Annotated in this window: 105 protein-coding genes, 1 pseudogene and 1 riboswitch (2 of these 107 only partly in view); of the genes and pseudogenes, 19 read left to right on the top strand and 87 right to left on the bottom strand. The window is 35.3% G+C overall.

Translation table 11 applies throughout. From position 1 onward, the window contains the following. The 6 genes from VXM77_RS02900 to VXM77_RS02875 form a co-directional block, all read right to left on the bottom strand. A protein-coding gene (locus tag VXM77_RS02900; RefSeq protein ID WP_338507001.1) for a glycosyltransferase family 39 protein crosses the window boundary here: on the bottom strand, nt 1-558 show its beginning. Its footprint begins 921 nt before the window's first position; the window shows 558 of its 1,479 coding nt (coding positions 1-558); it begins with the start codon at nt 556-558; its stop codon lies off the left edge, out of view. A 169-nt stretch (nt 559-727) separates the two neighbouring features. Continuing rightward, the gene (locus VXM77_RS02895) at nt 728-1,372 is read right to left on the bottom strand and encodes a thioredoxin family protein (protein ID WP_338506999.1); all 645 of its coding nucleotides are present in this window, start codon (nt 1,370-1,372) and stop codon (nt 728-730) included. A 147-nt stretch (nt 1,373-1,519) separates the two neighbouring features. Further along, nucleotides 1,520-3,190, bottom strand: a complete 1,671-nt coding sequence (locus VXM77_RS02890) for an FAD-dependent oxidoreductase (protein ID WP_262953535.1) — start codon at nt 3,188-3,190, stop codon at nt 1,520-1,522. 244 nt (nt 3,191-3,434) lie between these two features. Then, the gene (locus VXM77_RS02885) at nt 3,435-3,989 is read right to left on the bottom strand and encodes a hypothetical protein (protein ID WP_161832100.1); all 555 of its coding nucleotides are present in this window, start codon (nt 3,987-3,989) and stop codon (nt 3,435-3,437) included. After that, entirely contained in the window at nt 3,986-4,495 is a 510-nt protein-coding gene (locus VXM77_RS02880) for a hypothetical protein (protein ID WP_161832099.1), read from the bottom strand. The genes VXM77_RS02885 and VXM77_RS02880 overlap by 4 nt, the downstream gene beginning before the upstream one ends. A gap of 221 nt (nt 4,496-4,716) precedes the next feature. Next, nucleotides 4,717-6,720, bottom strand: a complete 2,004-nt coding sequence (locus VXM77_RS02875; protein ID WP_338506994.1) for a glycosyltransferase — start codon at nt 6,718-6,720, stop codon at nt 4,717-4,719. A 263-nt stretch (nt 6,721-6,983) separates the two neighbouring features. On the opposite strand from VXM77_RS02875, the gene VXM77_RS02870 reads away from it, so the two are divergent. The 3 genes from VXM77_RS02870 to istB all read left to right on the top strand — a co-directional run bounded on the left by VXM77_RS02870 (nt 6,984) and on the right by istB (nt 9,940). After that, entirely contained in the window at nt 6,984-7,559 is a 576-nt protein-coding gene (locus tag VXM77_RS02870; protein WP_338506992.1) for a transposase family protein, read from the top strand. Nucleotides 7,560-7,634: 75 nt separating this feature from the next. Then, entirely contained in the window at nt 7,635-9,203 is a 1,569-nt protein-coding gene (gene istA / locus VXM77_RS02865) for an IS21 family transposase (RefSeq protein WP_338506990.1), read from the top strand. Then, the gene (gene istB, locus VXM77_RS02860; RefSeq protein ID WP_338506988.1) at nt 9,191-9,940 is read left to right on the top strand and encodes an IS21-like element helper ATPase IstB; all 750 of its coding nucleotides are present in this window, start codon (nt 9,191-9,193) and stop codon (nt 9,938-9,940) included. Before istA ends, istB begins: the two co-directional genes overlap by 13 nt. Nucleotides 9,941-10,160: 220 nt before the next feature. On the opposite strand, the gene VXM77_RS02855 is transcribed toward istB, so the two are convergent. From VXM77_RS02855 to VXM77_RS02835, 5 genes are all read right to left on the bottom strand, one after another. Continuing rightward, entirely contained in the window at nt 10,161-11,456 is a 1,296-nt protein-coding gene (locus VXM77_RS02855; RefSeq protein WP_338507421.1) for an IS66 family transposase, read from the bottom strand. Further along, complete coding sequence (locus tag VXM77_RS02850; RefSeq protein ID WP_338505928.1) at nt 11,453-11,665, bottom strand: hypothetical protein; 213 nt, start codon at nt 11,663-11,665, stop codon at nt 11,453-11,455. The genes VXM77_RS02855 and VXM77_RS02850 overlap by 4 nt, the downstream gene beginning before the upstream one ends. A 107-nt stretch (nt 11,666-11,772) precedes the next feature. Next, entirely contained in the window at nt 11,773-12,129 is a 357-nt protein-coding gene (gene tnpB / locus VXM77_RS02845) for an IS66 family insertion sequence element accessory protein TnpB (RefSeq protein WP_338505925.1), read from the bottom strand. Next, a complete protein-coding gene (locus VXM77_RS02840) occupies nt 12,119-12,313 on the bottom strand; it encodes a hypothetical protein (RefSeq protein WP_338505923.1) in 195 nt (64 codons plus the stop codon). Before VXM77_RS02840 ends, tnpB (VXM77_RS02845) begins: the two co-directional genes overlap by 11 nt. A gap of 504 nt (nt 12,314-12,817) precedes the next feature. After that, on the bottom strand, nt 12,818-15,100 hold the full coding sequence (locus VXM77_RS02835) for an EAL domain-containing protein (RefSeq protein WP_262950148.1): 2,283 nt from the start codon (nt 15,098-15,100) through the stop codon (nt 12,818-12,820). Between the two features lie 399 nt (nt 15,101-15,499). Between VXM77_RS02835 and VXM77_RS02830 the strand changes: the two genes are divergently transcribed. The 3 genes from VXM77_RS02830 (at nt 15,500) to VXM77_RS02820 (ending at nt 17,668) form a co-directional block, all read left to right on the top strand. Then, the gene (locus VXM77_RS02830; RefSeq protein ID WP_338506985.1) at nt 15,500-15,670 is read left to right on the top strand and encodes a hypothetical protein; all 171 of its coding nucleotides are present in this window, start codon (nt 15,500-15,502) and stop codon (nt 15,668-15,670) included. After that, on the top strand, nt 15,660-16,016 hold the full coding sequence (gene tnpB / locus VXM77_RS02825; RefSeq protein ID WP_338506983.1) for an IS66 family insertion sequence element accessory protein TnpB: 357 nt from the start codon (nt 15,660-15,662) through the stop codon (nt 16,014-16,016). The genes VXM77_RS02830 and tnpB (VXM77_RS02825) overlap by 11 nt, the downstream gene beginning before the upstream one ends. A gap of 83 nt (nt 16,017-16,099) precedes the next feature. Further along, nucleotides 16,100-17,668, top strand: a complete 1,569-nt coding sequence (locus VXM77_RS02820) for an IS66 family transposase (protein ID WP_338506980.1) — start codon at nt 16,100-16,102, stop codon at nt 17,666-17,668. Between the two features lie 278 nt (nt 17,669-17,946). Here VXM77_RS02820 and VXM77_RS02815 read toward each other — a convergent pair whose 3' ends face one another. The 22 genes and pseudogenes from VXM77_RS02815 to VXM77_RS02710 form a co-directional block, all read right to left on the bottom strand. Then, nucleotides 17,947-19,041: a GHKL domain-containing protein gene (locus tag VXM77_RS02815; RefSeq protein WP_338506978.1), complete on the bottom strand. Its 1,095-nt coding sequence runs from the start codon at nt 19,039-19,041 to the stop codon at nt 17,947-17,949. 204 nt (nt 19,042-19,245) lie between these two features. Continuing rightward, the gene (locus VXM77_RS02810) at nt 19,246-19,971 is read right to left on the bottom strand and encodes a LytTR family DNA-binding domain-containing protein (RefSeq protein ID WP_262950146.1); all 726 of its coding nucleotides are present in this window, start codon (nt 19,969-19,971) and stop codon (nt 19,246-19,248) included. Nucleotides 19,972-21,092: 1,121 nt separating this feature from the next. Next, entirely contained in the window at nt 21,093-23,429 is a 2,337-nt protein-coding gene (locus VXM77_RS02805; protein WP_338506975.1) for a hypothetical protein, read from the bottom strand. A 13-nt stretch (nt 23,430-23,442) separates the two neighbouring features. Next, entirely contained in the window at nt 23,443-23,976 is a 534-nt protein-coding gene (locus VXM77_RS02800; protein ID WP_262953545.1) for a hypothetical protein, read from the bottom strand. A 12-nt stretch (nt 23,977-23,988) separates the two neighbouring features. Next, nucleotides 23,989-26,139 (bottom strand): hypothetical protein, encoded by a 2,151-nt coding sequence (locus tag VXM77_RS02795; protein ID WP_338506971.1) that lies wholly within the window; start codon nt 26,137-26,139, stop codon nt 23,989-23,991. Between the two features lie 24 nt (nt 26,140-26,163). Continuing rightward, on the bottom strand, nt 26,164-27,093 hold the full coding sequence (locus VXM77_RS02790; protein WP_161832141.1) for a prepilin-type N-terminal cleavage/methylation domain-containing protein: 930 nt from the start codon (nt 27,091-27,093) through the stop codon (nt 26,164-26,166). Nucleotides 27,094-27,102: 9 nt separating this feature from the next. Then, nucleotides 27,103-28,419, bottom strand: a complete 1,317-nt coding sequence (locus VXM77_RS02785; RefSeq protein ID WP_161832140.1) for a hypothetical protein — start codon at nt 28,417-28,419, stop codon at nt 27,103-27,105. Continuing rightward, nucleotides 28,409-28,969 carry a PilN domain-containing protein gene (locus tag VXM77_RS02780; protein ID WP_161832139.1) on the bottom strand — a complete coding sequence of 187 codons (561 nt, stop codon included), beginning with the start codon at nt 28,967-28,969 and terminating at the stop codon, nt 28,409-28,411. The genes VXM77_RS02785 and VXM77_RS02780 overlap by 11 nt, the downstream gene beginning before the upstream one ends. Before the next feature lie 198 nt (nt 28,970-29,167). Then, nucleotides 29,168-30,298, bottom strand: coding sequence for a pilus assembly protein PilM (pilM, locus tag VXM77_RS02775; RefSeq protein ID WP_161832138.1), 1,131 nt, complete (start codon nt 30,296-30,298; stop codon nt 29,168-29,170). A 135-nt stretch (nt 30,299-30,433) separates the two neighbouring features. Beyond that, entirely contained in the window at nt 30,434-30,832 is a 399-nt protein-coding gene (locus VXM77_RS02770; RefSeq protein WP_161832137.1) for a prepilin-type N-terminal cleavage/methylation domain-containing protein, read from the bottom strand. 77 nt (nt 30,833-30,909) lie between these two features. Continuing rightward, the gene (locus VXM77_RS02765) at nt 30,910-32,112 is read right to left on the bottom strand and encodes a type II secretion system F family protein (RefSeq protein ID WP_161832136.1); all 1,203 of its coding nucleotides are present in this window, start codon (nt 32,110-32,112) and stop codon (nt 30,910-30,912) included. Nucleotides 32,113-32,122: 10 nt separating this feature from the next. Continuing rightward, the gene (locus tag VXM77_RS02760) at nt 32,123-33,811 is read right to left on the bottom strand and encodes a GspE/PulE family protein (RefSeq protein ID WP_161832135.1); all 1,689 of its coding nucleotides are present in this window, start codon (nt 33,809-33,811) and stop codon (nt 32,123-32,125) included. Between the two features lie 60 nt (nt 33,812-33,871). Next, the gene (locus tag VXM77_RS02755) at nt 33,872-34,546 is read right to left on the bottom strand and encodes an A24 family peptidase (RefSeq protein ID WP_161832134.1); all 675 of its coding nucleotides are present in this window, start codon (nt 34,544-34,546) and stop codon (nt 33,872-33,874) included. 267 nt (nt 34,547-34,813) lie between these two features. After that, nucleotides 34,814-35,551, bottom strand: coding sequence for a prepilin peptidase (locus VXM77_RS02750; RefSeq protein WP_237658942.1), 738 nt, complete (start codon nt 35,549-35,551; stop codon nt 34,814-34,816). A gap of 750 nt (nt 35,552-36,301) precedes the next feature. Then, on the bottom strand, nt 36,302-37,330 hold the full coding sequence (locus VXM77_RS02745) for a type IV pilus twitching motility protein PilT (protein WP_161832132.1): 1,029 nt from the start codon (nt 37,328-37,330) through the stop codon (nt 36,302-36,304). A gap of 367 nt (nt 37,331-37,697) precedes the next feature. Then, nucleotides 37,698-39,143 carry a glutamate/gamma-aminobutyrate family transporter YjeM gene (yjeM, locus tag VXM77_RS02740; RefSeq protein ID WP_161832131.1) on the bottom strand — a complete coding sequence of 482 codons (1,446 nt, stop codon included), beginning with the start codon at nt 39,141-39,143 and terminating at the stop codon, nt 37,698-37,700. 119 nt (nt 39,144-39,262) lie between these two features. Next, a complete protein-coding gene (locus tag VXM77_RS02735; RefSeq protein WP_338506965.1) occupies nt 39,263-40,909 on the bottom strand; it encodes an EAL domain-containing protein in 1,647 nt (548 codons plus the stop codon). Between the two features lie 184 nt (nt 40,910-41,093). Next, a riboswitch (cyclic di-GMP riboswitch) is annotated at nt 41,094-41,177 on the bottom strand. A gap of 299 nt (nt 41,178-41,476) precedes the next feature. Continuing rightward, the gene (locus VXM77_RS02730; RefSeq protein ID WP_161832129.1) at nt 41,477-42,994 is read right to left on the bottom strand and encodes a sensor domain-containing diguanylate cyclase; all 1,518 of its coding nucleotides are present in this window, start codon (nt 42,992-42,994) and stop codon (nt 41,477-41,479) included. A 58-nt stretch (nt 42,995-43,052) separates the two neighbouring features. Further along, complete coding sequence (locus tag VXM77_RS02725) at nt 43,053-43,733, bottom strand: prepilin-type N-terminal cleavage/methylation domain-containing protein (protein WP_161832128.1); 681 nt, start codon at nt 43,731-43,733, stop codon at nt 43,053-43,055. A gap of 1,413 nt (nt 43,734-45,146) precedes the next feature. Then, nucleotides 45,147-46,208 carry a putative mucin/carbohydrate-binding domain-containing protein gene (locus VXM77_RS02720; RefSeq protein WP_237658941.1) on the bottom strand — a complete coding sequence of 354 codons (1,062 nt, stop codon included), beginning with the start codon at nt 46,206-46,208 and terminating at the stop codon, nt 45,147-45,149. A gap of 468 nt (nt 46,209-46,676) precedes the next feature. After that, nucleotides 46,677-47,105, bottom strand: a pseudogene (locus VXM77_RS02715) (hypothetical protein); the annotation flags it as partial. A gap of 217 nt (nt 47,106-47,322) precedes the next feature. Further along, nucleotides 47,323-48,213, bottom strand: coding sequence for an immunoglobulin-like domain-containing protein (locus VXM77_RS02710; RefSeq protein ID WP_161832126.1), 891 nt, complete (start codon nt 48,211-48,213; stop codon nt 47,323-47,325). 1,116 nt (nt 48,214-49,329) lie between these two features. Between VXM77_RS02710 and galU the strand changes: the two genes are divergently transcribed. Beyond that, nucleotides 49,330-50,214, top strand: coding sequence for a UTP--glucose-1-phosphate uridylyltransferase GalU (gene galU / locus VXM77_RS02705; RefSeq protein WP_161832125.1), 885 nt, complete (start codon nt 49,330-49,332; stop codon nt 50,212-50,214). 68 nt (nt 50,215-50,282) lie between these two features. Here galU and VXM77_RS02700 read toward each other — a convergent pair whose 3' ends face one another. The 8 genes from VXM77_RS02700 to VXM77_RS02665 all read right to left on the bottom strand — a co-directional run bounded on the left by VXM77_RS02700 (nt 50,283) and on the right by VXM77_RS02665 (nt 58,390). Then, nucleotides 50,283-50,687 (bottom strand): hypothetical protein, encoded by a 405-nt coding sequence (locus tag VXM77_RS02700; RefSeq protein WP_161832778.1) that lies wholly within the window; start codon nt 50,685-50,687, stop codon nt 50,283-50,285. Between the two features lie 325 nt (nt 50,688-51,012). Then, the gene (locus tag VXM77_RS02695) at nt 51,013-53,694 is read right to left on the bottom strand and encodes a hypothetical protein (protein ID WP_338506961.1); all 2,682 of its coding nucleotides are present in this window, start codon (nt 53,692-53,694) and stop codon (nt 51,013-51,015) included. 80 nt (nt 53,695-53,774) lie between these two features. Continuing rightward, complete coding sequence (locus VXM77_RS02690; protein WP_338507421.1) at nt 53,775-55,070, bottom strand: IS66 family transposase; 1,296 nt, start codon at nt 55,068-55,070, stop codon at nt 53,775-53,777. Then, nucleotides 55,067-55,279, bottom strand: a complete 213-nt coding sequence (locus VXM77_RS02685; protein ID WP_338505928.1) for a hypothetical protein — start codon at nt 55,277-55,279, stop codon at nt 55,067-55,069. The genes VXM77_RS02690 and VXM77_RS02685 overlap by 4 nt, the downstream gene beginning before the upstream one ends. A gap of 107 nt (nt 55,280-55,386) precedes the next feature. Then, nucleotides 55,387-55,743, bottom strand: coding sequence for an IS66 family insertion sequence element accessory protein TnpB (gene tnpB / locus VXM77_RS02680; protein ID WP_338505925.1), 357 nt, complete (start codon nt 55,741-55,743; stop codon nt 55,387-55,389). Next, the gene (locus VXM77_RS02675) at nt 55,733-55,927 is read right to left on the bottom strand and encodes a hypothetical protein (RefSeq protein ID WP_338505923.1); all 195 of its coding nucleotides are present in this window, start codon (nt 55,925-55,927) and stop codon (nt 55,733-55,735) included. The genes tnpB (VXM77_RS02680) and VXM77_RS02675 overlap by 11 nt, the downstream gene beginning before the upstream one ends. 474 nt (nt 55,928-56,401) lie before the next feature. Then, nucleotides 56,402-57,193: a hypothetical protein gene (locus VXM77_RS02670; RefSeq protein ID WP_338506959.1), complete on the bottom strand. Its 792-nt coding sequence runs from the start codon at nt 57,191-57,193 to the stop codon at nt 56,402-56,404. A 3-nt stretch (nt 57,194-57,196) separates the two neighbouring features. Then, nucleotides 57,197-58,390: a hypothetical protein gene (locus tag VXM77_RS02665; protein WP_338506957.1), complete on the bottom strand. Its 1,194-nt coding sequence runs from the start codon at nt 58,388-58,390 to the stop codon at nt 57,197-57,199. 512 nt (nt 58,391-58,902) lie between these two features. Here VXM77_RS02665 and VXM77_RS02660 point away from each other — a divergent pair. Then, on the top strand, nt 58,903-59,073 hold the full coding sequence (locus tag VXM77_RS02660) for a hypothetical protein (RefSeq protein WP_338506955.1): 171 nt from the start codon (nt 58,903-58,905) through the stop codon (nt 59,071-59,073). 511 nt (nt 59,074-59,584) lie between these two features. On the opposite strand, the gene VXM77_RS02655 is transcribed toward VXM77_RS02660, so the two are convergent. After that, nucleotides 59,585-60,877 (bottom strand): transposase, encoded by a 1,293-nt coding sequence (locus VXM77_RS02655; protein ID WP_338507422.1) that lies wholly within the window; start codon nt 60,875-60,877, stop codon nt 59,585-59,587. A gap of 149 nt (nt 60,878-61,026) precedes the next feature. Here VXM77_RS02655 and VXM77_RS02650 point away from each other — a divergent pair, with 149 nt between their 5' ends. Continuing rightward, complete coding sequence (locus VXM77_RS02650; protein ID WP_304407259.1) at nt 61,027-62,658, top strand: ISL3 family transposase; 1,632 nt, start codon at nt 61,027-61,029, stop codon at nt 62,656-62,658. 38 nt (nt 62,659-62,696) lie between these two features. Here the strand turns inward: VXM77_RS02650 and VXM77_RS02645 are convergent, their stop codons facing one another. The 24 genes from VXM77_RS02645 to VXM77_RS02530 all read right to left on the bottom strand — a co-directional run bounded on the left by VXM77_RS02645 (nt 62,697) and on the right by VXM77_RS02530 (nt 86,633). Next, complete coding sequence (locus tag VXM77_RS02645; RefSeq protein WP_338506953.1) at nt 62,697-62,837, bottom strand: hypothetical protein; 141 nt, start codon at nt 62,835-62,837, stop codon at nt 62,697-62,699. Between the two features lie 83 nt (nt 62,838-62,920). Further along, the gene (gene tnpB, locus VXM77_RS02640) at nt 62,921-63,277 is read right to left on the bottom strand and encodes an IS66 family insertion sequence element accessory protein TnpB (RefSeq protein ID WP_161832238.1); all 357 of its coding nucleotides are present in this window, start codon (nt 63,275-63,277) and stop codon (nt 62,921-62,923) included. Continuing rightward, nucleotides 63,267-63,437, bottom strand: coding sequence for a hypothetical protein (locus VXM77_RS02635; protein ID WP_161832239.1), 171 nt, complete (start codon nt 63,435-63,437; stop codon nt 63,267-63,269). The genes tnpB (VXM77_RS02640) and VXM77_RS02635 overlap by 11 nt, the downstream gene beginning before the upstream one ends. A gap of 209 nt (nt 63,438-63,646) precedes the next feature. Further along, nucleotides 63,647-64,813 (bottom strand): nucleotide sugar dehydrogenase, encoded by a 1,167-nt coding sequence (locus VXM77_RS02630; protein WP_338506950.1) that lies wholly within the window; start codon nt 64,811-64,813, stop codon nt 63,647-63,649. 297 nt (nt 64,814-65,110) lie between these two features. After that, nucleotides 65,111-66,634: a hypothetical protein gene (locus tag VXM77_RS02625; protein WP_338506948.1), complete on the bottom strand. Its 1,524-nt coding sequence runs from the start codon at nt 66,632-66,634 to the stop codon at nt 65,111-65,113. Nucleotides 66,635-66,642: 8 nt separating this feature from the next. Continuing rightward, entirely contained in the window at nt 66,643-67,818 is a 1,176-nt protein-coding gene (locus tag VXM77_RS02620; protein ID WP_338506946.1) for a glycosyltransferase, read from the bottom strand. After that, nucleotides 67,819-68,898 (bottom strand): glycosyltransferase family 4 protein, encoded by a 1,080-nt coding sequence (locus VXM77_RS02615; protein WP_338506944.1) that lies wholly within the window; start codon nt 68,896-68,898, stop codon nt 67,819-67,821. A gap of 11 nt (nt 68,899-68,909) precedes the next feature. Continuing rightward, the gene (locus VXM77_RS02610) at nt 68,910-70,031 is read right to left on the bottom strand and encodes a glycosyltransferase (protein WP_338506942.1); all 1,122 of its coding nucleotides are present in this window, start codon (nt 70,029-70,031) and stop codon (nt 68,910-68,912) included. Nucleotides 70,032-70,180: 149 nt separating this feature from the next. Continuing rightward, the gene (locus VXM77_RS02605) at nt 70,181-71,314 is read right to left on the bottom strand and encodes a glycosyltransferase (protein WP_338506940.1); all 1,134 of its coding nucleotides are present in this window, start codon (nt 71,312-71,314) and stop codon (nt 70,181-70,183) included. Between the two features lie 14 nt (nt 71,315-71,328). After that, on the bottom strand, nt 71,329-72,354 hold the full coding sequence (locus VXM77_RS02600) for a glycosyltransferase family 2 protein (protein WP_338506938.1): 1,026 nt from the start codon (nt 72,352-72,354) through the stop codon (nt 71,329-71,331). Beyond that, nucleotides 72,345-73,388, bottom strand: a complete 1,044-nt coding sequence (locus tag VXM77_RS02595; protein ID WP_338506936.1) for a glycosyltransferase family 2 protein — start codon at nt 73,386-73,388, stop codon at nt 72,345-72,347. Before VXM77_RS02595 ends, VXM77_RS02600 begins: the two co-directional genes overlap by 10 nt. Nucleotides 73,389-73,404: 16 nt before the next feature. Continuing rightward, nucleotides 73,405-74,433 carry a glycosyltransferase family 2 protein gene (locus VXM77_RS02590; protein WP_338506934.1) on the bottom strand — a complete coding sequence of 343 codons (1,029 nt, stop codon included), beginning with the start codon at nt 74,431-74,433 and terminating at the stop codon, nt 73,405-73,407. Nucleotide 74,434: 1 nt separating this feature from the next. Continuing rightward, complete coding sequence (locus VXM77_RS02585; RefSeq protein WP_338506932.1) at nt 74,435-75,517, bottom strand: glycosyltransferase family 4 protein; 1,083 nt, start codon at nt 75,515-75,517, stop codon at nt 74,435-74,437. After that, a complete protein-coding gene (locus tag VXM77_RS02580; RefSeq protein ID WP_338506930.1) occupies nt 75,514-76,737 on the bottom strand; it encodes a hypothetical protein in 1,224 nt (407 codons plus the stop codon). The genes VXM77_RS02585 and VXM77_RS02580 overlap by 4 nt, the downstream gene beginning before the upstream one ends. 5 nt (nt 76,738-76,742) lie before the next feature. After that, nucleotides 76,743-77,849: a glycosyltransferase gene (locus VXM77_RS02575; RefSeq protein ID WP_338506928.1), complete on the bottom strand. Its 1,107-nt coding sequence runs from the start codon at nt 77,847-77,849 to the stop codon at nt 76,743-76,745. Between the two features lie 5 nt (nt 77,850-77,854). Beyond that, entirely contained in the window at nt 77,855-78,961 is a 1,107-nt protein-coding gene (locus VXM77_RS02570; RefSeq protein ID WP_338506926.1) for a glycosyltransferase family 4 protein, read from the bottom strand. 24 nt (nt 78,962-78,985) lie between these two features. Continuing rightward, the gene (locus VXM77_RS02565) at nt 78,986-79,678 is read right to left on the bottom strand and encodes a CpsD/CapB family tyrosine-protein kinase (protein WP_338506924.1); all 693 of its coding nucleotides are present in this window, start codon (nt 79,676-79,678) and stop codon (nt 78,986-78,988) included. Between the two features lie 3 nt (nt 79,679-79,681). Further along, nucleotides 79,682-80,362 (bottom strand): Wzz/FepE/Etk N-terminal domain-containing protein, encoded by a 681-nt coding sequence (locus tag VXM77_RS02560; protein ID WP_338506922.1) that lies wholly within the window; start codon nt 80,360-80,362, stop codon nt 79,682-79,684. 652 nt (nt 80,363-81,014) lie between these two features. Next, entirely contained in the window at nt 81,015-81,914 is a 900-nt protein-coding gene (locus tag VXM77_RS02555) for a hypothetical protein (protein ID WP_338506919.1), read from the bottom strand. Between the two features lie 8 nt (nt 81,915-81,922). After that, nucleotides 81,923-82,081 (bottom strand): hypothetical protein, encoded by a 159-nt coding sequence (locus VXM77_RS02550; protein ID WP_338506917.1) that lies wholly within the window; start codon nt 82,079-82,081, stop codon nt 81,923-81,925. A gap of 213 nt (nt 82,082-82,294) precedes the next feature. After that, nucleotides 82,295-83,443 carry an aminotransferase class I/II-fold pyridoxal phosphate-dependent enzyme gene (locus VXM77_RS02545; protein WP_338506916.1) on the bottom strand — a complete coding sequence of 383 codons (1,149 nt, stop codon included), beginning with the start codon at nt 83,441-83,443 and terminating at the stop codon, nt 82,295-82,297. Between the two features lie 14 nt (nt 83,444-83,457). After that, nucleotides 83,458-84,105 carry an acetyltransferase gene (locus tag VXM77_RS02540; protein ID WP_338506913.1) on the bottom strand — a complete coding sequence of 216 codons (648 nt, stop codon included), beginning with the start codon at nt 84,103-84,105 and terminating at the stop codon, nt 83,458-83,460. After that, complete coding sequence (locus VXM77_RS02535; protein ID WP_338506911.1) at nt 84,092-84,694, bottom strand: sugar transferase; 603 nt, start codon at nt 84,692-84,694, stop codon at nt 84,092-84,094. Before VXM77_RS02535 ends, VXM77_RS02540 begins: the two co-directional genes overlap by 14 nt. After that, complete coding sequence (locus tag VXM77_RS02530) at nt 84,678-86,633, bottom strand: nucleoside-diphosphate sugar epimerase/dehydratase (protein ID WP_338506909.1); 1,956 nt, start codon at nt 86,631-86,633, stop codon at nt 84,678-84,680. The genes VXM77_RS02535 and VXM77_RS02530 overlap by 17 nt, the downstream gene beginning before the upstream one ends. Nucleotides 86,634-87,643: 1,010 nt before the next feature. On the opposite strand from VXM77_RS02530, the gene VXM77_RS02525 reads away from it, so the two are divergent. The 9 genes from VXM77_RS02525 (at nt 87,644) to VXM77_RS02485 (ending at nt 92,092) form a co-directional block, all read left to right on the top strand. Continuing rightward, entirely contained in the window at nt 87,644-87,973 is a 330-nt protein-coding gene (locus VXM77_RS02525; protein WP_338506908.1) for a helix-turn-helix domain-containing protein, read from the top strand. Between the two features lie 79 nt (nt 87,974-88,052). Then, nucleotides 88,053-88,316, top strand: a complete 264-nt coding sequence (locus tag VXM77_RS02520; protein WP_338506906.1) for a hypothetical protein — start codon at nt 88,053-88,055, stop codon at nt 88,314-88,316. A gap of 129 nt (nt 88,317-88,445) precedes the next feature. Then, nucleotides 88,446-88,616 (top strand): hypothetical protein, encoded by a 171-nt coding sequence (locus tag VXM77_RS02515; RefSeq protein ID WP_338506904.1) that lies wholly within the window; start codon nt 88,446-88,448, stop codon nt 88,614-88,616. Continuing rightward, nucleotides 88,606-89,001, top strand: a complete 396-nt coding sequence (tnpB, locus tag VXM77_RS02510; RefSeq protein ID WP_338506902.1) for an IS66 family insertion sequence element accessory protein TnpB — start codon at nt 88,606-88,608, stop codon at nt 88,999-89,001. Before VXM77_RS02515 ends, tnpB (VXM77_RS02510) begins: the two co-directional genes overlap by 11 nt. Before the next feature lie 83 nt (nt 89,002-89,084). Further along, complete coding sequence (locus tag VXM77_RS02505; RefSeq protein WP_338506900.1) at nt 89,085-89,858, top strand: transposase; 774 nt, start codon at nt 89,085-89,087, stop codon at nt 89,856-89,858. 81 nt (nt 89,859-89,939) lie between these two features. After that, nucleotides 89,940-90,134, top strand: coding sequence for a hypothetical protein (locus VXM77_RS02500; protein ID WP_338505923.1), 195 nt, complete (start codon nt 89,940-89,942; stop codon nt 90,132-90,134). Next, on the top strand, nt 90,124-90,480 hold the full coding sequence (gene tnpB / locus VXM77_RS02495; RefSeq protein WP_338505925.1) for an IS66 family insertion sequence element accessory protein TnpB: 357 nt from the start codon (nt 90,124-90,126) through the stop codon (nt 90,478-90,480). Before VXM77_RS02500 ends, tnpB (VXM77_RS02495) begins: the two co-directional genes overlap by 11 nt. A gap of 107 nt (nt 90,481-90,587) precedes the next feature. Further along, a complete protein-coding gene (locus VXM77_RS02490; protein WP_338505928.1) occupies nt 90,588-90,800 on the top strand; it encodes a hypothetical protein in 213 nt (70 codons plus the stop codon). Next, complete coding sequence (locus tag VXM77_RS02485; protein WP_338507421.1) at nt 90,797-92,092, top strand: IS66 family transposase; 1,296 nt, start codon at nt 90,797-90,799, stop codon at nt 92,090-92,092. Before VXM77_RS02490 ends, VXM77_RS02485 begins: the two co-directional genes overlap by 4 nt. Before the next feature lie 84 nt (nt 92,093-92,176). On the opposite strand, the gene VXM77_RS02480 is transcribed toward VXM77_RS02485, so the two are convergent. The 21 genes from VXM77_RS02480 to VXM77_RS02380 all read right to left on the bottom strand — a co-directional run bounded on the left by VXM77_RS02480 (nt 92,177) and on the right by VXM77_RS02380 (nt 114,350). Next, nucleotides 92,177-93,217 (bottom strand): acyltransferase, encoded by a 1,041-nt coding sequence (locus VXM77_RS02480; protein WP_338506898.1) that lies wholly within the window; start codon nt 93,215-93,217, stop codon nt 92,177-92,179. A 12-nt stretch (nt 93,218-93,229) separates the two neighbouring features. Beyond that, nucleotides 93,230-94,300, bottom strand: coding sequence for an acyltransferase family protein (locus tag VXM77_RS02475; protein ID WP_338506895.1), 1,071 nt, complete (start codon nt 94,298-94,300; stop codon nt 93,230-93,232). A gap of 9 nt (nt 94,301-94,309) precedes the next feature. After that, on the bottom strand, nt 94,310-96,007 hold the full coding sequence (locus VXM77_RS02470) for a hypothetical protein (RefSeq protein ID WP_338506892.1): 1,698 nt from the start codon (nt 96,005-96,007) through the stop codon (nt 94,310-94,312). Between the two features lie 28 nt (nt 96,008-96,035). Then, entirely contained in the window at nt 96,036-97,583 is a 1,548-nt protein-coding gene (locus VXM77_RS02465; RefSeq protein WP_338506891.1) for an oligosaccharide flippase family protein, read from the bottom strand. Next, on the bottom strand, nt 97,580-98,788 hold the full coding sequence (locus VXM77_RS02460; RefSeq protein ID WP_338506889.1) for a glycosyltransferase: 1,209 nt from the start codon (nt 98,786-98,788) through the stop codon (nt 97,580-97,582). The genes VXM77_RS02465 and VXM77_RS02460 overlap by 4 nt, the downstream gene beginning before the upstream one ends. A gap of 2 nt (nt 98,789-98,790) precedes the next feature. Continuing rightward, nucleotides 98,791-99,897, bottom strand: coding sequence for a polysaccharide pyruvyl transferase family protein (locus tag VXM77_RS02455; protein WP_338506886.1), 1,107 nt, complete (start codon nt 99,895-99,897; stop codon nt 98,791-98,793). Next, nucleotides 99,894-100,925, bottom strand: a complete 1,032-nt coding sequence (locus VXM77_RS02450; protein ID WP_338506883.1) for a glycosyltransferase family 2 protein — start codon at nt 100,923-100,925, stop codon at nt 99,894-99,896. The genes VXM77_RS02455 and VXM77_RS02450 overlap by 4 nt, the downstream gene beginning before the upstream one ends. A 12-nt stretch (nt 100,926-100,937) precedes the next feature. Next, on the bottom strand, nt 100,938-102,128 hold the full coding sequence (locus VXM77_RS02445) for a glycosyltransferase (protein WP_338506881.1): 1,191 nt from the start codon (nt 102,126-102,128) through the stop codon (nt 100,938-100,940). 11 nt (nt 102,129-102,139) lie between these two features. Then, entirely contained in the window at nt 102,140-103,192 is a 1,053-nt protein-coding gene (locus VXM77_RS02440) for a glycosyltransferase family 2 protein (RefSeq protein WP_161831089.1), read from the bottom strand. A 4-nt stretch (nt 103,193-103,196) separates the two neighbouring features. After that, on the bottom strand, nt 103,197-103,952 hold the full coding sequence (locus VXM77_RS02435) for a glycosyltransferase (protein WP_161831088.1): 756 nt from the start codon (nt 103,950-103,952) through the stop codon (nt 103,197-103,199). A gap of 21 nt (nt 103,953-103,973) precedes the next feature. Continuing rightward, nucleotides 103,974-105,035 carry an EpsG family protein gene (locus tag VXM77_RS02430; RefSeq protein ID WP_161831087.1) on the bottom strand — a complete coding sequence of 354 codons (1,062 nt, stop codon included), beginning with the start codon at nt 105,033-105,035 and terminating at the stop codon, nt 103,974-103,976. 15 nt (nt 105,036-105,050) lie between these two features. Then, nucleotides 105,051-105,929, bottom strand: a complete 879-nt coding sequence (locus VXM77_RS02425) for a glycosyltransferase family 2 protein (RefSeq protein ID WP_338506876.1) — start codon at nt 105,927-105,929, stop codon at nt 105,051-105,053. 15 nt (nt 105,930-105,944) lie between these two features. Continuing rightward, nucleotides 105,945-107,051, bottom strand: a complete 1,107-nt coding sequence (locus VXM77_RS02420) for a glycosyltransferase family 1 protein (protein WP_161831085.1) — start codon at nt 107,049-107,051, stop codon at nt 105,945-105,947. A gap of 19 nt (nt 107,052-107,070) precedes the next feature. After that, nucleotides 107,071-107,664: an acyltransferase gene (locus VXM77_RS02415; protein ID WP_304940769.1), complete on the bottom strand. Its 594-nt coding sequence runs from the start codon at nt 107,662-107,664 to the stop codon at nt 107,071-107,073. Between the two features lie 10 nt (nt 107,665-107,674). After that, complete coding sequence (locus VXM77_RS02410; protein WP_161831084.1) at nt 107,675-108,736, bottom strand: glycosyltransferase; 1,062 nt, start codon at nt 108,734-108,736, stop codon at nt 107,675-107,677. After that, nucleotides 108,729-109,850, bottom strand: a complete 1,122-nt coding sequence (locus VXM77_RS02405) for a glycosyltransferase family 4 protein (RefSeq protein WP_338506867.1) — start codon at nt 109,848-109,850, stop codon at nt 108,729-108,731. The genes VXM77_RS02410 and VXM77_RS02405 overlap by 8 nt, the downstream gene beginning before the upstream one ends. Nucleotides 109,851-110,016: 166 nt before the next feature. After that, on the bottom strand, nt 110,017-110,724 hold the full coding sequence (locus VXM77_RS02400) for a CpsD/CapB family tyrosine-protein kinase (RefSeq protein ID WP_161831082.1): 708 nt from the start codon (nt 110,722-110,724) through the stop codon (nt 110,017-110,019). A gap of 2 nt (nt 110,725-110,726) precedes the next feature. After that, nucleotides 110,727-111,440, bottom strand: a complete 714-nt coding sequence (locus VXM77_RS02395; RefSeq protein WP_161831081.1) for a Wzz/FepE/Etk N-terminal domain-containing protein — start codon at nt 111,438-111,440, stop codon at nt 110,727-110,729. A 179-nt stretch (nt 111,441-111,619) separates the two neighbouring features. After that, nucleotides 111,620-112,420: a metallophosphoesterase gene (locus tag VXM77_RS02390; protein ID WP_161831080.1), complete on the bottom strand. Its 801-nt coding sequence runs from the start codon at nt 112,418-112,420 to the stop codon at nt 111,620-111,622. A 21-nt stretch (nt 112,421-112,441) separates the two neighbouring features. Then, the gene (locus VXM77_RS02385) at nt 112,442-113,356 is read right to left on the bottom strand and encodes a hypothetical protein (RefSeq protein ID WP_161831079.1); all 915 of its coding nucleotides are present in this window, start codon (nt 113,354-113,356) and stop codon (nt 112,442-112,444) included. 43 nt (nt 113,357-113,399) lie between these two features. Then, entirely contained in the window at nt 113,400-114,350 is a 951-nt protein-coding gene (locus VXM77_RS02380; protein ID WP_161831078.1) for a glycosyltransferase family 2 protein, read from the bottom strand. A gap of 239 nt (nt 114,351-114,589) precedes the next feature. Here VXM77_RS02380 and VXM77_RS02375 point away from each other — a divergent pair, with 239 nt between their 5' ends. Next, nucleotides 114,590-115,343, top strand: the 5' portion of a protein-coding gene (locus VXM77_RS02375; RefSeq protein WP_161831077.1) for a hypothetical protein. Its footprint extends 227 nt past the window's final position; 754 of the gene's 981 nt are visible here — the first part of the coding sequence; its start codon is at nt 114,590-114,592; its stop codon lies off the right edge, out of view.

The raw sequence follows: 115,343 nt of genomic DNA, 5'->3' as shown, positions 1-115,343 counted from the left end.
ACTTGCCCATGTGGCTGAGACGAGGCCAAAATGGCGATGAATCAACCAATAGAGTCCCCCCATCGATAATAAGATGACAAGGGCATTAACAAACGTAAAATAAAAATAATAATTCGTGACTCCGAATAAATCTAAAAACCGCATCCCGAGAATAAAAACAATGAGCAACGGAATGTTATTCGGATACTTGATCGTAAAGTAATCCGACAAGGCGTAAAAACTATCTTTTTGTTCAAGTGCGGCTCGGTAAACATCCCCGACATCCCACGTGGGATTCACTTGAAAATAACGAATAAAGAAAAGTTGTAACAGCACTAAAAGCACTAGATTGACAAGGCTTACGACCATTAATCCACGCGTTGATAATTTCCTCATGCCCCGATAAGCAAAATAGAAAAAAGCAGCGATCAAACAAGCGAGCCCGCCTACTTCCCACCCACTCATCTGCAAAAAGGTTGCATTGGGATGAATGAGCGCATCCGTAAAAATAAATGCAAATGTTGCGGTAAATACAAGTAAAAATAATTGCAGTAATATCGACTTTATTTTTATAACCATTTAGCTTCCTTCCCTCATAAAATATACATATTTTTTATTATACTACAAAATTTTTCTAATATTTATCACTTTTTCTTTTTTTCTTCAACTCCGTACGCTCCCTCAACAAAAAAAAGCCTCAAGCCATGGCGTGGGGAATCCCACCGTAACGGCTTGAGGTGATTTAATCTTATGAAATGAGTTGAAGCAGTTGATCCATGGTTTTTGCCCCAAAATAAACGTGATCATCATTAAGGATGAGGCATGGAACTGCGGTAATCTGATAATGCGCCTGAAGGTGTGGGAAATGGGCTAAATCAATCATTTCCGCCTCAACATTGGGATTTTCAATGGCGATTCGCGTCGCTGCAACGACGACATCCGGGCATAAACGACTCGATAATGAAACAACAACCTTTAAATTCACGTGTTGACGAATCGCACGGATGGCTTCTAGCGTTCGCTCATCGATGGCCTGTCCCGGTCCAGCCAAATTATAAATCGCCAATAAAAACGCATTAATCTCTTGGCCCCCAGGAACGGCATGAAACTTCACCCCTGAGTAACACCCCTTCTCATCAAACAAGGCAACAACAGGAAATTTATCCGCCCTTATCTTCTGTTCTAAAGACACATCTTCCCCCTTCATTTTGACAATCGCTTCTAACTGATCACCTAAATTCGCAAGATCGAGCACAAAATCACGTAACTCAAGAGACACCTCTAGATGAGGATCCACGATGGTTACTAAAGTCACCCTTGTTTCCATCCGTTTTAAAACCGTCGCCAGTTGTTGACGTAAAGTATCATTCAATAAATGAGATTGTACATTCATTAAAAAGCCTCCTCTTTTCGTTTTTAGATTAGTGTTCCCACAAGAAACCATTTCATTTACTTTCGACAACCATTGAAAAAATGCACGGAAGATTCCGTGCATTTTTTTCTAACATTGTGTGTGTGCAACTTGTGTTTATGAGACTCATTAAGCAATTAGGTTTAACATCTCTTGGATTGATTTTGATCCAAACGCGATTTTTTCATCATTTACGATCATACATGGAACTGACATCACTTTATGTTTTGTTTTTAATTCTGGGAAGTTGGCGATGTCTAACATCTCAGCTTCTACATTTGGATTTTCGATCGCAATACGTTGAGCTGAAACAACAACATCCGGACATAAGTGACATGATAAAGAAACCGCCACTTTAATATTTACTTTTTTATCAAGTGATTTAATCGCTTCTAATACTTGAGCATCTAAAGCTTGTCCAGGTCCAGCTAAGTTATAAATCGCGAGTAAGAATGAATTTAATTCATGTCCACCAGGAACACCGTGGAACTTCACACCCGCATAATTTCCATCTTGGTCAAGTAACGCAACAACTGGGAATTTATCGGCATTCACTTTTTCTTCTAACGCCACATCTTCACCTTTTGTTTTGACGATAGCCTCTAATTTATCTCCTAAATTCGCAATGTCCATCACTAAGTCACGTAATTCAATCGATTTTGCATTAGCAGGATCAACAATCGTCACAAGTGTGACATTGTTTTCCATACGCCCTAAAATTCCAGCGATTTGTCCACGTAACGCATCATTTAATAAAGCAGATTGTCCACCTTTTGCTACTTCTTTAGCTGGTGCTTTTTCTTCTTTCACTTCTTTAGGTTGTGGAGCAACTTCTACCTCTTCCTCTACAATTCCTAAACGTTCCTTCTCATGCGCCACATATTTTTCAGCTTCAAGAGAAGCAATCGCTCCGTCAGCCACAGCAGTAACCACTTGGCGTAATACTTTAGGACGTAAATCTCCGGCTGCATAAACCCCTTCAACACTTGTGTGCATGTTTTCATCCGTGATAATGTATCCGAATTTATCCATGTCAACTAAACCATTAAATACTTTTGTTTGTGGCACGTATCCAGCGAAAATAAAGATTCCGAATGTTTCATCATCTTGCGCCACATGTTCAAATGTTTCATTGGTTTGATTATTAATAAATTTAACACGACGTAATAATTCATCCCCTGTTGCTTCTACCACTTCAGTATTGAATTTAACTTCAATTTTTGGATGAGCTAAAACTTTATCCGCAATTGTTTTTGCACATGTAAACTCTGGCTCACGGGCGATAACTGTTACTTTACGAGCAAAACGAGTTAAGAAAATTGCTTCTTCTGCTGCCGCAAATCCAGCACCGATGACAAACACCTCAAGTCCTGTGTAGAACTCCCCATCACACGTTGCACAGTAAGCAACCCCGCGTCCACGGTACTCTGCTTCTCCTGGGAATCCAAGTGTACGTGGTGTCGCACCTGTTGCGATAATCACTGAACGAGTTTCATAGTCCCCGTTTGTTGTTTTTAACACTTTAATTTCACCTTCAAGTTGAGCTTCTAACACTTCAGCTTGAGCAAAAGCTACACCAAAATCTTCAGCTTGTAGATGCATTTGTTCCATTAATTCTGGCCCTGTCGTATGACGAATCCCTGGGTAATTCACAATTTCATTTGTTGTTTTTGCTTGACCACCTACTGATCCTTGCTCAAGCACTAATGTTTTCATTTTTGCGCGCCCTGAATAAATCCCTGCAGACATTCCGGCAGCCCCGCCACCAATTACAATTACATCATAAATTTTCTTTGACATTGAAACTCCTCCTTCTCCTCTATTGTACTTCATTTTTATGGTTATTTGATGTACTTTCCTAAATTTTTCTAATTAATTTTTAAAAGTAGTAATAATTACTGATATTATTATAAAACTATCGTGAAAGAAAGTCAATGCGTTTTCTTATAAAATAATAATATAGTTATTAATAGTATTTCTTTATTGATAAAAGGTATGCAAATAAAAAAGGAGGCCACCTTCCCCGGTTTGCCTCCTCATCTTCTTAGATTTCTGTAATCGTGCCATCCTCAGCGACGAAAAGCATCAAAATAATGCCATCGCCACCTTCCGTCTCTTGCAATACTTTTGACTTTAAGGCCACGTAATAACCGATTTGATTATCGCCGTAATGTTCGTGATTTTCGTCATACATATAGACAATATCTTCGTCAGATCCATAACGATCCACGGCTAAGGCAACCGCATCAACCCCTGTAAATTCATGGTTATGCTCCTGATCATGAACCTCCACTTCGTGTAGCGTTTCTTTTAAAACATTTAGGCGTTCTCGTTGCTCATCGGTTCCCTCATCATCTAGCTCAACTAGTAATTCGTTTAAAACACCTTTAGCAGCTGCTAATTCGTCGACTCCCACAAGTGCCTCAATATAATTGAGCCCTTCTTCAAGTGAACGCTCGCTTAAATTCGTCCCGTTTTCTGTCAAACGTGGCCGATGTAAAATATCTTCTTTATGATTATCGTTCTCCCCATCTGTCTCATTTGCACATGCACAAAGTGCGATCATAAGTGCAAGTAACACACTGATTCTCTTCATCATGATAATCCCTCCATTTCATCTCTTAAGGCGATCAACGTCTCTATTTCTCCCCTAAATAGTTTTAATGATCCCATCCTTTTTTCCACGAAACGAATTAACGCAATTAACTCATCATAAGCTGACGTTTTCTCTGCTTCAATGGCTCGGTTAATTTTTTCCTCAAGAGAATTTAATTGAGACCGTACATAATTAATGGCCTCATCTTTCACAAAACTTGGCTGACTATCGACTAAATTTAAATCCGTCCAAGCCAACAGCAGTTTATCCAAGTCCTCTAACTGATCATATTCAACCATCTTAAGTAGAGCCTCCCCTTGCTCATGCCAAATCTGATACTTTTTATTTGAACTTTCATCAGTTGCTAACTTTAAAAAACCGACGCCCTCTTGATAGGATCCGTCTTCAAAAGCCTCCCTCGCCTCTTTAACTGCCTGATTTGCTAGTCCACTATCCCCACAAGCGACCAACATAGCTAAAAAGGTGACAAGCAGATAACGCTTCTTCAACCTCTATCACCCCCCGATACTACAAAAATAACACACCTCCTTAAAGAAAATTGCCATATATTAACCAAAAAATCACACTACTTCTGTCTTGTTTTAGCTACCGCTCCTAAAATGACCACCATTTGGACAAACCCTTTAATAAGGCGACAAAAAAAGGTGTCACCTCATCGAAGAGGAACACCTTTAGCACGTTCATTCTTATTAAGTTGACCTCTCTAAATTTATAGAACGGATTCAACCCTTGACACATTTTTATTAACTTTTCGACGCTGGCGTTGCTTAAACCGTTGCACCATATTCCGCGAAATATCTTTAAAAGCACTTTGGCTCCTAATATAATCTGGAAAATTTGGAACACGATCAAATAAAATTAAAACTAATTGTTCATATTCTGTCGGATTCATATCATTATAAACAAAAGCATATTTATACCGATTGTCCTTTAGTTCATTAACACGAATAAACCTTGCCTCAACATGCGCGCAATAATTCTCTCGCCTAATTTTTAATGGATAGGACACTGATTCCTGAAAATCATAGTACTCTTCACTCACCATCGCAATTCCTGACTCAGAAATATCAATGACACGCGCCTCATTATTTTTAGTATTGAAAGAAAAAGATACAGGAACATCCATTTTAAAGCGTTCACTCGCTCGTCTTGTTGGACGATCTAATACAAAAAGAAGTGCCATGAGGAGTGCATATCCATTCACACTTAACCAAAATAAGTTAATAATATACGCTGTATCGTGGTTAAATATCAGTTCAAGAATTGATGTTGTGATTCCCATCACGGTGAAGAAAAATAAAATAGCGTGTGGGATTGCAAGTTGGAGCTGATACTTCAACCCTTTTTTCGTTTGTCGTTTTTTTGCAGTCACTTCAAACTTTTTCATTTTAATTCCTAATGTTTCAAGGAAAACAGCTGAAATTAAGGTCGGCATTAAAATCGTGTCATAAATATTGGTCCACTTCATCGTTCGCCGTTTCCCTGAAAACTTTTTAAACGTCAACATATTAAAAATATACATGGGCAACCAAAAAATAATAACTTCAAGAATTGTTGCATCAACAACTTTTACTCCAAACACCGTAAATAAAATGGGAGCTAATAAATAGATCAGGCGTTTAAACGGTGCATACCAGTAAAGTAGTGAATCAAAATAATTCAGGCGCTGGGCCGCGCTCAGTCCCTTTAAAAATAGAGGGTTCACTCGTCGAAAGGTTTGAATACATCCACGTGCCCAGCGATTACGTTGCTTAATAATAGCTTCTAAATCATACGGAGCAAGACCAGTCGCTAGAACTTCATTAATCGCATAACTTTGATAACCTTTCGCTTGGATTCTAATTCCCGTTGCAATATCTTCCGTAATAATCCCTGTCACAAATCCCTCAACATCTTCTAATGCTTGTCGTGTAATAACCGTATTAGAACCACTATAGATAACTGAATTCGAGGCATTTTTCGCTAATTGCACTTCACGATGAAAATAATCCTGTTCATTTGGAATCACTTCTTCCGAAAATAAACGATGCTGAAAAATATCGGCATTATAAAAAGCTTGAGGAACTTGTAAAAAACCTAAACGTTTGGTTAAGTCATGTTCTTCAATCCCCTCTTGCCGTTCTTGCGCTCGAATCGCTTCGTTCCCAATAAAATAAGGTAAGGCTTCCATTAAAAATTGATGCATGGGAATCATATCTGCATCAAAAGTAACAATGTACGGCGATGTTGTTTGCGCAAGTGCATTATTTATATTTCCAGCCTTTGCATGCTCGTTATCATCTCTCGTAATGTATCCAACTGACGCTTCTTTACAAAGTCGTCTGACCTCTTCACGATGACCATCATCTAACACGTAAATATGCACCTTTTGGGGATCAGGATAATCCATATTCTTGCATCCAATCACCGTCTTATAAATAATTTCCCACGGTTCATTATAGGTTGCAATAAAAACATCAACATCTGGATATTCCGTTAATGGATCTAACTTTGGCTTTTCTGGTACGACCAGTCGCGTAATCCCAATAAAGTGAATTAAAAAATCAATGATTCCTAGACATTCAGCAACTAATAACACAATCCCAACAATAAATGCTAATAATCCATACCTCATTGGTAAGGTGAAAAATACTCGCCAAATCACATAAAGCCCAGTCAATAATAAGTAAACGATTAGCCACTTCCGCTCACTTTGAATTTTATTCCATTTCAAAACCTATCTCCCCCTCATAGGACTCTATTTCTTCTAATAATATTATGCCACCAATCGAAGATTATGTAAACATTAGAATCAATGACAGATATACCCATATTTTTTGTTCCTGAATTATATAATTAAGGGTTCTATAATATTTGGTGTGGGTGATGCCCACGCCTCCTTTATTGGAATTAAAAAATAAGTACAAAAAAAAGAGACATAACGTCCCAAATTCTATACAATGTAATCGACCAAAAAAACACGAAAGGATTGGGTTTATGTCTCACACTAATTGTATCTCAACTTTACTTGATTTAACAGATAAAAATATTACTTTTTCAAAAAATTGTATCCAAGAAACTCAGATTAAGAATGTTCGTTCTAAACTTATTTTGGGGACTCTTTCTTTTCAACCAACCCTCTGTTCTCACTGTGGTCACGCTTTTGACTCTAATATCATTAAACACGGCTTCAAAACTTCACGTATTAAGCTAGTCAAAATTTCCGGATTTGATGCTTACCTAGACTTAAAAAAACAACGTTATAAATGCCGTCATTGTGACCGAACATTTACCCTAGAAACATCTCTTGTTAACCCTAATTGTTTTATTTCCACTCCCGTAAAACAAGCCATCTTTTTAGAAGCTAGTCATAAGAAATCCGAAACAGATATTGCACGTGAGCTTAACGTTTCTCATTCAACCGTTAACCGCGTCATTCATTCTTCCTATGAAGAACAGCCGCTTCCCTTTAATTCTCTCCCAAAAGTTCTTTGTTTTGACGAGTTTAAGTCGGTTAAATCGGCCGAGGGAGCAATATCCTTCATTTTTTGTTTATTGTATTCTAATAATTAACAGGAATGCAATTGAAAAGTTAACACCCCTTTTGTAAAATTATCCATATCAATTGGTGATATGGAGGAAAGTGAAGTGTTAACCTTGGAAAAAAAAGATTTATTAATTCGCCTATATTTGAAAGGTCTTTCCTACACCGCTATTGCGAAAGAAATAGGAATGACAAGACAAACTGTTAGTAAATATGTTAAAGCGTACGAACTTAACCAACAAGCTTTAGAACGTGCCACATCAACGGCTGAAAAGGAACAGATCATTATTCAGTCTTCTGCTAAACCAAAATATGATGCTAGTAGACGTCAACGCATTAAGTTAACACCTGAGGTTGAGTCCATGATTGATTCCTGTCTTGATGAAAATAAAAAGAAAATCCAACAAGGGAAACGTAAATTAATCATGAAAAATACAGATATTTATGAATGGTTAATTTCTAAACAAGTAGATATTAGCTATCGATCGGTCTGCGTTTACGTTGCGAAACAAATGAACCATTCAAAAGAAGCTTTTATCCGACAAGCCTACGATCCTGGTCAGGTGGCAGAGTTTGATTGGGGAGATGTGACCCTATTTATTGAAGAACTTGGGGCGGAACGGCGATTTAAAATAGGCGTCTTCGACTTGAAATATAGCGATAAACGTTTTGCCTATCTCTATTCGCATGAAAATACGGAAGCTTTTCTTGATATTCATGCACGTTTCTTTGAGGAGATTAAGGGTGTTCCCCACGAAATTGTTTATGATAATGCTCGAGTTCAGGTCAAACATTTAGCCGGTAAAGAAAAACAACCGACAGCGGTTGTTGAAAAATTAACGAACTATTATGGTTATCACGTCCGGTTTACTAATCCGTATAGTGGAAATGAAAAAGGACACGTTGAACGTTCCGTAGAGCTGATTCGACGTAAAGCTTTTAGTTCATCTCACCACTTTAACACCGTGGCAGATGCCGTTACTGCACTTTTAGAGGCGACCGCACGTGAAAATAAGAAAATGAAGCAGCGAACACAAACTTCAGCCGATGCACAATTTCTCACTGAGCAATCGCACTTATTGCCTTATCGGGTTCCCTTAGACACCTATTTAACGGCGGTATATAAAGTGAATAAATATAGCTTTATTCATGTCGATACAAACTTCTATTCCGTTCCAGATTATCTGGTTGGAAAAGACGTGACTGTTCGTAAAAACATTAACCACCTTAAAGTGTACTACGATGGCCGCTTTTTATTTAAAGCCAAACGTCTCATCGGACGTCACCAGTATCACTTAGATATCCATCACTATCTAGCGACATTAAAAAAGAAGCCCGGTGCAGTTGCACATAGCCTGGCTCTCAAACAGGCTACTCCGTGGCTCCAAAAAATATTCCAAAATCATTATAACACAAATCCTAGAGATTTCATTTATTTATTAACCTTAATCAGGGAATATTCACTCGAACGTATTCAATTAGCGATTGAATCCCTTCGGCAACAGAATCTTCCGATTCAAAATGATCAAATCATTCACTTTTTATTAACACGAGAAGCACCACAAAGTTCTTTAACCGCCCCCGAAGATAAACAAGTTGAGGAGGCCTGTTACAACCAATTATCAGAAATTAGCTCAATCTATCAACAAGGAGAATTGTCATGGATCAACTAATAAAAAAACACGCGAAAAATTTACGATTACCCTATATCGCCCAAAATCTTCATCTTCATTTGGAACAATCACGTCTTGAAAACCAAACCTATGAAGAATTTCTCCTCACCTTATTTCAATATGAAGTGGAACTTCGACAACAAAATGGAGTGAATAGCCGAATTAAATCTGCTAAATTTCCTTATCTCAAACACTTAGAAGAGTTAGAGGTAACGGCGCTTCCTGTAGAGGCACAAAAACATTTTAAAACGCTTGAGAGCTTAGAATTTATTAAAAAAAATCAAAATATTATTCTAGCCGGGAATCCGGGAACCGGCAAGAGTCACACCGCTATTGGTCTTGGCATTAAGGCCTGTCAGATGGGGTATCATGTTTATTTCGCCCATGTCCCAACACTCATCATTGAATTAAAGGAAGCCAAAAATGAACGTGTCCTCCAACGTCTAAAAAGAAAATTTGATAAATACCAACTGATTATTTTAGATGAATTAGGATATATCTCCTTCGACAAAGAAGGGGCTGAACTCCTCTTTAATTTTATTTCAACCCGGTGTGAAAAGGCATCAACCTTATTTACCACTAACTTACCTTTTTCACGATGGGATGAAATCTTCCATGACCCTGTTATTACAGCGGCTATCGTCGATCGTATTACCCATCAATCCTATGTCATTAATATGAATGGAACAAGTTATCGACTCCAGCAATCAAAAAAATTCCTTGAAATCGAACAATAGTTACTGTTAAAAATTAAATTGCACAAATGTTAACTTTTCACTTGCAATATACATTTTTCGGATATCGGAGTTTCTATCACTGGGTCACCTGCCATGCGGAGCATGTTTCCTCCACTGGTAGGGTAGTCAAAGGTAAGCACGTAATAATAACACGGATACAAAAATAGCTACCAATCCTGTAAACTAAAAGTACAGAGTTGGTAGCTTTTATCTTATATTGTTACTGACAAATCTCTTGGACTGTTTTCGCCCATGGCAAAAAGTCCACCAATACGCCTGGATTTCGTATGAAGTCCGTATTAGGTAGTTTTTGAAAAAGATAAGTGAGATATTTGGATGGATTTAGACTGTTTGCCTTGGCTGTCTCCAGGATTGTGTATGCCATCGCATTAGCAGTCGCACCCTTCATACTGGTTGAAAAAAGGTAGTTTTTACGACCAATCGCGATGGGGCGAATCGCTTGTTCAGCTAGATTATTCGAGGCTTCAAGATTTCCATCATCTAAAAAGCGCAAAAGCTCTACCTTTTGATTGAGGGCATACATCACCGCTGTTTGAAGTTTTCCTTTCATCACATAGAAGGATTCGAGCCACTTGAAAAATTCTTCGATGACTGGTTTGATGATCAGTTGGCGCTGTTTTTGACGTTGCTCAGGAGATAAATCTTTAATCGTCTTTTCAAAACGAAAGATTTGATCGCAGTATTCGACTGCCTTTTTTGCCTTACCGTTATTTCCAGGTATCTCAAAAAACTTTCTTCTGACATGAGCCCAACATCCAACTAATTTCACGTTGGGAATATTTTTATAGCCGGAGTACCCATCACAGTGAAGATAACCTTTAAATCCTTCTAAGATAGTGGTTGCCACCGCGCGTTCACGTGTTAGATCAGCGTGGTAATAAGCTACAGGATGTTGGGCATTTTTGATGGTTCTAAATAACCAAATCCTTGATTGAGAGGTGGCAGGTTTTCCATCCGCTCGATTTAAAATTTGATACGGTGTTTCATCTGCGTGTAAAACGGTCTGTTGAACTAGTTCATCTCTCAATCGCTCATAAATCGGAAGTAACCAATCATAAGAGGTAGTGATTATCCAATTTGAGAGCGTCTTATCACTCACACTTAATCCATAGCGTGCCCATTCTGATACTTGTCGATAACAAGGAATACTTAAGACGTATTTTTGATGAAAAACTTCAGCTAACATACTCGCTCCGGCAAAGCTTCTTTGAATCGGAGCTTTTGGAGTTTCGGCACAACGAATCGGTTTAGCTTCGATCGATGCATCATGACAATCACATGCATACGCGTAGCTAATGTATCGCTTTTTATATAATCGGGCTGGAACGAAACAAACTTCGTCACGAATGATCTTTTTTCCTATCTGTTTCATTTCGTTTCCACAATTTGTACATAAGCAGTCTTCTCCATGTAATTGACAATGGATTTCCTCAATTGGTAAGTCCTTGATTAATTCTGCCTTCCTTCCCTTTTGTTTTTTACGTCGATAGGTTATTTCTTCGACGGTTTGGTCTTCAGTTGTCTCTGTCTCTTCAAAAAATTATCTGGATTAAATAATGAAATTTGGCCGTCGGCTACTTTAGTCTTTTCACTCGAAGATCCAAATAGCTTTTTATTTAGGTACTGAATTTGTTCAGTTAGTTGGCGAACTTGTTCCAGAAGTGCCTTATTTTGTTCCATTAATTGTTGTTCAAGTTCTGTCATCAAATTCACCTGCTTTCAAAAAGGTTTCGTGTTAAGATTAGTATACCTAATCTTACAACTTATGAAAATAGAAATAAGAGATTTTTGTCGAAAATCCCTTATTTCTATTAGTATAAACATCCTGTTTTAGCAGGTTTAATGGCTTTGGGTTGTTGAATGGATAACCCCTCTAATAACCAACGGAGTTCTTGGGCCGTTAATTTCTTAACTTCATCTTGATCTTTAGGCCATTGTAAATTTCCATTTTCAATTCGTTTGTACAATAACATAAATCCCTCACGATCCCAGTACAAAGCTTTATATCGATCCTTTTTTCTTCCACAAAACAAGAAGATAGCATCATTAAATAAATCTAAGTTGTATTTATCCGAGACGACACTAGCTAAACCGTCAATCCCACAACGCATATCAGTATGGCCACAAACGATAAAGATATTTTGAACCGTAGTAAAATCAACGAGCATACTTAGACATCTCCGCTAGAACAGTATGTAAGATATATTTGTTCACACCATTGTAAAACGTGACTTCAGCATCCTTAATTTTAAAGTGACAAACAGGTGTATTTTTATTAGTCTCAGATACTGAATGAGACTTTAAATTAGAGTCACTCAATGCGACTGGAACTATAATAGGATTTTCTTTCATAAAAAATAGACCTCCTTTACTTTGATAGCTACAGTATAGCTCAAAGTTGAAGGTCATAATAGACATGTTTATATTACGTGCTTACAGTCAAAGCAAGAATTTTGATTATCCATAAATACACTTTTGAACAAAAAAAGAAGAGGAATCAAGCCGTCTAAAAGATGGCCTAATTCCTCCCGATTATATGTATAGATTTTATTTACCCACACGATTTGACAAAGAGCCCTTATTCGAACACCTACCAAATGTTGAGTTTTTAATGAAACCAAAGCTCTTGGAGGACTTTTTACCATGGGCAAAAAATGTTCAATAATATTGTAAAGGAGTCTAAAAGGAAAGAAGACCTCATCTGTCCTTCAAATATACAGCTGAGGTCTTCTTTTTTCTATACGTGTTATTATTACCCGCTTACACTACAAAAATCATCTTTTAAATTGGGTTCAGATTATATTTTTTATTTTTTTGACTTAGTACTAGATTACTATAGACGTGAACAATTTTTTTCTAATCTTTCATTAACGTAATAAACGCTTCAGGACATAACGGCTTAGAAAAATAATAGCCCTGAAACATTTCGCATCCGATTTCAACCAAGGTATTAAGTTGACTTTCTGTCTCAACCCCCTCGATAATTACCTTCATATTTAATAAATCGGCTATCTTATTAATATGACTAATAATCATATAATTCCTTTCATCCGAACTTGATAAAAATATCTTGTCTAACTTGACAATATCAATCGGATATTTTTGAAGGTAACTGAATGAGGAATACCCTGTTCCAAAATCATCTAAGAGAATTTTACATCCTTTTTTACGTAAATTCTCAAGATTTTGTGTCAGTGCTTCGCTTTTTTCAAGAAGAACAGATTCTGTCAATTCAAACGATAACTGTTCAAAGTTAATTTCATATTTTTCAACTAGTGCTTCGACACAGCTAAAGAAATCAACCTCTAATAACTGAAGAGGGGAAACATTAATACTGATTTCAATAGGGATTTGATAATCGCTAATAAAACGACAAACCTCTTCGATAATCCAACATCCAATTGAGATAATTTCGCGTGTTTCTTCGGCGTATGGAATAAACTCTTGTGGAGAAACATTACCAAGTTTTTCACTTTCCCATCGTAGTAATGCCTCTGCTTTCACGACCTGTTGATGCTCGTCTATAATAGGTTGATAAACAATCCTAAATTCATCTTTTAAAAGGGCTGTGCGTAGTTCATTCTTTAAATTTTCAACATCAATTAAATCCTGGGAGACCTCATCATTGAAGAAGATTATTTTATCTCGTAATCCAGCAATTTTATTTTTATACATCATTAAATCACTTTTTTGAATCAATTCCGAAACCTCTACTCCATCTCTTGGAAACACGGCTGCACCAATCGAAAATTCGATAAATACTTTTACATCAGGCATTAACTCTACTGGTAATTGAAAGAGGGGAACAATTTTATTACGGTAATAAAATTCAAATTCCGCATCGTTTGTATAATTCTTATAAATAATCACAAACTCATCACCAGAATATCGCGTGACAATCCCACGCTTGCCTAAAGCTCGTTGGGTAATATGACTAAATCGAGTAAGGAGACGATCCCCAACAGTATGACCAAAGATATCATTAACCATTTTAAATTTATTCATATCCACAAAAATAAGAGCAAACGGCTCATTTTGTTTAATTAACTCCTCACATATTAAATGTAATTTTTTACGATTAGGTAACCCTGTAAGCGGATCGTAATAAATCATTGATTCGACTTTATCATCAAACGTCTTGTCCAAAACATCTGCAATTAATTCTAATTGGGCAAACTCATTTTTCTCACCTAACAAATCGTCATTTTGATTTAATTGGACGAGAATTTTCCTCAATTTTTTTATCGACTTAAAGGCAGGATCAAAGGCAAGATAAATAGCAGTAATCATACAGAATGCCCCAAAAATTCCGACGGAAACAATGACAATCCGCATATCTTTTGTATTGGTCATAATCGGCTCATTTTGTTTCATACTTTCCTTTTCAAAAGAAAACATCATCTGATATCCGGGGAATATTTCACTTAATTCCTTTGTATAATAACCGTATTGTTTACTTTTAATGTCAACGAAGTCACTGCCTTCTTGATCCGGAATAAGTGTCGTTTTAAGTTTACCTTGATAAAAGGTGGAATCCACATAAGACAACAATACATCGACATGAATATCTAAAACAACTGCCCCTAACAAGTCCCCCTGAGTCTCACTACGAATAAAGGAAACAATGGAAATCGTCTGTTTGTCCGTCACAAAATCTTGATAGACATCGGTGACAAAAACTTTAGAACCTAGCTCTAGATAGTCCCCTTTAAACCATTCGCGTTGGGAGACGTCAAAGTCACTATACAATGAGTCATTAGAAAATAAATAGTGTCCTGGAATACTCACAATACTAATGGGATTTTCAATAAACGGGATAGCCTCTAGTAGTTGATTAAATAAATTCAATGACCAACCAATAACTTCCTTATCCGTTTGATCCAGTTGATTAATATTCCGGTTATTTTCTAAACGACTAATGACCTTATCATCTACCGCTATTTGTTCAACGGTGTTTTTTAATGTCGTAAAATCTTTAGTTAACTGTTGACTGACTTGGTTATAGTGAACATCTGCGGATAGCTCAATCACGTTATCTAATATACGATTCACCAATACATTTGCTGACAAAACAAACATCGCCGTGAACAAAAAAGAAATTAAGACAAGCTTATAATTAATTTTATTAATAAAATTCATTGTGCTGGCTTGGCCTCCCCTCAACTAGCCATAGTTAATTCAAACCTCTTATTATATAGAAGCGGTGACAAACCTTTCACTCTTGGAAATTTTCAAAGCCACTCTCTCAATTAGACCCTTATATTTGTCAATAAAAGCTACAACGCTCTCTCCCAAAAGGTGAAACATTTTTTACTTCGTATATCTAATTAAAATTATATCATATATTTACTCTGCTATTATATGGTTTTTTCTCACACTCGACGTTATCTATCTATTAACAGAAACGGTTTCGCATTATAGCGTTATAGCCTTCCCCTCTCCACTAAGACATATCGTAAGCGTGTAATATAAACATGTCTATTTTGGCCTCCAACTTTGAGCTATACTTTAGCTATCAAAGAAAAGGAGGCTATTTTTATGAAGGAAAGTCCATTAATTGTTCCGATTCAACTTGAATCAGATGCGCCTAAAAAAGTCACCCCTATCTGTTGTATTCAAACCAACAGGAGTGAAATCACGTTCTATCCTGGGGTTGATCATGATGTTTTAAAGACAGTACTAACGGAGATGATGAAAAATGTTAGTTGATTTCACTCACGTTAAAAATATTTTTGTCGTTTGTGGTCGGACAGATATGCGTTGCGGGATTGATAGTCTCGCCGGAATTATTACAGATAAATATAATTTAGATTTATTTGATGACGCCTTATTTCTTTTCTGTGGTCTAAAAAAAGACCGCTTTAAGGCCCTTTACTGGGACACGGATGGCTTTATCCTCTTATATAAAAGGATAGAGAACGGGAGCCTTCAGTGGCCACGAAACCAAGAAGAAGTCAAAAAGTTAACGAGTCAGGAGCTTCGTTGGTTACTTGAAGGACTCTCTATCCAACAACCCAAAGCTATTAAACCCGCCCATAAAGGATGTATTAATTAAAATTGGTAATAAAACCTGTATTTTCTATTAAAAGTTGGGCATATTAAAACTAACAGATATCATTTAGAAAAGAGGTGGGCCAGTTGAGCACGTTTGAATCAAAACTAATCGAAGAAAATCAGAAACTATTAAAGAAACTGGATCAACAAACTCAACTATTGACCTCTTATGATCAGAAAATTTTTGAACAGGATCAAACCATCCAACAATTGACTGAACAGGTTGAGTTTCTTTCAAAAAAGCTTTTTGGATCCTCAAGCGAGAAAACTAAGGTTGATCCAGGTCAGCTTACCCTTTTTGGGGATCCTGTATTAGAAGAACCTCTGACAAAGGATGAACCGACAGAGGAAATCACGTATCGACGTCGTAAGACATCCGGTCGTAAAGCCGAATTAACTAAAGATTTACCTATTGAAGAAGTTCATTGTGAGCTCCACGGAGAGGATTGTACGTGTGACCATTGTGGTCAAGCCATGAAACCAATGGGGAAAAAAGTTGTTCGAGAAGAAGTCTGTTTTATTCCTGCACGATTATATAAGAAAGTTTATATTTCACATACCTACGAATGTGATTGTCATGATCCTAATTTTGAGGCTAAGCCTATTCGTTGTGCTGAGGTACCTAAGGGACCGATTCAAAGGAGCTTAGCTGGACCTAGTGTTCTAGCCTGGATGATTCATCAAAAGTATGAATTAAGCCTCCCCCTTTATCGTCAAGAGAAAGAATGGAAGACGTATGGTTTAGAATTAAGTCGACGCACCATGGCGAACTGGATGATCAAAGTCGCTAATGATTGGTTACGCCCAATTTATGATTCTTTCGCTAAGCTCATCGTAAAGGAAGAAGTTCTTCATGCCGATGAAACGTACTATCAAGTACTAAATCGAATGGATGGACGTAACGCAACCTCTCAAGCACGAATCTGGTTAATTCAAACAGGTAAAGAATGCGAAACACCTGTCGTTTATTATCACGCAGATTTAACTCGTGCAAGAGTCGTCGCGGAGCAATTACTCCATGGATTTAAAGGTTACCTGCATTGTGATGGATATTCCGGATATAAGAACTTAGCGAATATTGAATTAGTGGGATGTTGGGCGCATGCCCGTCGCAAGTTCAAGGATGTGCCAGGGAAGAATGGAAAAGCTAAACAAGCCATTGACTATTGTAACCAAATTTTTAAGATTGAACGAGTCCTTCAAGGGTTATCCCCTGAGGAACGTTATGAGCAACGTCAGTTACAGGTCAAGCCAGTGATTGAGGCTTTTTATGACTTTCTAGGGAGCTTCATTCCAATGAAAGGTAAGTTACAAACTGCGGTTCACTATGTTTTAAATCAAAAGAAAGAACTGATGGCATTTTTGAAAGATGGGCGATTAGAAGCATCGAATAATCGTGCCGAACGTGCCATCAAAACCGTGGTTATTGGACGAAAAAATTACTTATTTTCAACAAGCTTATCAGGGGCTGAAGCCAATGCGATTATTTATAGCATCATCGAAACAGCTAAGGAACATGGCTTAAATGTCTATAAGTATTTAACTTATTTATTCGAACACCTACCAAATGTTGAGTTTTTAATGAAACCAAAGCTCTTGGAGGACTTTTTACCATGGGCAAAAAATGTTCAAGAATATTGTAAAGGAATCTAAAAGAAAAGAAGACCTCATCTGTCCTTCAAGTATACAGGTGAGGTCTTCTTTTTTCTATACGTCTTATTATTACCCGCTTACGACATATCTAGAATTATCTCGAGAAAACTGACATTCACCTTTTATGAGATATCTTTCTACCACATAGGGAACATCGTAATAGAAGATAGTTTTTATACTGAAATAACTACAACAATTTTAATTTTAGTTGCTCATCGAAAATACAATTAACACTTAATAGATAGTTACTTCGTGTAATCACCAGCATTGAGTATCAATTACTTGTTAATAACATTCATTAATAAGATATCTGTCTCAAATACATTATTTTCATAATTCGTTAAAATATATCCATCATATTTCTTAACGATTTTATGTATTTGCTTCATTCCTAGTCCATGATCCCCTTTAATTTTACTAGTTAAATAATTGCCATGAATATCAGTCTTAACATCATTTGAACAATTTTTCATCTTAATTGCTAAATTTTTTTTGATAATAGTTAAATCTAATTCAATAAAAAGGTTTTCCCCTGTATACCGATTACATGCCTCAATCGAATTATCTAAAAGATTAGAAAAAAGTGTACACAAATCAAATGTAATTATCGATAAATTTGATAAATCATCAATTTTTATTTTAATGGCTATCCCCTGCTCCTGGGCCATCAATCTTTTAGAATTCAAAATATAATCCATTGCCTGATTTCCTGTTTGTATATAAAAAAAAGTTCCATTAATGTGTTGAAACTCTGCCTTCATTTGCATTAAGTATTCTCTGGCCTCTTCATAAAATTGCTCTTCCATAAAAAATGATAATAATTGTAAATGGTTTGCCAAATCATGACGATATTTACGAACTTCTAAATTTGCCGCCTCGACATCCTCATCATACTTAGATTTCAAGTCCATGTTTTTATATGCCATTTCCACATAAATTAATCGATTAATATGGTGTAATAGTAACCCCTCAACTAAAACATAAATCGTATATGTGAGTAAAAAAATGAAACAAACTAATAATGAGATACGACGATCAGATGCATAGATTAATTCGTCGAATATAAATAACCAAAATAGATTTATTGCCGTTAATATCACAATCATACGTTTTTCTAAATACACTAATTTAGGAAACCACTTTGTAATTTCATATAAAACAACCCACTGCATCCCTAAAAAAAGGGACATTATAGGGAAAATAGGATATTCAGTCGCCGTCTCTAAGTGAAACATTTTATAAAATAGCAATTGACAAAATAAATAAATTCCACTCGTCGCATTTTGAATGACCGTCATCCAATATATTTTTTCTAGAATTCTACCTTTTCTGTAAAGAATGATATAGATTAAGCAGATTAAAAAAGCACTCATAGTCCCCTTAGAAAAGAAAAAAATATCCAAAATGACAAAAACACTACTTATTAACCCTATTTTTAAAAAGAGGGTCAAGCTATTTTTATTATTTAAGGGATTATATTCTTGCCGTTCAAAATTTTTGATTAAAAAAAAGGTGAGGATTCCATTACTAATTATGTAAAATAAGATTTTCAAATCAAACAACACCTCTTTTCCATTTTAACGATTATTTTTAAAATAAGTAATAAAGGATTCATACACTTCCTTAAGACGACTTTTACTGACTGGAATTCGCACCCCATTGTCTAAGACAATTTCATTTTTATTAATTACATCGATACATTTTAAATTAACAATATACGATCGATGACATCGACAAAACTGTGGATTTGGTAACTCGCTCTCAACTTGACTTATTTTCTCCTTAAAAGTCAAAACGTCATCAACCGTATGAATATCAATATAGTGATCAAAAGAAATGAAGTAATAAATATCATCATAGTTAACTTTTATTAACTCCTTCCCCCTTTTAACTAAATAATACAAGGCTTCTTTCCGTGAATATTTTTCATACCATCTATTAAGCGTCTCCACAACATTTTTCTTACTGATAGGTTTCATTAAATAATCTAACGCCTGAACCTTATATCCTTCAAAAACATAAGAATCTCCACCAGTAATAAAAATTATCGCGACATCCTCATCTTTTTGACGAATATATTTAGCACACTCGATACCTGACATTTTTTTCATCAAAATATCTAAAAAAATAATATCATAGTGTTTTATCCCATTCCAATGAAACAAAAAACTTTCTGCATTTTGATATGATGAAATCTCTACCTTTACTCCTTTTAGTGACGCCCAGTATTCTATATAAGTTTGATTAATGTGTAATTGGTCGATGTTATCTTCACAAATAGCAATACGGATAGGTATGTTCATGATTCCAACTCCTTACATAATAAATTTACCTAATTCACTTTAAGAATCCTTATCTCTAACTCGAGGTTATACTCCTAATAATTCACAGTAAAGTTTAAAAGAATCCTAGAAAATGACATTCACCTATCCTCCCATCACCTAGACGGGTACCATTCTCAAAATAATAAAAAGGTTGGCTTTTAGAAGATTATTAACTCTGATTCTTTACTCTATAAAAAACTGTAACTCTTCCATCAAATGATTATGCATAAAGTCGATACTGATCCCACTTACTATCCTAATTCCTGTATATCTATACACATCACGATAATATTTAGTCTAAATGGTCTTCAGCATTAAACACATTGAATTAGAAAATACATATAATTTTAAAATTGTTGATTACTCCTCTATTCAGATATAGATATCAAATTTTTATTTACTTCACATTCTTTTAAAACGAGTCCCCCTGAAATCACACTCGAAAATTTACCTATTTAATCCCCTATAAATTACTTCCCATTTTATCAATTAAAATATTATTCATGTTATTATGATATCCTATTTTGTAAAAAAAATACAGATATTTTACCAAAAATATCTTATCTTTTTAACCTTCATCCCAGATGCTATTATTTTAATTTTATCTCATTACTGAAGACATAATACCTTCCTCATCTATCTCTCACCTGCCTATGATCCAGTCCCTCTTTTTATTTTATCATAAGGCACGCTCACCTAGATATTGACATGCACTTTCAAAGGGACAATCAGGGCAAATAACCTGAATTCGTCTAAATGTTGACACTATATTTGTAAATTACGGATTTATTAGGGAGACGATTAGTAACGATATAAAAAGAAAAGCTATCAATTCCGTAGTTTCAGCTTACAGAATTGGTAGCTTTATATGCCTCTATATTATTACATGCTTACTAATCTCATTCCTTTGTATCATATGGCTAATATATATTAATTAATCACAAGTTAGAATAAACTTATGATTAATTTTCCCTAAAAAATTATTCATTGAAAATTGGGCTTCAATGCCTACGATGTTCGTATCTTATCTCTTAAAATTATCTTGGAATAGAACTAAACAAATTCGACGAAAACGTGCACACACATAGATATATTTTATTTCAAAATAAAGATGGTAAATTTCCTTTTGGTGCGACATCATTATCGACATCAAGACCTTCTATTTCAATGAACTTTTCGGTTTCATCAATGGTTACTGTACTTCTATACTTATGACTCCCTTTAGGCATCTCAACATGATATAAAATGAGGAGTTGATCATTGGCCTCTACTTTATTATATAAGTTTAAGCGAACATGCGTGTATGTGGAAAAAGAAGCAATATATTGTTTCACCGACTCAATCGGCTCCAAATTTATTTGTCCAGTATCATCTCGCTGGATACGATAGGTACGTATTGACTCTTCACTTACTGGTAATCTTGAGTCAATAGAAAAGGAATAATCTTGATAATATGGCTGATATTCGAAAAGAGCTGCTATATAAACCATTGAACCTTCAATAAAACGTTTAGGTGCGTTCATTTCATGAGAAATAATTTCGATCTTATCACCATGAACTCCACCGTACAATCCATAATCTAATTTAACTTCCGGTTTTATTACCGTAAAATTCGGCGATAAAATCGTTTTTTCAGCTTCGGATCCATCTCGTTGCTCATAGTGAATGATTGATTGATTTTTAAATGTGATTTGCTCATCAACCTGCGCATTCGTCACCCTTACTTTAAAGAATACCTCAACAGGTTGAGCACGATATTCACATCCTGTAGAATCCAACTGATACTCAATTTCCAATGGTAAGGTTTCATATCTTGTATCCCCCACGTTCTGTAGGCCCTCAATAGCTTCAAATTTATTTCCTAAATCAAAAACTAATGTTGGACTCACGGTGAATGATGAGACTGGTTCAGTTAACATTTGATTTACCTGCTCTATCGTTTCCTTGAATTCGGGCTCACTCGATATCGAAAATACCGTAACCCATTCATTATCTGATAAGGACACTAATGATTCGTTCTTCTTCTGAGATAGGTCAAGAATAATTAACTTACAATTTTGATGTTTCAAACGTTCTATCATCTCAGAGTCCAACTCAAATGAATGATTAGACACCATGACAATTGCCTTAGAATCCGTTTCAGTTGAAAGAGAGATTAGACGAGTTGCAGCATCTAATGACTGTTCTATATCCCACTCATTCTTTGACTTTTTAATTGATAACTGTCTTAATTCGTTCATTAATGAAGACTTTTCTGCTTCATTCGCCAATGAATAAATTGGGGGTGCTATATCTGTTAAACGTTTAATCTGTTGTAATTTAGGACTCATCACGCCAACTTTCATTGGTGATTGAATACTTTCTAACATCTTTTCCATCCCTACAACTACCGAATTCAAGTCCATCTTCGATAATGAGTTAGTTGGATCGACTAAAAATAATGTTTCTGTAAAAGTGGGAATTAAGCCTTCACCCGATTGTACTGGTTGAGGATTAATTTGATAACCTATATTCACAAGTTCATTATTATGAACCGTTGTATCTAGACCTGTTGTTAACTCCACCTCTAAATTTGGACTATAAACCTTCTCAATTGAAATATGCTTCACAGGATGATTATAACTTAATTCAACCATTCGGTTTTCATTTTTAATCATCCACCCTTCAGGTAATGAAGATTCATCAACAACTAAAATATACTGTCCCGACGGGATATTTTCAAATAATATCTGCTGACTTTCTATTTGACTTATTTCGTAAAATTCTAATCTATTTGACAACGGGATTTCAATCGTCTGATTTAAGATCTCTGCCCGTTCGTTCCCGTGTAAAGCTGAATCTACTTTAACTAAATATAATTTCACTTGTTGAAGCAAATCTGCATCTAACCCTTCTTCTAATATAACTTTCACTTGTCCTTTTTTAACTTCAAAATTTGGCGTATAGACAGATTGAGTTCGATACCGTTCTGTCAAAGTCCCCACTAGTTGATAGCTTTTTGGGGCACTGTCTAAAATACTATCAATTTTTATTTGAAATGTGTATGAAGGATTCTCTGAACTCAATATAGCTTTTGAAGGACCGATGAGATGAAATTCTTTAGGCATTTGCATTAATGATAGATTAAATGGAACTTCTTCCTCATAATTTCCTTTTAAGGTAATCGTTGCTTCGATGGAATCCCCAACTAAATATCCTGACTGGGATACCATAAAATCGACCTCTTCTTCTACAGTGGGTTTCGAATTCGTTTTTGAATTTTCCAATATAAAATCACGATTACTAAAATACTCTTTAGACTGGGATAAGGGAAGTTTTGAGTTTAAATCATATATAGAATCGGAAGATAATTTTGCATAGGTATTCATGTTAGGGATTAGGAAGCATCCTAAAAGAAGTCCGACATTAAAGATTGATATTCTACGTTTTTTTCTCATCCCATTCAACTCCTCAATTTTTAAAATTTCTAAAAACAATATAGTTATCTAATTGATATTCCAATGTGTCCATTCCCCTCTTTTTTTCTAAAGAAACGTTCAACTCAATATAGTTAGAAGTTTTTAAGTCTTGACTGGATGATGGAATTACTTGTATTTTTTGAATTAACGAAGAAACGGTTTGTGTCTGAATCAGTTCCTGTTTCCCCTCATTATTTATCTCATATAGTTTATAAATTAATTTTCCGTCCTCTACTAAGTATTGATGAAAGAAAACCTCATTTTTAAAAACAATTGATTTAAGAAAATTCCCTTCATTATCAAATTCGACGTCCACCACGCCTTCGGATTCTAATATGCAATTAAAAAGGTGAGCCTGAATATTTTGGGCATGCAATTGTAATTCTGATAACGTATCTATTCTATCTAAAATTTTATTATTATTAATTGAAAGAACCGTAATAACACTTCCTACCATTAACATAATAGACATTGAAATAATAATCTCAATTATGGTAATTCCCTTCTTTTTTATCTTTTTTTTCATACTTTATCACCGTTATTTTACTAATCGCCAGTTATTAACAGCTATATAATCTTCGACATAGTAGTTTGTGTTCATTTTGTCTAATGTCGCACCATCTACAACCTCAACCTCTGTTTGATTAAGGATTTCAGTATTCCTATTAAAAAGGTTTTTGAAAGAGTCGTAATTTAAGGCAATAATTTGTTGAGTGACTTTCTTATCATAGACTAATTGAATCCCATCCTGATCAGAATTATCAGCTTCCATTATTAAATCTCCACCTGCAATGACATTACCTATTAAATAAACATTTCCTACAAAATGTACATCGCCTGCCGTCACAATAAACGCTTTATTAACATCCGAAATTCGTTTTACTACATTATTCTTTTGACGGTCAACATAAATAATATCATTCGTTCCAAATTCATTTTTTTCAACCTTAATCACAATATTTTCGTCGGCATTTGCAATTACTTCTCCATAATAATTTCGAAACTCTAGATTGGGATGACTGCGAAGATAATCAAAATTAATTTGTGCCTCACCGTTTTTACCGCTTGTAATACTTTTTAACACCAGCCCTTTCTCGTAATTACTTACCTCTGCCTTCATTCCCATATTGTAGACTTGTCTTGCATACTCCTGACGTTTATCCATTAAAAAATTAATCTCATCTTCTGAAAAGGTAGCCTGTCCTTTTCCAACAGGTTGTTGTTCGCTAACCCATGCTCCTATGGTATGAACATCTTGAGGATTTAAAGAGACGCCACCTGTGCTAAGCGTTAGTGCCCCATCCTGAGCTGACTTAACAAAGTATTCTGCTTTTGCTTGAATGGATGAATCATTTTCAATAGATTCAACAAGGAGCATTGGATCATAATATTTCAACTGAACTTTTCCCTCATAACCAGGTAAAATACGATTATAAACTAAGTAATTGCCTCGAACTGCAACAGATTCACCGGTTTGATAGGGATCTTTCGTGTCAATATAGGCAACACCTGACAAATAAGTAGAATCCTTAACCGTAACTTTTGCTCCCTCACTATTGATAATTAAACTACTAGATTCCCTGAATGGTGTTCCGTCTGCCTTCAGTTCATTTTTATCATTTAGCCCATACAGATTACTCATCCAAACTTTAGTTGTTATTTTTTTATCTAATGCCGCTTGCGGATTAACCACTAAATCATTATCTAATAACAAACTTTCTTGAACTATTAATTCGGCGTGTGTTGGAAGAGCTGTTTCGTTCGTAAACTCTCCAATATAAAGATTTCTCGCGAAGATATTCCCATCAATTTCAACGTTTGATTGGTTATGTAAAGAGACAGTCTCATTCGTCATTAAATCTCCCTCAAGTTTTACAAGAGCGTCTTTAATAATAATCCCATTTTCATACTTTGAATCTAGAGATTGAATAGAAGTTGACGCTTTCTCCTTTCCTTTAATCCGAATATTTCCCTTAATATCTATACTTCCTTTGAAATCCGCATTTCCGTCAATATTAACAACGCTATCTGTAAATACTGGATAATTAGGAATCGTCTTCGTAACTAATTGTTGTTGAAGAGCCCCTTGGTAATGAGGCACTTTCATGGTATATTGAACACTAACTTGACGTTCACTGACCTCTTTCGTCATACTATGTTTCATAAATGTCGAAATAAACAAAAACTTAAATGTCAAATTATCAGGATCTCTGTCTTGTACGACCTCAATCTCGATTTCTCCCTCTGGCTTAAAATCAATCGATTGAAATCGGGTTTGTGATTGCCCCTGAGAATTAGGATTAAAAACAGGATAAGTTAAGTTATTGATAGAGTCTTGTAAAATCCCTTGCGAATTCTCACTTTCTTTTGTTTCAAACACTTTAATAAAGGTGGATTGAAATAGTTCGTTCATCTCTTCTTGCGACTTTTCTAAATCCATGTTTGAATCAAACTTTGTTTCAACCTCATGATTGGCTCTATCAACCGCATAATCAAAAACCTTCACTAAAATATTGTATGCCGTCTCAAGACCCGATTCGGCTCCATATAAACTAGCAACATTTTCACTATTCCGATTTGACATCTTGAAATCATTTAAGACAACTGAAAGAAAAACCATTCCAACTGTAAGAATAGTCATCATAAGTACTAAAACGGTGATCATCGTTGCCCCTTTTTTCTTTTTCATCAAAACTACCTCCCTTCCTTAATTTTATTTAACTTCTTTTATTTTTAAAGGAAGAACACTTTTACTTTCATACAAAGCTCCCTTGGAATTAATTTGCTTAATTTGGACAACCACCTCATAAAGATCACTTACATTTTCCATCAATGAATCCTGAGGTAATTCAGATAAATAACTAACCGAGGTATCTAAAGAATTTACAGAATTATTTTCATAATCAAATTTAAGATTAGAACTATCCTGAGCCTGGTCTAGTTGAACATAAATATTAATATTGTAACGAGATTCATTCACTACAGGAATTTCAAATTTACGACCTAATTCTCCTTTTACTCTTATTGTCACCAAAGCTTCATTTTTCATTGTATCCTCTTGATAATCAAGCACAAATTTATCCTTCACGCATTTTTTTGTTGTTTTATCTTTTGTTAACTGACATAATTGGACTTCTTGTGCCCCTGTCGATTTATCTCCAACTCGTAAAACAAATGTTGGACTCATTAACTCCCCATTAATTAATAAATGAGATGAACTACCTTGCAATCCCTCAAGGATAAAGTTTGGTTGTTTCATTAATTGATTCATACTGGGATTATTAGAATAACGATTATTATCTATCACTTTCTTTAATGTTAACATCACTTCCAAGTTATCCTCTGTTTGTGCCGTAGCACTAAAGCTACCATCTGTTCCCTCTAATTTAGAAAAAGAAAGGCTAAGCCCTATTTCCTCCAAACTATTTTCAAGTGTAATAGACTCTTTTCTTCCTAAATATTCAATAATCCGTTGCCCTAGTAAAGTAGCTTGCTGACTCTGAGAGCTATTTTGGCTTATCTTAATATTGGTCGTAATCGTCATAAGAATCGGTAGCGATAAAATAGCAAGTAATGCAACGCTAATGATGACCTCTATTAACGTAAATCCTCCATTTTTTTTATAACGATAAAATTTATTCAAATTACCCACCTACTTAGTTATAACATTTACAGGCGAACCTTTACTCACAACTTTGACACGTGGATTCGTCGAATCATCGCCGCTTACTTCAACTTCTACCGTTAAATCCGTTTGATTATCTACGGTTAATTCGACTCCTGACTTATCTGTTACATCTGGGCGACTTTCACTCATGACTTGGAAATTAATCGTTTTCTGTGTAGGAATAAACTTTTGAGGTTGTGGATCTTTTGGATATTGCCCCTCACTTGTTTCAAGACGATAAAAATAGTCATCTCCCACTTTTGTTAACGTCACCTTCACTTTTTCAACTTCATTTTTATCTACCATTAAATAGGATTCACGCGTCTCATCTAAAGCCTTTCCTACCGTTACTGATGGTAAATCAGAGACTGATGAGCGAACAAGCATCATAAAATCATACGTTTTAACCCCCGCTGATAATAATTTCTCCATCGTTTCACTGTAAGCCCCTGTCGCTATTCCTCCCATAAATGGATTCACCTTTCCATAAACATTTTCAATTGTCCACTTTATATATTCTTCATCTTTATTTTCAAGCCGCGGAATCGCGTAACACTCTAGTGTAAAGTTACCTGATACCCCCGTATCTGTCGGGGTGAGTGACAGGTTCGTAATCACAAGATTATGCTCCCAATTTTGAATGTCCTCAATCATATTCTTTACATTTTCATAAGCACCTGTAAATGCAATGGAAATACTCATCACTTCCACCGTTGCTTCACTTGTAGATGGATCCTCTAACTCGGCTTGTCCCATAGAAGATTCCCCCTCTACATTAGTTGATTCATTTAAATCGGGTATCGGTGTTTGATTCTCTGTGATCACGCTCCCATTCAAATTAGGATTTTTAGTAACTCCACTCTCCGTTGTTGAACCCATTAAGGCATCATACTTTTCCGCTAAAGGGTTTAATGAACCACGAGGAACTTCATAAACTCCACCTGTAAAAGGCGTAATCGGTTGGGCATCTATTTCTGAAAAACTAATAGTCGCTTGAATTTGATGATTAGTAAGTAGCTGGTCTAATTCTAAAATAATTTTTTCTTGAATTAGTGTCGGATATAACTGATTGGTTCTTTCAGCAATCGACGTACTCAGCTGTTCAATAGTCTTCAATCTTGTCTGTAGTGTACTAATATTTTCAAGTACTTGTTCATGTCTCATTTCAATAGCCGCTAAATTCTGAGAAAGCTGCTTTACTTTCGAACGATCCTTGAGAAAAATAAACTGATAATAAAGAAAAAGAATAGTGATTCCAATAATAATCATTAATATACCTTTATCCCGCTGGCTAATCTTCATATTGTTGATCCCCCTTTACGGTACATGTCACGCTAATCGTATACGGTGCTTGCTCAGAAATACCTCCAACATAGACATCTACAATGAACGGTAATTGCTTCAAGTTGTGCTGAAATTCTGCTACCGATGGACGAGAATCTGAGGTTGCCTGCATCGTAATTGAACCGTCTGTAATATTCAAACTCCCCAACGAAACCCCACTTGGTAGCGTTGCACTGATTTGATCTAATAAAACTTTTGTGATTAAATCTCGTGATTGAATACCTTTTACTAACGGCGTTAATTGTTCATCATAACTTTTTAATACTTCTAGCATTTGAAATGCAAAATCTGATTCCGCTATTTGATTTGCAATAGGTGGAGCTGCTAAAAGGTCCTCCACTTCTTGAATAGACTGCTTTAAATGCAACAATTCAAATTGATTAAACAGAAATGTTCCTGCAATACCCGCACCAATAACTCCTAAATATCCATATCGGAAGATACTCCGTCTTTTTTCAGACTGATTTTTTAATACATACGTACTAAAAAAGTTAATATCACGTTGCATAACTGACCTCCTTGTAAAAAAGTAATCTCACCTTTTTAATCTAACTAAATACCCTCCCATTAACTTTAATTTTTCTCTCTCCTTATTTCAATGAATTAAAACTAAGGGATATTTGCCTCTACTCTATAGGCGACACTTAAATGTGTGCGCTTCATGAAAAGGAAGGGAAACACCACCTACTTCTCCCCACCTTTGTCGTTATAAACGAATGATAGCCCCTATAGCATTCGCATAAAATGGAATATTCTCATCAGGTACTTCTAATGAAACACCTGTTAATTTCTCTAATCGTGTGGTCGGGATACCGATTTTAAGCCCTATATAATCCGCCAGTCCCGGAATAACCGTTGATCCTCCAAAAATATATATATGATCAACGCTATTCCCGACCACTTTATTTTGATAAAAGCGAATGACCCGAACTAACTCATAAATCATTTCATCAACGGCTGCTACAACCGCTCGGGACTCTACATCTTCCCCATATAAGTCTACCTGATCAAAAGATACTGTTGATTTTATAGACAGATTCGACAATTCACTTACTCGATTTTCAATAGCAGTACTTCCCGATTTAATTAAACGTGTAAACTGAATATTTCGCTTATTAAAAATACTTAAATCGATAAATTGACTTCCTATATCTACAAAAGCAAGAGTACCTTCTTCATTTGACACTCCTTTTAGTAAATTAGAGTAATTAGCTAATTTACCGATTGCATTATAGCTTAAATCGAGTGCATACGGCTTTAACTGACACTTTTTCAATAACTCATAATAACTTAAGGCGATTTTTTCTGGGAAAGTAATGACATTCAATTTTAACTTTTTCTCTTCATTTATTACCACTTCATCAAGTACAACATATTGAATTAAATAATCTGACATATTAATCGGTAAAAATTGTTGTATTTCATAACGGATGACCGTGTCCATTTCCTCTTCATCTACTGGCATAACAAACAACTCACGATTAATGATTTGTGTTGAATTTATAATACAAATTGTATCTTTTGCTTTAATTCCATGAGCTTTTAATTGCTCAGTTAACAATGCAATGAGTTTCGTTTCATTGGTAATCATTCCATTCTCAATACATTGCTGATGAGGAATCGTTATACATTTCATGATTTTTAAATGATTTTTTTGATATCTTCCTTCTACAACTTTAATCGATTCTGACCCAAAATCGAGTGAAACTACTAGTTTAGGTAATGCCTCTACCTTTTTTATCTTCTTTTTACGCCATTTAGAAAAATTTTTTTGGTTAAAAATATCTTTAATATCTAATTTCATCAATTCACGAAGATCAAGCTTTTTATCTTCCATTTTTTCACCTCAACTTACCTTATATTTGGAAAAAGTGTAAAGTTTGATCTTTACACTTTTTCTCTCGTATTATGAATTAAATAATTATCATTTCCTATATTGCTCCAAATTTACTTCTTCGTAAAAGGAGATATCCTATTCCGGTTTAGTAGGAGTTGATCCAGGATAAAGTTCATTCCCTTCCTCATCAAAAATCTTTACATTCCCATCTTTATCAATACTAAATTGAAATAATCCTCCCTCTTGTGTTTTTGGAATTGTCGTTAATCCCCACGCACCAACATTTTTCTCTGTTACATCATCTGGAGTCGAATAAGTCGCTAATTCTTGACTTGTCATCCCTTCAGCCACTTTTGCTGTGATAACTGAGTAAATTGTACGCGCATTTGCTAATTCTGTTGTATTATTAGCTTTTTCACGAATGTTTCCGAAAGCAGGAATTGCGATAGCTGCTAAAATGGCAATAATAGCAATAACAATAATTAACTCAATTAAAGTAAATCCACTTTTCTTCTTTTTTAATTTTTTTAACATACTACTACCTCCATGTATTTTTTTATTTTATCTTAACTTAAGACTTTATCAGTCTAAGAAGTTAACAGTTTTATGCTTTACAATTGCGTATACATCTCAAACATTGGAATCATAATCGCCATGACAATAACCCCAATGATAATTCCCATAGCAACAATCATTAATGGTTCAACTAAGGCAGTTGTCATCTGAATTTGAGCCTCTAACTCATCTTCATAAAAATCCGCTGTCTTATGTAAAATATCATCTAAAGATCCTGTTTGTTCACCAATATTAATCATCGACGCTAACATTGATGGAAAGACCCCGCTATCACGAATTGCGTGACTAAATATTTCTCCTTTAATGACCTTTTCCTTCACTTCCGTCAATTTATCTTCTACTAATTTATTTTGAACGACTTCCGATGTCATTTGAATCCCTTGTGCAATGGGAATTCCCCCGGCTAGAAGGGTTGAAATAGTACGTGTAAATCGTGCAACAACAATTTTTTCATTTAACGGTTTTAAAATAGGCGCCCATAGTTTAAACTGACTCAATCGATAATATCCTTGATCAGTTTTCGAATATAATCTAAATAAAAATATAACAACAAAACTAACGCCCATAACGATGAAGAAATAAGAAGATAAAAAACTACTTACTGCTAACAAACCTTTAGTTAAAAGCGGCAGTTCAACTCCATTTTGATTAAACATCTCGATGAATGTCGGCATAACATAAGTTAAAATAATCATAACTGCAACAGTTGCAACTGAAGCTAAAACCGTGGGATATATCATCGCACTTTTGATTTTATTACTCACTTTATTTTCTTTTTCATAATAAGTTGACATTCGTAATAAAATCACATCTAAATTTCCACTAATTTCTCCAGCTGAAATCATTTTAACTAGTAAATTGGGAAACACGTCACTATGGTGATTCATTGCTTTTGATAACATGGTTCCATTTTTAACTTCATTATGTACATCGGCTACCGCTTGTTTTAAAACCGAATGAGTTAACTGTGTAGCCAAGATATGTAAACATGAATCAAGTTTTACACCCGCATCGACCATTGTATAAAACTGTCGACAAAATATTGCGATATCTTTTAGTTTAACCTTTTTTTTAAAACCTATTTCAGTATTTAGTAAATCATTGACTTCTTCAACCAATAAAGGATAATGATTATTTGCCACTAAGATTGAGATAACCTCATCTTTAGATTTTGCTACATAGAAACCCTCAACTTTTTCTTTCGTTGCGGTTAACGCACGATATCTAAACTTCGCCATTTCATTCCTCCTAATGGTTTAGCCCTGCAATGTCAATCATCTCTTCTATTGTTGTTACACCTTGTAACACGAGCTTTCGACACTCAGTAGATAACTCTGTCATTCCATTTTGTAACGAAATCTCGCGTAAGAATGTGGCATCTTTATTTTGCGTAATTGCAATCCGATGGTCTTTCGTAATTTCCATTATTTCATAAATCCCGATTCGACCTGTATATCCTGTATACTGACAATGTCCACATCCAGCCCCACGATGTAAGATGAGTGATTGTTCAGTTGGAAGATTTAAATAGGACTTTTCCATTGGGGATGCTTCATACGACTCTTTACACTGCTGACAGATTCGCTTTACCAGTCGTTGAGCGATTACACCTGTAATCGAGGAGGCCACAATATACGGCTCCCCTCCCATATCAATCAAGCGATTCACTGTCGTTGGTGCATCATTTGTATGTAATGTACTTAAAACTAAATGTCCCGTAATGGCAGCACGCATTGCGATTTGTGCAGTCTCTTCATCACGGATTTCTCCGAGCATCACTATATCTGGATCCTGACGAAGAATACTTCGTAATCCACTCGCAAATGTTAACCCTGCTTTATTATTAACATTTACCTGGTTAATTCCTTTTAACTTATACTCTACGGGATCTTCAACTGTAATAATATTCACTTTTTCAGTGTTTAGATCATTTAATAGTGTATAAAGCGTCGTTGTTTTACCACTTCCTGTTGGGCCTGTAACTAAAATAATTCCATGAGGATTGCTTAATAGTCGATCAATTTTTGCATTATTATCTTCACTAATTCCTAGATATTCGCGTCCTACTTTAAACGCTAGTTTATTCAAAATACGAATAACAATCTTTTCACCATCTGCCACGGGTAAAATAGAGACACGTAAATCTACATCATAATTATCGGTTTTCATCATAATCGAACCATCTTGTGGAATACGTTTTTCCGCAATATTAAGTCCCGCTAAAATTTTAATCCTCGCAACAATTGGAGCTAATAATTCAATACCTAATTTATTAATGAGACATAAGTCTCCATCAATTCGATAACGAATTCGGACTTCATCTTCAAAGGGCTCGATATGTACATCTGATGCTCGCATCTCAATTGAATTTTTAAATAAGAACTCGACCATTTTAACAACTGGCGCATTTTGAAGGTCTTCTAACTCTGCACCATCATCAATCATGGATTGACTATTTAAGGATTCTTGACTCAAAGCTTCAGCTGCTTTTGTCACTTCTTCACTTGTATAGTGAATTTTAATAAATCTCTCGATATCTCTTAAAGGGGCAATGTACACTTGTACTTCCAAAGCGGTTGCAATTGAAATATCATCAATTGCAAAAATATTCAACGGGTCACTCATTGCCACTTTAATTTTATTAACATCTAATTCAATTGGAATTAATCCATATCTTTCACATAAGTGAGGTGACACCGTTTTAAGTGCCCGTTTATCAAATGTTATTTCGTTTAAATCAATCGATTGAATCCCTGTTTGTTCTTGAATTGCATCTATAATATCGGATTCAGTTAATATATTCTGTTCAACTAAGACCTCACCTAACTTTTTACCTAATAAACGTTGTAATTTTAAGGCCTCTTGTAATTGAAAATGAGTAATCTTTCCGGCTTCTACTAAGAGATCGCCTAACCGTTTTTTCTCCATTAACGCCATATTTATCCATCCTTTTATTAGCATGTTATCTTAATTTAAACACATGAATCCTTTTTAAATTTAAAATAAGCTCAAATAAAAACCAATAATTTCTTTTGCGCCTATCATTGAAATCATTGCCCCTGCTACCAAATAGGGACCAAATGGCATTTCATCACGCAACGTCTTAGAACGTCTAAGTAATAAGACAACACCACCTAATCCCCCAAATACAATCCCCATAAAGAGGGTTAATAAGACTCCCTCTATACCTAGAAACAATCCGCATAACGCAGCGATTTCAATATCACCCTCTCCCATCCCATGAGTTAAATACACAATAAGTGCAATCACAGCAAACCCTATAAACGCACCAATTAACGACGAAATAGGCGATATAGCGAAGACAATATACTCTAAAAAAGTAAAGGTAATCCCAATACACATCGTCACGATAGTCGTCACGCGATAAACACAGAGCACTTTAAAATCAATATAAGCAATTAATCCCATCATCATCATAAAAAACAGATTTTTAACAAACATGAACGATAATCCTAATTTTAAATAAAGAAGTACAGCAATAACGCCCATGCTAAATGAAAACCAATTGAATAGCTTTCCTGCTTTTAATTGTTGATACCCTTGGATTAAACTTTTTTTATCGAAGGATTCAGGTTCTAGCATCAATACATTCCCAGTCAATTGAATGATGACACCTACTATTATTCCAATCATTGTTATGAATATTAACATAAAATCCCCTTTATTTCAGATGAACATTCCATACGCAATAATAGAAGAACTGCAACAATCATCAATTGTTTTTTTTTATTTTTTTATGTTAGATTTTTCCTCGTATGAATGGTTCATTCAATTTAAATTAATAGACTTTTCCAAATTAATATATCTTAGTATTAGACAAATTTCAACATTTTTTTCGTAAATGAATGGTTATCGTACGTATATTATGTTCCATCTTCAATCAATATACTAGGACTATTTCCCCATCTCATCTTCTTATCAGTAAATCTCCATTAATTTCCCTAATAAATAACAATAACTGATTAAAAAAATTCCCATCGTTAATAACATTGCCGGATACTTCACTCGGTGAATAAACAGATCGCCTATTTTAACACCCACCACGATGAATATAGCTGTCATGAATATTGAACTTTGTCCTAACAAATATCCCACCAATGCATAAAAAAGAACCTTTCCTTCGGTCAATTCATGAATTTTTAATTTTATGACATTGAGTTTACAGCCAATTAAACTAATAAAACAACCAATTCCTGCCCCAGCTAATGTCATTAGGAAATCTTGTTTCAAATAAATGACTTGCCAAAGAAGTAACAGACTTAAGAAAAATAAAATTACATTTTGCGGGGAATTTTGATAATAAAATTCTGAAACCCCAACAATAATGAATAAGGATAGGACTAACCAAACAAGATAAATCGATCCGTTAGAAAACCCATTCCACCCATAAAGAATAACGGGAATTAAAAATAAAATTCCGGCTAACACCTCAGATAGTAAATAAATAGGCTTAATCTTTACTTTACAATGTCGACATCTTCCTCTTTGAAGTACATAAGAAAATATCGGAAGAAGTTCGTAAAATCGCAACTCGTGTTGACAGGCTAAACAGCGAGAACGATCATTCACCCAATTTTCACCAATTGGTAATCGATATCCTACGACATGATAAAAAGAACCTAGACAGGTTCCTAAAAAGAAAACTAAACTATACATCACTAACAACTTTCTCTCTCCTTGTATAATAAGTTGACGCCCCTATTAATAGGCGTTATTTGTTATTTGAAACCTAAGTGTTCACTTTACTTTTCTTTACATCAGTTCACTTAACGGATTCTCGTCTCTTTGTCTAGAAATTTCTCAATCATCCTACATTATAGGGAGTGCGACTACATCCATCAGAAATATACCTATTCCTCCATAACCTACTACCTTTAAACACCACGCCACGCCTATGCGGCGTGCATGCAAAATACATCGATTTTCCTCACCTCTTCTTAATAGACCAAGATTGAATCACAGGAGAAGAGGTTGAATACTTATAAACAGATGGGTCGTTAAATTTAGACCTCCAAAATATTTTTCCTCAAAAAAACTATTCTAAAGTCTCACCCATCAATTAACCAAAAAGAGATAGTGAAAGGACTAAAACTCAGTTCAATTTATGCCTTTTAGCCTAATACGTTTTTATCTGAAGGCTTCGACGTAAAGTAACTTAGATGCATTGAGGTTGTCGTACAAACTCCCCTTTCTCGAACCTCTCTGCTATAAACATGATTCTCTCTCAAAGGAGTTCGATACTTTTATTTTGATGTTAAGATACTTTAGCCTCTTTCTGACATTCAATTAGATTTTTAAAGTGATTCGATTTTCAAATTTATTTCACCTAAGTGATTAAAGACTTGAACCACTATGATAAATAATCTATTTTCTTTATACCCTGAACTTTTTTCAAAGCATAACGTGTCACTTTTGATCTAAATAAGCTAGTGAATCTTCTGTTCCAATAACCCCGCGCATGATCCATTCATGAATGGCCATTTCCATTGTCTGCATTCCAATATCGCGTCCCGTTTGGATAACACTTGGAATTTGAAACACTTTCTCTTGGCGAATGAGATTCGCAATCGCTGGGGTGTTAACCATGATTTCACATACGGCTTGACGTCCATTCGTATCTTGGCGCTTAAATAGTCGTTGTGCCACTACCCCAACTAAACTTCCCGCTAATTGTGTTCTAATTTGTGTTTGCTTTTCTGCCGGAAAAACATCGATAATACGCTCAATGGTAGAAGCAGCAGATGATGTATGTAACGTTCCTAAAACTAAATGGCCCGTTTCCGCTGCGGTTAATGCAATTTGGATTGTTTCAAGATCACGCATCTCTCCAACTAGAATAATATCTGGATCTTGACGTAATGCGACTCGTAATGCCTGATTAAAATCATGAACATCTGCCCCTATTTCACGTTGATTAATGATACATTTTCGATGATTATGTTGAAATTCAATTGGATCCTCTAATGTAATAATATGTTTTTGAAAATTTTCATTTACATAGTCAATCATCGCCGCAAGCGTTGTCGATTTCCCCGATCCAGTTGGTCCAGTAACCAACACCAATCCTCTTGGCTTTTCAACGAATTGTTTTAAAACAGGTGGAAGTTGTAATTCTTCAAAACTTGGAATTTGAGTCGGTATAGGACGAATCGCTAATGCCCATTGTTGACGTTGATGATAGGCATTCACACGAAAACGTGAAAAATTTGGAATCTCATACGAAAAGTCTAATTGTAAGTTTTTTTCAAATTCTTTGAACCCCTCCTCTGAAAGTAACTCTTTTACTAATTCTTCAATGTGCTCTTGAGTCATGACTTCTTGATTAAGTGCTACTAATTCACCGCGTAAACGTACCATGACGGGAACACCTACCGTAATGTGAATATCTGAGGCCTTTAAACGAACGGCTTCTATTAATAAATCATTAATTTTCATTCTTTCTTCCTCCTATTCTTCATTAAAACTCGTGCATCTTTTTAAATGAAACTAGGCTAATGCATGACTTTTAAAATAGAGTATCACTTTAACTTATTTAAAAGCCCATCTGGCCTCTTCATTAAACTTTTCCCATAGGTCATAAGTATCATACATAAAAAAACAATTTATTTATCAGATAATCTTGCAAATTTTAAATCGTTTAAAAACCTTTAAAATTTGTTTCTTTATCAAACGAACCCCCTACCCTTCATTTAATATTCTCAGATGAAGGGAGAGGATTTCGGAAAACTTGCCATAAAAACAAAGCAGTTCATCTCAATCTATCTAAACCCAGGTGACTAGCTTTTCTTAATTAGACTACATCCTATCTTTTATTTTTAAATCGATTGACATACGTTCGTTGATATCGACTATAGATTAAATTTGAAATAACACCAAAGAAAATTGGTCCACTAACGATCCATCCAAACGTCTGATAATCGTGATTTAATAATGGATTAATAATTGTAAACAAACTGGCAAAAGTAATGGCACATATAGCTACTATACTAATCATCAACGTAAACCATTTATTTTTATAAATAACAAAGGTACGCCCCTCTTTCTTTATAAATCTAAAAATAATAAATGAGCTCACTAAAAAGATAGTTGGAATCGCTCCTGAAATACCTGTCATTAATAATAGTTTATCAAATAAATACGTCGCTGCATTTCCTCCAAAAGAAACAGTTAAAATTAAGACGATACATACCACAGTTTGAAATGCCATCGCCGAAATAGGGGTTCCACGTTGGTATCTTACAAATGATTTTGGCCAAATTTGTCTTGGCGTTCCTTCAATTAATTGTTTTAATGGAGCATACGAAAAAATAACCATCGCAGCACTTAATGAAATAAACATCGATACTCCAACGTACCTCATTAAAAACATTCCCACTTGTAAACATGTTGATTCCCTGAAACCAAGAGCCATTCCTAATTCATATCCTAAATTTTTTATAACAATGTAAATAAAATTACCCGAGTTAACCTCACTATTTGCTAATACGCTGTTCCAATCTACTACGGATTCGACAGCAAATATTCCTATAATATACAGTAGCGGAATGACCAGAATTGATCCTATAAACCACTTGAATATTTTTTCAATAGAACCTTCAACTTGACTTACAAAACTAATAACCGTTTCAATCCCGCCAAAAGCTAAAATAGTTAACGTGAAAAAGGAGAGCATTGGCACTATTCCTTGAAAATCGATATTAAATGATGGCAATACAAAGTGTTTAATCTCATAAAGGGCTTCCCACTTATTAACTATTAATATTGTTATACCAATAAGAAATATCATTACATTTAATATAATATTAATGATTCCGCCAATTAAAGTTGCTCTCATTATACTTTTTAAACCACGTGAAGTAATAATAAAAATAATAAGAAAAAAAGTCCATCCTAAAATACCAAATAGTTGTGCATTAGATATCCCTAACATTTCAAATCTTTCTTGGGAACTAGAAAATAACCCAGGTAGTGGAGCCCATATCGTAAAAGCCGTATTAACCATCCAAATCAAATAAGATGTATACCATAAAAATGTAACGATAAATGCCCATCGCGATCCAATTAAGTTTTGCATCCAATCATAAATTCCATTATGATTTTTAAAACTAAAGGAAAATTCACTCATCATAAACGAAAATGGGATGAAAAAAACTACAGCTGCTAAAATAAACCAAAATATCGCCTGATATCCCATGAAATAATATCCCCGCATAATTTGATTAAAACCAAATATACATGTCAACATCATGAAAGGTATCTCAAACCCTCTGAAATTTTTTTCATAATTCACCCGCTCCTGCTATGATTTTATAAATAATAAAAAATGTTTTTATTATAAGAAAATGTAAATCTAATAGATTTACATTTTTAATCTTTTTTATTTTCTATAACTTCTATTTCTGGAATTGTGAATGTTTTAATCGATTCAATTCCGATAGGAGGAGAATATAAATAACCTTGGATATAAACAGATCCCGGATATAACTTTATTAAAGAATCTAATTGTTCTGGATATTCTACTCCTTCCATTACCATCTTGCGATTATTATGTTCAATAATTCTACCAATAAATAAAACCGTTTCTTTTCGTATTTGTGAAGATTGAATCTCATCAATAAAATGTTTATCTAATTTAATAACATCGTATTCGATTTTATCTAATATATCTAAATTCGAATACTCCACACCAAAATCATCAATGGCAATTTGGATTCCTAATTGTCTTAGCTCAGCAATAATACCATTCATAAACTCACGGTCTTCTAATTGATAACGTTCCACAATTTCAAAGCATAATTTAACTTTCGTTAAGTCAACATCTTTTAATATTCGCTTAACTTCATCGATAAATGTACTACTTGCTAATTCTTTGAAGGAAACATTCATCGAAATGTAGAACTCCTCATCTAAGTCCTTAGTATTTGCTTTAATTTCTTCAAAATCCTTTAAAATTTGAGATAAAACCCATAATGTCATTTCTTCCATTAAGTCTAATTCATAAATATCGTTTAGAAAAAATGCTGGACTTAAAACCTTGTCTCCATCTTTTTTACGCAATAAAGCTTCACAGGCTATAATTTTATGTTTTTTAAAATCAATAATAGGCTGATAGTATACAATAAATTGATTATTATTGATTTGTTCTTTTAACTGCCTACAACTCACCCCATTTTCCATTTTAATAATTACTTTATAGATAACAAATCCTATCCCCGTAAAGAAAACAAGAACGAATAATAAGAGATAGATTTCTGATTGTTTTTTATAGTCATTAAAATATGAACTATACAAGTCTTCTATTTTTTCCCTAGATGTACTATCCTCAAAGAAAGAATCAATCTTTTTCATTACATCTTCATTTTCTTTCGTTGACATCATATAAACCGGCCCTACAGAAATTTCATAAATTTTATTAAATTTTTGAAATTTCTGATCAGTTGAAGATGCCAATGTGAAATCAATTTCATTATTTTTTAACATAAGGGATAATTCATCAAGAGAGGACACCTGCTCTCTTTTCACTGAGATATCAAATGAATCCAATATATCAGCAAATTGTTGAAAGCTTAATATGTTTATATATCCGTAGGTTAATCCTTTTAATGCATCTATATGACCAAATTTGATATTAGGATCATTTGTATAAACGCCCATACTATCAATACCGATATAATATTTACTATAAATAAATTCTTTTTCACGTTCAGGCGTTTTTCCAGCACCAAAAACCAAATCTATTTCATTATTTTTCAAATTTTCAATAGCTGAATCTAAAGAGATATCAACATATTCATACTCAATCCCCGTTGATTTCGAAATAAGTTCCATTAAATCGTAATAATACCCCATTCGCTTTCCATTATCATCGAAATAGTAAAACAAATCATCCGGATAAAAGCCTATCTTTATAACTTTTTTATCCTGTGCTAATACTTCTTCGGATAAATTAGTCCCTCCCAAAACGAGTTGTCCTAAGAAAATAAAAATAGTCGCATATCCTAAAATATTAACCATTAACTTTTTTAAACCTCTTGTCTTAATCCTCTGACTTTTTATAAACTCCTTTATATCTATAATAGTTTTTTGTTTTTTCATTATTACCCTCCAATTACATATTCAACTCGTCCTACTTTTTCACCACTCATTATAATTTTCTATACAAAAGATAATCTTTGAGTCGCGAGGACTATGATAAATTTGTAAGTTAGCCGGTTGTGCCATTTTCTCCTGATTTCCAAGGCACCCATATACAGAGAAATCCATCATCGAATCTAAACTTATTTTATATATTCAAGTTGTTATAAGAAAAAAGAATTTTCAAAACAATTAAAACCTAATAATTAATAATTTAATTTAATCTACTCAACAGAAGACAAACATTTATTTTAATATTATCATATGTCATATTTGCTATCTAAAAGGAACCTATTCAGAAAGTGTTTATGAGAAATAAGGGCCTTCATCCCCCTCTCCTCCGGCTTCAATTACAACCAGTGAGTCATTCAATACTAGTTCATCATTCGCAGGAAAATCTTTAATCGCTATTTTTAATGATTCTTCTTATAGCGTTTCTTTATACATTTAATCTTCAAAAAAGTAAACTTTATCTTTTCCTTTATTTTTTTTATGCTTATACATCATAAAATCACTTTTATCAATTAATTCTTCTAGTGTTTCACCGTCGTATGGGTAAACAGCAACCCCCAGAGAAAATTCAATATTAACACTAATTTCCTCCGTTAATGCTTCTGGGGATTCAAAAAGAGGCGCAATATACTGTTGATAATAATCAATAAACTCAGATCTATCTTCATATCCTTTATAAATGAGAATAAACTCATCCCCGGAATAGCGCGTCACAATCCCTCGATTACCAAGTGCTTGTTGCATTTTTTCGCCAAATCGAATTAACAATAAATCACCCATTGTATGTCCATAAACATCATTAATCATTTTAAATTTATTTAAATCAACGAACACCAATGCAAATGGCTCCTTAGTTTTCAAGAGCTCTGCTCCTAATAGAGCTAATTTTTTTCGATTCGGTAATGAGGTTAATTCATCATAATAAATGAGGGACTGAATTTTATTATCAAATGTTTTCTCTAACGAACTCGCTAACAATTCTAGCTGTTTAAACTCGTCAACTGAATGTAATGAGTGTTCTTCATTCGATAAACTTTCTATTAAATCTTTCAACTTTATAATCGCCTTTAATGCAGGTCTAAAAGCCAATTTAACCCCTGATACTAAAGAAACTGCGATAACTAATCCTGTTAAAAAAGCTGAGATTCTAAAAGTAGATAGACTGTTAGTAATGAGTTTATTTGCTTTTATTGAATCAAGATTAAAAGTGAATTTAACCTTGTTATTTCCGAATACCCCTTCAAGATCTCTCGTATAATAAGATTTACTATCATTTATTTGAGCGCCTATTGACGAACTATTACTTTTTAAGTAGAGGGAAGCACTCAAATCTCCTGAATAAAACGTTGCATCAATATATTCAACTAACTTATCAACAAAAACATCAAGTACAACTGCTCCTAATAAGTCATTATTCTCATCAGAGTAAATAAACGTTACAATTCCAATTGCCTCTCTTCCGGTACTATAATCGGTATGAAGGTCTGTAATGATCGTTCCCGGATTCTCAATTAAATACTCCTCTTTAAACCATGGACGAGCTGGTAGTATAAAGTTATTATACAGTTCCCCACCCGTGAATAAGTATTCTCCTTGCAAACTTACAATATTAAGCGTCTCAGCAAAAGGATACGTATTCAATAGCGTTTCAAAATTATCTATTTGTAACATAATATCATCAATATCATCTTTCGTTAGTAGTTGATATTCATGATTTCTTTCTAGTATATCTACAATCGTCTGATTTGTGGATATTTTCTCCGTCATGGATTTCAATACTTCAACATCTCGTGTTAACTGATTACTCATCTGATTATAATGAACATTCGCAGTTAATTTAACGGCATCATCTAGCAAAAATCCTGTTAACCATGACGTGGAGTATAAAAAGACGGCTAAGAAAAGACCTGCAATGAAAATTAATCGATGGTTTACCTTACTAATTAACCTCAATCTTAATCCCCTCACTTCTTCTTAAATTAACCCATTCAACACTTATCATTATCAACCTTTATTCCAATGGTTTTAACTCTCCTGATATCGGATCCATCACACCCTGATTTATACTTCCATCTTGATTATCCAATACAATAATCGTTCCGTCATCTGTCACTACCGTTACATTAGTGTATCCACCTAGAATTAACTCACCAGACGTATGGTTTGGATTACTGTTCTCTGACTTATATTGATAATCATAATGAAGAATAACCATTTTGAATAATCGCCCAGAATAAGGATCGATAATCGAATCAAGATAGTTTGAAAATGATGGGATTCCTTGGTTTGGTTTACTTGAATCTGATATTAAAGTACAACTAGATGCTGGAAAATCCGGATAGAAAGGATTTTTACAATTTTGTAAAAGTCCGAATGTGTCTGGACTAATATAGGTTTCCCATTTATACGAATCTCCGTCACTAATCCCAATTATCTCAAGGCTTGTGTATTTTTTATTGGTTGAGTCATACTTAAAGCCTCCTAATTGACGAATCGCCTCATCATTTTCTGTCACATAATGAACAAGTGATTTCATTAAACGGTCCGCTGTGACAGTCATCGCTGTATTCTTTGATTTTTTCACCACTGATCCAAACGATGGGACTGCAATAGCAGCAATAATTGCAATAATTGCAATCACAATAATAAGCTCGATTAACGTCATCCCCTTACGTTTTATATTTTTTTTCATAAATTATCTCTCCTCGTATAATAAATTTATGCCATTTTTTCTGGAGGTTACGCACCCTAACAAACTCAAGAGAAACTTCAATTTTCCTTTTTTCATTTCATTTAACAGTTCCCCTTTTTTTGTCTAATATCTTCACCGACATTTCACAATATAGGTAGTAGAGTTAAGCTATCAGAAATACACCCTTATACCCTATAGTTTGGCTAATTTTTAAGACTACGACCTAGACCAAATCTTTACGGTATACCTTAAGGATCTATCGACTCCCTTCATGATGCCTTCCATAGTTGGCTAGGAGGCACGATGGAGCGAAATTTTAGAATGCTTGTCCTCTATGTTTTTCCCCTGTGTTGAACCCAAGAGAGATTCATTCGCATTCGAAGTTATTTCAAATTTGTTACAGGGGAAGGTGTTCCCTTCTATAAAATCGTTGATTGGTATGGATGTGAACTCCGAAACCTCACCACCTTTAACTCAGCTGAAGCTATAATGGCTAATTTACGTGATATTATAGCATATAATCAAAAAATAATTCAAAAAACGACATAACCAATTATTTTTTATACGTAAAATTTATGACGCAAGTACAAGCTGCTAATTAAAAAAAGGAGAATAGATGCCTTCAACTATCTTGAAATCTAAAATTTATTAAACAATTGATTTTCTTAGAAAAAAGCTTGATGGATCATCTAGCAAAAAAAGTAAAGTTTCCCAAATCAATTTCCTTCTTCAATACAACTCATATGAGAAGCTTCTTAGACAAACAGCGAATGAATAGAGAAAATTACATCTCTTCAATAAAAGGCATTAGGTCTTAATTCAAATTAGCAAAAGGTTTATCGGATGAAGCATTTAATAGTATAACGACTAGAGAGGTATATACATATACGCTTTATAGTCACTCACTGTCCTAATAGTTGAGGATAGCGATGAATTTTTCTACCACTTTACATTTCGGGTAGCCTATCCCACTTAAAGAATCAAAAGGAAGATAAAACCGATTTTCTTTTCAAACATTACTTAAAGATGATTTTTTAAGACGCTTAATAAGGATAAAAAAATCCAATATACAGTACCAGTTATATTTTAAAAATATAACTGATACTCAACATACTGACATTGTTTGTGGAAATATCACTGTAAAATTCATCGGAAATAGGAGTTCATTTATCTTTCTCCCTTCGCCTCTTCATCATAAAAAACAAACTCATCAATTTTATATACAAATAATGATGTATTTCCTACGAGTTTTATAATAATAAAACCCCTCTATATCAGGACTATGATTTATGAGCCTTATATTTAAAATGAAAATTTAATGTTCATTTATACTTCTAAGGTTTCCGATTCGTCTAGCAACAAAAGAACCAAAGGGAGTACAGGTAAATAATTAATGGAATACATCGTATTTAATTATTTTTTCTTTCTAAATGTAAGAAGCCCTCCCGAAACAAGTAATAAACTACCTAAATATCCCATGATATTTGTATATCCTGTGATAGGTTTTGAAGGTTGAGGCTTAACATCCGGCTGTTCTGGTAACTCAGGTTGTTCCGACTCACCTGGTTGGCCTGGATTCTCTGATTGTTCCGGTTCACCCGGTTGTTCTGGTTGCTCAAGTACAGTAATTTGGATTGAAAGATCTAGCCTATTTTTATCTGAATCAAAAATCACGTAGTTAACGACGTAGCTCCCCGGGATGTTGACATCTAAATCTGTTGTAATTTGAGTATTTTCCGATGTTAATGTCAATATTCCGTCTTCGTTGTCTTTAACTTCAATCAGGCTATACAAATCAATTTCTGCCCCTACAGTAAAGCTGAACTCTTTTATTTCAACTAACTTCGGTATCCCGCCTCTTTTTATTCGATCATACAATGTTTTATATTTAACTTGATCCTCAGTTCTTAACATTTCGATGGCCATTAAAATCTCTTGCTTCACGCCAATATTTTTATGTTTGTTTTCTAACTCTTCTTCTGTTACATTTTCTTGATATTCATCTATTTTTCTTGTTAAATAACTTTTTAAACGTTGATAGCTAGCATTAACCCCCTCTTCCTCTGACATAGTTTCTTTACGGAATCCATAATCAGTAACAATATATCGGGTAGTTACCTCTGTTGTACTATAATCTGACAGTTCTTCTCCATCTAACGTACTAAAAACTTTTACATGATTTCTCGGGTTAACGTGATAAACTTCAACAATATATCTAGAATCAATATCAATATCAGTCACTATTGCCCCTGATGCGCTAAAATATTCTCTACCTTTTACTTCTTTTTTATAAACCTCATTATTTTGGTTATCATAAATAGTAACTGAGGTGTAAATTTTATCTGGTTGAGATTCCCACGTACTATTTTGATTTCCTAAATTAGCAGCGCCTAATGTAATTTTTGCTTTATTAGATTCTGTTAATTCTAATTTAAATCCGTAAGTATTATAAATACCTTTAATTCCTAACCACATACTATTGTTGTAATCAGGCGCTGATAGAGTAGTATATTCATACTCTTTTTTACTTTCTCCCTGACTCACAATAACATAGTCATAATCGTATTTATAATTAGACATTTCATTAGGAATAGGCATTTGTAATTTATAAGTTCCTAGTGGCATATTCTCTAATTCAATTATTGGATTTTCAACTTTAACTTTTTTAACTAATCGGTCACCATCTAATAAGTATAGGTACTTATCTTTAATTTGGTTAAAACCATCAATCTTAATATCAATTTGTAATTTACCCGTTAATTGAAACTTATTCAAAAGATCATTACTCACTAATGAATAGTCCCCTGCTAATCCTTCATCTACCTTAATGTTTGTCGTTAGACCCTCATCAGTAACCATATCACCAAGCACACCTAATAGCTTATAGTCATTGTCAAAAATCATCTCTTTTGTTTCTGAAGATACTTTTATTCCCCAAGCTTCAAAGTAAGGAATCACATTATATCCATACTGTTCTGCAATCATTCGTACAAATGCATCTTGGTTATTTATTGTATTTTTATAATCATGAGCATCACAATATCGTCGATACCATTTATTTAATTCTCTTAATGTTTTTTCAGAATCGAGACTTTCGAAGAGATTTAATAAAACATACAGCTGTTTAGAAAAATCCAAATCATAAAACGTCTTACCCTCTATCCTTTCTTTATTAGGTATGGTTTCTGATTCATCTATTAAACCTCTACTGCTGCTTCCACCAAGACCACCAGCAAAATCGTAGTTAGTTGAAAATCTATCGGTATACATGCTATAGTACTGAAAAAACCATCCAAAAAAGTTGTTAGAAACCTCTCCTAACGGCATCCCTACTTTTCCTAAAGAGCCTTGATATCCGTGGGCAAATTCATGTAATCCCCCCCAATTCCGTTGAAAAAAAGAAGCAACACTAGGTCATTAACACCAACGTGGTCAATCGAGTAATATGCAGCACCAGCACCATGCCTATTAGCTTTTACTTTATACCGCCTTCTTACATTCTGATCAAGTGGGTTCTCTGGATTAAAGTCTAATCCTAAACAGTAATCGAAAAAATCCACGACTTCTTGCCAATAATATAAAAACTCGTCTAAAATGTATGGAACCCATTGGAAAAGTCAGTTGGAATTGTAATCTTATCAATATCATGATAGGGAACGAGCACTGTAACAACTTCGTTTTCAATAACCGCATAACTATCAGTATCCTTTCGCCAATTCTCCATAAATGATGTTTCGTCATCTTGATAATGATAATAATTCAGTGATTTGATATTTGGGTCTATGAATTCGATTTCTACAACTTCCTTTTCCAAATTATCTCCGCTATTAGTTTTAAGAAAAGGTACAGATCCATAATCTGCAGTGATAAGTAACTCTGAATTATCTGACTTTACAACTACCGATTTTTCTGTATGAGAATCATTATTCATCAATTGAAACGTCTTATCCTTACTGCCCGATAACATCTTAATTTTAATCGATGAATGGGCGGGCATAAAAATTCCTAAATGTTGACTATCTCCTTGATTTGCACGATGTGTTCCTACCTTTGCCATATTGTCCATCGATGGAAGGGTAAACAATGTTCTTTCTACCTTTGGATTTATATCTGGCGCATCCGTTACCTCTACAGGAACAGTTAGCGTTGTTGTATTTTGATGCGAATCTGTAATAGCATATTGAACAGTATAACTTCCAGTTTTCGTTGTATCGACTGTATTAGAAACTAATTCAATTTTCTTCGTTAAATCACCGTCTTCAAAATCCCTCGCAAAAATTCTATACTTTGCATCATTTACATCAAAAGAATCCCCTATTTTAATGACAACTTTCGTTGTCCCATAAAATTCTGGTGCATTTAATTCACTATAATAGCTACCTTGATGAGATTTTGCTTCTACATCTAATGATGATTCTGAAAAAACACTCATTACACCTATAGAAATGTAGATATACGACTTAACTTTAAATTTTCTCACGAATAACACAATCCTCCTTCATAAATTTTAAAAATATAAATGACGTATCTCCCTGTATGATATTCTCCTTTATTAAAAACGAGCAAAAATAATCCCGGATTAAAAATAAGACTAATATCTATTAACTTTTTCAAATTTTCAGTGCCATTTATATAAAACTACCCCCTTTTAATCATGCTGCTCGCCAAGTAGACGCTTCGCCTTTAAAAACTATTTGGAGTTACTTAAGAATGCTCTATTAGCTACTAACTAATCTCCCTTGGATGAATAAAAAATTTTTTGGGGGCCGAAGATATTAAAAATACTTTTAGACAAAAATATCCTTTCACAAAAATTTTCTCCTCTAAAAAGTTTTCGGCGTCGACACCTCGCGAAAAAAAAGATTCTCTTTCAAATCTCATCCATTTATAATCAATTAAATTAATACAATATTCATGAAATTATTAGACATTATTTCCCCAGTATGAATTAATTGTATAATATTTATCTTTTTTTTATATATTTTATACGTGTTTCGACAAAATCCATACGTGTTTCGACAAAAAGTTACATATCAAAGTTATAATTCATTTTAATACTCTAAAAAAGACCACGAGCACGAGAGATAGTTACTCTTCTCTAAAAAAAATAAACTATTTGAATCTAACATAACTTCCCCCGGTTATTCTTAAACTAATATCAAAGTATAAACGATATAACACACTACATTCCTGATGAATTATTAAAGCTCCCTCATAAAAGATACAAAATAAAATGGATAATAGATTAGGAGGAATCGTTGTTCATTTTAAGGTAATCCATCCCTTAATCCAATTGACGACATTACATTACATGAAATCAAAAATATGACTCCCCCCCCGATAGATTAAGGAGCATCCGTTGATTTTTTAAAAATATCACCTAACCTCTGTTCCTCCTGAATCCCAATTAAAAGATCTCTATAACGAAAAACCAGTTCATCCCTTGTAAGCTTTCTATTTATAGAAACAAATTTAGACATAGCTCGTGTTTTTTTTATATTATTAACATAAGCACAAGATTATATCGACATTTTTTTTATTTTATGGTATAATCTTGCTATCTTTAATGAAAAGAGAGAAAAGGAGTTAGATGTAGATGAGAAAACCAGTTCGTAAAGCTGTTATTCCTGCTGCTGGGTTTGGAACACGCTTTTTACCGGCAACAAAATCACAACCAAAGGAAATGTTACCTATCGTTGATAAACCAACGATTCAGTATATCATTGAAGAAGCGATTGCTTCTGGTATTGAAGAAATTTTAATTGTTACGAGTTCAACGAAACGTTCAATTGAAGATCACTTCGATAAATCATACGAATTAGAAGACACGTTAGCGAAAAAAGGGAAAACAGAAATGTTAGAAATGGTACAAAACATTTCGAACATGGCTCAAATTCACTATATTCGTCAAAAAGAGGCTAAAGGATTAGGACATGCCATTTTATGTGCCAAAACATTCATTGGTAATGAACCATTCGCGGTCTTACTTGGAGATGATATTGTCGTTAACGATGAAAATCCAGCAACGCTTCAATTAATTAAAGCGTACGAAAAAAATGGATGCTCAATCATGGGTGTTCAAACTGTTGCTGATGAAGATGTTTCTAAATACGGAATCATGAAACCTTCAAAATCACACCAAGCAGACGGACGTTTAGTTAAACTTTCTGGAATGGTTGAAAAACCAAAACAAGAAGAAGCCCCATCAAATTTAGCCGTTATGGGACGTTACGTCTTAACACCAGAAATTTTTGAAATGTTAGAAACGCAAGAAGCTGGGGCTGGAGGAGAAATCCAGTTAACAGATGCGATCGACCGTTTAATGGATCGTCAAGCCGTTTATGCCTATGACTTCGAAGGACAACGCTATGATGTTGGAGATAAATTCGGATTTATTAAAGCAACAATCGACTTCTCATTAAATCGTAAAGATTTACGTGATCAAGTTCAAGCTTACTTAAAAGAGTTAAACGAAGCGTAATCAATAAAAAAGAACGTCAATCATTAAATGCTAATGATTAGCGTTCTTTTTTTATACCGTCATCCTTGTTAACAAATATGAGAAGGATATTCCCCTCCATCCTCTAAGTACTCACACGTTAGCTCCACATGGGCCGGGGAAATTTTATCAAACGTGATGCTATCAATGGGGAAAAATTCAGTATCCGTCGATGAAATAATAAACCCTCGCTCCACCTCAATCTCATTCCCCAGATGATGAGAAAATGGAATACATCCGCCAACCTTAACGGGGAGATTGATCGGATGTTGTCCTATTTGAACAGGGAGTACCTCATCAGGCGTGAGAGCGAATGACGAGTTTTTTTCAAAAAGGAGTTTAATCATCCACTCCCCTTTTCCGATGCGCTCAGCTCCTAAAAAATAGATTTTTTCCTGATCGTCCTCCGATTTCAAAAAGGAATTACCGATAAAACACTCCACTTGCCGTTCCATCTGCGTCACCTCCTTTATTCCATGCTATATTCATTATAGAATATTTTGTAAAAAATAATCTTTATCCCAATAACTCATAAAATTTTATAATTTAATATAATTTTACTGAATAAAAATCGTCCTTTTAACCATCATATAAAGGTAAGTAATAAACTTACTCCCCCTAAAAACTTCATATTATTCTCTCCCTAAGTGGTAGCCTTCCCCCCTGGCTGCCACTTTTTTATGCATCAACGAAAAAAGGCTAACCCATCCCCTACTAAGAAGGGACAAGTTAGCCTTTACTTCACTCATGATCTAATTTCTTAAACAATTTTTAACTTCATTATTTTTTCATGAAACGCTGTTTTCTCATGAAGATGAATCCTAACCCGATAAGTGTTAAGCCCACGAATAAATATCCCATTAATGCTTGTCCTGTCACAGGTCGTGATCCTTCTGGTTGTTCCGGTTGCTCAGATGTTCCCGAATTTTCCGGTTTTTCTGGTTGCTCAGGTGTTCCTGGGTTTTCTGGTTGTTCCGGTTGCTCAGGTGTTCCTGGCTGATCCGGTTGTTCTGGCTCTTCAGGTGTTCCCGGTTGATCTGGTTGTTCTGGCTCTTCAGGTGTTCCCGGTTGATCTGGTGTGTCGCCAGCAACGACGACCACTTCATCTGTATTACGAACGCGAATTCGTTTACCTTCCGCATCTTCGGCAGCTAATCCGATGGCTGAAATCGTGTCACCGACGTTGATACGCTCAACCCATTTTCCAACAGCCTCTTGTGATTCTCCACCACCGATGTACCCTTGGATATGAACACGAGCATCTCCTGAACCATCATTGACGATGATTTTTCCTGACGCCGCGTCAATCGATTGAACCGTTCCTTGCACGCGAACTAACAATCCTTCATATTTTTCTAACATACTATCCGCCGTTGATAAGTTCGTTGGATCCACTAATTGAATGGATTGATCAATAATTTCAACATCTGTTAACTCTTGAACCTCACCTAACTGTGTATCCCCTTCGTATGAACCAACAATTCCGGTAATACGAACTTTTTGTCCAAGTTTTAACTTTGTATTTGCGATTGGGTGAATTGTAATTCCACCTGTTTCATCTTGCACATAAACAACATCAAAGAATGTATTTAACGGGTTCGTATTTCCTGCCATAATAATTCCTTCAATCGTATGCGTTTCACCCGCTAAATCCGGTTGATTATCTCCATCAACATCCGTATGAAGCGTCGCAATTGGAGTAATTTCCGCCTCTTTCGCTGGCGCCACCTCATTAATAATATTTGTCATAATCGTACGGTTTGAATAATCACGCGTTGGATCCATTTCGAAGTCTGAGAAGAAAGTCACCCCAGAAGCAACAATTTTTGCTCCGTTCTCTAACGTCTCAACCGCTAAAGCAATAACCTCTCCCTCTTTTAACGCTTCAAAATCACCCTGCTTATCAGCATCCGAGTTCTTCGTTGTTTCATGGCCGCGAACAACTAAATCAACCGTTGCTGACGCATCTTTAACTAAAACCGAGTTTCCACTATAGAAACTAAACTTATAATCTTGGTTATTGGCATTTCCTTGCTCAATTTTTCCAAAATCAATGCCCTTCGTATAAGGACTTTCCTCATTATAATCATCAAAGTATAATCGATAATTTTGGTTACTATATTCCTTCTCGTCAATAACTTGGTCATCGTTAAATCGTAACGCTGAACCAATCGCTTCTAACACCTTATTACCTTGAGCAGCATTTCCGTACTCGCCTTCTTTATCACCGTAATCGGCTTTTGACGTAATAATAAGATGTCCGCCTGCTTCAATATAAGCCTTAATCGCTAAGACTTCATCATCGGTATAATAAAAATTATTCGATGGGTCAGTCAAGATTAAGACATCCATTCCCGCTAAGACGTCTGTTGTAATCGGCTTGTCATTCACATGAACAATTCCACCTTCTTGTGCCACAAGTTCCGTTACATACTTCATATTATTTGGATATTTCGCATCAGCAACATAAGCATTCTCGTGACTACCATCAATTAAAACATGACTAACTTCACTTGAATCAAACGCTTTGACTTCAAGGCGTTCCGTATACTCACGTGTCGCCCCATTAACCGTTAACGTAATCTTAGCCTCAATTACATTTTTACCTTTTTTCGTGATTGGGAAGCTTGCACTTAACGTCTTCGTATCTGATGGCTCAATCGTTGCTATGGCATCGCTACCGGCTGGTTTTTCTTCACCATTTACATAATATTCAACTGAAACATTCGTCACTGGTGTTGATTCATTGTTATAAACCACCGTATCGACTTTAACTTCGTCACCCACTAATACTTTTGAAGAACTTGCTGTTACTTTTGAAATTCCAACATTTTCTTTTTCACCAATCCAAACCGGTGCCGTCACCGCAATATCTAAGTCATTTTGCGTCACTTTTACATAGTAATACGTCGATGAAGCATCTGGTGTAAATGATAATGTCCATTCTTTTTCTGTTTGGTCAACGTCTGTAATCTCGTGTGCCACACGTCCACCATCTGTAATTAATTGGATTTTATCAATCGTATCTTTCGCATCTGGATCTTTAACTTTAACATAAACTTCTGCTGAGTCTTGTTCAGATAGAATCGATCCCATTGTTGCTCCGTTTAACTCATAAGAAATTTCTAAGTTCTCATCTTCTGTTGAGTAAACACGACGCTCGCGAATCGCTTCATATAAATCATCGCGTGTTAACGCTTCTGCCTCAATAACTGTACGCGCCGTATTGGCATTCCCCCATAACCCTTTATGATTATCTTGGTTATTCGTTGGAGCCACATGCCATCCTTTATCTAATGCACGTGTATAATATTCATAAGATGGGAAGTGCGCACTACTTCGAATCGGTCCATCCCCGTTACCAACTTCGATTAACGTGATTAATTGATCAATATCTTCATCATAGAATCCGAAGTCTGCAAAATCACCGAATGTTGTTCCTGGGTGGTTAAACGTAAGCACGTAATAATAACACGGATACAAAAATAGCTACCAATCCTGTAAACTAAAAGTACAGAGTTGGTAGCTTTTATCTTATATTGTTACTGACAAATCTCTTGGACTGTTTTCGCCCATGGCAAAAAGTCCACCAATACGCCTGGATTTCGTATGAAGTCCGTATTAGGTAGTTTTTGAAAAAGATAAGTGAGATATTTGGATGGATTTAGACTGTTTGCCTTGGCTGTCTCCAGGATTGTGTATGCCATCGCATTAGCAGTCGCACCCTTCATACTGGTTGAAAAAAGGTAGTTTTTACGACCAATCGCGATGGGGCGAATCGCTTGTTCAGCTAGATTATTCGAGGCTTCAAGATTTCCATCATCTAAAAAGCGCAAAAGCTCTACCTTTTGATTGAGGGCATACATCACCGCTGTTTGAAGTTTTCCTTTCATCACATAGAAGGATTCGAGCCACTTGAAAAATTCTTCGATGACTGGTTTGATGATCAGTTGGCGCTGTTTTTGACGTTGCTCAGGAGATAAATCTTTAATCGTCTTTTCAAAACGAAAGATTTGATCGCAGTATTCGACTGCCTTTTTTGCCTTACCGTTATTTCCAGGTATCTCAAAAAACTTTCTTCTGACATGAGCCCAACATCCAACTAATTTCACGTTGGGAATATTTTTATAGCCGGAGTACCCATCACAGTGAAGATAACCTTTAAATCCTTCTAAGATAGTGGTTGCCACCGCGCGTTCACGTGTTAGATCAGCGTGGTAATAAGCTACAGGATGTTGGGCATTTTTGATGGTTCTAAATAACCAAATCCTTGATTGAGAGGTGGCAGGTTTTCCATCCGCTCGATTTAAAATTTGATACGGTGTTTCATCTGCGTGTAAAACGGTCTGTTGAACTAGTTCATCTCTCAATCGCTCATAAATCGGAAGTAACCAATCATAAGAGGTAGTGATTATCCAATTTGAGAGCGTCTTATCACTCACACTTAATCCATAGCGTGCCCATTCTGATACTTGTCGATAACAAGGAATACTTAAGACGTATTTTTGATGAAAAACTTCAGCTAACATACTCGCTCCGGCAAAGCTTCTTTGAATCGGAGCTTTTGGAGTTTCGGCACAACGAATCGGTTTAGCTTCGATCGATGCATCATGACAATCACATGCATACGCGTAGCTAATGTATCGCTTTTTATATAATCGGGCTGGAACGAAACAAACTTCGTCACGAATGATCTTTTTTCCTATCTGTTTCATTTCGTTTCCACAATTTGTACATAAGCAGTCTTCTCCATGTAATTGACAATGGATTTCCTCAATTGGTAAGTCCTTGATTAATTCTGCCTTCCTTCCCTTTTGTTTTTTACGTCGATAGGTTATTTCTTCGACGGTTTGGTCTTCAGTTGTCTCTGTCTCTTCAAAAAATTATCTGGATTAAATAATGAAATTTGGCCGTCGGCTACTTTAGTCTTTTCACTCGAAGATCCAAATAGCTTTTTATTTAGGTACTGAATTTGTTCAGTTAGTTGGCGAACTTGTTCCAGAAGTGCCTTATTTTGTTCCATTAATTGTTGTTCAAGTTCTGTCATCAAATTCACCTGCTTTCAAAAAGGTTTCGTGTTAAGATTAGTATACCTAATCTTACAACTTATGAAAATAGAAATAAGAGATTTTTGTCGAAAATCCCTTATTTCTATTAGTATAAACATCCTGTTTTAGCAGGTTTAATGGCTTTGGGTTGTTGAATGGATAACCCCTCTAATAACCAACGGAGTTCTTGGGCCGTTAATTTCTTAACTTCATCTTGATCTTTAGGCCATTGTAAATTTCCATTTTCAATTCGTTTGTACAATAACATAAATCCCTCACGATCCCAGTACAAAGCTTTATATCGATCCTTTTTTCTTCCACAAAACAAGAAGATAGCATCATTAAATAAATCTAAGTTGTATTTATCCGAGACGACACTAGCTAAACCGTCAATCCCACAACGCATATCAGTATGGCCACAAACGATAAAGATATTTTGAACCGTAGTAAAATCAACGAGCATACTTAGACATCTCCGCTAGAACAGTATGTAAGATATATTTGTTCACACCATTGTAAAACGTGACTTCAGCATCCTTAATTTTAAAGTGACAAACAGGTGTATTTTTATTAGTCTCAGATACTGAATGAGACTTTAAATTAGAGTCACTCAATGCGACTGGAACTATAATAGGATTTTCTTTCATAAAAAATAGACCTCCTTTACTTTGATAGCTACAGTATAGCTCAAAGTTGAAGGTCATAATAGACATGTTTATATTACGTGCTTACATGAAAATAACTGAGGGCGGAACAGGTAGCCGCCACCACGCGAAAGCGGTAGGAGATGCAGATTACCACCTGCCTTTATTTTCATTAAAAGTAAACACTTTGGACCATGAGAAAAATTCTCATGGTCTTTTTTTTCTATAAATTAAATGGCGCACTATATAATTGAGTAAATAGGTTTTAAATTTTTCTCCTTAAACTCTCTCCATTTCAAGTGTATTCTTACTAATCACCACATTTCCTATTAATAAAAAAGGCCACCTTTATAATAAAGTGGCAGCTTTTAATCCGTAATCAAATATCAATTAGTTTAATTATATAAATATTATATTTCTATGAACAATATGGGAGGATTTTCTCATCTATAAACTGCTAACAACCAAGAATAAATTTTATATGCGTCGTGGCTGGTTAACAATCGCTTCAATGTAATGCCCTTCTCTTAACGATTGGCTATAATTTTTCATAAAGGCATCAACATTTGTAATTATCTTCTCTTTATCATAAATAAAGAAAAAGAGGTATTCAGAATTATAATGATAGATATCCGATCCGATTTCCTCTGTTAGTGATCGCTCAGTCATCGTCGGACGCGTGCATTTAACCTCTATTACAATATTATAGTCATCTAGTGATATATCGTATCTAACAGATTTATATCCCGAATCATCAGGAACCTCTAACCTAGCTTCAGGAAAGATGGGACGTATGAGAGAGTAAAGAATTCGTTGAACATCATATTCATTTCCAATGTAAATAGCATCTAGTTTTTCTTTCGTTATTGTCCCACTTCTATGGACTGGTGATTGATACATTGTCTCAAGATGCTTATAAAAATTTTGCAATATTCTTCTAACGACTATAATTGCAGAATTCAAATCCAACCTTTCGTCTTTAGAAGAAATATTATTTATTTGTTTTATATACTGTATCCCTCTTTTAAGAGAATCACGTAAACTATCTTTCGTTTGAATAGAGGAAAATTTATTAATCATGTAGTTAGTACGGTATGAAAACACCTGGAGTTCTTCTTCATCCCTAAATATGTCGCTTAACACTTCCTTAGTTTCTAATATCCATTGATTAAATAAATACGACGCATCTCTTATAGATTGATGTTCTAAGTCCCTCAGAAGTTGTTCACCCTTTTGGATACATAAATTTATTTTTTTATTTCCCGTCATTTTTTAAATCCCCCAACGTAGATAAAATAAGAATAATGGCTCTAAAATGTAGATTTTATTATCCTTCCATTCAAAAACCTGATAGATAGACGCACTCTCCGTCATAATTGTTTGGATATTATCTAACGTGTCTTTCAGTTTGCTTTTATCAGGTGCTTTTTCTGATGAAATAATTAATTCATCTACTCTATCCTTCAAGTTATCGATTGTAATACTAATCGAAGGGGGATCAAGTGCAATAGCTGCCAATATGATACCATAAACATCGAGCTCTTCATGAGTGATAGACTGATATTTTTTTCTCTTTTGTCCTCGAGTTGAAGGCCCTGCTTGAATTTTCTGAATGACCTCTTTATAGGGTAAGTTAATCGTCGTAAATTTATAACTTTGTTCTAGTAAATCCTCATTGAGGTGATGAGTTTCGTCTACCTCTGATAATAGACACAGGTTTAGACAAATGGACTGCATCAACTGAGGAGATGTTAAACTTTCAGCTGCCATCCTCTCAATAACTTGCTCGTTAACTGGGACCTGTAATTTTTTAAATCCAATGATTGCAATACTCTTTAATTCCTCCATTTTCCACGGTTCAATATTAATCAAATTTAAACGTCCTGTTAAATCTGGATTTTTTCTAATCGCATCATCGGCTCGATGGGGGAGAGAGATAATGACAACTTTAAACTCTTTTCTAATCGCATCCTTCAACTGATGTGCTATTTCCAGTTGTAATTCTTCTGAAGCATAATGAAAATCATCTAAGACCAATACTAACTCATGGCTTTTAAAGTAATCAATAACCAAATCTTTAGTTACCACATATTTCTCCTTAGCGGTAGAACTCTGTGTATGCTTATAACCACTAACCGTCTGTTCAGTTAACGTACTCTCATTTGAATACTCTCCCTCAACAGATAATCCAACTTTAGCGGCTACGATGTTCCAAAAATTCTCACGGTTCTTTAAATCACTTCCCGTAATAGAGACCATAGAATCAATCCCTATCACCTTTTCGCATAACACAGTTTTCCCCGTTTTTGAAGGACCTATGATTGATGTCAGAAAGCCTGCTGTTTTCAATGCTTGTTTTAATCTAAGTTCGTACGTAAAATTAACATCAGGTGATTTTCGTGAGACGTATGTATACTCTGGAAATAAGCCGGGTTTAAATACTTCATCATATTTTAAATAACTCAAGTCACTCACCTCTTCCTAATAACTCTTTTATAGTTTAATTATAGTCTAAAACAAGGTATTTTACACCCTTTAGCCTCCAATTAAACTAATCCCCCCTTTTTTATACCTTTTAACCCCTCTCAATCGAGAAACAGGTACAAGAAAAGGTTGTTTATAAGCTAGCTAACCTTTAATTTCTAATTAATTAGTTGACAGGACCCCATCTGGTCACATGAAATAAATTTTTTCATTGATCATAAAACGTTCTTCTCCTTACCTATCTCGATCGGTTCAAGTTAATCTTTCATTTTCAAAGAGTCAACTCCTCTCTATGTCTGACTTTCTGAGATACTTAGAAAATATCTTTAAATATCCCCGAGATGTCGATTCAAACCTCCCATTTTTATCTTAATCGCTTTGCACGTGTCATATAATCTTAATAAAAGACATACTCATTGACTAGAAACACCCCACATTGATGGAGAAGACTTTCGTCTTTTCATCGAAAATTTAATGCGAAGGATGGGATTTAAATGAATGAAAACGAAAAAATTGAATTATTGACGATTGAGCCACAACCTTTAATGGCTGATGGAACACCAAAACTTGATCCACCTCATCTAGCTCAATCCATATTAAAGGTCATTTTAACAATCCTAACACCTATCGTGAAACAAGAATCGGGAAAAACATTTAAAATCTAATTATTCACAAATACATGTTTGAACAAAAAAATAAAAGGAATCAAGCTACTCAAAATGTAGCCTAATTCCTTTTGATTACATGGATAGAATTTCTTCACCCACACCATTTTGACAAAGAACCTAAATAGAAAAGCCTCCATTTCTAAAACTGATGGCGGCTTTTAATCCGTAATCGGATATCAATTAATTTAATTTTAACATGGATAATATATTTGTCAATTAATATTTTTTGTATTCTATTTCTTTGGAATTATTCAATAGACGATCTAAATGTTGAATCTGGCGCAATCCAATAGCGTTTTTAACTCTTAGAAAAGCCTCCTCATAAATTTTCCCCTCTAAATCAGACAACAAATCCTTTATCTTTCCAATAAATATAACGTATTCATTGTGCGGCAAATAATATTTTATAAAAATGAATAAATCCACAAGGTTTTTATCTCTTTCATATCGATATCGAGAAGTTAATAAACAATTTTATATTGCAAGTGAAAAGTGGTTCTTACAAGAGTTAGTTGAAATGTGCCAGATTTTCTAGGGATAAGACCTTATTTCTTAAGGTTGAGAAATGGCAACGGCCATACATAATTCGTTTGATAACTTTTACTTTATTAACACTTCCTTCCGCAAGTCCATTATTATAATCGTAAATTACAGCATTTTTAACAGCCTCAAAATCACGTTCTAATCCTATTATAAAACTATCCATTTCAGGGATATGTAATTGTTTAGTTTTATTAACCCATTTGAGTAATAACGAGGTATCCTTTGTCTTGAAAATGTCTTTAAATTCCCAAACAGTCTCATAAATAGTTTTAAAAATCGGATATTGTTGACATAGTTGTTCGAATTGGTCCTCGGTAATTCGAGAGTTCATCGTTAATGGATGAAACATTAGACTTAATACAGCCCCTCTTGAAACATACTTTTTTGACGGAGTTAATGATTCCCCGTGTTGTGAATTCTCTTTTTTTATTTTAGAGACATAGTGTGCAATGGTTGAAATAGTGGCCGTACATCCCATAGACTGAATATGTTTAGCTATTTGAGTAGCTGTCCAACCTTGTTTGAATTGTTGATGGATTTCATCATGGTAAGGGGATAGTTTACTTGGGCGCTCGACACCTAAAGAAGCGTGTTCTACTTGAACCTGGTTTGATGCATACTTTTTGACTGTTTGTCGACATAATCCTAATTCTCTTGCAACTTCTGTATAGGTAAGACCATTTTTTATTAATTCCTGAACTTCCTGAATTCGCTGTCTTTTTAGTTCTATTTTTTGTTTTCTTTTTGTCTCATTCTTTGTATTAAAAAATTGTTGAAATTCAGATTCAGTCATATGACTTAGTTTATTTACTGTGCGAATATCCATCTGAAGTTGTTTAGCTACCCCGGTTTTATTCATCCCTTGGGCTAGCAATTCTAGGGCCCGTTTTCCCTTTTCCTCAAATGTCATTGTTTTTGGAATATCTTTTTCTATCTGCTTATCCTCTGTCTCATTAATTTTTAAAGGAATCGCCTTTTTTAACTCCTTCTTTAACGTCTCCTGTGCATAGTCCGTTAGGTTCTTAAAAATATGAAAACGATCACTCACTTGTAAATTTATCGGGTGGGCACTGGTGATAGCATTTCGGTACGTCGGTGAACCATCCCTCGAAAAAATCTGTAAATTAGGAAAGGAAGATAGCCAAACAACGACATCATTTAAATCACGAGATTCAATCATGTCAATAATTTTATGGGTCATGATATCAATCATGATTGTTCCGTATTTATGACGCTTCTTCAACGCAAAATCATCAATACAGACTGATGTTACTAAAGACTTATCTATGAGGATTTCGTTTTTTTTTTAAAGTATGAATGCTAATATAAATGTGGTTCTTCCTGACTTTTGGTGATAAAACGCTTTACCTGATATAATGAAAAGACATCGTAGAGAGGTATATCATCATGAATCTTAATGTCTTTTTCCCTGAAAATCTTATGATTCAATCCATTGAAAATAATGAGCATATAATCTTGATTTGTTTAAAATCTGAATCAAAATTTAACCACTGTCCCTTATGTGGGATGAAAAGTCACCAGGTACACAGTACGTATCTTAGAAAACCATTAGATGCGTCTATCCTTAATAAACCTGTTCAATTAAGGATACAAGCTAAAAAGTTTTTTTGTTTAAATCCTAACTGTAAACGTCAAATTTTTACTGAAAGATTTACTGGCTTTTTAAATGCCTATCGGCGTTTAACCATTCGTCTTGAAGAGGTTTTTCTTCAATTATCATTATCGATGAGTGCGGAAGCTTTATCACGCTTTCTTTTTAAACTTGGATATAAACGAAGTGGAGATGCACTATTAGATTTATTACGACGTATCGATTCTACTGAAAAAGATATAAAAAATCAGTCATTAACCCATATTGGGGTTGATGACTTTTCTTTTCGTCGAGGGGTCGACTTTGGAACGGTTATTTGTGATTTAGAAACGCATCGTCCGGTTGAAATTCTGGCCTCTCGTTCGACTCAAGCGTTTAAAGAATGGTTGGAAAAACATCCCTCAGTTGAATTAGTGACACGTGATCGTGCAACAACTTATACTAAAGCCATTCATTTAACGAATCCTAACATTATTCAGGTTGCCGACAAGTGGCACTTTCTTAAAAACCTATTAACGGTTGTTAAAGAAACCATTAGTTCTCGTTTTCCTAAAGGATGGTTTATCATGCCTGAATCTTCAATCACTAAAAAAACAGATCCAGCGACAGATATAACGATTACTAACGTGAACTCAATATCCAGTCATGAATCATTATCTGAAAAGGAACAAGCAAAATGGGCACTCATTTTGGAGATTCAAAAGGTCTACCAACAAGTAGGCTCTATTCGTCAAACAGCCAGACAACTTAAGTTAAGTCGGACAACCGTAGCGAAGTATATTCAGTTATCTGAACCTCCCAAGCAAATACGAAAGCCCCGTGTTAATCAATTTGTCCCCTATTTAAATCAAATCACACAATGGTGTCAGGAGGGAAAAACTGCTCGTTGGATTCATGAACAACTCATCCACCAAGGGTTTAAAGGAGGAGCTTCTTCAACTCGTCGAAAAGTTCAAGAAATTAAAGCAAATCTCCCCGTAAAAACAAGTGAGAAGGCAACAGAAAAAATATCAAAAAAATCTAGTAAATTATTGAAAGCAACGAAGTTTCAACTCACCTCATTCATTTGGCGAAAACCAACGTCTTTAACTCAACCAGAATTAAATTTATTAAATGAACTCTTTCAAGCTCATGCAGACTTAAGTGAACTATATACAGCCATCCAAGTATTTAGAGATTTGGTCACGATGGGGCAAGTATTCAAATTATCTCAATGGCTAGAACGTTACGCTACTCATGAGATTAAATTACTGCGTGAGTTTTGTCTTCGAATGAAACGTGATGAGCAATCGATCAGTAACGCATTAGTTTATCCATACACTAATGCGATTTGTGAAGGGAATGTCAACCGAATTAAAATGATTAAACGCCAAATGTATGGACGAGCAAGTTTTGAACTTCTACGTATTAAAGTGCTCTATTCCTAGAAAGGGCTTTTCACCAAAATAGCGGAAGAACCACTTTTTTATTGACATTTATACTCCATCATTTTTAATTGGAGCTTATTAATTTTTTCCTCTTTTTGGGCGAGTAGTTGAGCTTGTTGATCCAGTTTCTTTAATAGTTTCTGATTTTCTTCGATTAGTTTTGATTCAAACGTGTTCAACTTGGCTCACCTCTTTTCTAAATGATTTTATTAGTCTTAGTATGTCCAACTTTATATAGAAAATACAGGATTTATTACCATTTTTAATTAATGCATCCTTTGCGGGCGGGTTTGATAGCTTTAGGCTGTTGGATAGAGAGTCCCTCAAGTAACCAGCGAAGCTCCTGACTCGTTAACTTTTTGACTTCTTCTTGGTTTCGTGGCCATTGAAGGTTCCCATTCTCTAGCCTTTTATATAAGAGGATAAAGCCATCCGTATCCCAATAAAGTGCTTTAAATCGATCCTTTTTTAGACCACAGAAAAGAAATAAGGCATCATCAAATAAATCTAAATTATATTTATCCGTAATAATTCCCGCGAGACGATCAATCCCACAACGCATATCCGTCCGACCACAAACGACAAAAATATTTTTAACATGAGTGAAATCAACTAACATTTTTCATCAACTCCGTCAGAACTCTCCTTAAAAGATCGTCATTAATCCCAGGATAAAAAGTTATTTCACTTCCATTCAGTTGAACACAACAGATGGGAGTTCTTTTTTTAGTGGAATCTGTTTCAAGTTGAATCGGAACAATTAATGGACTTTCCTTCATAAAAATGACCTCCTTTTCTTTGATAGCTAAAGTATAGCTCAAAGTTGGAGGTCAAAATAGACATGTTTATATTACGCGCTTACGATAATACCCATATTATTACAAAATTTCATTAAAAAGAAAATGATTACTTACTATTCACCTTTATCGGCTTTAAGTAAATAACCATTTTTAAAACTAACTATACTTTATTAATAGTCCCCTATATGTTAATCTCTATTAAATAAGTCTCTAGTATAAACTTTCTCTTCTACATCAAATAGCTCTTTTGATAAACGATTTGAAACAATAACATCACTCATTGACTTAAATTCATCTAAATCTCTAATGACCTTAGAGTTATGGAACGTTTCTTCTTTTAATACCGGCTCATAAATAACTACTTCAATACCTTCCGCTTTAATACGCTTCATAATTCCTTGAATCGATGAAGCACGGAAGTTATCAGAATCTGTTTTCATTGTTAATCGGTAAATTCCAACAACCTTTGGTTGACGTTTCATAATCATATCAGCAATATGATCTTTACGCGTTCGATTTGCTTCAACAATCGCCTCAATAATATTATTGGGAACATCCGCATAGTTCGCACGAAGTTGTTTCGTATCTTTCGGTAAACAATATCCTCCATAACCAAATGATGGATTATTATAATGCGTTCCAATACGTGGATCCAGTCCGACTCCCTCGATAATTTGTTTTGTATCTAAGCCTCGAACCTCCGCATAAGTATCTAACTCATTAAAATAGGCCACACGTAAGGCTAAATACGTATTGGAAAACAACTTAACGGCTTCCGCCTCTGTTGATCCGGTAAATAAGATAGGGATATCTTCCTTAATCGCACCCTCTGCTAATAAATTGGCGAAGACTCTCGCACGTTCTGACTGTTCGCCCACAATAATTCTTGAAGGATATAAATTATCGTACAAAGCTTTTCCCTCGCGTAAAAACTCTGGTGAAAAAATAATATTATCCGTCTCAAACATTTGACGAACTTTCTCTGTATATCCTACTGGAACCGTTGACTTAATGACCATCACGGCGTCAGGATTAATCGATAGCACGTTAGCAATAACCGCCTCAACTGAACGGGTATTAAAGTAGTTTAATTCTGGATCATAGTTCGTTGGGGTTGAAATAATCACATAGTCCGCATCCTTATAGGCTGTAAAAACATCGGTTGTCGCAACTAAATTTAATTCTTTCGTCGTTAAATATTCCTCAATTTCTTTATCAACAATGGGTGATTTTCGTTGATTAATCATCTCCACTTTGTCCGCAATAATGTCTAGCGCAATCACTTCATGATGTTGTGCCAAAAGAATCGCATTTGATAACCCAACATACCCTGTTCCCGCAACTGTAATCTTCATTATTCTCTCTCCTATTTAACTTATTATTTTTTATAACGTACCCTACGTTGATACTTTTTCTTCATGATAAAATTAGAGTTAGAAAGGCAATATATTTATCTCCTTAATCAAAAAGCTATCCTGTAGGAAGTTAATCAGATTTTTATTTTAAACGATAAAATAATTTTTTTAAGCTATTCCAAGATATTAGATAAAAGTTAACACAAAGCTATAGAATTAACTTCTGTTTCTTATGATAAATCAATCTAATATACGAGTCCCTAAATGTTTAACATTTTTCACCTATCTTCTGAACAATCACTTTTTAAGTCTATGTACTATCATTGGCTTAAATACTTGCCATAAATACTTAAATTCCGATGTTTTAAAGAAAACAATAAGGTAGACAACATTGACGATAATCACACAGATGATACCTTTCATTACTAAAGCAAAGAATCCGCTCCATGGAACTAAATGGCACGCTAATGTTGTTATGAATCCGGTAGCTAGTGTTAGTAAAATAAACCAAAGATAGCTTCTAAAATAAATAAGGACAGATTTATTAAAGACCATATTATAAGTAATCTTAGATTGTGTCCAAACCGGAATGAGTAAACTACTAATGGTCGTTCCTAAAAATATTCCAGCTAATCCCAAATACTTAACTAGTATAACCGATGCACCTAAGTTAATAGCAGATTCATATAATGGAAAGAAGCGATCGGGTGAAAATAGCCCGGCCTTATCTTTAAATGTACTAATCGGCCCCCTCATTCCCTTAATATAAAAATTAATAAGGATGACTAAAAATGTAAAGTTCCCCAGTAACAGTCCATCTCCTAGCCACCAATTAATAAATGGCTCTAATAAATTAAAAAGAAAAATGGTTGAAAATGAATAAATCCAGAAGTTAATCAGGTTAACTACCTTAAATACTTCATAGGTTTTATCCTTACTTTCAGTCGCAATGAGATTTCCAACACTCGCCCCGAGTCCATTTACCACAGGCGTTAATAATGCGGAAAGTTGCCCAATGACCATTGTATAATTCGAATACAATCCCACCGCTTTTAGACTAACAAAAGCAGAAATTAAAAGATTATCCGTTCCAAACACACAGTAAGCTCCTATACTATGTAAGAATAGTGCCTTTACGTTAGTAATAAGATTCTGTTTTGTTGATTCATCTACCTTATACCTTTGGTTGGTTCTTATAAATGCATAACGCTCATTGACAATTTTACCATTCCATATGTTTTGAATAATGAAGATACCTGCTTCAACCACTAGATATAGAATATAGTTCTTCGTTAGCCATAAAACAATAATTCTAGAGATTGTCGTAATGACATTGAATAATAAATTGTACCTAGCCAAAATATACCCTTTTTGATCAGCATTAATTAAAGACCATTTATGAGCATTTAAATAAGAAATCATATTCTTTATTACAAAAATAAAGTATATCATCCCGATAAACGGGATTTTAGATTCCTCTTTCATTAGATATCCTAAAAAAGGATAAAGTGATAAACTGAGGATAAAAATAGCGATAGCTAAAACTCCATATAATTTCTTATATAGTTGAACAAGCGCAATAACCTTTTCCTCATTCTTTTCTGCTAGAGGTTTATACAAATTAAATGTAATACTTGCACCGATTCCACCCTCAACAAGACTTAACATCGATAATATATTAGTGAGTAATCCATTAACACCTAGATACTCAGTGCCTAGACTATCTAAAAAAACTTTTCTCGAAATAAAACCTAATAACGTTATTACAATCTGTGTAATAATAGCTATATAAATATTTTTAATTGAGTTACTTAATCGCATAACATCTCCTACATCTCCTCAATACACCGATATAATTTATTGATTTCATTACTGGTGTTTATTTCCTCCTTTTTCAAATTATCTCTATAAAGTTGTTGCTCTCCCGGATTAGAAATTAATTCTTTCAGAACTTGATAAATACTTTCTGAATTCACTTCACATAATCTTCCCGTAAATCTATCCTGAATTTGTTCTAAAGCTCCTTGGGTTTTAGTAGCAATTATCGGAAGTCCAAAGCACTTTGCCTCTGCAATAGTAAGTCCATATGCCTCATATAGCGATGGTTGAATATAAATATCACATCCAACCATATAGATGTATGGATTTAATTGTTTACCAGCCAAGTGAACATAATCATGCACCTTATAATCATTTATTTTTTTCAATAAAGGGGCGTATTCCGAACCTTCGCCAACAACAATCCATTCAAAATCTATACCTTCCTCTTTTAATAACAAAGCAACTTCAGGAATGAGGTTTACCCCCTTTTCGTTCGACAATCGTGAAACCGTTAAAATTCTAAATTTGTGAGAATTCCAGATTTCCTCTTTATACTGTAAATTTTCTCCACTCAAAACATGACTTTTCTTAATATGATTATAATATACCTGGCATCTATCCGCTAGGGACTCATATCTCGTAGTAAATGTTGATTTACATCTTTCAGAAACGCAAAATATTTGATCATACTGGTCGTAATAATCCTTATTTCTGTCCACGATGTCCAAATATTCATTTATATCCGAATGTACCCACATAATCTTTTTTTTCGCCTTTATTTTTTCTATACAGAACATTGTGGTAAAGGAAATCGGGTTATGATAAGCAATTGCAAGGTCGTAATCTTTATGAAATCCCTTAGTTAACCGAAGCCTAGCTTTATACTTAAGATAATCATTAACCCCATATTTCAAAATTAACCCTGTTTGAATTAAACTAATACAATTTTTTATATTGAAATCTCTAAGTTCATGCAAAATTTTTTTTGTTATACTAATATAATCATTATAAATATAAATAAGATTCACTCTTTTATCTAAATAGGGGGATAAATCGCCTCCTTCTTCTTCCAAATATAAATCTACCTCATACTCATCAAAGTTAATTTCTTCTAATAACCCCAATAATGATTTTTCAATTCCACCAATTATCATTTTTCTTGTAACAATTGCAATCCTTTTCATCTATATACCCTCTCTATTATCTAATAAACTTTTCCATTTATCAGCAATCGATTGAATCATATAATTTTCAGAGGACTTATAGGCCCCAACCGATAAAGTATATCTTAACTGACAGTCTTGAATTATGCATTCCATACTCTTAATTAACTCCGTCAAATCATTTTTATTTACTAAAAATCCATTTTTACCATGCTCAATTATAGACATTGGTCCCACATTATTAAAACTGATAACAGGGATTCCTTTGGCTAAACTTTCAATTAAAACACAACCAAACCCTTCTTTTTGGGAGGTTAATAAACTGAAGGCGGCCTCTTTATACTTACCTTCAACGTTAGAAGTGAACCCTGAAAGAATTACCTTTCCTTCTAGATTTAATTCTTTAACAAGTTCTTTTAACTTTAACTTCTCAGGACCTTCTCCTACGATTTCTAAAATCCAATCCGGGTATTCGTGATTTAACTTTTTCCACGCGTATATACCATACTCCATAGACTTTTCACTACTTAATCTCCCCACCATTAAAATTTTTTTATTTTCGGCTTTATAATTATAACTTCGTACAAAGGGAATAGCATTTGGAATAATTTTTACATTCTTGTTTAATTTTTCATAAAAGGTGTAGTCATTATGTGTCAGTACGGCAACCCCATGTAAGCTACGGTAAAATATTTTCTTCAACATGTTCCATTTTTCCGTGTCTGACTGATATTCCTCATGATGAGACCCGATAACGCTATATTTTAAAAGAGGAGATAAAATCGCAAAGTATACATTATGAAACGTTTTAGTCGTTATTAAATAATTTAATTTTTCATCTTTTAATTTTTTATACAAGAAAAATAGTTCATTTAAACAAGTTTTATAAGATCCTTCTATCCCTTTAGGAGCATAATTCAAATATTTTATTTCAACATTGGAATTTAAATCATAGGGAAGTTCTCCTGATTCGGTTTGATACTGTGAGTAAATAACTATCTCGTACCTCAAATCTACACTAAAATAATTCGCTAAAGTTGTTACAACCCGTTCAACTCCCCCAGAAATATTAATGTTGCCAACCAAAAATCCTATCTTCATAATGTCACCTCCTATCTAAATAACTCTTCTATTTCATTAATACAATGTTGAGCATCAAAGAATGAAACACGGTCTTTAGACTTTTCCCTATATTCTTGAAGCAGTGATGGGGTACTTAATAAATTTTTTAACCCTTCGTATAATCCTTCTTCACTATTATCGACAAGCAAGCCATATTCTCCAAAATCTAACAATTCATTTGGACCCGCACAATCGGTGCTAATAATAGGTAATCCTAACATCATTGCTTCGGCAATAACTAAAGAAAATCCCTCATTTACTGAAGAACAGACAAATAAATCCCCCTGCTTAATATATTGATAAGGATTTTCTTTAAATCCTAGTAACTTCACGTTTGTTAATTGATCACGTTGAATTTGCTCTTCAAGCTCTGAACGACTCCAACCATCACCTAAAATCCACAATTCATAATTGAATTGTTCCTGATTTAGTCGATGGCATACGTTTAAAAGGCGATCATATCCTTTTTGACCTACTAAGCGCCCACTCGTTACAAGTAATGGTTTATCTAAAGGTTTAGCTTCATCTTTTAGTAACTCATTCCCTTTCTTTCTAATCAGGTCACCAATAATCGGATTGTATTTTACATGAAGTTGTGGTTGAAAGTCGGTACCAAATAATTTAAGAAAACCTTCCTTCGCACTATGAGAAACAAACACTAAATCATCAAAGTTTCGATAACATTTCTTCTCCAGTTCAAGGCTATTCCTAAATGTTTTAGTTGTCCAATGACCATTAAATAAATCGATATGAATCCAAGCAATTTTTCGACTATGCTTATTCGTCGATGCTCCAATAATCTTTGTTGCCCTTCCCTCTAAGAATGCGATTTCTATATCATATTTTTCGCGGATTCCTAATCGATAAAGAAGCTTTCCGTCACTTTTCTCCACGAAGGGATGAAAAAGTCGACTAATACCTTTTATATTAGGAAAAATTGATTTATACTTAACATCTTTCCTTAACTCCTTTTTTCGCACACCATAATCCCAAATACTCATCACCGTAATATCGTATTTATGAATATCCATATGATTAATTAGGTCCACAAATACTTTTTCAACGCCTCCGCCAGCAAAGCTCTCCACTAAGAAAAGAACCTTCTTTTTCATAAAATCACCTTCAAACTTTTTCCTTTAGTCCCTATCCTCAAGGAGATATTTTTAAAATGGCCTACGATTTCACTCCCTCTACAACTCTATCCTGCCTATCATAAATTTTCTCAATAAGAAAATTGGGAATATGTATATTAAATAAGGGGTTATCCTAATAATTCAACGATTTCTTTTAAGCGTAATTCCTTATCAAAAAAGGAAGTTCTTTCTTTAACCTTATTCCTATAATATTTTTGCATTGTAGAATCTGTCAAATATTGTTTCAACCCTCTATATAATGCTTCTGTTGTATTTTCCGTTATTAATCCGTATTCATTATTACCTAAAAGCTCACTTGTTCCTGAGACATTTGTTGTAACAATTGGAACACCTAAAATAACCGCCTCTGAAATCACCGTACTAAACCCTTCCCATCTAGAGGAGCATACGAACAAATCACTTTGTTTCATATATTTATACGGATTATCTCTCTTTCCTATTAAATGAACTGAATCTTCAATACCATTGTCACTAGTATATCGACAATAATTGTCATACTCTGGACCGTCGCCTACAATAACTAGATCGTATAAAATTCCTTCGTCATATAATCTTTTATGGACCTTTAACAAACGATCATATCCCTTAGCCTCAACTAGCCTTCCAACCGAACATACCATGAATCGACCACTATTCCCCCGAATAATTTCATCAATAGTTTGTAACGATTTTTCTTTTATATCTTCTGTTTGATTAATATTATAACGGACGACACAATTATCCGTAATTTTCATCACCTGGGTAAACATCTCTTTTACATATTCAGAAACACAAATGATTTTATCAAATTTTAGATAAGCATTGCGGGTCGTAGACTCGTCCTTAAAATAATCATAAATTCCTGTACATTTTGTAAAATCACTATGCACCCATACAAACTTTTTAGAACTACTATTAACTGAACCAGATATAATTTTTGCTGGTGCCCCTCTCATAAAAGCAATCTCAACATCATATTTTTCTTTGACCAGTACCCTATATAAAAGTGATGATGGCATTTTTTTCAACATCCCCGTGTATAATCTAACCTTCATGTAGTTCCATATTTTAAATTTCGAAGTCTTATAAAAACTTTTTACAGTTACTGAGTTATTTAACTTCTCTTTTAAGTCAAAGTAATCATATATCGTTATAATCGTAACATCAAAATCTTGAACTAACTCATTTACCAAATTAACTAATACACGCTCAACTCCACCAATTGTTAGGGTTGGTACAACAAATAAGATACTCTTTTTCATTCACCTGCGCTCCCTTATGATTTTATCTTCATTTTAAATTTGATTAAATAGTAGATTAGACTACTATTTTTTTTCTTCATATTTTTTAATACTATATCTGTAAATTTCGTTTTTCCTTTTTCAACCCGCTCCAATGCCTCAATAATATCCTCTCGGTTAATTACATCTTTAATATTTTGTATTTTTTCTCTTCTCGTTAATGGACACTTCTGATGAAAGTACATCTCAAATGCGTCAATAACCTGATGTATATACATAGAGGCTAACCATTTTTGATTTTCCTCTGTATAGATGTTAAACTCTTTAAATAACTCCATTAACCTTTCATATCGGTAAGCTCTAACATCAATTTTTTTAGGGTGATAACGGTTCACAATGGTATCCTCAAATGTTTTAATATAGTGATAGTAGCTATCCGTTGATAACGTTAAACACGATAGATTTCTAAATACATCAATATTAAAATTGGTATCCTGATCAATTGGTAACCACTCGATAAACTTTAATTCCTTCTGACGTAAAAATTTTAACTGGTAAAGTTTGTTGTGCGTGTAATTAAATAATGTGTTATTCAGAATATCCACCATAATTTCTTTAATTTCCTGTCGCCCTTTTAAAATCGCATTTTTATAATGAGATTCCTCATATGAAATTTCACCATTTTTTAATGAAATATCATATTTTAGTCCACACATAACTACCTCTGCACCTGTTTCCTTTGCCCTATAATATTGTTCTTCTAACATAGTTAACTCACAATAATCGTCTGCATCAACAAGTTGTAAATATTCTCCCTGGGCTATGGAAATACCTGTATTTCGTGCAATACAGGCCCCTTCGTTTTTCTTATCGATAACTTTAATCCGAGAATCACGTGCTTCATATTCGCGACAAATATCAATACTTTTATCCTTTGAACCATCATTCACTAAAATTAATTCGATTTCTTTTAATGTTTGATTTAAAATAGAGTCAATTGCACGCCTTAAATACTTTTCAGCATTGTAAACTGGCATAACTACACTAACTTTTATCTCCATTTTTTTCTCCCTTCCCTTAAGCTATTCATTACTTTAAAACATAACATGACTGCAGTAATAGAGTTTAAATGAACTAACCCCTTTGTAAGCTTAATCATCTTATTATTGGAGCGCACTTCATTTGCACATTCTTTCACATAATGGCGATGTAAGATTTTTTTTATCGCTATTCTCTTTTCTCTCACTGTTAAATGACAATCACGGTGAAATAAATTTAACCACGCAGAAAAAACTCCACCCAAATGGTTTTCCATAAGAGTCAATTCATTTTCTTTTGTATCATAATGCATTACTTTCAAAAACTGCTCAATCCCTTGGTGAATGTCAAGTCCTTTTTGATACATCTGATCAATATATTGGTAGGTTATACTGTTATTTTGTCGGCGCATGTAAATATAGAGCGGCTCATTAATAAACGAAAGCGTTTGAATATTTTTAAAATAATCTAAATTAAAGAATAAATCTTCCCCTGTTTCCACGTTTTCTCTAAATGAAAGGCGATTGTGTTCAATAATCTCACGCTTGTAAAGTTTATTCCAAAGGGGATTAAAGAGTCCACTATTCATATAAGGCATTATCAGATGGGACATGGTGTTTACATCTAAACACTCATCCGGATAAAATAATGAATTCTGACGACTAATAACGTTACCTTTTAGTTCCTTCACTTCTTCATATCCACAAACGACTAAATCAGGGGAATTCTGTTGCATTTGTTTAACAAGCTTTTCTAAATAATAATTATCTAAATGGTCATCCGCATCTACAAAGGCGATATAAGTTCCCTTCGCCTTTTGAAGAAGTTTATTTCGCGTGGCTGAGACACCTTGATTTGATTGATGAATTATCCGAATCCGATGATCTGTTGCCGCTAATTGCTCACACAACTCACCACTGCCGTCAGTTGATCCATCATTGACCATCACAACCTCCCAATTGATAAAGATTTGGCTACGAAGTTGCTTCATTAAATTTAATAAGTAAGCTTCCGCATTATATACCGGGATTAATATACTAACTAATGGTTCTCTCATCTAATCCTTTTCCTCTCTACTTTCGTAATAAATCTCGAACACGATGTTTTAAAGAGTAACATCCCATAATTAATAAAACAGCCTTTATTTTCACTAATCGAACAATAAGATTCACAAAGGTTGAACACTTAACACCTGAACAAGATTGACGCACCTTAGGATTTTCAACGATCATTTTAATATAGCGATATCTACCTTGAAATGTATACATTAAATTAGGATTATACGTATTATTGATACACGAAGCAGTATCCATCATAAATTGTGATTTTAATAATTGTTGTTCTCGCCGATGATAAACACCCCAACTTTTTAGAAGTTTAATTAACTCGTTATTCACATCAATAAAAATCTCAAACATATTAGATGGTAGTTTCTGAGCAACCCCCTCTAAATTGCTGACTCGATAATTATATGTATGATCATTAATAATGACCAAAGAATTAATTTTATCAACATATGCATTATTAAAAGCTAAATCTTCATACTTAGGACGATCAGGAAAACGCAATTGATATCTTTCAATAATTTCACGTTTATACACCTTATTATGGGGTGCATGAGAAACACCGTTTGTCGCAATTTCTACGTACATTTTTCGAACCTCACTCATTGAGTGATAGGCATTTGCCGGATAAAAATAATCTACTTTAATAGAAGACAAACTCTCGTGATTAAAATAACAATTATGAGAACATCCAATTAACCAATCATATGATTTTAAAGACTGGACATAGGTTAATAACGTATCGGTTTCTAACCAGTCATCCGCATCTACAAATAAAATATATTGTCCGGCTGCATAATCTAATCCTACATTACGTGCACGACCTGCCCCTTGATTTTTACAGTGAAAAACACGGATGCGCTCATCGTTTAGTGCGTATTCATCACACAGCTTTCCACTATCATCCGTTGAACCATCATTAATGAGTAGTATTTCAAATGATTTATATGTTTGCTGAAATAGACTATCCATACAAATAGGTAGATACTTTTCCACATTATAAACTGGAATAATAATACTAAAAAAGGGAACGTTCATCCTAAACCCCCTCCAATAAAGAGATCCATTTACGAATCACCTCATCCATCTCAAATCGTTTAATATCTTTTAGGGTATTTGAGCTAAACCTTACTCTCAGTGATGGGTTCTCAATCAATTCCGTTACCTTTTGTTCCATCATCTTACAATCACCCATGTCAACGAGATATCCATTTTCTGATGATAAAATTAACTCTGCCGGTCCTGTTTGACAATCAAAGCTGACAATTGGTAATTGGTAACTCTTGGCTTCTAACAAGGTCATTGGTAATCCTTCATAGCGAGAAGTCATCACAAAGAAAGAACTGTCTTGATAATAATGACTCATCTCCTTTTGATTCCCTGTTAGCACAAGGCGCCCCTCTAAATGATATTCTTTAATTTTTTTCTCAAGCATCGGGCGCTCGGCTCCTTCCCCAATAATCAACCATGTCCATCCCGGGTGCTTAGGTAATACTTCCTTGGCAACCTCGCACAATATATCAAATCCCTTAATATGTCTTAATTGACCAACACTAATAATTTGTTTGCTCTCAGATCGATACGTCGTCTCAGGAATTTTTTCAATCGGATTGTAAATACACGTTATTTTATCTTTTATTCCAAGGTATTCTTGATAATTTCGACGATCTTGTTCAGTTAGTGTCACAATATGGGTTGAAAAATATTTCGTCAATTTTCTTGAAAAATCACGTAACCGTGAGCCATTATTCGAATAATAATTGAAATGTTCCCAGGAAATTGTCTTCACCTTCGTCCAACGGGTAGCTGGAATCGTATAAAGATTACAAATAACGTCTACTTCGATTAAAATATCAATTTGATGCGTTTTTAAATACTGACGAAGTGTCTTTACAATTTTAAAATAATCGTACTTTAAATCAACATCTCCCTTTCTTAACAAAGTCGCCTGATAGACGAACGGATGTAATTCAAAAAAAGAAGTCATCGTCGGATTAGTAACGCTCAGCACATGAATTTCATATGCTGAGTCTTTAACTAATTCATTCGCAATCATGGATGTCACTCGTTCTGTTCCACCAGCACGTGACATATTGCCATTTAAAAAGCAGATTTTCTTCACCTGAGGTTCTCCCCCTTCTCACTATCTAATTTATTTCTAATAACCATCATTAAAACTAACGCAAGTGGCATGAGCTTATTTCGATGACGAATGGCTGTTCCAGTATTTAACGTTCCCATTCCATAAACAAACCCACCGATCACAATACAGAGAACGAGAATTCGGTAACGACTATCAACCTGCCGATAGTTTTTAAAGAATAAATAGGTCGTATAAATCCACAAACTTGAATCAAGACAGAAAGTTAGAATATCCATCCCACCTCGAATTAACCAAGGCATCGGTGAATAAAGGAGGTAAACAGCTTTGACTGGACCTGCGAATAAAAACTCGACCGGCGTTTCCACCTTTAGACTCGTTAAGTAAGAGGACCCTCCTCCTGTCTCAGCATTCGTTTTTTCAATATACTCCTGTCCTTCTTCGGAACCGATAAAGCCTAAGAAGAGGACAAGGGCCGTGATAATGCATACAATATTTAAAACATTTATTTTGATTTTTTGGCGTTTGCGACTATAAAATAGGAACGCATACAAATAGGGAACCGCGATGGCAATTAATCCATCGTGATACTTAGCTCCGATGATTACAGCTAAAATGGCAATGACCATATCCCATGGGCGATACCCCTTCGTCCATTTGAGAAAATGATAAATCGATAATACAACAAAGTAATAAATACTTGCTTCCCGTAATAGCGCATACCCCATTAAAAAGGGAATGGGCATATATAACCAGAGAGCAAGCATCAGTTTTTTATTTTTCACCGTAAGAGCGATTAAATCGGCAATATCCATTAACTTCGTTGCAGCTAACATAATAAACGAAATATTTAGAAAATGCCCCCAAAATTGATAGGGTCCAAAAATATAATAAATAACCCCTAATACCTGCGAATAAAATCCTGTAAAATGTTCAAGCAATGTACCTGGTAGGGCTTCTGCTGTCTCTACTGCTAATTTTTGAAATGATTGGGCATCCGTCGTATTAAAGGGCAACCAAGCGACGGTTCGATCATAATACAGAGCCGCCATCCTTAACATTAGTCCTCCGACTAAAATCATAAACATCACTTTATCATCTGATTTTTTGTAAAAGTGAAAGATGAAAAAAAGAACATTCAATGCAATATAAATTAGAGCAAGCACTTCTCTGTCTATAACATGTTGCATCGTCAAACTAATAAACCCTTCAGCTAACAATAAAATTAAATAATAACGCATTTTTTCTAACCCACTATCTGTCCATATACCGCTTTTAATAAACGGTTATATTCATTTATATTAAATTTAGATTGAACATGCTCTGCCCCATTTTTCGCCACCTGTTCTCGCAATGAGACATCATTCTTAAAGCGAACCAAATGTTTCACAAATTCGTTATGATTGTTAGGTTCAATCAACACACCCGTTTTTTCAGGAATAATAACTTCTTCAATACTCCCAACATTCATTGAAATGGTTGGAACACCACTTCCAACCGCCTCTAGTAATACCATCGGCAACCCCTCATAAAGGGATGGTAAAAAGAAAATATCCATTAATTGATAAAACGGATAAACATCAGATTGGAATCCCGCAAAGATAAAGAGGTCAGCTAGCCCTAGCTCCTCAACTAACTGTTTCACTTCATCTTCCTGTTCCCCACTTCCGACAATTAAAAGCTTACAGTCTTGGAAGGCCTCCTTAAATGTTGGAAGTGCCTTTATAAAAGGAATCATTCCTTTTTGTTCTGAGAGTCGACCAATGTATCCAATAATCGTCTGATTAGATGGAAGGTTAAATGTCTCCTTCAATTCGTTGACGCGATGTGTTGAAACACTCTCTAGGCTCTCTAAATCAATGGCATTGGATAAAATCGTCGTTTTCTCAGGTTTAAAATAGGTCGCATTTGCCTGATAATAATCGAAGACAATTTTTCCACAGGCGATGTTATGGTCATATTGAGGACGTACCCATCGATCAATTTTTTGGATGATCCCACCAGTTGTTAACCACGGATAACAGTTGTGAATATGTGAAACGACTTTAATCGTTAAACCATACCTCTTTTGCGTTAAAATAGCCGCAAGGGACGCAAGATTATCATGGGCATGAATGAGATCAATGTTTTTTTCCTCGATAAAAGCCTTAAGTCTGCTAGTTAAACCGAGCATATTTTTAATAGAGAAATGAACAGGATAGGCCTCGACTCCCTCGTTAATAAATACGTTAGCTAGCTCTTCTCCCCCAGTTAAAACGAAGGATTCTACCCCTGTCATATGTTTGCAGATTAGTAATCCCACTCGCTCGGCACCACTTAGTTTATTCATTGGTAATAAATGCAAAACTCTCATGGTACTTACACTCCTTCGTAAATCATTTTTAATTCCTTAAGAACAGATGCCATTTCATATTTCTTTAAATGTGGGCTTAAGGAAAAACTTGAATCATTTTTCAAATATAATCTTTCGATTTCATGAGCAAGGGTTTCATCGTCACCGACCTCTACGAGACACCCAACGGTATCATCGCAAATAATATCACGGCAGCCACGAATATTTGTTCCAATCATTTGACGTCCGCATGCCATGAGTTCCATTAAATTACGAGGTAATCCCTCCCGATATGAGAGTAAGACCCCAATATTTGATACATTAATTAATTCGGTAATATCCGTTCTAAACCCTAAAAATTGAACGTGTTTTTGAATGCCACATTCGGTGGCTTGTTGTTGCAACTCCTGTAATTTTAACCCTTCCCCAACAAAGAGCGCCTTAATGTTCGAATATTTATCTTTTAAACGTTCGATGGCTTTAAGGAGTTGGATTTGGTTCTTATTTTCATTTAATTCTGCAATCATAATAATGATAAAATCATCAGAATGAAGCCCTAACTCCTGTCGCTTATCACAAATAGCCTCGTGTGATAAAACTTTATAGTGTGACAAATCAAGTCCGACCCCATCCATTAAATAAGTTTTCTTTGGTTTTAATCGCTTCGTCGTAATTTCATAGTCCTCTTGATTAATGGTGATGGTCACGTCTGTTAATTTCGCCATCATCCATTCAATTGGATAATATAACATCCACCCTACGTTAGATCCACCCTTTAAAAAGTGATAGCCATGTGCTGTATAAATCGTTTTAACATGTGAATCCCTTAATTTAAGTAACCGTCCAAATAAAGAAGCAACTGGGGTATGAACATGAACAATATCATACTGCTTTTGGTTTTGAATTTTGATTAACTCCTTAAATGCCGTTAAATTTCCTGGATGAAGCGGATTTCTGGCAAACGGAATATTAAAGACGTGTACCCCTCGATTTATTAAAGATTCATCAACGGGTTTGTCAATGCTCGTTGCGAGATCCACAAGGTATCCTTCATCTAGTAACATATGAATATGAGGAACTAAAAAGGCATTGACGGTTCGGCTAACCGTCGTTACATATAAAACTTTTTTCATGATAGCCTCCCTTCAGGCAATCGCTTATTTATTTTTTCGTCCAAATAGACGTTTTTTGTTCTCGGGTTGGTCCTCATATTGATAATAATACTGTGAATATCCTCCCATTTTCTGACCGCAGTCATTTAAGATACTCCCAATTACATTAACATTTAGTTTTTTCAGTTCTTTATAAGCATTCAGGATTAATTTTTGTCTAGCCTTTCCTTCACGAATGACCATTAATGTTCCATCGGCCTTGAGTGCTAAAAGTTGTGGATCTGTCACCGATAAAACCGGCGGCGTATCAATAATAATATAATCATACGTCTCTTTTAAATAGCTGAGTAACTGGGACATTTTTTCAGAGCCAACTAATTCTGCAGGATTAGGTGGGATTTTCCCAGCGGTTAACACATCAAATTGATCATCCACTTTCTGAATGACCTCGCTAGGGTTCAACTTTTGAACAATTAAATCGCTTAGTCCTACTTGATTAGATAATTGTAATTTCTTATGAATCGTTGGTTTACGTAAATCGGCATCAATTAATAAAACTTTTTTATTCATTTTGCTAAACGATTTGGCGAGATTTGATGCCACTGTAGATTTTCCTTCCCCTGGAATTGAACTCGTCACGACTAACGACTTTAGTTCAGTATCAATTCCTGAGTATTGAATGCTCGTGCGGAGTGAACGATAGGCCTCCATCGATAATGATTTTTTAAATTTTTCCATCTCTTACATTTCCTCCTTTGAGCTAAAGTGGGGAAGTTGTCCTAAAACAGGAACAGGTAATAACTTTTCAACCATTTCTTTATTGCGAATACGATCATCTAAAAAATCAAGCGCTAAAATGGCTCCTACTGAGACGACAAACCCGACTAAAGCCCCTGTTAAAATAACTACCTTTTTATTGGGGTGAATTGGATATACCTTCACACTATCAATCACCTTAACATTAACCCCTGGGACAATTTTTTGTGCCTGCTGTTCAAATTCTTTCGTTAAAACTTCCAGCACTTTTTTAGCCTGTTTTTGATTTCCACTTTGGTAAGTAATTCCTAAAATAGGCGAATATTTATCTGATTCGGTAAACGTTAACTGACTACTCACTTGGCCTGCCGTTAAATCAAGATTGTGCTTTTTTAATGTTTCATTAAGAAAATCTTCAATCACAATCATCTCTTTAAAAGCAGTCATAAAGCTATAATACGAATAGGCCTGATCCGTCATATATCCCGCCATGACATTTTCAGAATCCCCAATATATACTTTTACTCTTGATTGATACGTTGTTGTTAAGGTTGTGGCCTTCCAATAACCTATCCCCCCGAAGATACAGGTGATTAAAATAATAATCCATGATTTTTTAAATAGTAACCCAATTAATTCCTTAACGTCTAATCTCCTTTGTAACATAACCTAAGGTCCTCCTCTTAACTCTTTTAATTTCATGATCACATCGATACTCTAGCATCTCTAAGCTTCATTTCAACAGAAACTTAGACACTACCTCTCTACTAAATCTATTAGGATTTAATATCATTACTGCCTAACCTTAATAGTCCTCCCTATCCTACTCATATAAAAAAGCCATATTTTCTAGTGGGGAAATATAGCTTTCGATAATTTGAGAGATAGACATTTATGGTGATAATGAAAATTCCACCCAAACCTCCGATTGATTCATTAGGCCTGCTTGGTTCTTCCCCTTTCCCCAATAACATCGCCCAATTGCTTAATTAAATTATATCATTAGAGCCTCCCTTTTATCCCTCAATCATTTATTTTTTGGTATTTTGTATATATTTTACCTTATTATACCAATAAAATCATTAAATAAGTGATTATCCTAATCTGTTTATTGTTGGAATACGATAGGAAGTATATTTTAACCTTATTATTTTACCGACTCCCTATTATACAGCCTATCCCCTAACAATAAATGTCGATTATTAAAATTCATCCAAAAATAAATAAAAAGATTTGTAAAAAACGTTTAACCGTCTTTTACAAATCCATCGTATGCTAATATGTTAAAGATTATTTCATTCTATTTCTAATGATTCGTTTAGGCTAAGAGTTGATACAATAATTCTTTTTGTCTGTCTACCGTGTACTGACCGTGAGGGCGTTTCATTCGATAAACTGGAATTTGTTTAGCAATTTCCGTACACTTTTTAAAATATTCCGCATTTAATCCTATCTTAGCACGAGCCCGCGAACCAAAGATATTACGATATACCGTATGAATCTTTTCTTGCCCCTTAAGTTCCTCTAAAGACACTTCGCTTTCTTCCGTTGGTTGAATTTCAACAATGATTTTTAATGGAATCGGCGTTTTGGCGAAATGGTCACGCGTCGATACGAGATAAATTCGTTTACCTTCACTATACTCAATATATTCATGCTGAGTCAAATCATAATTTTGTTCTTCCATCGTCGACTGGTGAACCCGTTGAACAGGAAAAGCCGGTGTGACACATAAACACTCCATGAATAGATGATTAATCGGTGAAACATCATCGCAAATAAATCCATGTCCATCTTGTCTCAAGGCTGAAGTCAACGTTGATTTCCCCGCACCACTATTTCCAACAATCATTACGGCCTCACCTGAAAGATTAACTGTTGCCCCGTGCAACACCACGACATTTCTCTGCAGTAATGCATACGCGAAACACCGACCATAAATAAATTGCTTAACGCGTATCAAGCTAGCCTCTTTTTCCGGTTTAATAATAATCTGTTGCCCGTCCTTAATATAAAAGATCCCAATATTATTTACCTTAAACCAGATCTCACTTGCATCGAAGCCTCGGATTTGATTTTCTATGACTTCTCTTTCAATATGCGCTGGAATTTTATTAACTAATAACTCAAGATCATAAGGTTGCTCGTCCACGGCAATCAATTCATCAAGTCTTAATTCACTTCTAATAATTAATCCATATGCCTGATAATAGTTCATAAGCCCCCCTATGAAACTGAAGGGTTATGACTACTAGGGTTAGGGTCTTCACTACTAGAGTCATCACCTGAAGGTGTTAGATTTGTTGTATCTCGTAACACTTCCTCAACAACTGCTAAATGTGGATCCACCCATGCCTCTAATGATTGATTATCCCATTTTTCCATTACAAAGACCTCCTCTAATTTTTATCATTTTCTCACTAATAATAATTTAGTATTGGATACTACATAGAAAATTTTAGCATATATTACATAAATATAAATAGATTTACCAAATATGGTGCTATACTTTATCTCATCCCTCTTAAAAATAAACAAAAAAAAAAAACAAATAAAGAGAGCGGGTAGATCCTATTCGTCTCTTTATTTGTTTAATTCCTATTTTTTTGTAGAAAAAAGGTTGCTAATAATATCAATGACGCTTTGTTGTTGTCTGGCTGTCATTTTCGTATCTGATGGTAAGCAGACTCCACGATTAAAATAGTCTTCTGATACCGGTTGGTCATCCGTTGCTGTAAAGAACGGATACTGTTTGAAGACCGGCTGCATATGCATCGGTTTCCATACCGGACGCGATTCGATGTTTTCTTTTTCTAACGCTAACAGGATATCTAATGGTTTCACCTGAGATGTTTCTTTGAGGGTCATGACCGATAACCAATAGTTCGACTCCCCAAAGTCACAAATATTCATCATTTCTATATCTTCAATATCTCTGAAAGCTTCTTTGTATGTTTCATAAATTTCTTTCTTCTTTACAATTCGGTCATTTAAAACTTTTAGCTGTCCGCGACCGATTCCAGCCAAAACATTTGACATCCGATAGTTATAGCCAAGTTCTTGATGTTCGTAATGACGTTCTGCCTCACGCGATTGAGTTGCCCAAAACGTCGCCTTTTTTGTGTACGCTTCATGATTAGAAACCATCATCCCCCCACCTGAAGTCGTGATGATTTTATTTCCATTAAAGGAATAGATTCCAATATCTCCTATCGTTCCACTCATTCGTCCTTTATACGTTGATCCTAATGATTCGGCAGCGTCTTCTAAAATTGGGACGTTATATTTCTGACAGAGTTCTAAAATAGGATCCATGTCTGCACTTTGTCCATATAAGTTCACAACAACGACAGCTTTAGGAAGCTGATGGCGTTTTATGGCGTCTTCAAAAGCCTTCTTCAGGGCTTTTGGACACATGTTCCATGTTGCAGCATCGCTATCAATAAACACAGGTGTTGCTCCTAAGTATAAAATCGGATTACATGAAGCAGAAAAAGTGAGGGTTGAACAAAAAACAATGTCTCCTTCTCCAACACCTAATGCTTTTAATCCAAGATGAATCGCTGCGGTTCCGCTCGAAAGAGCAGAAGCTGATTTCACCCCGACATAATCGGCTAATTCTTGTTCAAACTGATTCACATTTGGTCCGAGTGGCGCCACCCAATTCGTATCAAAAGCCTCTTTAACATAAGTTTGTTCGTACCCTTCCTCACTCATATGAGGAGACGCTAAATATATTCGTGTCATCATTTTCATCCCCTTTATCGTCGTTGTTTAATCACGCGCGCCGGAACCCCGACCGCGGTTACATCCTGAGCTAAGTCATTTACGACGGTTGCCCCCGCTCCAATGATTGAACGAGAACCTATCGTAATCCCTTGAATCACCGTTGCTCCTGCTCCAATATGAGTCAAGTCGCCAACGGTCACGGTCCCACATAAAGTGGCGTTGGGAGAAAGGTGAACATAGTCCCCAATCACGTTATCATGTTCCACAATAGCGCCCGTGTTAATAATCGCATGGCAGCCAACTTGGGTATTCGCGTTCAGCACCACATTTGGCATCACCACAGTTCCCACACCGAGGGTTACATTCGTTCCCATCGTCACCGTTGGATGAATCACCGTATAAAAGGGGAAGTGTGAATACTGACGAGCCAATCGCTCACGTACCTCATTCGAACCAATGGCCAAAACAAATTCCGTCTGCCCACCATGAAATCGATCCGCCGAATCAGTCCTTCCTAAGATGGGATACCCCATCCATTCCGTTTTCCCCGAATCATCGAGTAATCCTTTAATTTCAATCGGCGCCCCGTGTTCGATTTGTGCTTTTAAGCAGTCTATAATCACCGCGGCATGGCCACCCGCTCCAAAAAGAATAATCTGCTTCATCTTAATTTGCTCCATTAAACTTCTCCACCGTCACATGCCCCTCTTGACTAATATCCGATTGTTTCAACACCTTCGCAAACGTCTGCGCCAAAATTTTAAAATCAAGACTTAACCGATGGTTGTCCACATAATAAACATCTAATTCAAATTTTTTGGTCCAAGAGATATTATTTCTTCCATTAATTTGAGCGTATCCCGTAATTCCTGGGCGAACCTCATGACGTCGCATCTGTTCTTTTGAGTAAAGAGGGAGATACTCAACAAGAAGTGGTCGGGGTCCTACTAAACTCATATCCCCTTTTAACACATTAAACAATTCAGGTAATTCATCTAAACTACTTTGTCTTAAAAATTGACCAAACTTCGTTAATCGCTCGTCATCCGGTAAAAGATGACCCTTTGCATCTTTGGCATCTTTCATTGTTCGAAACTTCACCATTTCGAATACTTCGCCATTTAACCCAACACGAGGTTGGCGAAATAAAATCGGCGCTCCTAAGTTTAGGCGCACTAAAATTGCCACGATTAATAAAATCGGTGAAGCAATAATGATCCCTATTAAGGCAATCATAAAGTCGAATATCCTCTTAATTCGTTGTTGCACACTTTATCCCCCTATTCATCACTTCTTCATTCGATTGAGCCAACTGTACATTTATTTTATGATGTTCAGGTTCGCGATAAGTTGGGACAACTTCTTTCAATTTAGCTTTTAACTCCGTGCTTCCCTTTGTTGTTGCTACAATCAACTCATTAATTTGTTTTTTTACTGTGCAAAGTTCAAAGTCTCCTGGCTTACCGATAAAGATTTTTTTATGGTCTGTTTTAGTTAAGCCTTCCTCGTCCATTAAAAGCTCTTCGTATAGCTTTTCACCCGGGCGAAGTCCCGTCACCTGAATTTCAATTTCGGTGTGAGGTTCATATCCCGATAATTTAATTAAATTTTCAGCTAAATCATAAATCTTAACCGGTTTCCCCATATCAAGCACAAAGATTTCTCCACCTTTCGCGAATCCTCCCGCTTGCAACACAAGTTGCGCGGCCTCAGGAATCGTCATAAAATAACGAACAATATCCTTATGCGTTAACGTGACCGGACCACCTTTTGCAATTTGCTTTTTAAATAGTGGAACCACCGATCCATTTGAACCGAGTACATTTCCGAAGCGCACAGCAACAAAATCCGTTTCACTTGTTGGATTTAACGATTGAATAATCATTTCACATAATCGTTTCGTTGCCCCCATGACGTTCGTTGGATTTACCGCCTTATCTGTTGAGATCAGAACAAATCGTTTCACACCATATTCACTTGCCAATTCCGCCGTATGAAGCGTTCCAACCACATTATTTTTAATTGCTTCCGCCGGGCTATCTTCCATTAACGGCACATGCTTATGAGCAGCAGCATGGAAAACGACGTCTGGACGATACGTCTCATAAATTTCTTTCAAACGGTCGCGTTCACGAACAGACGCAATCAACGTCACTAAATTTAAGTGCGGATATTGGCGACGTAATTCATTTTGTAAATCATATGCATTATTTTCGTAAATATCAACGATAATGAGTTGCGTTGGATGGAATTTAGCAATCTGACGACACAACTCCGATCCAATCGATCCTCCACCACCGGTTACCATCACGACCTGTTGTTCTAAATAATCACTAATTCCCTCATAATCCAGTTGAATCGAATCACGGGCTAATAACTCCTCTACCGATACATCTCGAATCATCCCAACATTAAACTTTCCATCGATTAATTCAAATAAACCTGGCATCGTCTTAACCAATATATTTAATCGTTTCGCTTTTACTGAAACTTCATTTAATATTGAATAATCTAAGTGAGCGATGGCTATAATAACTTCATCAATTTGATAATCGTTAATAATAGTTTCTAAATCTTTTCGTTCACCTAAAACTGGCGTCGCTCCTATGACTGTTCCAAATTTTTCAGAATCATCATCCAGGAAACCAATCACTTTTTTCCCAAGATGCGGATTTCTTTTGTATTCATTTAAAACGAGTGTTCCAGCACTTCCCGCTCCATAAATCAAAACACGTTGTTGTTGACCCTTTTGATCTAATTGAGACGAAATAATGATCCGACGGAGCATTCGCCAGGCAATGCGAACCCCATTACACAACACCATTGCTAAAATACCCGCAAGGATTGTCACAAGAAACGGAATCCGATTTGGAATCGCCATAGAAAGCATTAAATTAACGATGGTTCCGATAATAAAAGAAATGGTACCTAAGGCAAAGTCCTCTAAACTCGCTAACGTCCAAATGCTTTGATACTGTCTCATTTTCCATTGGCAAATGAGTAAAATAACCAAACTTAATAGAAGTTGAGCTTTAAAGGCGAAAAGAACTCCTATCATTTCCGTAATAGTATGACCTTCCATATAATAACGAAAAAAGATAGCACATAGATACGCAAGCATAATTAGAAGGATGTCTATACTCATTAGAATTATTTTTTTGATAAACCTTTTACGCATAAATATCCCTAAATCGGTTTTCTCTCCCATATGTAACCTCCTCATTTTTATTAAATAATTTATCCTTTTGACATCTATAAATAAAAAAATCCTATAACCAAATCAATTAGTGATTGGTTATAGGATTTCAAAAGAATAACGCATTAGAATGAACTCAATAAATCTCTCCCCAATTATTGAATCCCTTGATCTCCTACCCCACTAGTCTCTCTTATCTTCAATTGGATTCTCCCATTTAAACCCCAATAAATGCATACCATTTAAGTATAACATATATTTTATACATTTTTAATACTGTATACAATAAAACATCTGTTAAATGCGAAATTTTAAATATTATCGACATTTTTAGTAAGTATGCTCTTCAATTGGCACAGTTAATATTAAAATATCTGCCTTATAAGCTCAGGAATAACTGGTTTAATTATATTACAAATGCACCGGTAATATATGTCGGTATATTTATGTTTTTACAATTTCTTTACAGTTTCTTTCGCAAAAATTGTACAATTCATATAAATAAATTAAATCGCCCTTTGTACTTTCACTATTTGTGTTTACTGTTCAGTGAATTTGTATTTAGCTTAATAAAAATATTTCGGAATTAATTCATCACAACGTTCGGGTGACACATTAGTAAACCATACTGTTCCCCATTGGTTGATCAATCAGGCTCCCATTCATTTTAGATATTATCCCGATAATCACCTCCAACGTTAAAAATAAACTCTGTATGGTCTAAATCGCCCACTACCTCCTTATTCCATTTGACTAATCTAACACTTAATGTACTACTATCAGGGATTCCATCCCAAGTCATATAATTATTTAAAATGAACTCGAATCTTTCTTGTAAATATGGATGAAAGTTGAAGTTAAGATTTTGCTCATAGAATCTTACAATAACTTATTCTCCTTCACTACCAATTCTTTGCTGAGACGAATTGTAATATTAAGTGCGACACAAAAAAAACTCATAAATAGAATCTTAGTTATAGAATGAAGTTACCACACCGAATTCTTAACAAGGAGATCTATTTATGAGTTATAAACATCTTAACACATTTGAGCGCACACGTATAGAAATTCTTTCAAAAATCGGCTATTCAACGAGACAAATTGTGGGACAAATAAATTGTCATCATTCCAGGATTGCTCGTGAACTAAAACGAAATACTCAACAGACATATCAGTCTGAGTTAGCCGATGAATTAGCTGGGCAACGTCGCTTAGTTTGTCATTGTAAAGAGTTGAAATCAGAACAACTAATAAAAACAATTCAAAAATATTTATGGCTAACTTGGTTACTCGAACAAATTTCTAATACGGTTTTAAAGAGGAGCATTTCATTTAAAACTTTTTATCGTTGAATTTATGATGGAACGATTTTATTAGGAGATTTAAGTAGTTTAAGGCAAAAAGGAAAGCGTCGAAAACCACGAGAAACACGTGGACGATTTAACATTGGCCTCACTTCATCAACGTCTCAAAGAGGTGAACAAATGTCATACATTTGGACACTGGGAACTTGATACGGTTGTTTCAAGTCTTTGTAAAAATAAAGGTTGTTTAGCCACCTTTGTTGAACGTCAAACACGCTTTTATGTGGCTGTAAAAATAAAAAATCGCTCGGCTTCAGAAATGTATCGAGCGATTAGTGGGTTATATGAACCCATTCCTAAAGACACCTTTAAAACCTATACGATTGATTGAGGAAAAGAGTTTGCCTGTTATTCCAAAGTAGAAGCTGACTTAAAGGGTAAGCGCGTAATATAAACATGTCTATTTTGACCTCCAACTTTGAGCTATACTTTAGCTATCAAAGAAAAGGAGGTCATTTTTATGAAGGAAAGTCCATTAATTGTTCCGATTCAGCTTGAAACGGATTCTACTAAAAAAGGAACTCCCATCTGTTGTGTTCAACTGAATGGAAGTGAAATAACTTTTTATCCTGAGATTAATGACGATCTTTTAAGGAGAGTTCTGACGGAGTTGATGAAAAATGTTAGTTGATTTCACTCATGTTAAAAATATTTTTGTCGTTTGTGGTCGGACGGATATGCGTTGTGGGATTGATCGTCTCGCGGGAATTATTACGGATAAATATAATTTAGATTTATTTGATGATGCCTTATTTCTTTTCTGTAGTCTAAAAAAGGATCGATTTAAAGCACTTTATTGGGATACGGATGGCTTTATCTTATTATATAAAAGGATAGAGAACGGGGCCCCCACACGGTTTAATTCCTCCCTAAGTGGGGAATGGAACCTTCAATGGCCACGAAACCAAGAAGAATTCAAAAAGTTAACGAGTCAGGAGCTTCGCTGGTTACTTGAGGGACTCTCTATCCAACAGCCTAAAGCTATCAAACCCGCCCGCAAAGGATGCATTAATTAAAAATGGTAATAAATCCTGTATTTTCTATATAAAGTTGGACATACTAAGACTAATAAAATCATTTAGAAAAGAGGTGAGCCAAGTTGAACACGTTTGAATCAAAACTAATCGAAGAAAATCAGAAACTATTAAAGAAACTGGATCAACAAGCTCAACTACTCGCCCAAAAAGAGGAAAAAATTAATAAGCTCCAATTAAAAATGATGGAGCAGACCGACAAAATTGATACGCTTATTGAACAGGTTGAGTTTCTTTCAAAAAAGCTTTTTGGATCCTCAAGCGAGAAAACTAAGGTTGATCCAGGTCAGCTTACCCTTTTTGGGGATCCTGTATTAGAAGAACCTCTGACAAAGGATGAACCGACAGAGGAAATTACGTATCGCCGTCGTAAGACATCTGGTCGTAAAGCAGAATTAACGAAAGATTTACCTATTGAAGAGGTTCATTGTGAACTTCATGGAGAGGATTGTACATGTGACCATTGCGGTCAGGCCATGAAACCAATGGGGAAAAAGGTTGTTCGTGAAGAAGTCTGTTTTGTACCTGCACGATTATATAAGAAAGTTTATATTTCACATGCCTACGAATGTGATTGTCATGATCCTAATCTTGAAGCTAAATCCATTCGTTGTGCCGAGGTTCCTAAGGGACCTATCCAACGTAGCTTAGCAGGACCAACAACATTGGCTTGGCTTTTTCATCAAAAATTTGAACTCGGATTACCAACTTATCGCCAAGAGAAAGAATGGTCGTCTTATGGATTAGAAGTAAGTCGGAAAACTCTCTCTAATTGGATTATCCGTGCCTCTTTTGATTGGCTAGAACCTTTATACAAACTATTTCTAGATAAATTGTAAGCACGTAATATAAACATGTCTATTATGACCTTCAACTTTGAGCTATACTGTAGCTATCAAAGTAAAGGAGGTCTATTTTTTATGAAAGAAAATCCTATTATAGTTCCAGTCGCATTGAGTGACTCTAATTTAAAGTCTCATTCAGTATCTGAGACTAATAAAAATACACCTGTTTGTCACTTTAAAATTAAGGATGCTGAAGTCACGTTTTACAATGGTGTGAACAAATATATCTTACATACTGTTCTAGCGGAGATGTCTAAGTATGCTCGTTGATTTTACTACGGTTCAAAATATCTTTATCGTTTGTGGCCATACTGATATGCGTTGTGGGATTGACGGTTTAGCTAGTGTCGTCTCGGATAAATACAACTTAGATTTATTTAATGATGCTATCTTCTTGTTTTGTGGAAGAAAAAAGGATCGATATAAAGCTTTGTACTGGGATCGTGAGGGATTTATGTTATTGTACAAACGAATTGAAAATGGAAATTTACAATGGCCTAAAGATCAAGATGAAGTTAAGAAATTAACGGCCCAAGAACTCCGTTGGTTATTAGAGGGGTTATCCATTCAACAACCCAAAGCCATTAAACCTGCTAAAACAGGATGTTTATACTAATAGAAATAAGGGATTTTCGACAAAAATCTCTTATTTCTATTTTCATAAGTTGTAAGATTAGGTATACTAATCTTAACACGAAACCTTTTTGAAAGCAGGTGAATTTGATGACAGAACTTGAACAACAATTAATGGAACAAAATAAGGCACTTCTGGAACAAGTTCGCCAACTAACTGAACAAATTCAGTACCTAAATAAAAAGCTATTTGGATCTTCGAGTGAAAAGACTAAAGTAGCCGACGGCCAAATTTCATTATTTAATCCAGATAATTTTTTGAAGAGACAGAGACAACTGAAGACCAAACCGTCGAAGAAATAACCTATCGACGTAAAAAACAAAAGGGAAGGAAGGCAGAATTAATCAAGGACTTACCAATTGAGGAAATCCATTGTCAATTACATGGAGAAGACTGCTTATGTACAAATTGTGGAAACGAAATGAAACAGATAGGAAAAAAGATCATTCGTGACGAAGTTTGTTTCGTTCCAGCCCGATTATATAAAAAGCGATACATTAGCTACGCGTATGCATGTGATTGTCATGATGCATCGATCGAAGCTAAACCGATTCGTTGTGCCGAAACTCCAAAAGCTCCGATTCAAAGAAGCTTTGCCGGAGCGAGTATGTTAGCTGAAGTTTTTCATCAAAAATACGTCTTAAGTATTCCTTGTTATCGACAAGTATCAGAATGGGCACGCTATGGATTAAGTGTGAGTGATAAGACGCTCTCAAATTGGATAATCACTACCTCTTATGATTGGTTACTTCCGATTTATGAGCGATTGAGAGATGAACTAGTTCAACAGACCGTTTTACACGCAGATGAAACACCGTATCAAATTTTAAATCGAGCGGATGGAAAACCTGCCACCTCTCAATCAAGGATTTGGTTATTTAGAACCATCAAAAATGCCCAACATCCTGTAGCTTATTACCACGCTGATCTAACACGTGAACGCGCGGTGGCAACCACTATCTTAGAAGGATTTAAAGGTTATCTTCACTGTGATGGGTACTCCGGCTATAAAAATATTCCCAACGTGAAATTAGTTGGATGTTGGGCTCATGTCAGAAGAAAGTTTTTTGAGATACCTGGAAATAACGGTAAGGCAAAAAAGGCAGTCGAATACTGCGATCAAATCTTTCGTTTTGAAAAGACGATTAAAGATTTATCTCCTGAGCAACGTCAAAAACAGCGCCAACTGATCATCAAACCAGTCATCGAAGAATTTTTCAAGTGGCTCGAATCCTTCTATGTGATGAAAGGAAAACTTCAAACAGCGGTGATGTATGCCCTCAATCAAAAGGTAGAGCTTTTGCGCTTTTTAGATGATGGAAATCTTGAAGCCTCGAATAATCTAGCTGAACAAGCGATTCGCCCCATCGCGATTGGTCGTAAAAACTACCTTTTTTCAACCAGTATGAAGGGTGCGACTGCTAATGCGATGGCATACACAATCCTGGAGACAGCCAAGGCAAACAGTCTAAATCCATCCAAATATCTCACTTATCTTTTTCAAAAACTACCTAATACGGACTTCATACGAAATCCAGGCGTATTGGTGGACTTTTTGCCATGGGCGAAAACAGTCCAAGAGATTTGTCAGTAACAATATAAGATAAAAGCTACCAACTCTGTACTTTTAGTTTACAGGATTGGTAGCTATTTTTGTATCCGTGTTATTATTACGTGCTTACCGTGTTATTATTACGTGCTTACGATAAATGCCACGGAATCGGCGCACGAAAAAATAACTCAAGACCGACGCCACACTAATTAGAAGGAACGTGATTAACCTTGGATTTTCAATCCCCAGTTGCTGATAAATGACGAGTAATAATCTTAAAAATGTAACATGAATTAAATAAATCCATAAACTACTCTCTCTAAAAATTGCGTCATACTTCATTAAAAGCGGACTAGGTTTCCTTTGATCCCAGCGTCCCACCTCAATAAAGAAAAGCGTCGAAAAAAGAAGCAAGGAAAGAGAAACAGTATAATCCGTCGCCAGCCCTAAAACACGGACTCCCAGTTGTTCAATCACCAACAAGATAAAAGCGACGAGGCACCATCCTCCAACTGGTGTGTCCTTCTTCAGAAGCTCATATTTTCTAATAAGCATCCCAATCGTTAAAAAAGGAATCGCCATGATAAAGCTATTAGCCAGTCCACCAAATAAACGTTCATACAGTGCTAAAACCGAAGCGATAACAGTCCCTTGGATAAGGCCCGCATACGTTTGTGTCAGAAGAAGCAAGAGAATACATCCCACATTAACCCCTATCAATACGCGCCAATCGAACATTCTTAAAATCACGACGATAACGATGATTCCAAAAGCAACAGCCGATAAATACCATAGGTGAACATCAATGGCCGTAAACAAAAAGTTTCGCACCACATGAACGAGAGCAATCACAGGCGATTTTCCAACGAAATAAGTAGAGAAATTAATCATTAAATAAATCAATGACCACACTACATACAATTGAATCAACTTGAGGACATAGTCTCTAATTTTCGTCTTATTCATCCCATTAGCTACTTTCGGATAGAAGAAAAACCCGCTTGTTATTAAATAAAAAGGAACAGCTACTCGCCCCACAATATTGACCACGAAGAAGTCCAATCCCCAAGAGAGATTAAAAAAGGGATGGGTATGAATAGCAATCACTAAAAATGCCCCGATAAATTTCATTAAATTAAGTCGGGGATACTGATACGTCGAATTCATCCGAATCCCTCCTTAATTCTTCATCTTTAATTTTTGTTTTAAATAACAATCCGCCCATTGACTCAGCGGTACGTAAATCGCTTGAATCACATAAGATGCCCCTAAACATAGAAGGACTAACCACATATAAATAAACAATGGATATTTAGGCATAAACACTAATTTTCTAAAATACACCATGTAAAAGAACATGTGCGTCAACCACAAGTTGGTCGAATGTTTCGCAATAAATAAGAAAAATTCATTTATCCCAGTTGGTTTATCGAGTAAATTAAACACACAAATAAAAACAATCCCTGTAAACGGGGCAACAAAAAGTGTTTGCACCATACCGTGCGCCACAATCATGAATCCAATCACCAGTAAACAAATGACGTTTTTAAACGGAAAACGATCCGCCACTTTGGCTAACTGGCTATACACTCGATTTTTAGCAAACACCGCTCCAACCATAAATGGGAAGAGTGACGTTCCTAAATAAGCCAGTTGGCTCACCGCCCAATCTAACACCTCTACATCAAAGAAAAGAAGTCCCTTAAACCGTTGAAGATAGGCTAAAACGTAAAGGATGACCGACGCCCCAACCACGACACCACTTGGAAGTTTTAATGTAAGACGGTTGAGGAATGGGCTTAGGAGGACTAAAAAGATATAGGTTGTTAGGAACCACCAAGCCCCGTTGTAATATTCTGTATCTAACCCTAGGAAGGCGAGGAGCACGACTTTCGGGTTTCCAAGCATGAAATCAACTTTATTAAAAATAAATCCAAGAATAATGACAAAGATGACAAAAATCACCCAATAGTTAAGGTATAACTTCGCGAGACGAATGATGTTTCGCTTGTGATACCCCTCGTTATTTTTTTGATAGCCAATCATTAGGCCATAACCTGAACAGAAACAGTAGATGGCTACACAGCAGTCCCCAAATAAGGCAAAATAATAAATGAGAGGGACACCTTTGATAAGAATCCAGGGCTGAAATAATCCCTCGTAGGCTTTATTACAAAACAAATGTAACAATAACATAAAGAGAATAGCGATGCCTTTCGTCATCGCTATTTGTTTTTTCGTTAATTCCAATTCATGCACCTACCTTTGCTTCGAATTTTTTGTATTTCGATAAATATAAACCAAAACTCCCATGGTTGTCAGGCAACTCACCCATACTGTTACTTGGGCAAGGCGTGTTCCTGCATAGGCAATCGTAAAGGTTCCTTCTGTTTGACCATTCAATTGAACACGAACCAATCCTTCCTCACTCTTCACGAGAGTAAGTGACGGATCATCAATTTGATATCCTTTATAATAAACCAGTGGTAAATCCAAATAAGCTGATGAAGAGGCCCCGTGATATTTCACCGATAAGGTTAACCCTTTTCTTGAAAATGTCACTTGGAGCTGGTCGTCGTTTGACATAATGACCTCACCTCTTTCAGAAATTTCGGTTGGATTTGCACCCAGCGGTAAATATTCGCCTAACCCGATGCTATAGGTTGAAAGGTCCACAGGTTGGATTAGACCCGTCACACGTGTATGATACAAATAAGAGGCATACTGACCACCTACGTTTAATAGATAAGGAACCATTAATAACCCGACGATTAGACCATAAAATCTCACTCTTTTTTTCATTGAGGTCATCGTCCTCATGGCATAGATTCCCCCTAATATACTTAAAAAGACGGTAATCGTTAAAAAGAGTCGCCAACTAAATTGGATCATCGCCAATGGCGATAACACGCGAAGGACTAATTTCCATGGGAAGAATGGCGTCACTGCCCAAATACTTAATAAAGCGAATAAAAACAGTTGATCCGTTAACTGATTGATTTGAAAACAACCATTTCGTTTGTTGAATCTTAATAATAACACCATGACAAAGACGATTCCAATCCCCGCTATTCCGTCATGTTTTCCATATGGAAGGGCTAAAAACACTTCAATAAGCGAACGTGTCGATCCCGCCACGTCTGCTGTTACCGTTTCAGTTGTTAAAACAAATTGATCTGACATCATTTGTTCAAGCATCGGAAATAGGAAATAACTAACCATTCCAATCGTTACAACGGTTGCCAATATTAAATATCCAAACCGTGATTTCTCTTTAAAAAATTGCTTTACGCCGAAGCAGACAAAGAGAAACGTAAATCCAACCATTAAGGCGAAGCTAATGTTATGCGTTAAGAAACATCCCGCAAACCCGATACTTAGCCAATACCAACGCTTCGGATTTCTATAAATGACTTCATATAGTCCAACCACAATGAGAGGGATAAAAATAAACGCGCAAACTTCCGCTAATGCTCCACGAATGAAAATATCAATCACCCGATAGCTAGATAACGTGCAGAGCGTGACCGCAACTAAACTCGCATAACGCGAGTTAACTAATGTTTGAACACAAAAATAAACGGTCGCCATCGTTGCGACAGTCACCAAAACAAGAAAAAGTTTATAAGCTAAAACAACATTCATTCCCAAACAAACGAGTAGCGCTGGAATGTACAGGAGTAAATCCCCGTAGAAAAGTCCATTGGCATACCCGTAATTATTTAAATAGCCGAGATAAACTCGAGGAATTTCTCCTAATTTAAAAGACTCCGCCAGACTCGAAATTCTTGACAGTTGAAACGATAAGTCGTGGGCGTGAGGGATATCTGGAATGAGTAACACCCCTAAATTTAAAATTAACAGTCCCCCTAATAGAAATAAAATCAAACGAGATTTAGAACAACGATTCATCCATTCCATCAAACGTTGCTCTAATCGTAAATACTGCTTTTTCATCTTCTCCTCCTACTCTCTTCATCATCTATCATGAACTATATTTTTTGAAGACAGGTATCTTACTCAAAATCATTCGTTTCACAAGATTATTCCAAATATACTGAAACGCATCTGTTTGATAAAAGACGATCGCATAAATCAAACTTGGGACGATGACCGTAACCATCCCCTTGAAGATAATCGATAGGAATAAAGATGGAAGCGTGATCCATTGGCAAATAACAGATGAAAGATATCCCGCTCCAATCATTAATCCAACCTTCATCAAATAATCTAAATAATAACGAAACACCGGTTGATGAAAATAATGGTGGAATAAAATACGCGGTTGATTCCAAAAAGAAACAAGTAAATAACTCACCGTTGTTCCTAAGAAAACACCTGCAAGCCCTAATTTTTGCACGAACACAATCGATAAAAATAAATTTAAAAGACCTTCAATTAAATACGCATACTTATCCTGAGCAAACAACCCGGCCTTACTTTTAAAAGTCTTTAACGTCTGGTGAACCCCCATTAAATAAAAGTTCAATAAAATAATCATAAACGTCACCTTATCAAGTAAGAACCCTTCTCCAAGCCATAAATCAATAAACGGCTCTAACACATTAAAAAGAGCAATCGTACACACCGAATAAACCCAAAAGGTAATCAGTTGCGTCATATTATAAATCGCATACGTCTTTTCCTTTGACTCCGTTGCAATTAAATTTCCAACACTATTTCCAATCCCATTAATAATCGGATTTAAAATATTACTCAACTGCGAAATAATCATGGCATAATTTGAATAAAACCCAACCGTAATGACATTAATAAACGCCGTGATAACTAAATTATCCGTCCCATTAATCGCATAATATCCAATGTTTTGAATAAACATCGCCTTCACATTCGTGATAATATTCGCTTTTACCTCAGGCTCAATTTCGCATTTTTCCTTCATCAAAAGATAAGGATACATCTTTTTCACAAGATAAACACTATAACTATTTTGAATAATATATAAAGCCAACTCAATCGCTAAGAATAAGACATAGTTCTTCGTCGCAAGCAAAATAATAATTTTAACAACCATGCTTAATACTTGAAAGTATAAATTATACTTCGCTAAAATATATCCCTTTTGATCAGCATTAATCAAAGCTGTTTTATCTGCAATTAAATAAGAAGCCAAACATTTAGCAACAAAAATCCAATACACGAGCCCTAAATACGGAATCTCCGTTTCAGACTTAATCAAAACATCTAAGAATGGAAACAATGCTAAACAAATAAGAAAGATGATAGCGGCCAAAAACAAATAAGCTTTTTTATACAGACGGATTAGCGCCGTCACTAATTTCTGATTATTTTCAGCCAACGGTTTATATAAATTGTAGACAATACTAATCCCAATACCGCCCTCTAATAAAACCATCGCTGTTAACACATTCGTTAAAACCCCATTCACTCCGAGATATTCTGTTCCAAGGCTATCAATAAAGATTCGCCTTGAAACAAATCCCAACAGGGTAATAATAATTTGGGTCGTAATCCCAATTGTTATATTTTTAATGGAGTGACTTGTTCTCATGATCGACCCGTTCCCTTCTCAATTAATTGATAAAAATACGCAATTTCTTCAACGTTACCTTTTTTCTCCTGGTTCAGGTAATCAACAATCGCGTGGTAAAGGTCAGGTTCTTTCAATAAACGTTCAATGCCATCTGCAACGCCTACTCCATCCATCGTCGTTACCAATCCGTTCTTCTCATGCACCATTTGATTAAATACGGCATCAAACTTTGTCGTCACGACTGGCTTGTTTAACATCCTAGCTTCGGCAATGGCTAACCCGTATCCTTCAAATTTTGAAGTTTGAACATAAATATCACATTGTTTAATCATTGGATAAGGATTAGCAGTAATTCCAAGCAAAATAAATTCTTTTTCTAGCCCGTACTTTTGAATCGTTTGCTTGATTTCATCATACAGTCCCCCTTTTCCGAGGACATACCAAGTAAACAAAATCCCTCTTTCCTTAAGTAGGCGAGCAGCTTCTAAAGCAATATCATATCCTTTTTGATGATTCAAACGCCCGATCGTTAACAACTTTAAGTGTGGCACATCTAACTTAAATTCTGGTTCTAATTCAGACATCCGCTTAATCATCTGATAATCATTGATGTCATAAATAATTGTCATTCGATCTTTAAACATTGGAAAGCTTTCTAAGAAAATTTCTTCTGCTGATTCCGAGACAGCTACAATTCGCTCATACGCTTGATAGTATTTTTCTTGGAATAACCGGTCTTCTTCCCCTAGCGTATAAGAAACATTGACCCAAGCATATTTTTTCGCCGCTCGCGTCTTATCTGCCACATAAAAAGTTGGAATTCCTTGAGCGTAACTAATTGCGACATCATACACCTTCTCATTTTTCTCGATAACTGAACCGATGCTTTGCCAATATAAACGAGCCATTTGGGCATTGGTTAAGTGTCCTTTACGAATGAATAACGAGTATCTTAATCGGGCAACAATCATTTTAAATTGGGTAAGATTTCTACAGTTTAGAATCATCTGCTTCAGGCTTTGGTTAGAATAATTCGTATACGAAAGGGGCGGTAAAAAATTCACTTCCTTAGGAACTAATTCATCTAATGTCCATCCATAGGCGAACAACTGTAAATCTACTTCATACTGCTCATAATCAAGTTGAGACAATAACGTAATTAAGCTTTTTTCAGCTCCTGCACACGGCAAGGAATCAATCACAAATAATAATTTTTTCTTCATCGTTAATCGTTCCCCTGCCCTATAAATTTTGATAATGCCTCAAATTGACGGTTTGCATCGAATTTGGTTTGTTCGATATTTGCTTTATTATTAAAGGCACTCCTTAACGTCTGTTCATCATGCATTTGCTCTAGACCGTCCATCTCAATTAATAGGTGATCGAGTTTTAAGTCTTTAAGCATCTGAGTTGTTTTAGAGCTATAAATTACAGGCATAATCCCGACATTTAATAATAAAGAAATAATATTGGCGTGGAAGCGAGCCGCTACACACATTTGGAAGGTTGACATGAGTAAAATAAGTGCCTCAATATCTCCCGTATACTCATAGGTCTTGACGTGGGATTTAACTGAATTAGGAAGTCGTTCTAATAGTTTATGAAGAACTCCCGTATCTCCTTCATTGGCGCAAAAAGAGAGTAACCAGCATTCATATCCCTCTTTTGTGAGTTGTTCTATCGTTTGCATCGTCGATTGTAAGTAGGCCTCTTCGCGGTCGGCTAATCCTTCTTTATGGTGAACGTCGATGACTGAAAAGCCAACGCGTTTAAGCGGCGTTTTTACAGTATAGTTTTCAAGATCTAAACTAAAAATCACGTCAGGGGCTAGGCGAACGTTAGGCATGCCTTGGAAAATTTGATACGAGGCTTGATCGCGAAAACACACATCTGTGCATAACTCATAAAAGCGACGATAATCCTCTACAAACTTTTGCGTTTTAACTGGACCGAAGTTGGCCCCTATAATATAGACAGGTTTATTTAGTGCTTTAAACGCTTGAACCATTTTTAAACGGTCTGCGTACAAGGCTTCGTGAAAGGATTCTTCACGAAAGATAGATCCGCCGATAAAGACTAACGCATCTTGCTCCTTAGCAATCGATTGATAGTCCGTCAACGTATCTTTAATTTTTAATCGCTGCATGACCTTGTGAACAGAGGTATACGTGCGACGTTTAACATTTGGGTATCTTTTTAAAAACTCATCGTAATTTTCCCCGACATAGTTAACAGTAAACTGTGAATGGGGAAATCTTTTAGCTAATATATCGAGGAACAAATCATCCCCAAAATTAAATGAGAGATAAACATCTACAAATATCTTCTTCATACCCTACTCCTTTTCTTAATCCATAATTTGATACGACGCAATTGTAAAGTCACATAAAAACTAACTACAGCACGTCTTAATTGTCTATGTTTTAAATAATACCCGCCTCGATCTAAAACCCCCCTCATCGGTTCATAATTCGTAAAATATTGTCGTACATTCGCATCCATTAATAAAGCGTCTAATTGCGCACAACACTTTTTTAACCCCACTTTATTGACATTCGCCGACTCATTTGAAGCAATGGAAAGCGTCAACGAAATCATTCGGTTCGATAAAATAACGTCTATTTTTTCCTGAGTCCATCCTAACCTTCCTAACAAGTCGCGCATTTTTTCAATGACCACGTGGTTGTTTTCAAGATACGGAAGCGTCACCTTTGATGTAATACTCCCTTCATTTAATCGGTTGTATTCATAAAGACATTCCTCAATCGCGCCAAAGTGAGAGGCATATTGGGCATAATCCAAATTAAATAGTAAATCTTCACACATATAAACTTGCGGATTTAACTGCAACTGGTGCTCCATGATAATCGAACGTCGGTAAACTTTTCCCCAAAGCGTTCCCCCTACTCCTCTTAAAACACCTTCAACAAATTCATCGGTTGTGAGTGAATGGCTTGAGCGATAAAAATCATTTAAAGCGACGCGTCCATATGGACTGATTTCAATATAACCGCACGTCACTACATCATTTTTGATGGCGAGTTCCATCAATTTTTCAAGGTACTCGCTCGGAATATAATCATCCGCATCAATAAAGCAGACAAACTCACCCGTAGCTTTTGTTAATCCATAATTTCTCGCTGAAGAGGGTCCACTATTGACCTGATTATAATATTGAACGCGGGAATCACGAGCGCAAAACTCTTTTAAAATAGACTCACTTCCGTCGGTTGACCCATCATTAATTAAAATAAGTTCGAAGTCTGAATACGTTTGATTCAACACACCTTCAATACATTTTGCTAAATATTCTTTCGCATTATAGACTGGAATAATGATGCTCACTTGTACTTGATTCATTTCATCCTCCACCTATCTAAATAAAGCATATAATTTTTCTAATTCGTCCGCATTACCGTAATTCGTTTGCTCGCAACCTTTAACTAACGTTTCTCGCAATGGGACATCTAAATATAACTTTTCTATCCCTTGAGCAATTCCCTCAATTGATTTTTCGGTAATCCATCCATCAAATCCATCTTTCAACTGACTTTTTGCTGTTTCATAATTAGTGATTAAAACGGGCTTATGTAAAATTTGTGCCTCCGTTACAGTCACGGCTTTCCCCTCATATCGAGACGGTTGCACGTATAAATCACACGCCTTAATATACGGATAAGGATTCATTTGTTTGCCGAGTAAAATAAAGCTATCCTCTAATCCATTTTCTGCAATTAAATCTCTTAACATCGGCTCGTCACCACCATATCCAACCACATACCACTTAATATTCGTATACCCTTTATCGTGAAGAATTCGAAGCGCCTTAATCGCATGATCATATCCTTTTGGGTAACATAATCTTCCCACTGAAAGAAGGTTGAAGTTATTCTGGTCGAATGGAAGAGACGCTTCCTCTAACGACATCGCTTGAATAAACGAAGGAGAAATAATATTTTCAATCATGATAATCTTATTTGATAACGTTGGGTATTGCTTTAAAAAAGATTTCGTCACGTGGTCTGAAATGGAAATGATGTAATCATATTGCGACCAAACTTTTGTATCCATCTCTACGTCTGTTTCCATCGTCGAATAATCCGTATGAATCCACGCAATTTTTGTTTTAGCCTTTACCTTATTTGCGACGAAATAATGCGGCCACAAATAACTAATCGCCACATCATATTCCTTTTCAACCGGTTTAAGAAACGGAAGGCACTTTTCCCAAATCAATTGCATTTGGTAAATACCTGATTCTTTAAATTGATGTTTACGACCATATCGTTTCGCGGCAAAATTAGCATAGAGTCGCGCAACAGCTAATGAAAAATATCGATTTAAAAGGACCTCTTTAATTCCCTGTCTAAACGTCTTATACTGCGGATTTTCTGGTAATAAATGCGGCTCCGATGGTAACAGTGTCATGAAATCCCCGGTATGGCTATAGATGAGTAAATCGACTTCATGATCTGTATAATTAAAATGGCTCAATAATCCGATAAGACTTCGCTCAACGCCTCCTATTTCCATATCAAATGATGTAATCAGTACTTTTTTCATTCGCTTTCCTCCTATAATACTTTCGCGAGAAGCGCTAATTTTCGCTGACGTTTCCTAAAAGACTCATATTGCGATAGCCCTAACTGTGCGAGTGTTTCAACATGTTGATGCTTAATCGCAGTTAAGTAGTCTGCTGAAAAATACTTATTCGCATCTGCATTCATCGTTGCCTCCACAATAGCAGGATGCTCACAGTAACGTTTAATCATCCCTGCCTTCTCCTGATCGGTCATTGGACTCGCCCAAAGGTTCTGTAACGATAATTTAAACGAATTAAGAAGCATGATACTAATCCCACCTAGATGCTTACTCAAACTATCCTGATAGTAGTGTTCAATCACTTCTTTTTGAATACAGTACCCCTCCGTTATATCGTGAAAATGATGGGGCATATATCGCGACGTATTTCCGCCTGCTCGGTAATAATAGAGGGGATCATCGATGATTTTAATTGAGTTTGCTTTTAAGAAGACTTCTAAATTCAAGTATAGATCGTCCCCTAAAAACTTAAGGCGTTGAACATATTGACCACTTTTCTTGAGAAGTTCACTTTTAAAGAGTTTCGCATATAGCGTAGCCGGAAACGGGTGTCCGTGAAAGAAGGCTTCGACAATTTGAGTACGGATCGCGTCACCCTTCACGGTTGTATTTTCTTTAAAATAGTGACTCTCATTTTTTCGTTTTAATAGCGCGCGATCACTAAGAACGCGATAGCAATTACAAACAACGATATCTGGATCGTCCGCTACCTGTCCCATTAATCGTTCTACCATACATGGATGCACCCAATCATCGGCATCGACAAACATGATATATTTCCCCGTCGCTTCATCTATTCCACGTTGGCGAGTAGCAATTGATCCTTCATTTTTTTTATTAATTAAAAGAATGCGAGAATCCTTCTGTAAGAATTGCTCGCAAATTTTTTGACTTCTATCCGTTGATCCATCATTGACAAGAATAATTTCTAACTCACGATAGGTTTGATGGATTAATGACTTTAAACACTTTTTTAATTTATCTTGGGCATTATAAATTGGAACGACGATACTAACTTTATCCATTGAATTATTTTCCCCCTAACTTCTGATCTTTAAGTTGTCTAAGCCTCGCTAGACGTTGCCCGCCAATGACTTTCACAACCCCTTTCTTAATTCCCGATTTAACCCGGGTCGAAAGTGGAAGCCAGCTTTTGTGGAAGTGATGGATGGCATACGTCTTTGGCGTTGCCTTCGAATAGCAATTAATATAATCGTATGGAGAAAAATACTCTTGAGGATATAGCGTCATCACTCCCTCAATTTTTTGATACGCCCCATTTAATTGAATCCCTTTATTTTGAAGGATCTCTGTCACAACTGTGACATTCGTAAATTTCTTTACTTCGCCTTCCTTATTAATTAACTCGACTGTATCATAAAAGGCTAAAAACTCCTGGATTAATGAATTAAATGGCTTGGCTCCAATTAAACTCGTTGCAATAAAGTTTTTCTCCTCAAATCCCCAAAAAGAGTCCTCATTTAGAAATGGATTTAAACTTTGATAAATCTCCGTATCCGTATCTAAATAAATTCCGCCCTGATGATAAAGCGCATAAACCCGTACATAGTCACTAACAAAGGCATAATTCCCTATCTCATAAGCGGCTTTTGTAAAAGGATGCGCCTCTATATCAAAGTTTTCTTCATTCCATTCGATAATTTCATAATCTGTTAGATGGGTTTTCCAACTATTAATACACTTTTGAACAATCGCCGGTTTTTCTGCTCCACCAAACCAACAATAATGAATCACCTTAGGAATCGATGCCACACTCTCTTTCATCTCATAATCACCTCTTTATTCTTAAAATAAGTTTAAATAATTGGATTCGTAAACTAATCCTGTCTGCTCAACTAACATAAAAATTAAGTAGCAGACTAATAATAAATAATAAAGTACTCTTCGCTCTTTTTCTCTTGGTAAGACCGACACGATGAGGGGAAGAAGCACAAAATTATACGGTTGAAAATAATAAGAAAAACGGGCAAAGATCCAATTCTTTAATGATACCGTCATGACTAACGCATTAAATAAAGACATATTGACAAAAATATCACTCTCGCTCCATTTCTCCTTAATTTCGCGACGAAGCATAAACGCAAGTCCGACGGGTACATAGTTAATCACGGTACGAATTAAGCTCGATCCCCCCCAGTTATTTTCCATAAAATACTCTTCGTAATATCCATACTGTGTATTTTGAAGGACATCAAATACAAAAGGTAGCATCGTATCAAAGGCGATAACAAAGCCAAACACCATTAATGAGATGAGCATTAACCGTTTTGACCACGGTTTTAATCGCGCTAAAAAATAAACAGGAATCATGACTAACGCTGATTGATGGAATGTTGAAACCACTAAAACCACAATTAAATATAAGAGGAATTTCCCCTTTGTAATAAGATGCGTAAAGGAAAATAAAATCGCAGCTGATAGGGCCTGGCGGATTCCATTCATTGTCGTTAGAAAGTATCCACTTGTAACATAAAGATACACTTGAAGCTCATAATAACTATACTTTCGATAGCGTGCCAAAGTCACTAGATTACAGACCGCAATAATAATTGCTGTAAATAAAATCAAGAGTTGCGGATCTGGGGACAGGTAAGTTAAAAATAAACTCATCGTATTAAAGCCAACATCCTGACTAAATTCCATGGACTGATTATTAGCTAAAACGGTGTAACTTTGCATGTAAGTTTCAGTATCTCCAATATTACTTCTAAAACCTGAGATTAAACAAAAAGCCACAATAACGATTCCGATCGTTGTTAAAGCCAAGCCCTTATTTTTATTTTCGACTTGACGGGCCATAAAAAGAAGAAGATATGAAATCAATACTAATATTAAACAAACGACCATTTCCTATCCCCTCCCCTATTTTGCCCTTTTAATGACGTATAAATAAAGTAAACATCCAAATGGGAAGGCTAATAGTGTTAATCCTTTTAAAGGCGATTTTCTTAAAAATGTTTTATCTTTCGCAATTAAACTACTCGACACATAATGAACGCATGCTTTAAATTTAAATCCGAGGGAAGCACGCGGGTTTTTCATATCTTCCATTCGGATAAACGCAAATCCTCGTGGGTTTTTCACATATTGTTTAAACATGTTTAACGACGATCCATCTTCCATATATTCAACCACACAGACAATTTCATTTAATGTCACTAGTTCATATTCCTCGTCGAGTTTGGCATATTTATACCCAAGTCCTACGTATTTTTCTCCCTCAAAAATCGGATACGGGTTCTTTTTCATTAAATCTGTACGATAAATGAGTTTTTTATCGCCACGTAATTGGTATTTATGATAAAGGTCCCAGTAAGTTGATTGTTTAACATTATCAGGAAATCTATCTCCTAAAACTTCTATGTCGCTATATCCATCAAGTGCTGCAATTCCAGCAAGTTTTGGATTTTTATTTTTTTGCCAACACTCAATGATTTTTTCAATCGCCCAATCTGTTAAGTAGTCATCTGAATCGATACAAACGTTTAATTCAGTCTCCATCAATTCGTAAGCCGTGTTATGGGCCCCGTGCATTCCTTGGTTTTGTTGGTAGTGGTATTGAATTGGAATTTCATTTTGTTCAATCCACGTGCTCACTAGTTCTTTCGTATGATCGGTTGAGCCATCATCGATAATTAACCAAACGAAATCTTTTGATGTTTGACGCTTTAAACTTTCGTAGCATTTGTGTAGCGTATAGGCACGATTGTACGCGGGTGTGAATACTGTTAAAGTTGCCATTTTATTTTCCCCTTTTTATCCTTTATAAAATTCTAAATAAAATTTGAGTAGTTCCGCTGAACTTTGATTACTGCTGTACCCCTTTTGAGTTAGGATATCAGTATAATCTTTTTTATCATAATTAAGGGATAGAATTTTTTCTGCCCATTGGCTTGCGCCCTCATTTAAATCGATGAATTCAACCTCGCCACATAGGTTTGCTTCTGAGGTCACCCCTGTCGATGTCACACATTTTAAACCTGAGGCTTGTGCTTCTACTAAGACAACAGGAAGTCCTTCAAATAAAGAGGGAAATAGAAAGAGGTCCATCGCCTGCATGAGGGATTTGATATCCTTTCGTAATCCAAGGAAACGAACTTTGTTCTCAAGCCCCATTTCTTTTACCTTCTCTTTTATCTTATCCTCTAGGTATCCCTCTCCAACTAATAAAAGTACTGCTTTATCACATCGTTTTTGAATTTCATTAAATACCTCAATTAAAAAGTCATGATTCTTCTGAGGGTTAAATCTTCCCACGTGACCAATTACAAATTCATCCGTCAAATTCAGATTGCGTCGTGTTTCCTCGCGAATTAACGGGTTCATTTTAAAATCGTCTAAATCTACGGCGTTCGGTAAAACTTTAATTTGGGATTTCTCTACCATTCCGCCAAATAACCATTGACCCGCCTGATCAGAACACGCATAGTAATAATTCGCATTGGGTTTGAGATATCTTCTGCCATACCATCTAAACGGATACTTATAATCTAACTTTAAGTCAGCTAAATGGCTATGTGCAATTCGACAGGGCACTCCGTATTTTTTAGCTGCTCGTAACGCAAATCCACTATTTTCATTAATATGGGCATGAACGACACGATACTCTTGATGTTTGGAAAAGAAATCATCAAGTTCTTTAAAATATTTTTTATAATGACCCGGACGAATACTACTTAATCGATATATTTTACCGCCTAATTCTTCAATTTCGTCATCGTAATCTCCGCGCTCCTGACGATGAACTAAGAAATCAAATTGATAGAGACCTTTGTCTAATTTACGATAATAGTTCATAAGCATTGTTTCAAGTCCACCGCGGTTCATTGCAGTCACCACTTGTAATATTCTGATTGGTTCCATCCCTATTCTCCTTATCTTCTTAAAACTCTACTTGCACGCTTGTTCGCTTATTATAATAAACTGTGTTGGCTTCGACATGACCTTTGACAATACTTCCAGCCGCGATAACTGCGTTGTCCCCAATCGTCGTTCCGCGTAAAATCACCGTATTCGCACCAATCCAAACGTTTTTTCCAATTCTCACTGGCGTTTTAATTAAGTGTTGATCACCTTCATGCTTATAATTATGATCATGGTCATTAATACACACATTCGGTGCAATTTTTGTATACTCACCGATATAAACTTCTTCCACGCAATTTATATTACAGTTATCATTAATAAAAACATATTCGCCAAGCGTTAGCTTCCCAGAAAAATCTACCCGAAAGCGACAGTTTCTTCTGATGTATACAAATTTACCGATGTTGACCTGAGCCCTTTTATTAAAAATTTCAAATCGGCTCTTTGATTCCATCGTAAATAGCTGGGCATTCATATTTTTTAAGTAAACCCATTTGCACCATCTTGCACGCATCATTCCTTTTAATTGGGCTATATTCATTAGCAAGGAGAAATATAGTCCTCGGTCAGATGCCTGCTTTTTAATCGTTGTTATTACCTTTTTTATCATCTTCTTCACCCTATATTCGTTTTCTTAAAAAATCGATTCCTAAAATAATTAGGAAAGACGGTAACGCCAATTTTCTTTTATTACATGAATAAAACATTCGCCAATGAGGAGGAAAGGCTTCTGGCAAAAACTCTTCATACGCGGCGGCTATTTCTTCATCGTGAAGAATTTCTTTCCAACGCGAAATCTTTTTGCTAAATCTTTCTTTATCCCCATCAAAACTTTCATTTAATCCAAGCCCTAATAAGGATAAACATTTTCTATTTCGTAACGCCTCCGCATATGCCTCATCCTTATTATTCATTTTGATTTGATGTTCCATTTTAGAAAATAGTGTTTTCCACTGTGTCATTAAATGTGGATTATGTCTCGATGTAATTGAATTCGCATTTTCTTTCCAATAATGGTAAAGTGGCTGGTTAATAAACACGACTTTCTTTAAATATTCAAACGCTTGAATATTGAATAAACCATCTTCGTTTGAACCAATCATCTTTAAATCAGTAAACTGAAGATTCTGTTGTTGAATAATCTCCGCCTTATATAGCTTTGCCCAAACGGTTCCAAGGGCATCTAATGTCTCTGGACTTCCTAGTTCACTATTAATCGGACCAAAAAGACGTCTTTGTAAGTGCCCCACTTCTTCCCCTTCATATACGACGCGATCAGGTAAATTAAATACTTTCTCTTTGGAACGATTAGAAAATTCTCGCACATAACCACACATTACTAAATCGCTATTTGAATCAACTGCTTCCTCAATTAAAACCTCTACTGTGTTGGGAGAAAGCCAGTCATCGCTATCTACAAACATGACATAATGTCCTGTTATCTTTTTGAGGGCCTGATTGCGTGAATCTGAAACTCCTGTATTCCTTTTATCAATTAATTGAATCCGATTATCTTGGCGTTTGTATTCTCTTATGATTTCTAAACTTCGATCCATTGACCCATCATTGACGCAAATAATTTCAATCAAAGGATACGTCTGGTTTAACAGACTTTCAAGGCAACGGCTTAAATACCCCTCCGCATTATAGACAGGAACAATCAAACTCACTAACCTACTCATCTATGGCCCCCCCCCACAATACTTCCATCTGTTTTAAAACGGTATCCATACTAAACTCCTTTATCGCCTCATAAGAGGCCGCCCCCATAGTCTCAATTAACTGGGAATTGCGAACAAAATTTTCAATATAATTCGCGGTTTGTAACGCATCATTAATAGGAACTAGATAACCTGTTTTTTCATGGATAATCAAATCTCGATTTCCACGGATATTCGTTCCAATCACAGGCTTCTTACAACACATCAATTCCATGACGCTGCGGGGCAACCCCTCGCGATAAGAAAGTAAGACCCCAATATCTGAAACCGCAATAACCTCTTTCACGTTTTGGGTAAACCCGAGTAAGCGAATATTCGATTCCAAGCCTTTTTCCTTAATTACTTCACGAACTTGATCAAATAGAACACCTTCTCCAGCACATAGAACCTTGACCGAAATATTGCGTTGCTTTAGTAAATGAACAGCCTCAATGATTTGACGGTGATTTTTATTTTCATTTACTTCTGCAATCATCGCAATTACGAAATCCTCTGGTTTAAGATCGTATTTTGCTCTTAATACATTTCTGTCTAAATCCTCCACACCGTATGTTTCAAAATCAATTCCTACCCCATTTACCTTAAATACCTTCTTAATAGGAAATCGTAATGCACGTTCGTAGTCTTCCCCGTTAATTGTAATTAACATATCCGTAAGGGGGGCCATTAGACGTTCAATCGGATAATACAATAGCCACCCTAGTTTGCTTCCTCCCTTATGGAAGTGAAAACCATGCGCCGTATAAATTGACGTTAAATTTTTAAATTTCAATTTTAACAAACGCCCATATAGCCCCGCAATTGGAGTATGAACATGGATATAGTCGTAATTCTCCTCAGCCTGAATCTTTTGTAACTTTTGAAAAGCCTGGTAATTATTTAAACCTAATGGATTCCGGCTAAAGGGAACATTATACACCTTGACGCCACTTTCAATTAACGTGGGATCTATTTCTTTATCAACAAAACACGCGCAATCAACCTTAATTCCTTGATTCATTAAAAACTGAATATGTGGAACTAAAAAAGCATTGATTGTTCGACTTAGCGTTGTAATATAAAGTACCTTTTGCATTGTCTCTCCCCTTTTTATTTAAAAGTAAAAAAGTAGGTATTATTAAAAGTAAAACTCTTAAAGCAACCTACTCTTAGTCATATGATTATTAAAAAGTTTATTTATTACTCATCATTGGTCGCTGATTATCAAAACCTTAAATGCTTAAGAAAATATAGGTTGTGTGTTACTTCCCAAATCTTTTCTTTTTAGTAGGTTCCTCTTCAGCATAAGCATAATATTGATATCCGTTAGTATTTGGCACCATGGTCATGACAGCACCTAATAAATTTGCATTAACATTAACTAAACTTTCCTTAGCTCTTAATACTGCCTCTGTCTGAGATTTACCGGAAGCAACAACTAGTATAACACCATCAAGTTTAGCCGATATTAAAGCGGCATCCGTTACTAAGCCTACAGGTGGCGTATCTAGAATTACTAGGTCAAATTCACCTTTTACTACTTCTAAAAAATGATCCATTGCCTTCGAGCGAATCAGCTCAACCGGGTTTGGCGGAATCGGGCCTGATGGTAATAAATACATCCCCTCTTTTACTAATTTAATCGATTCAGAAAGGGAGGCCTTACCTGTTAACACACTCGTTAACCCTGCCAAATTAGAAACATTAAAAATCTTATTTAATCGAGGTTTTCTTAAATCACAATCCACTAATAATACCCTTTTTCCTGTATCAGCATAGGTAACAGCTAAATTAGAGGCCGTAGTACTTTTTCCCTCTGAGGGTGCCGAACTCGTCACAGCAATGGTTTTAATTTGATGGTCAACAGAGGAATATTCAATATTAGTTAAGAGCGATCGATAGGCTTCTGTCGTCGGTGATTTAGGATTAATTAATGAAATAATTTCACTATTTTTAATTGTTGTCTTCATATCTATCCCCTATTTCCTTTCATATACGCTTTTAATTCAGGTTCCACATCTGGAATAGCCCCTAAGAGTGGAATTTCAATTTCTCTTTCAATATCCTTCGGAAGTTTAAGCGTCGTATCCAACACTTCTCGTACTAGTATAATCCCTACGACAACAACAAGTCCGACTATCGCACCAATCATAACGACCTTTAATAGCCCCATTCCTGTCATATCTTGGGGCATCATTGCCGGATCGAGGACTTGTAAATTAATATCACTCATCATACTCTGAATCATCTTTGTAAATTCCTTCGCTGTTGTATTAGCGATAAGGGCTGCTAACGTTGCGTCTGAGTGATTAACATTAATTCGAATAACCGAACCACCATTATTAGAAACCGTTATCTCTCCTAAATCTTCGATTGATAACTCTTCTTTAACTTCATTTTGTAAAGTTTGGCTATCAATAACTTCGGAAAATGTCATTAAAACGTTATTACTTACGTTATAATCACTACTTGTTGTTCCATTTTTGATTTCACCTTCTTCCAATTCAATCGTATTCGACGTCACTAGAAGGCTTGTTTGCGCAGTAAACATAGGTTTATACGTCATATAACGTACACAACCAAATGCTATTGCCATTCCTATAATAGACATTAAAATCCAGAGACGATATTTTTTTAGCAATTCAATATACTCCTGAACTGCTAATTCTTTACCAGTTTGCGACATTTTCTCTCTCCTCCCACTTTTTCTTCACAATATCTCTCATTTTACACTATATACATACAAAACTCAATGTCCTTAAATTAAATTTCGACAATTAAAGTTGTCAATAATCCACTATAAAAGGCGATATACCCTAACTCGGCATATCGCCTATATCGACTATCATTCCAGATTAAAAGAGGTTACTTCATTTTTAAGGTAAGAACGCTAATTTCCGGTGCATTAAACCATCTTTTTTGCATCCATTTAAATTTAGCACTTGCCCCAAGGCCTCCGGTAATGTGTTGGGCATAGTTTTCGAACGTTTGCACGCCTATAATTTGAGTCTGATCTTTAACCCATTCAATTCCATCTGCAGTTGGAACAATTAAGGCCCCGTATCCAGGAATACGTACTTGTCCTCCGTGATAATGTCCGAATAAGAGAAGTTTATACCCTAAATCATTTGAAAATGGAACATGACCTAACCCAATGACCACGTCGCCTCGATACTCCTCAGGAACTGGTTGATAAAAATCATACTTTTGAAACACTAGGCGTTGGCCCTGTCGTTCAACAATATAAGGGGTATCCATCACCTCAAGCCCATATTCTCGAATCGCCTTAAAATCGTTGTCATCATCAATGTTTCCTTGGGAAAAAAGAATCGGACGCTCATCGCGTATCCCATCAATTAACTCAAAAAAAGGTTGCAAGGTTGGATTATGACGATCAACCATATCCCCAGTTATTGCTACTAAATCATAATCTAATCCTTTTATGACATTGACTAATTGCTCTTGCTGCTTACCAAACCGCTCACCGTGTAAATCCGCAAAATGAAGAATCTTATACCCATCGAACGCTTCAGGTAACCCTTCTATTTCAATCGTTTCATTCTTCACGATAACCCTCGAGTTGAGCCACTCATTATATCCATAAATCAAAACAGCCAACACTATAAAAATCGAAACACCTAATCTTTTTTTATGTAAAACCTTCAACTTTCTCCCTACTCTCCCCGATTATTTAGAATATCCTTTGATGAAGCGATACACCTTATTATAAATTTTATTGATTGACTTATAGTAATACCCATCGACCACTACTAAATACCCCTGGTCATCACGTTGAATATCTAGATGATGCATCCCATCCTGATTCCATGTGTGAGGAGTTTCTGAGGCACCAAATACGTCTCTTAATTGCACTTCTGAATAGGAAGTTGTCGTTAACTGAGTGATTTCAAATGCGATGAGTCGTCTTCCATAATTCTTACTGCCATCTTGCGCAAATCGAATTAATCTTCCATTCTCTTGATACACGCGTCCTCCTGGTCGAGAAATCATCGGATTATTTGTGATAATCGGATTTAGATGATGCTCTTGCCACTCTCCTAATAAATCCTCGGCATAAAAAAGATACATGCTATTAGGCTGTGGCGATACCCCCATCGCCATCATCCACCATTTATCCTCATAATAAAACAAACTCGCATCATAGAACTGACCCTTTTTTAGTTCCTTCACAAACGTCCACTCAGTTGGAAAATGAGTTGCCTCATACAATTTAATATTTCCATCTGCTCCCCCTTCTGGGACCATATAAATCTTATCCTTTACTTTAAAAATATACGGATATGATAAATGATAGTCTGTTTGTAAAACAACTTGCCCATACTTCCACGTCACGCCATCCTCACTATACGAGTAAGCGATAACGCCCTTTCGACTCTCCTCAGGTAGGACTTCGTAAAACACATACCATCCCCCTTCGTGTTGAATAAGAAAGGGATCGGCCACAAAAATAGCGTTGCAATCCTTCACATCTTGCGCCGTGATTGTCGGTTTCATCTGATTGACGTCAAATTGGTCTCCATCAATATATTTATTAATACTAATACTCCACATGTCCTGTTTAAAAAATAACTTTTCTAACACGCTCTCTCCTCTTTTCGTCTCCTGGTATAATGAAAAAGTTAAACTATTCTACATCTACACTCGTTCCCGAGTATTCATCTATGAAATAAAGGGGTCTTGCTTTAGCTTCAATAAAAATTCGCCCAAGGTATTCTCCAATAACCCCTAAGCAAAGAAGCTGAACGCCTCCTAAAAATAATACAACACACATTAAACTCGCATATCCTGGAACATCAATCCCATAGATGACGGTTTTAATAAAGATAAATGTAGCGTAGACCATCGCACATAGGGAAGTGATAATCCCAATATAGGTCGAAATCCTTAATGGGGCCAAAGTAAATGACGTAATTCCTTCAACGGCCAACTCCATTAATTTAAAGTAATTCCACTTAGTGCTTCCGGCTACTCGTGGATCACGATCAAATTCGATGGCAATTTTCTTAAATCCAATTAAACTAAACATTCCCTTTGTATAGCGTTGTTTTTCAGGGAATGATTTTAGCGCCTCGATAGCCCGACGACTCAATAACCTAAAGTCCCCGGTATCTTGTTGAATAGGCACCCTTGAAACAGTATGAAGCACTCGGTAAAAGGTCTTCGAAGTCATCTTTTTCAACCATGTCTCACCTTCACGACTTTTTCTCTTCGCGTAAACGTCATCATACCCTTCTTCATAATATTTAAGCATTTCTAAAATTAACTCTGGTGGATCTTGTAAGTCAGCATCAATAATAACGACGGCATCCCCGTTAACGTAATCAAAGGCAGCTCCCATTGCTACTTCTTTTCCAAAATTTCTTGAAAGTGATAAATAGCAAACACGGGCGTCTATCTCTCTTAACTCTTTAACCATCGTTAAGGAGTTGTCCGAACTGCCATCATTCACAAATAAAAATTCTAATGTATAGTTCTCTATTTTGTCCCCTAACCGAACTAAGCGATCATATAAATAAGGAAGGGACTCTTCCTCGTTATACATTGGTATTATAATCGATAAAACTTCTTTACTCACATCATCATCCTCCCATAACAACTAAACTTAGATTAATAAAATTTTCTAACTTATCAAAAGATTCTCTTAACCCTTATTATCTATCTAAAAAATTATAACCCCTGAACTGACATAAAACAACATTATGATTACATTTATTTAGATTAGGCTGAAATAATTTTTTGTTTTTTGTATGATTATGATTCTTTTTGTAACCCGTTCTTCATAAAATGTAGTACCTGTATGAAGAAGGTGATTTTATGCATGAATATAGGGTATATTTTATTCCAAAAAAAGTTTTTGCTGAAATTAAAAAGGAATTTCAACGAAAGAACCCGTATAGAAAATTACTTGCTATTCCAAAAAATTTATCCAATAGTTCCCCTATCAGAAAGAAAGCACTAAGATTACAAGACACACTTTGGGAGGATGTTCTGGTTAAAACAGCTAATGTATTACAAACGGATCACTATACACATATCGAAGCATCCCATGAAAGCACAGTAAAAAAATATATTCTTAACGTCTATACACCGACTGGAAAATTGCGAGAGGAAATTGTAGAATTAATTATCATCTTATCTCACATACGAATTAAACGTCATATCAGAGGTCTCCAGCAGCCGCTAAGCGTATTTTTGCGAGCTGTTAATTCACAAATTAGTCATTCATCAGAAAGAAAGCAATTAAACAGAACATCAAACGTCTACCTTATTGATGAATTTGGAACTCCCTATACCGATATTAACGGATATATTTACGGAATTCATCCAAACTTCTTCCTTCAACTAAAGCTCGAATTTACTAAAAAGAATTTCTTCAGAAAAAGTATTGCCATTCCCCAAAAACATGCCTTATCTACTGAATTTAAAAATCAACTGCTAGAGTTACAAAATCATTTATGGGAAGACGCAAAACTTCAAGCTTATCATCATTTCAAAATATTGGATAACCATTTTATTGAACAAACTTATACTAAGCAAATAGAGCATTATATTCTAAACCTTTATGTCC

The sequence above is a fragment of the Turicibacter sp. KK003 genome (genome assembly GCF_037014675.1).
GTDB classification, from domain to species: Bacteria; Bacillota_I; Bacilli_A; order MOL361; family Turicibacteraceae; genus Turicibacter; species Turicibacter faecis.
The sequence above is the reverse complement of the archived record's forward strand: the minus strand, read 5'-3'. Positions and strand labels throughout refer to the sequence as shown.

Coding starts and splice junctions, on each gene's coding strand:
- VXM77_RS02895 (WP_338506999.1), bottom strand. CDS start 1,372: ATGAATGTACAATCTCATTTATTGAATGATACTTTACGTCAACAACTG.
- VXM77_RS02890 (WP_262953535.1), bottom strand. CDS start 3,190: ATGTCAAAGAAAATTTATGATGTAATTGTAATTGGTGGCGGGGCTGCC.
- VXM77_RS02885 (WP_161832100.1), bottom strand. CDS start 3,989: ATGATGAAGAGAATCAGTGTGTTACTTGCACTTATGATCGCACTTTGT.
- VXM77_RS02870 (WP_338506992.1), top strand. CDS start 6,984: ATGTCTCACACTAATTGTATCTCAACTTTACTTGATTTAACAGATAAA.
- istB (WP_338506988.1), top strand. CDS start 9,191: ATGGATCAACTAATAAAAAAACACGCGAAAAATTTACGATTACCCTAT.
- VXM77_RS02850 (WP_338505928.1), bottom strand. CDS start 11,665: ATGACAGAACTTGAACAACAATTAATGGAACAAAATAAGGCACTTCTG.
- tnpB (WP_338505925.1), bottom strand. CDS start 12,129: ATGCTCGTTGATTTTACTACGGTTCAAAATATCTTTATCGTTTGTGGC.
- VXM77_RS02840 (WP_338505923.1), bottom strand. CDS start 12,313: ATGAAAGAAAATCCTATTATAGTTCCAGTCGCATTGAGTGACTCTAAT.
- VXM77_RS02835 (WP_262950148.1), bottom strand. CDS start 15,100: ATGAATTTTATTAATAAAATTAATTATAAGCTTGTCTTAATTTCTTTT.
- VXM77_RS02830 (WP_338506985.1), top strand. CDS start 15,500: ATGAAGGAAAGTCCATTAATTGTTCCGATTCAACTTGAATCAGATGCG.
- tnpB (WP_338506983.1), top strand. CDS start 15,660: ATGTTAGTTGATTTCACTCACGTTAAAAATATTTTTGTCGTTTGTGGT.
- VXM77_RS02815 (WP_338506978.1), bottom strand. CDS start 19,041: ATGAGTGCTTTTTTAATCTGCTTAATCTATATCATTCTTTACAGAAAA.
- VXM77_RS02810 (WP_262950146.1), bottom strand. CDS start 19,971: ATGAACATACCTATCCGTATTGCTATTTGTGAAGATAACATCGACCAA.
- VXM77_RS02805 (WP_338506975.1), bottom strand. CDS start 23,429: ATGAGAAAAAAACGTAGAATATCAATCTTTAATGTCGGACTTCTTTTA.
- VXM77_RS02800 (WP_262953545.1), bottom strand. CDS start 23,976: ATGAAAAAAAAGATAAAAAAGAAGGGAATTACCATAATTGAGATTATT.
- VXM77_RS02795 (WP_338506971.1), bottom strand. CDS start 26,139: ATGAAAAAGAAAAAAGGGGCAACGATGATCACCGTTTTAGTACTTATG.
- VXM77_RS02785 (WP_161832140.1), bottom strand. CDS start 28,419: ATGAAGATTAGCCAGCGGGATAAAGGTATATTAATGATTATTATTGGA.
- VXM77_RS02780 (WP_161832139.1), bottom strand. CDS start 28,969: ATGCAACGTGATATTAACTTTTTTAGTACGTATGTATTAAAAAATCAG.
- pilM (WP_161832138.1), bottom strand. CDS start 30,298: ATGGAAGATAAAAAGCTTGATCTTCGTGAATTGATGAAATTAGATATT.
- VXM77_RS02770 (WP_161832137.1), bottom strand. CDS start 30,832: ATGTTAAAAAAATTAAAAAAGAAGAAAAGTGGATTTACTTTAATTGAG.
- VXM77_RS02765 (WP_161832136.1), bottom strand. CDS start 32,112: ATGGCGAAGTTTAGATATCGTGCGTTAACCGCAACGAAAGAAAAAGTT.
- VXM77_RS02760 (WP_161832135.1), bottom strand. CDS start 33,811: ATGGCGTTAATGGAGAAAAAACGGTTAGGCGATCTCTTAGTAGAAGCC.
- VXM77_RS02755 (WP_161832134.1), bottom strand. CDS start 34,546: ATGTTAATATTCATAACAATGATTGGAATAATAGTAGGTGTCATCATT.
- VXM77_RS02750 (WP_237658942.1), bottom strand. CDS start 35,551: ATGTATAGTTTAGTTTTCTTTTTAGGAACCTGTCTAGGTTCTTTTTAT.
- VXM77_RS02745 (WP_161832132.1), bottom strand. CDS start 37,330: ATGAAAATTAATGATTTATTAATAGAAGCCGTTCGTTTAAAGGCCTCA.
- yjeM (WP_161832131.1), bottom strand. CDS start 39,143: ATGATGTTGACATGTATATTTGGTTTTAATCAAATTATGCGGGGATAT.
- VXM77_RS02735 (WP_338506965.1), bottom strand. CDS start 40,909: ATGGTTAATATTTTAGGATATGCGACTATTTTTATTTTCTTAGGACAA.
- VXM77_RS02725 (WP_161832128.1), bottom strand. CDS start 43,733: ATGAAAAAAAATATAAAACGTAAGGGGATGACGTTAATCGAGCTTATT.
- VXM77_RS02720 (WP_237658941.1), bottom strand. CDS start 46,208: ATGTGGTTAGGAATTAAAGGTATTTATAATACTTACGGATTTAAATTA.
- galU (WP_161832125.1), top strand. CDS start 49,330: ATGAGAAAACCAGTTCGTAAAGCTGTTATTCCTGCTGCTGGGTTTGGA.
- VXM77_RS02700 (WP_161832778.1), bottom strand. CDS start 50,687: ATGGAACGGCAAGTGGAGTGTTTTATCGGTAATTCCTTTTTGAAATCG.
- VXM77_RS02685 (WP_338505928.1), bottom strand. CDS start 55,279: ATGACAGAACTTGAACAACAATTAATGGAACAAAATAAGGCACTTCTG.
- tnpB (WP_338505925.1), bottom strand. CDS start 55,743: ATGCTCGTTGATTTTACTACGGTTCAAAATATCTTTATCGTTTGTGGC.
- VXM77_RS02675 (WP_338505923.1), bottom strand. CDS start 55,927: ATGAAAGAAAATCCTATTATAGTTCCAGTCGCATTGAGTGACTCTAAT.
- VXM77_RS02670 (WP_338506959.1), bottom strand. CDS start 57,193: ATGACGGGAAATAAAAAAATAAATTTATGTATCCAAAAGGGTGAACAA.
- VXM77_RS02660 (WP_338506955.1), top strand. CDS start 58,903: ATGAATGAAAACGAAAAAATTGAATTATTGACGATTGAGCCACAACCT.
- VXM77_RS02650 (WP_304407259.1), top strand. CDS start 61,027: ATGAATCTTAATGTCTTTTTCCCTGAAAATCTTATGATTCAATCCATT.
- tnpB (WP_161832238.1), bottom strand. CDS start 63,277: ATGTTAGTTGATTTCACTCATGTTAAAAATATTTTTGTCGTTTGTGGT.
- VXM77_RS02635 (WP_161832239.1), bottom strand. CDS start 63,437: ATGAAGGAAAGTCCATTAATTGTTCCGATTCAACTTGAAACAGATTCC.
- VXM77_RS02630 (WP_338506950.1), bottom strand. CDS start 64,813: ATGAAGATTACAGTTGCGGGAACAGGGTATGTTGGGTTATCAAATGCG.
- VXM77_RS02625 (WP_338506948.1), bottom strand. CDS start 66,634: ATGCGATTAAGTAACTCAATTAAAAATATTTATATAGCTATTATTACA.
- VXM77_RS02620 (WP_338506946.1), bottom strand. CDS start 67,818: ATGAAAAGGATTGCAATTGTTACAAGAAAAATGATAATTGGTGGAATT.
- VXM77_RS02615 (WP_338506944.1), bottom strand. CDS start 68,898: ATGAAGATAGGATTTTTGGTTGGCAACATTAATATTTCTGGGGGAGTT.
- VXM77_RS02610 (WP_338506942.1), bottom strand. CDS start 70,031: ATGAAAAAGAAGGTTCTTTTCTTAGTGGAGAGCTTTGCTGGCGGAGGC.
- VXM77_RS02605 (WP_338506940.1), bottom strand. CDS start 71,314: ATGAAAAAGAGTATCTTATTTGTTGTACCAACCCTAACAATTGGTGGA.
- VXM77_RS02600 (WP_338506938.1), bottom strand. CDS start 72,354: ATGGAGATAAAAGTTAGTGTAGTTATGCCAGTTTACAATGCTGAAAAG.
- VXM77_RS02595 (WP_338506936.1), bottom strand. CDS start 73,388: ATGAGAGAACCATTAGTTAGTATATTAATCCCGGTATATAATGCGGAA.
- VXM77_RS02590 (WP_338506934.1), bottom strand. CDS start 74,433: ATGAACGTTCCCTTTTTTAGTATTATTATTCCAGTTTATAATGTGGAA.
- VXM77_RS02580 (WP_338506930.1), bottom strand. CDS start 76,737: ATGCGTTATTATTTAATTTTATTGTTAGCTGAAGGGTTTATTAGTTTG.
- VXM77_RS02575 (WP_338506928.1), bottom strand. CDS start 77,849: ATGAGAGTTTTGCATTTATTACCAATGAATAAACTAAGTGGTGCCGAG.
- VXM77_RS02570 (WP_338506926.1), bottom strand. CDS start 78,961: ATGAAAAAAGTTTTATATGTAACGACGGTTAGCCGAACCGTCAATGCC.
- VXM77_RS02565 (WP_338506924.1), bottom strand. CDS start 79,678: ATGGAAAAATTTAAAAAATCATTATCGATGGAGGCCTATCGTTCACTC.
- VXM77_RS02560 (WP_338506922.1), bottom strand. CDS start 80,362: ATGTTACAAAGGAGATTAGACGTTAAGGAATTAATTGGGTTACTATTT.
- VXM77_RS02555 (WP_338506919.1), bottom strand. CDS start 81,914: ATGAACTATTATCAGGCATATGGATTAATTATTAGAAGTGAATTAAGA.
- VXM77_RS02550 (WP_338506917.1), bottom strand. CDS start 82,081: ATGGAAAAATGGGATAATCAATCATTAGAGGCATGGGTGGATCCACAT.
- VXM77_RS02545 (WP_338506916.1), bottom strand. CDS start 83,443: ATGACACGAATATATTTAGCGTCTCCTCATATGAGTGAGGAAGGGTAC.
- VXM77_RS02540 (WP_338506913.1), bottom strand. CDS start 84,105: ATGGAGCAAATTAAGATGAAGCAGATTATTCTTTTTGGAGCGGGTGGC.
- VXM77_RS02530 (WP_338506909.1), bottom strand. CDS start 86,633: ATGGGAGAGAAAACCGATTTAGGGATATTTATGCGTAAAAGGTTTATC.
- VXM77_RS02525 (WP_338506908.1), top strand. CDS start 87,644: ATGAGTTATAAACATCTTAACACATTTGAGCGCACACGTATAGAAATT.
- VXM77_RS02515 (WP_338506904.1), top strand. CDS start 88,446: ATGAAGGAAAGTCCATTAATTGTTCCGATTCAGCTTGAAACGGATTCT.
- tnpB (WP_338506902.1), top strand. CDS start 88,606: ATGTTAGTTGATTTCACTCATGTTAAAAATATTTTTGTCGTTTGTGGT.
- VXM77_RS02500 (WP_338505923.1), top strand. CDS start 89,940: ATGAAAGAAAATCCTATTATAGTTCCAGTCGCATTGAGTGACTCTAAT.
- tnpB (WP_338505925.1), top strand. CDS start 90,124: ATGCTCGTTGATTTTACTACGGTTCAAAATATCTTTATCGTTTGTGGC.
- VXM77_RS02490 (WP_338505928.1), top strand. CDS start 90,588: ATGACAGAACTTGAACAACAATTAATGGAACAAAATAAGGCACTTCTG.
- VXM77_RS02480 (WP_338506898.1), bottom strand. CDS start 93,217: ATGAATTCGACGTATCAGTATCCCCGACTTAATTTAATGAAATTTATC.
- VXM77_RS02470 (WP_338506892.1), bottom strand. CDS start 96,007: ATGAAAAAGCAGTATTTACGATTAGAGCAACGTTTGATGGAATGGATG.
- VXM77_RS02465 (WP_338506891.1), bottom strand. CDS start 97,583: ATGAGAACAAGTCACTCCATTAAAAATATAACAATTGGGATTACGACC.
- VXM77_RS02460 (WP_338506889.1), bottom strand. CDS start 98,788: ATGAAGAAAAAATTATTATTTGTGATTGATTCCTTGCCGTGTGCAGGA.
- VXM77_RS02455 (WP_338506886.1), bottom strand. CDS start 99,897: ATGAAGAAGATATTTGTAGATGTTTATCTCTCATTTAATTTTGGGGAT.
- VXM77_RS02450 (WP_338506883.1), bottom strand. CDS start 100,925: ATGAATCAAGTACAAGTGAGCATCATTATTCCAGTCTATAATGCGAAA.
- VXM77_RS02445 (WP_338506881.1), bottom strand. CDS start 102,128: ATGAAAAAAGTACTGATTACATCATTTGATATGGAAATAGGAGGCGTT.
- VXM77_RS02440 (WP_161831089.1), bottom strand. CDS start 103,192: ATGGATAAAGTTAGTATCGTCGTTCCAATTTATAATGCCCAAGATAAA.
- VXM77_RS02435 (WP_161831088.1), bottom strand. CDS start 103,952: ATGAAAGAGAGTGTGGCATCGATTCCTAAGGTGATTCATTATTGTTGG.
- VXM77_RS02430 (WP_161831087.1), bottom strand. CDS start 105,035: ATGGTCGTTTGTTTAATATTAGTATTGATTTCATATCTTCTTCTTTTT.
- VXM77_RS02425 (WP_338506876.1), bottom strand. CDS start 105,929: ATGGCAACTTTAACAGTATTCACACCCGCGTACAATCGTGCCTATACG.
- VXM77_RS02420 (WP_161831085.1), bottom strand. CDS start 107,051: ATGGAACCAATCAGAATATTACAAGTGGTGACTGCAATGAACCGCGGT.
- VXM77_RS02415 (WP_304940769.1), bottom strand. CDS start 107,664: ATGATAAAAAAGGTAATAACAACGATTAAAAAGCAGGCATCTGACCGA.
- VXM77_RS02410 (WP_161831084.1), bottom strand. CDS start 108,736: ATGAGTAGGTTAGTGAGTTTGATTGTTCCTGTCTATAATGCGGAGGGG.
- VXM77_RS02405 (WP_338506867.1), bottom strand. CDS start 109,850: ATGCAAAAGGTACTTTATATTACAACGCTAAGTCGAACAATCAATGCT.
- VXM77_RS02400 (WP_161831082.1), bottom strand. CDS start 110,724: ATGAAGACAACAATTAAAAATAGTGAAATTATTTCATTAATTAATCCT.
- VXM77_RS02395 (WP_161831081.1), bottom strand. CDS start 111,440: ATGTCGCAAACTGGTAAAGAATTAGCAGTTCAGGAGTATATTGAATTG.